At 58.5% G+C, this 93,148-nt stretch carries 83 protein-coding genes and 10 pseudogenes; 48 read left to right on the top strand and 45 right to left on the bottom strand.

Translation table 11 applies throughout. From position 1 onward, the window contains the following. Positions 1 to 264: 264 nt before the first annotated feature. Positions 265 to 506: pseudogene (locus tag PY650_RS37410) on the top strand (IS66 family transposase); the annotation flags it as partial. A gap of 78 nt (positions 507 to 584) precedes the next feature. Here PY650_RS37410 and PY650_RS18695 read toward each other — a convergent pair. Beyond that, positions 585 to 1,211, bottom strand: coding sequence for a hypothetical protein (locus PY650_RS18695; RefSeq protein ID WP_285880978.1), 627 nt, complete (start codon positions 1,209 to 1,211; stop codon positions 585 to 587). A 632-nt stretch (positions 1,212 to 1,843) separates the two neighbouring features. Here PY650_RS18695 and PY650_RS18690 point away from each other — a divergent pair. The 5 genes from PY650_RS18690 to PY650_RS18670 all read left to right on the top strand — a co-directional run bounded on the left by PY650_RS18690 (position 1,844) and on the right by PY650_RS18670 (position 6,255). Next, the gene (locus PY650_RS18690; RefSeq protein ID WP_285880977.1) at positions 1,844 to 3,514 is read left to right on the top strand and encodes an IS66 family transposase; all 1,671 of its coding nucleotides are present in this window, start codon (positions 1,844 to 1,846) and stop codon (positions 3,512 to 3,514) included. A gap of 579 nt (positions 3,515 to 4,093) precedes the next feature. After that, positions 4,094 to 4,318: an antitoxin MazE family protein gene (locus PY650_RS18685; protein WP_285880976.1), complete on the top strand. Its 225-nt coding sequence runs from the start codon at positions 4,094 to 4,096 to the stop codon at positions 4,316 to 4,318. Then, positions 4,315 to 4,638 carry a type II toxin-antitoxin system PemK/MazF family toxin gene (locus tag PY650_RS18680; RefSeq protein ID WP_285880975.1) on the top strand — a complete coding sequence of 108 codons (324 nt, stop codon included), beginning with the start codon at positions 4,315 to 4,317 and terminating at the stop codon, positions 4,636 to 4,638. The genes PY650_RS18685 and PY650_RS18680 overlap by 4 nt, the downstream gene beginning before the upstream one ends. A 49-nt stretch (positions 4,639 to 4,687) precedes the next feature. Continuing rightward, a complete protein-coding gene (locus PY650_RS18675; RefSeq protein ID WP_432761546.1) occupies positions 4,688 to 5,083 on the top strand; it encodes a DUF7673 family protein in 396 nt (131 codons plus the stop codon). Then, positions 5,080 to 6,255 carry a site-specific integrase gene (locus PY650_RS18670; protein ID WP_285880974.1) on the top strand — a complete coding sequence of 392 codons (1,176 nt, stop codon included), beginning with the start codon at positions 5,080 to 5,082 and terminating at the stop codon, positions 6,253 to 6,255. Before PY650_RS18675 ends, PY650_RS18670 begins: the two co-directional genes overlap by 4 nt. Positions 6,256 to 6,385: 130 nt before the next feature. Here the strand turns inward: PY650_RS18670 and PY650_RS18665 are convergent, their stop codons facing one another. Both PY650_RS18665 and PY650_RS18660 read right to left on the bottom strand, forming a co-directional pair. Beyond that, the gene (locus PY650_RS18665) at positions 6,386 to 6,592 is read right to left on the bottom strand and encodes a cold-shock protein (RefSeq protein ID WP_285880973.1); all 207 of its coding nucleotides are present in this window, start codon (positions 6,590 to 6,592) and stop codon (positions 6,386 to 6,388) included. A 104-nt stretch (positions 6,593 to 6,696) separates the two neighbouring features. Next, complete coding sequence (locus PY650_RS18660; RefSeq protein WP_285880971.1) at positions 6,697 to 7,053, bottom strand: hypothetical protein; 357 nt, start codon at positions 7,051 to 7,053, stop codon at positions 6,697 to 6,699. Positions 7,054 to 8,101: 1,048 nt separating this feature from the next. Here PY650_RS18660 and PY650_RS18655 point away from each other — a divergent pair. After that, the gene (locus PY650_RS18655) at positions 8,102 to 8,917 is read left to right on the top strand and encodes a calcium-binding protein (protein ID WP_285880970.1); all 816 of its coding nucleotides are present in this window, start codon (positions 8,102 to 8,104) and stop codon (positions 8,915 to 8,917) included. 69 nt (positions 8,918 to 8,986) lie between these two features. Beyond that, positions 8,987 to 9,170, top strand: a pseudogene (locus tag PY650_RS18650) (integrase); the annotation flags it as partial. 903 nt (positions 9,171 to 10,073) lie between these two features. Here the strand turns inward: PY650_RS18650 and PY650_RS18645 are convergent. From PY650_RS18645 to repA, 4 genes are all read right to left on the bottom strand, one after another. Continuing rightward, complete coding sequence (locus PY650_RS18645; protein ID WP_432761547.1) at positions 10,074 to 11,003, bottom strand: 3'-5' exonuclease; 930 nt, start codon at positions 11,001 to 11,003, stop codon at positions 10,074 to 10,076. A gap of 129 nt (positions 11,004 to 11,132) precedes the next feature. Further along, positions 11,133 to 12,389, bottom strand: a complete 1,257-nt coding sequence (repC, locus tag PY650_RS18640; RefSeq protein WP_285880969.1) for a plasmid replication protein RepC — start codon at positions 12,387 to 12,389, stop codon at positions 11,133 to 11,135. A gap of 159 nt (positions 12,390 to 12,548) precedes the next feature. After that, positions 12,549 to 13,523: a plasmid partitioning protein RepB gene (gene repB / locus PY650_RS18635; protein ID WP_285873314.1), complete on the bottom strand. Its 975-nt coding sequence runs from the start codon at positions 13,521 to 13,523 to the stop codon at positions 12,549 to 12,551. Between the two features lie 59 nt (positions 13,524 to 13,582). Next, positions 13,583 to 14,803, bottom strand: coding sequence for a plasmid partitioning protein RepA (repA, locus tag PY650_RS18630; protein WP_285880966.1), 1,221 nt, complete (start codon positions 14,801 to 14,803; stop codon positions 13,583 to 13,585). Positions 14,804 to 15,178: 375 nt separating this feature from the next. On the opposite strand from repA, the gene traI reads away from it, so the two are divergent. From traI to PY650_RS18570, 12 genes are all read left to right on the top strand, one after another. Then, positions 15,179 to 15,817, top strand: coding sequence for an acyl-homoserine-lactone synthase (gene traI / locus PY650_RS18625; RefSeq protein ID WP_285880965.1), 639 nt, complete (start codon positions 15,179 to 15,181; stop codon positions 15,815 to 15,817). Then, positions 15,814 to 16,791: a P-type conjugative transfer ATPase TrbB gene (gene trbB, locus PY650_RS18620; RefSeq protein ID WP_285880964.1), complete on the top strand. Its 978-nt coding sequence runs from the start codon at positions 15,814 to 15,816 to the stop codon at positions 16,789 to 16,791. Before traI ends, trbB begins: the two co-directional genes overlap by 4 nt. Next, complete coding sequence (locus PY650_RS18615; RefSeq protein ID WP_285880962.1) at positions 16,781 to 17,164, top strand: TrbC/VirB2 family protein; 384 nt, start codon at positions 16,781 to 16,783, stop codon at positions 17,162 to 17,164. The genes trbB and PY650_RS18615 overlap by 11 nt, the downstream gene beginning before the upstream one ends. Next, the gene (locus PY650_RS18610) at positions 17,157 to 17,456 is read left to right on the top strand and encodes a conjugal transfer protein TrbD (protein ID WP_285880961.1); all 300 of its coding nucleotides are present in this window, start codon (positions 17,157 to 17,159) and stop codon (positions 17,454 to 17,456) included. Before PY650_RS18615 ends, PY650_RS18610 begins: the two co-directional genes overlap by 8 nt. Before the next feature lie 9 nt (positions 17,457 to 17,465). Continuing rightward, entirely contained in the window at positions 17,466 to 19,922 is a 2,457-nt protein-coding gene (locus PY650_RS18605) for a conjugal transfer protein TrbE (protein ID WP_285880959.1), read from the top strand. After that, positions 19,894 to 20,697 carry a P-type conjugative transfer protein TrbJ gene (trbJ, locus tag PY650_RS18600; RefSeq protein WP_285880958.1) on the top strand — a complete coding sequence of 268 codons (804 nt, stop codon included), beginning with the start codon at positions 19,894 to 19,896 and terminating at the stop codon, positions 20,695 to 20,697. Before PY650_RS18605 ends, trbJ begins: the two co-directional genes overlap by 29 nt. Before the next feature lie 4 nt (positions 20,698 to 20,701). Beyond that, the gene (trbL, locus tag PY650_RS18595) at positions 20,702 to 21,880 is read left to right on the top strand and encodes a P-type conjugative transfer protein TrbL (protein ID WP_285880957.1); all 1,179 of its coding nucleotides are present in this window, start codon (positions 20,702 to 20,704) and stop codon (positions 21,878 to 21,880) included. 24 nt (positions 21,881 to 21,904) lie between these two features. Next, complete coding sequence (locus PY650_RS18590; RefSeq protein ID WP_285880956.1) at positions 21,905 to 22,567, top strand: conjugal transfer protein TrbF; 663 nt, start codon at positions 21,905 to 21,907, stop codon at positions 22,565 to 22,567. Between the two features lie 17 nt (positions 22,568 to 22,584). Further along, positions 22,585 to 23,403 (top strand): P-type conjugative transfer protein TrbG, encoded by an 819-nt coding sequence (gene trbG / locus PY650_RS18585; RefSeq protein WP_285880955.1) that lies wholly within the window; start codon positions 22,585 to 22,587, stop codon positions 23,401 to 23,403. Between the two features lie 3 nt (positions 23,404 to 23,406). Continuing rightward, the gene (trbH, locus tag PY650_RS18580) at positions 23,407 to 23,844 is read left to right on the top strand and encodes a conjugal transfer protein TrbH (RefSeq protein WP_285880954.1); all 438 of its coding nucleotides are present in this window, start codon (positions 23,407 to 23,409) and stop codon (positions 23,842 to 23,844) included. An 11-nt stretch (positions 23,845 to 23,855) separates the two neighbouring features. Continuing rightward, a complete protein-coding gene (trbI, locus tag PY650_RS18575) occupies positions 23,856 to 25,157 on the top strand; it encodes an IncP-type conjugal transfer protein TrbI (RefSeq protein ID WP_285880953.1) in 1,302 nt (433 codons plus the stop codon). A 158-nt stretch (positions 25,158 to 25,315) separates the two neighbouring features. After that, positions 25,316 to 26,020 (top strand): autoinducer binding domain-containing protein, encoded by a 705-nt coding sequence (locus PY650_RS18570; protein ID WP_285880952.1) that lies wholly within the window; start codon positions 25,316 to 25,318, stop codon positions 26,018 to 26,020. A 3-nt stretch (positions 26,021 to 26,023) separates the two neighbouring features. Here PY650_RS18570 and PY650_RS18565 read toward each other — a convergent pair whose 3' ends face one another. Further along, the gene (locus PY650_RS18565) at positions 26,024 to 26,338 is read right to left on the bottom strand and encodes a transcriptional repressor TraM (RefSeq protein WP_285880951.1); all 315 of its coding nucleotides are present in this window, start codon (positions 26,336 to 26,338) and stop codon (positions 26,024 to 26,026) included. A gap of 253 nt (positions 26,339 to 26,591) precedes the next feature. Between PY650_RS18565 and PY650_RS18560 the strand changes: the two genes are divergently transcribed. Beyond that, positions 26,592 to 26,828, top strand: a complete 237-nt coding sequence (locus tag PY650_RS18560) for a helix-turn-helix domain-containing protein (protein ID WP_285880950.1) — start codon at positions 26,592 to 26,594, stop codon at positions 26,826 to 26,828. 287 nt (positions 26,829 to 27,115) lie between these two features. After that, positions 27,116 to 27,610: a hypothetical protein gene (locus PY650_RS37405; RefSeq protein ID WP_432761545.1), complete on the top strand. Its 495-nt coding sequence runs from the start codon at positions 27,116 to 27,118 to the stop codon at positions 27,608 to 27,610. Here the strand turns inward: PY650_RS37405 and PY650_RS18555 are convergent. The 4 genes from PY650_RS18555 to traA form a co-directional block, all read right to left on the bottom strand. After that, the gene (locus PY650_RS18555; protein ID WP_285880949.1) at positions 27,497 to 28,105 is read right to left on the bottom strand and encodes a TraH family protein; all 609 of its coding nucleotides are present in this window, start codon (positions 28,103 to 28,105) and stop codon (positions 27,497 to 27,499) included. The two genes, PY650_RS37405 and PY650_RS18555, sit on opposite strands and share 114 nt — an antisense overlap. A 16-nt stretch (positions 28,106 to 28,121) precedes the next feature. Further along, complete coding sequence (locus PY650_RS18550) at positions 28,122 to 29,285, bottom strand: conjugal transfer protein TraB (protein ID WP_285880948.1); 1,164 nt, start codon at positions 29,283 to 29,285, stop codon at positions 28,122 to 28,124. Then, positions 29,275 to 29,763, bottom strand: coding sequence for a conjugative transfer signal peptidase TraF (gene traF, locus PY650_RS18545; RefSeq protein ID WP_285880946.1), 489 nt, complete (start codon positions 29,761 to 29,763; stop codon positions 29,275 to 29,277). Before traF ends, PY650_RS18550 begins: the two co-directional genes overlap by 11 nt. Positions 29,764 to 29,837: 74 nt before the next feature. Next, positions 29,838 to 33,149 carry a Ti-type conjugative transfer relaxase TraA gene (traA, locus tag PY650_RS18540; RefSeq protein ID WP_285880944.1) on the bottom strand — a complete coding sequence of 1,104 codons (3,312 nt, stop codon included), beginning with the start codon at positions 33,147 to 33,149 and terminating at the stop codon, positions 29,838 to 29,840. Between the two features lie 254 nt (positions 33,150 to 33,403). Between traA and traC the strand changes: the two genes are divergently transcribed. The 5 genes from traC (at position 33,404) to PY650_RS18515 (ending at position 36,576) form a co-directional block, all read left to right on the top strand. After that, entirely contained in the window at positions 33,404 to 33,700 is a 297-nt protein-coding gene (gene traC, locus PY650_RS18535; RefSeq protein ID WP_285880943.1) for a conjugal transfer protein TraC, read from the top strand. 4 nt (positions 33,701 to 33,704) lie between these two features. Next, positions 33,705 to 33,920: a type IV conjugative transfer system coupling protein TraD gene (gene traD / locus PY650_RS18530; protein WP_285880942.1), complete on the top strand. Its 216-nt coding sequence runs from the start codon at positions 33,705 to 33,707 to the stop codon at positions 33,918 to 33,920. Then, positions 33,913 to 35,832 (top strand): Ti-type conjugative transfer system protein TraG, encoded by a 1,920-nt coding sequence (gene traG / locus PY650_RS18525; RefSeq protein ID WP_285880940.1) that lies wholly within the window; start codon positions 33,913 to 33,915, stop codon positions 35,830 to 35,832. The genes traD and traG overlap by 8 nt, the downstream gene beginning before the upstream one ends. Further along, positions 35,829 to 36,098 carry a hypothetical protein gene (locus PY650_RS18520; RefSeq protein WP_285880939.1) on the top strand — a complete coding sequence of 90 codons (270 nt, stop codon included), beginning with the start codon at positions 35,829 to 35,831 and terminating at the stop codon, positions 36,096 to 36,098. The genes traG and PY650_RS18520 overlap by 4 nt, the downstream gene beginning before the upstream one ends. 220 nt (positions 36,099 to 36,318) lie before the next feature. Further along, a complete protein-coding gene (locus PY650_RS18515; protein WP_285880981.1) occupies positions 36,319 to 36,576 on the top strand; it encodes a WGR domain-containing protein in 258 nt (85 codons plus the stop codon). A 167-nt stretch (positions 36,577 to 36,743) separates the two neighbouring features. Here PY650_RS18515 and PY650_RS37400 read toward each other — a convergent pair. The 13 genes and pseudogenes from PY650_RS37400 to PY650_RS18455 all read right to left on the bottom strand — a co-directional run. Then, a pseudogene (locus PY650_RS37400) lies at positions 36,744 to 36,815 on the bottom strand (DUF6428 family protein); the annotation flags it as partial. 248 nt (positions 36,816 to 37,063) lie between these two features. Next, positions 37,064 to 37,237, bottom strand: a complete 174-nt coding sequence (locus PY650_RS18510; RefSeq protein ID WP_162950443.1) for a hypothetical protein — start codon at positions 37,235 to 37,237, stop codon at positions 37,064 to 37,066. Between the two features lie 303 nt (positions 37,238 to 37,540). Beyond that, positions 37,541 to 37,852: a DUF736 domain-containing protein gene (locus tag PY650_RS18505; protein ID WP_285880938.1), complete on the bottom strand. Its 312-nt coding sequence runs from the start codon at positions 37,850 to 37,852 to the stop codon at positions 37,541 to 37,543. Positions 37,853 to 38,484: 632 nt separating this feature from the next. Next, positions 38,485 to 38,751: pseudogene (locus tag PY650_RS18500) on the bottom strand (zincin-like metallopeptidase domain-containing protein); the annotation flags it as partial. A 5-nt stretch (positions 38,752 to 38,756) separates the two neighbouring features. Further along, on the bottom strand, positions 38,757 to 39,659 hold the full coding sequence (locus tag PY650_RS18495) for an ArdC family protein (protein ID WP_285880936.1): 903 nt from the start codon (positions 39,657 to 39,659) through the stop codon (positions 38,757 to 38,759). 391 nt (positions 39,660 to 40,050) lie between these two features. Continuing rightward, positions 40,051 to 40,779, bottom strand: a complete 729-nt coding sequence (locus PY650_RS18490; protein ID WP_285880935.1) for a sulfite exporter TauE/SafE family protein — start codon at positions 40,777 to 40,779, stop codon at positions 40,051 to 40,053. 493 nt (positions 40,780 to 41,272) lie between these two features. Beyond that, positions 41,273 to 42,037 carry a site-specific integrase gene (locus PY650_RS18485; protein WP_285880934.1) on the bottom strand — a complete coding sequence of 255 codons (765 nt, stop codon included), beginning with the start codon at positions 42,035 to 42,037 and terminating at the stop codon, positions 41,273 to 41,275. A gap of 105 nt (positions 42,038 to 42,142) precedes the next feature. Then, positions 42,143 to 42,360, bottom strand: a pseudogene (locus tag PY650_RS18480) (ArdC-like ssDNA-binding domain-containing protein); the annotation flags it as partial. A gap of 240 nt (positions 42,361 to 42,600) precedes the next feature. Then, positions 42,601 to 43,188 (bottom strand): hypothetical protein, encoded by a 588-nt coding sequence (locus PY650_RS18475; protein WP_285880933.1) that lies wholly within the window; start codon positions 43,186 to 43,188, stop codon positions 42,601 to 42,603. An 814-nt stretch (positions 43,189 to 44,002) separates the two neighbouring features. Then, a pseudogene (locus tag PY650_RS18470) lies at positions 44,003 to 44,343 on the bottom strand (hypothetical protein). Further along, positions 44,297 to 45,180 (bottom strand): annotated as a pseudogene (locus PY650_RS18465) (DUF7007 domain-containing protein). Before PY650_RS18465 ends, PY650_RS18470 begins: the two co-directional pseudogenes overlap by 47 nt. Then, positions 45,177 to 45,653, bottom strand: coding sequence for a UCP036055 family protein (locus tag PY650_RS18460; RefSeq protein ID WP_285880932.1), 477 nt, complete (start codon positions 45,651 to 45,653; stop codon positions 45,177 to 45,179). The pseudogene PY650_RS18465 and the gene PY650_RS18460 overlap by 4 nt, the downstream one beginning before the upstream one ends. Positions 45,654 to 45,743: 90 nt before the next feature. Beyond that, positions 45,744 to 47,450, bottom strand: a complete 1,707-nt coding sequence (locus PY650_RS18455; protein ID WP_285880930.1) for a ParB N-terminal domain-containing protein — start codon at positions 47,448 to 47,450, stop codon at positions 45,744 to 45,746. A 394-nt stretch (positions 47,451 to 47,844) separates the two neighbouring features. Here PY650_RS18455 and PY650_RS18450 point away from each other — a divergent pair, with 394 nt between their 5' ends. Next, complete coding sequence (locus PY650_RS18450) at positions 47,845 to 48,045, top strand: hypothetical protein (RefSeq protein ID WP_285880929.1); 201 nt, start codon at positions 47,845 to 47,847, stop codon at positions 48,043 to 48,045. 95 nt (positions 48,046 to 48,140) lie between these two features. Then, positions 48,141 to 48,599 (top strand): phospholipase D-like domain-containing protein, encoded by a 459-nt coding sequence (locus PY650_RS18445; RefSeq protein ID WP_285880926.1) that lies wholly within the window; start codon positions 48,141 to 48,143, stop codon positions 48,597 to 48,599. Positions 48,600 to 48,846: 247 nt separating this feature from the next. Here the strand turns inward: PY650_RS18445 and PY650_RS18440 are convergent, their stop codons facing one another. The 4 genes from PY650_RS18440 to PY650_RS18425 form a co-directional block, all read right to left on the bottom strand. Beyond that, on the bottom strand, positions 48,847 to 53,937 hold the full coding sequence (locus tag PY650_RS18440; RefSeq protein WP_285880924.1) for a helicase-related protein: 5,091 nt from the start codon (positions 53,935 to 53,937) through the stop codon (positions 48,847 to 48,849). A 292-nt stretch (positions 53,938 to 54,229) separates the two neighbouring features. Beyond that, the gene (locus PY650_RS18435; protein WP_285880923.1) at positions 54,230 to 54,829 is read right to left on the bottom strand and encodes a DUF1419 domain-containing protein; all 600 of its coding nucleotides are present in this window, start codon (positions 54,827 to 54,829) and stop codon (positions 54,230 to 54,232) included. Next, complete coding sequence (locus PY650_RS18430) at positions 54,826 to 55,809, bottom strand: DUF3991 and toprim domain-containing protein (protein WP_285880921.1); 984 nt, start codon at positions 55,807 to 55,809, stop codon at positions 54,826 to 54,828. Before PY650_RS18430 ends, PY650_RS18435 begins: the two co-directional genes overlap by 4 nt. A 191-nt stretch (positions 55,810 to 56,000) precedes the next feature. Continuing rightward, positions 56,001 to 56,168: a hypothetical protein gene (locus PY650_RS18425; RefSeq protein ID WP_285880919.1), complete on the bottom strand. Its 168-nt coding sequence runs from the start codon at positions 56,166 to 56,168 to the stop codon at positions 56,001 to 56,003. Positions 56,169 to 56,611: 443 nt separating this feature from the next. On the opposite strand from PY650_RS18425, the gene PY650_RS18420 reads away from it, so the two are divergent. Then, the gene (locus PY650_RS18420; RefSeq protein WP_285880917.1) at positions 56,612 to 56,941 is read left to right on the top strand and encodes a hypothetical protein; all 330 of its coding nucleotides are present in this window, start codon (positions 56,612 to 56,614) and stop codon (positions 56,939 to 56,941) included. A 406-nt stretch (positions 56,942 to 57,347) separates the two neighbouring features. Then, positions 57,348 to 57,581, top strand: a complete 234-nt coding sequence (locus tag PY650_RS18415) for a hypothetical protein (RefSeq protein WP_285880915.1) — start codon at positions 57,348 to 57,350, stop codon at positions 57,579 to 57,581. A gap of 943 nt (positions 57,582 to 58,524) precedes the next feature. Here PY650_RS18415 and PY650_RS18410 read toward each other — a convergent pair. Beyond that, positions 58,525 to 59,394 carry a class I SAM-dependent methyltransferase gene (locus PY650_RS18410; RefSeq protein WP_285880913.1) on the bottom strand — a complete coding sequence of 290 codons (870 nt, stop codon included), beginning with the start codon at positions 59,392 to 59,394 and terminating at the stop codon, positions 58,525 to 58,527. 654 nt (positions 59,395 to 60,048) lie between these two features. On the opposite strand from PY650_RS18410, the gene PY650_RS18405 reads away from it, so the two are divergent. Then, a complete protein-coding gene (locus tag PY650_RS18405) occupies positions 60,049 to 60,495 on the top strand; it encodes an acyl-CoA dehydrogenase family protein (RefSeq protein WP_285880912.1) in 447 nt (148 codons plus the stop codon). Positions 60,496 to 60,613: 118 nt separating this feature from the next. Here the strand turns inward: PY650_RS18405 and PY650_RS18400 are convergent, their stop codons facing one another. The 3 genes from PY650_RS18400 to PY650_RS18390 all read right to left on the bottom strand — a co-directional run bounded on the left by PY650_RS18400 (position 60,614) and on the right by PY650_RS18390 (position 62,305). Beyond that, positions 60,614 to 60,766, bottom strand: a complete 153-nt coding sequence (locus tag PY650_RS18400; RefSeq protein ID WP_285880910.1) for a hypothetical protein — start codon at positions 60,764 to 60,766, stop codon at positions 60,614 to 60,616. 80 nt (positions 60,767 to 60,846) lie between these two features. After that, entirely contained in the window at positions 60,847 to 61,416 is a 570-nt protein-coding gene (locus PY650_RS18395) for a hypothetical protein (RefSeq protein ID WP_285880909.1), read from the bottom strand. Positions 61,417 to 61,804: 388 nt separating this feature from the next. Next, positions 61,805 to 62,305 (bottom strand): hypothetical protein, encoded by a 501-nt coding sequence (locus PY650_RS18390; protein WP_285880908.1) that lies wholly within the window; start codon positions 62,303 to 62,305, stop codon positions 61,805 to 61,807. 132 nt (positions 62,306 to 62,437) lie between these two features. On the opposite strand from PY650_RS18390, the gene PY650_RS18385 reads away from it, so the two are divergent. From PY650_RS18385 to PY650_RS18365, 5 genes are all read left to right on the top strand, one after another. Then, entirely contained in the window at positions 62,438 to 63,412 is a 975-nt protein-coding gene (locus tag PY650_RS18385; protein WP_285880906.1) for a 3'-5' exonuclease, read from the top strand. A gap of 167 nt (positions 63,413 to 63,579) precedes the next feature. After that, the gene (locus PY650_RS18380) at positions 63,580 to 63,726 is read left to right on the top strand and encodes a DUF1127 domain-containing protein (protein ID WP_285880905.1); all 147 of its coding nucleotides are present in this window, start codon (positions 63,580 to 63,582) and stop codon (positions 63,724 to 63,726) included. A gap of 588 nt (positions 63,727 to 64,314) precedes the next feature. Continuing rightward, positions 64,315 to 64,521: a cold-shock protein gene (locus PY650_RS18375; RefSeq protein ID WP_285880904.1), complete on the top strand. Its 207-nt coding sequence runs from the start codon at positions 64,315 to 64,317 to the stop codon at positions 64,519 to 64,521. 390 nt (positions 64,522 to 64,911) lie between these two features. Continuing rightward, positions 64,912 to 65,925 (top strand): tetratricopeptide repeat protein, encoded by a 1,014-nt coding sequence (locus PY650_RS18370; protein ID WP_285880903.1) that lies wholly within the window; start codon positions 64,912 to 64,914, stop codon positions 65,923 to 65,925. Positions 65,926 to 66,535: 610 nt separating this feature from the next. After that, positions 66,536 to 67,306: an LEM-3-like GIY-YIG domain-containing protein gene (locus tag PY650_RS18365; protein ID WP_285880902.1), complete on the top strand. Its 771-nt coding sequence runs from the start codon at positions 66,536 to 66,538 to the stop codon at positions 67,304 to 67,306. Between the two features lie 34 nt (positions 67,307 to 67,340). Here PY650_RS18365 and PY650_RS18360 read toward each other — a convergent pair whose 3' ends face one another. Beyond that, positions 67,341 to 70,886: an SIR2 family protein gene (locus PY650_RS18360; protein ID WP_285880901.1), complete on the bottom strand. Its 3,546-nt coding sequence runs from the start codon at positions 70,884 to 70,886 to the stop codon at positions 67,341 to 67,343. A 218-nt stretch (positions 70,887 to 71,104) separates the two neighbouring features. Here PY650_RS18360 and PY650_RS18355 point away from each other — a divergent pair, with 218 nt between their 5' ends. The 4 genes and pseudogenes from PY650_RS18355 to repC (PY650_RS18330) all read left to right on the top strand — a co-directional run. After that, on the top strand, positions 71,105 to 71,413 hold the full coding sequence (locus tag PY650_RS18355; protein WP_285880900.1) for a hypothetical protein: 309 nt from the start codon (positions 71,105 to 71,107) through the stop codon (positions 71,411 to 71,413). Between the two features lie 241 nt (positions 71,414 to 71,654). Beyond that, positions 71,655 to 72,227, top strand: a complete 573-nt coding sequence (locus PY650_RS37145) for an XRE family transcriptional regulator (protein ID WP_349644499.1) — start codon at positions 71,655 to 71,657, stop codon at positions 72,225 to 72,227. Between the two features lie 11 nt (positions 72,228 to 72,238). Next, positions 72,239 to 72,655, top strand: coding sequence for a hypothetical protein (locus tag PY650_RS18335; RefSeq protein WP_285880899.1), 417 nt, complete (start codon positions 72,239 to 72,241; stop codon positions 72,653 to 72,655). Positions 72,656 to 72,912: 257 nt separating this feature from the next. Further along, positions 72,913 to 73,200, top strand: a pseudogene (gene repC / locus PY650_RS18330) (replication initiation protein RepC); the annotation flags it as partial. 223 nt (positions 73,201 to 73,423) lie between these two features. Here the strand turns inward: repC (PY650_RS18330) and PY650_RS18325 are convergent. Then, positions 73,424 to 73,627 (bottom strand): cold-shock protein, encoded by a 204-nt coding sequence (locus PY650_RS18325; RefSeq protein WP_285880897.1) that lies wholly within the window; start codon positions 73,625 to 73,627, stop codon positions 73,424 to 73,426. A gap of 373 nt (positions 73,628 to 74,000) precedes the next feature. Between PY650_RS18325 and PY650_RS18320 the strand changes: the two are divergent. Continuing rightward, a pseudogene (locus tag PY650_RS18320) lies at positions 74,001 to 74,595 on the top strand (IS6 family transposase); the annotation flags it as partial. A gap of 256 nt (positions 74,596 to 74,851) precedes the next feature. Here the strand turns inward: PY650_RS18320 and PY650_RS18315 are convergent. Then, complete coding sequence (locus PY650_RS18315; protein WP_285880896.1) at positions 74,852 to 75,892, bottom strand: IS110 family RNA-guided transposase; 1,041 nt, start codon at positions 75,890 to 75,892, stop codon at positions 74,852 to 74,854. 121 nt (positions 75,893 to 76,013) lie between these two features. Between PY650_RS18315 and PY650_RS37395 the strand changes: the two are divergent. After that, a pseudogene (locus PY650_RS37395) lies at positions 76,014 to 76,118 on the top strand (transposase); the annotation flags it as partial. Positions 76,119 to 76,362: 244 nt separating this feature from the next. Here the strand turns inward: PY650_RS37395 and PY650_RS18310 are convergent. Continuing rightward, positions 76,363 to 77,661: an MFS transporter gene (locus PY650_RS18310; protein WP_285880895.1), complete on the bottom strand. Its 1,299-nt coding sequence runs from the start codon at positions 77,659 to 77,661 to the stop codon at positions 76,363 to 76,365. Between the two features lie 265 nt (positions 77,662 to 77,926). On the opposite strand from PY650_RS18310, the gene PY650_RS18305 reads away from it, so the two are divergent. Further along, positions 77,927 to 78,592 carry a response regulator gene (locus PY650_RS18305; RefSeq protein ID WP_285880894.1) on the top strand — a complete coding sequence of 222 codons (666 nt, stop codon included), beginning with the start codon at positions 77,927 to 77,929 and terminating at the stop codon, positions 78,590 to 78,592. Next, entirely contained in the window at positions 78,593 to 80,029 is a 1,437-nt protein-coding gene (locus tag PY650_RS18300; RefSeq protein ID WP_285880892.1) for a sensor histidine kinase, read from the top strand. A gap of 392 nt (positions 80,030 to 80,421) precedes the next feature. Here PY650_RS18300 and PY650_RS18295 read toward each other — a convergent pair whose 3' ends face one another. The 6 genes from PY650_RS18295 to PY650_RS18270 all read right to left on the bottom strand — a co-directional run bounded on the left by PY650_RS18295 (position 80,422) and on the right by PY650_RS18270 (position 85,128). Further along, positions 80,422 to 80,574 carry a hypothetical protein gene (locus tag PY650_RS18295; RefSeq protein WP_285880890.1) on the bottom strand — a complete coding sequence of 51 codons (153 nt, stop codon included), beginning with the start codon at positions 80,572 to 80,574 and terminating at the stop codon, positions 80,422 to 80,424. 49 nt (positions 80,575 to 80,623) lie between these two features. After that, on the bottom strand, positions 80,624 to 81,427 hold the full coding sequence (locus tag PY650_RS18290) for an ABC transporter ATP-binding protein (RefSeq protein ID WP_285880888.1): 804 nt from the start codon (positions 81,425 to 81,427) through the stop codon (positions 80,624 to 80,626). Next, positions 81,424 to 82,212: an ABC transporter permease gene (locus tag PY650_RS18285; protein ID WP_285880887.1), complete on the bottom strand. Its 789-nt coding sequence runs from the start codon at positions 82,210 to 82,212 to the stop codon at positions 81,424 to 81,426. Before PY650_RS18285 ends, PY650_RS18290 begins: the two co-directional genes overlap by 4 nt. Continuing rightward, on the bottom strand, positions 82,202 to 83,026 hold the full coding sequence (locus PY650_RS18280; RefSeq protein ID WP_285880886.1) for an ABC transporter permease: 825 nt from the start codon (positions 83,024 to 83,026) through the stop codon (positions 82,202 to 82,204). The genes PY650_RS18285 and PY650_RS18280 overlap by 11 nt, the downstream gene beginning before the upstream one ends. A 61-nt stretch (positions 83,027 to 83,087) precedes the next feature. Then, the gene (locus PY650_RS18275) at positions 83,088 to 84,173 is read right to left on the bottom strand and encodes an ABC transporter substrate-binding protein (protein WP_285880885.1); all 1,086 of its coding nucleotides are present in this window, start codon (positions 84,171 to 84,173) and stop codon (positions 83,088 to 83,090) included. Positions 84,174 to 84,198: 25 nt separating this feature from the next. Next, positions 84,199 to 85,128 carry a TauD/TfdA dioxygenase family protein gene (locus PY650_RS18270; protein WP_285880884.1) on the bottom strand — a complete coding sequence of 310 codons (930 nt, stop codon included), beginning with the start codon at positions 85,126 to 85,128 and terminating at the stop codon, positions 84,199 to 84,201. A gap of 353 nt (positions 85,129 to 85,481) precedes the next feature. Between PY650_RS18270 and PY650_RS18265 the strand changes: the two genes are divergently transcribed. After that, on the top strand, positions 85,482 to 85,709 hold the full coding sequence (locus PY650_RS18265; protein ID WP_285880883.1) for a hypothetical protein: 228 nt from the start codon (positions 85,482 to 85,484) through the stop codon (positions 85,707 to 85,709). 84 nt (positions 85,710 to 85,793) lie between these two features. Here the strand turns inward: PY650_RS18265 and PY650_RS18260 are convergent, their stop codons facing one another. Continuing rightward, the gene (locus tag PY650_RS18260) at positions 85,794 to 85,934 is read right to left on the bottom strand and encodes a hypothetical protein (protein ID WP_349644498.1); all 141 of its coding nucleotides are present in this window, start codon (positions 85,932 to 85,934) and stop codon (positions 85,794 to 85,796) included. Positions 85,935 to 86,445: 511 nt separating this feature from the next. Then, entirely contained in the window at positions 86,446 to 88,107 is a 1,662-nt protein-coding gene (locus tag PY650_RS18255; protein ID WP_285880881.1) for an ABC transporter ATP-binding protein, read from the bottom strand. Positions 88,108 to 89,328: 1,221 nt separating this feature from the next. Here PY650_RS18255 and PY650_RS18250 point away from each other — a divergent pair. Together PY650_RS18250 and PY650_RS18245 are read left to right on the top strand one after the other, a co-directional pair. Then, positions 89,329 to 89,562, top strand: a complete 234-nt coding sequence (locus PY650_RS18250; protein WP_285880880.1) for a recombinase family protein — start codon at positions 89,329 to 89,331, stop codon at positions 89,560 to 89,562. 709 nt (positions 89,563 to 90,271) lie between these two features. Continuing rightward, positions 90,272 to 93,148 (top strand): AMP-binding protein (locus PY650_RS18245; protein WP_285880879.1); only part of this gene is annotated, 2,877 nt, incomplete at its 3' end.

The following is a 93,148-nucleotide window of genomic DNA, read 5'->3' as shown; positions in this document are numbered from 1 at the left end:
GTCAACCTGAAACGCCTGGCGCATTCTTTGGCCATTTTGCTGCTCCTGAACTGCCGAAAAGCTGCGAATCCGGCCCGATATCGCCCCGGAGAAGGAAAAACCTTTGCATTTTGTCTGTTGGTGGCCTCCGCATAGCAACGGCCGACAACCGATTTTTCAACAGCCCCAGTAAGCGAACATAGAATTGCGCAGAACCCAGTGTTTTGAGAATTGATTGATAGCCTGGGATTCTCCTGCCGGGGCAAATCATGATTCGATCCTGTTATGACGAAACGGCTCCCCTCCACCGAGCATGCCGACACGCTCTCGCTGAATGCGTTGCGCAGATTGGTGACGGGTCTTTTGGAGCGTTCGCAGCAGGCAAAAGCCCGACTTGAGAGCTTGAGGCCGAGGCCATCCAGCTGCGCGAAGAAAACGCGGCCCTTCGGCTGGAGAATACACGGCCGAAAGGCGAGAACCAGCTGTTGCGCGACGAGATTGCGCGATTGAAAAACCTACCACTCCGGAATACCCACGTCCTTACCCGCTTCTCCGCTAGAGAATGCCTGTCAGGATGATTTGACAGGTCGCAGGCGAAACCTTTGTCAATTGCCGCCTGCTGGAACGATGTCGAATTGGCAAAGGTTGGTTCTCTTGCACCATTCATCGATTGAGTAGGTGGTGGACTTGCCGTCAGGCGTTGTCACCGTGACGTTGCCTTTCGGAGGGGGCGCCGGCTTCCCCGCTTCCGCGCTCCGGGTTGAGGGAGCCTTTATTGAACTGACTTTCGTGCCGGAACCGCCGAAGGTTGTTTTAGGCTGCCCCACTCCCGGCTTCAAAGAATATACGCCGTTTGACATATCCGCAGTCGCGATATTCTTGAAATTGATGGTGATCGTATTGCCGCGATTGGCCTGGGCGACGTTCTGATCGGATGCGGTCAGCCCAAGGTTGCCGCCGCCCGCGGAAAGCGGAGCAGCCAATTTCAATTCGGCATCAGAAGTATTTGTGGCGCTCGCGGCAATTTCAAACTTCACCGTGACGTCATCAACCATCATGCCTATCTTGGGCGCGTTCTTGTATTTTGCGTTGAGATCTTGGAGTGTATCAGCGACGTCGTTGACTGCTCTACGAAGCGTTATTTGAGTAGGCTTCGCCACTTCTGTTGGACCGTAGGCGCAACCGGCCAAAAGTCCCGGAATTAACGAGAGAAATAGGGCTTCACTGCGCATCGCATTCCCCTCTCAGTTGTAACGAAGTATTCGAGCCATACGAAATCCGGAGAGTCGAGTGGTTTAGTTGCAACTATAATCATTTTTTCCGTGCGCTACTCGTACTGGCGGGCGCTTTGCGCTCTCCTAACTTGCCAATTCTGCGTCAATCTAGCCGTCGACATGCTCGAAGCCGATGTCTTCCTTGATGTTGCCGGCCGTCACTATGACCATGTACTTACTCAGCGTTGCACAGTTTTGAGATCTACTGATTGAGCGGACGCGATCCTCGTAGTTTCCGTCCCTTGCCGCGTCGAGCGGCGCGGGACCGGGACAATCGAACGGAGCCGCTACAATAGCCCCTTTCGATATTTGCGGGCCAAATTTGCCAACCGGTTCCACCCCTGTCGGCAATCATTTTCGCTCGGGCTTGAACATCCGGGGCCGCTTCGGCCCGGCTGCGCCACCACCGTTGCCCAATGAACCGGCGCCGCCACCAAATCTGCCCCACGTACCCCCACGTAGTACGTGGGGCAAAATCGGTGGCAGCGTTTCGGCGAGCGAGCATAGAAGTGTGCATAACCCAGCGTTTTGAGGCATGATTGATAGCCTGGGGATTCTCGTGGCGGGGCAAATCATGATTCGATTCTGCCATGACGAAACGGCTCCCCTCCCCCGAGCATGCCGACACGCTCTCGCTGAATGCGTTGCGCGGATTGGTGACGGGTCTGCTGGAACGGTCGCAGCAGGCGGAAGCTCGACTTGAGAAACTTGAGGCTGAGACCGTCCATCTGCGCGAGGAAAACGCCGCACTTCGGCTGGAGAATACCCGGCTGAAGGTCGAGAACCAGCTGCTGCGCGACGAGATTGCGCGATTGAAGAACCTGCCGCCGCGGCCACCGTTTCGTTCATCCGGAATGGACAAGGCAACGGACGCTGCACTCGGCAATAAGCCGACGAGTAAGAAGAAACCACGCGGCCCAAAGTTGGATGTGAAACGGGTGAGCCGGCAGGAGATCCTGCGCATCGATGCCCCGGCCGGCTCACGCTTCAAGGGATACAGAAGCTTTTACGTTCGCGACCTGGTGCTCAAGGCGGAGCTCGTGCACTACCGTCGTGAATGTTGGGTGACGCCGGATGGAAAGACGGTGCTGGCAGCCTTGCCCGCAGGGATCATGGGTGGCTATGGCGCCAATCTCAGGCGGCTGTGCCTGATGCTCCATGCACACGGACAAGTGACGAGCGCACGCATGACGACATTGCTGAACGATATCGGTCTCGATATCTCCAAGCGCCAGATGGTGCGGCTTCTAACGAAAGAGCTGGATGGCTTTGTTGCCGAGGACGCGGCTGTGCTACATGCCGGTTTGGTGTCGTCGTCTTATGTCACCGTCGACGACACCGGTGCCCGGCATTCCCATAATCCGTATTACGCCACACACATCGCCGGCCCGAATTTTACTGTCTTTCGCACGACAAAATCGAAGTCCCGCCTGAATTTCCTGTCGCTGCTGCGCGGCAATTATCAGGATTATGTGCTCAACGATGCCGCATTCGACTATCTGAAAGAGCGCCGTGCGGATGCGGCCATTACTGCCGGACTTCGCGCTCTTGAACCGCAGCACTTCTGCAACCAGGTGCCATTCATGACGCATCTGGCCGAAAAGGGTATCGACATCTTCGACCGGCAGGAGATCGGCACGCATGCCGAGGCCGGCCTGTGGGGTTCTATCCGTCACCACGGCCTGATGGGCAACACGGTGATCGTGTCCGACGACGCCGGCCAGTTCCGCGTCGGCAATCACGCGCTGTGTTGGGTTCATGCCGAACGTCTTCTGCAAAAGCTGATGCCAGGAACCGCAAAAGAGGAGCGGTCGCTCACCATGGCCCGCGATCTCGTTTGGCGTTTCTACAAGGCACTGAAAGCTTATAAGCAGAACCCTTCCCCGCGGGCCATTCCGGCCTTCCGACGACGGTTCGACCGAATCTTCAGCCTTCGCACCGGTTATGAGGCACTCGACAAGCTGCTTGAGCGGCTGCATCGAAGGAAGACCGAGCTGCTGAAGGTGCTCGACCATCCAGAGATCCCGCTGCACACCAACGCATCCGAAAATGATCTGCGGAGTTTTGTCACGAAGCGAAAGATCTCCGGCGGCACGATGAGCCGCGATGGCCGTGTTGCGCGTGACGTCATGCTCGGTCTGATGAAGATCTGCCAAAAGCTTGGGCTGTCCTTCTACCACTATCTCGGTGACCGGCTTGGTATCGGCAACGTCGGCCAACCGGTTCCGCCCCTGTCGGCGATCATTCTCGCTCGGGCTTGATCACCCGGGGCCGCTTCGGCTCGGCTGCGCCACCACCGTTGCCCAATGAACCGGCACCGCCACCAAATCTGCCCCACGTACCCCTCGCCGGGCGAAATTTCCCAGTTTCCGTTTCGTTAACCATCTGAATTAACGCTATTCTTTTTCATAGCAGAAGGAAACTGGCGACCAACTTCCGTTACCCATGACGAGTCAGACAGCGATGGCTCACTTCCGATACGTTTCAGGTATCGATAGTGATGGATTTGGCGGCGGAAAATTGTGGAAAAACAGATATCCGGACGGCTCGTAACGCCTTCGAAAACAGGGGTTTTACTGTTGCCGAGGCGGAACCCGGTTGCCACTTTGAATCGACTTTATCGAGCCATTTTCACGACCAGTCGTCGTGGACGACGAATGGTCGGTTCTTCGACAGAGGCCCAGGCAAGCGAGCCGGAAGTCGATCAGCCCGCCCCTCCTAGCCGACGCCCGAATACCTTTCTTCGCCAGAGTGAGTATCTTCACGTCCGGCTGCAGACTCATTGACATGGCGCGGCTCGCTTCTTATGTTACATGTAACAATCGTAATGGAGTTTGATCATGGCAAGCTCGGTCAATGAAAGAGTTCAAAAGCGCCGTGAGACGTTGCGGGCCGCTGGGCTGCGTCCCGTGCAAATATGGGTTCCTGACACCCGTCGCACTGGTTTTGCCGCCGAATGCCATCGTCAGTCCGTTCAGGTAGCCCTTGCCGATGCCGCCGACCGCGGTCTGCAAGATTTCCTTGACGCCGCTCTCGGTGACCTCGACCACGAGGGTGAAGCGTGAGGCGCAGTGACATCGTGACCGTCGCAATCAGCGGCGATTTCGGCAAGCCTCGTCCAGCACTAATCATCCAGGCCGATCAGTTTGATGCAACGGGAACAGTCACTGTCCTGCTGATTTCCAGCACACTCGTCGACGCGCCGCTCATTCGACCAACAATTCAGCCAACAGCACAAAACGGTTTGCGCAAAGCCTCGCAAGTGATGGTGGACAAAGCCATGTCCGTGAAACGGGATAGAATTGGTACGACGATCGGTCGCCTGGAAGATGATTCCCTCCTGGCGGTCACAAGGTCGCTCGCCGTTTTTTTGGGTGTCGCTTAAGGATGAATCCATCCGGGATGCTGCTAACCCGGCATAACCGGAACGCTCGATGACGCGGGTGGACACTGCTCATACCGCGATACGCAAGGATGAAACAGAACAACCGGAAAGTGCCATGGAGGACCGAGTTAGATTTGCCCTTGAAAAGCTGCTGAATGTCGCCCATGAAGACACCGGCCAGGGCCGGCGGGTGGCCAACTTCCTGCTCGCCTGGTGGAACGCCGAGGTGCATGGCGGTTTCGATCTCGCCGATCTGTTCGCCGTTGATCGCGAGGTCTCCGAGGATATGGCGACGATCTTCACCTGTCTCGCGCGGGAAGAGACGCCGTCTACCCCACCGACTATCGCGGCGAGATCGAGGAAATCATCGAGCGCTGGCGGCCTCTCGCCTCCCGTGTCTAGGGGCGGTACCATTCTCGGATCTATTGGAGAATTGGGAGCATGATAAGCGATCCTGGAGCAGCAGATTCCGGCAGCCAAGCCATCCTCCGCCGCGCCGAAGAACTCGATGCGCTCGACGCCATCCTGCCCTTCGATCGCCGCGATCAGCTGGCAGCACTTCTGACCGACGACGACGTCGCGACGCTCAAACACCTAGCGCAGGAGGGCATGGGCGAGAACACGCTCAAGGCGCTGGCATCGGACCTCGGCTATCTCGAAGCCTGGTGCCAGCTTGCCACCGGCGCTCCCCTGCCCTGGCCGGCGCCCGAAAGCCTGCTGTTGAAATTCGTCGCCCATCACCTCTGGGATCCGGCCGAGCGCGCCGAAGATCCACGCCATGGCATGCCTGCCGATGTCGAGGTTGGATTGCGCGCCGAGCGCCTGCTGCGGGTCGATGGTCCGCATGCGCCGGATACGGTGCGCCGGCGCCTGACCTCCTGGTCTATCCTGACGCGCTGGCGGGGCCTCGCCGGCGCATTTGGCGCCCCTTCCTTGAAGACCGCGCTCAGATTGGCGGTGAAAGCCAGCAAGCGGACACGACAGCGCAAGAGCAGACGAGCGGTAACCGGCGATGTCCTGGCGAAACTGCTGGCCGTCTGTGCCGGCGACCGACTGGTCGATCTCCGCGATCGGGCACTGCTGCTCGTTGCCTTCGCCTCCGGCGGCCGCCGGCGATCGGAAGTAGCAGGCTTGCGGGTCGAGGATCTCGTCGACGAGGAGCTAGTACGCGCCGATCCGGGCAATCCGAACTCCCCTGCCCTGCCCTGCCTGACCATCCATCTTGGCCGCACCAAGACGACGACGGCCGACGATGACATGCATGTCGTTCTGATCGGCCGGCCGGTGACCGCCTTGAAGCAGTGGCTGGCGGCGGCCAGGATCGACACTGGACCGGTGTTCCGGCGCATCGATCAATGGGGCAATATCGACCGGCGGGCGCTGACACCGCAGTCCGTCAATCTGATCCTCAAAAGCCGCATCAAACAGGCTGGGCTCGATCCGGTGATGTTCTCGGCGCATGGCTTGCGTTCCGGCTATCTCACCGAGGCTTCCAACCGCGGCATTCCGTTGGCCGAGGCGATGCAGCAGTCGCTGCACAAGTCGGTGACGCAGGCGGCAAGCTATTACAACAATGCGGAACAGAAGATGGGACGGGCGGCGCGGTTGCTCGTCTGATACCGCAAGCCGCTCCAGACGATTGGTATATTACCGCCATGGATCGAGAATGGCAAACCTCGGTCGGTCGTTCTCAAGGCAAAGTCGGTACCAAACCGACTCTGCCAAAGTGCCGAGCCTCGGCGTCAGGTTAGGCCTTGAGATTGTCGGCCGACATCTTGCCGGACCGGCGATCCTTTACCAGCTCGTAGGTGATCTTCTGACCATCATTCAAGCCACGTAGACCAGCGCGCTCGACGGCGGAGATATGAACGAACACATCCGCGTTGCCGTCATCCGGTTGAATGAAGCCAAACCAATTGGTCGCATTGAACCATTTTACAGTACCAGTTGCCATTATCAACTTTCTCCTATTGCATCTTCCTTCAACCCTCGCTGACGGAACCGTGTCGTAATATGGGATGCGCGACAAAAACAGCCATCACCTGGCGGGATGCGTTATCAATTTCCATCTGTGGAGCGAATAAGCGAACGCCGCGCTATCCCAAATAGCTCGAGGGATATATTCCACCCCTTCCCTACCGAAAAGAGGGTAGCCTCGCCATTATCGCCCGTCGGCGGATCAATCGGCCAGTGTGTCGAGACGGATAACGTCCCCCTCGCCCAGCCCTCGGCGAGACTCATTAGAAAGTCCATCTCCTTTTTCAGGGTGACGAATCGGACGACGTCCACTGCATGTTCGCTTTCGCTGCGAACGTGGTAGAATTCGCCGACCGGGGTCCCCATGGCTTTTCGCCTCCCCTCAAGCGCCGACTTCAATCTCGTCAGCTCTTCCCTCAGTGCGAAATAGCGTCGCATGACGGCAATCATCGTTGTCGGCAGCATCCATTGTGGCACTTTCCAGAACTGATGGCCCCCTGAAGAAACAGATTCGCGCCGTATTGTCACGGACTACGCGATGCTCATTCGCCTCCGCTCTGAAACAGAACAAGCGCAGCGCGGTGCGCCCAGGGCTTTCCATACTGACAGACAACTCGGAGGAGGAGCGCTGCCAGCCCCCACGCAATAGCTCGGGAGGATGAAAGCTGCTCCGATACCGGGACATAATGTTGTATTGAATTTCTTGTGCAGTTAGTCCCCTTTCCTCTCGGGAGATCACGTGGGCGAGGCTCAAAATTTCTTCTACAGTGATTGCACCCTGATCTTTGCGCTGGGAGACAGTGTCGAAAAGCGCATGAATTACTTCTTCCAGATCTGGAATCGGGACTTCAGTGTTTCGGCAAATGAGGGTACGTGCACGTTTACCTACCTGTTCATTTCTCGGCTCTCATACGTCACCACGGCTGATGGGGCGGTATATCTGCTCGTAGTTCTCGTACGTCTCGAGCACACCTTACCTTCATGTCAATGACAGCGTCGCCCGCGTGCTTCGCCAGTGCTTGCCGACAAGGCAGGCATGATCACTGGCGCCGCCGGCAGCGGTGAACCCTGTCAATTATCGAAGCAAGTTGCGTGCCTCTGATCGCGGGACCACTTGTCCACACCGGTTACGTGCCTTCGGCAACTATTTTGGTCCGGTTTCCGGCATAGTTGTTCTGCTTTGGACATAAAGAGGCTGGCGGCTTGACACGCGCCGGAGAACGAATGCAAACGCAGCGATCCAGTCCGACCTCAAAGGCTAGCCCAAACATGAACCCGCTAGCCGGATGAAGTGCCCTGCCGTCATACACTTGAGCACGATCTGGATGATGACCTCCAGAGTTCAGATCCATTGAGGCGAACCGCACGTAGACGCATCCGTTATGTCGATGTGTTCTATCAAAACAACCAATTACTCTAATTGTCCGATAAGGCATATGAATGAGTCGAACGGCGTCGCGGGGCTGTTTCATAAGGAGGATTCACAATGGAAAAGACAATTCTGGGCGGCCCGGGTAGCAACAGTCTCTTTGGCAGCAATGGTGATGATGTAATAGTCGATCCAACGGGAAATGACTGGATCGACGGCGGTTATGGCAACGACTCCATCTCGGCCGGCGAGGGCAATGACCGAGTCTTCGGTGGCGTGGGCAATGACCACGTCTTTGGCGACGAGGGCAACGACTACCTCTACGGCGACACTGGCCTCGACAAACCGCGTATCCTCGGTGCGGTCATCCTCGGTGCGGACAACGACAAGCTCTACGGCGGCCCCGGCGACGACGCCCTCTTCGCGGGCGACGGCAGGGATTTTCTGATCGGGGGTGCCGGCCACGACACCTTTGTGTTCCAGTTCCACAACCCGCAACCCGGGGTAGATCAAAACTACGGGCCAGGCTCGGACCACACCAGCATTGTGGATTTTGACCCAGTGCAAGATACTTTCACCTTCGACGCGGTGGGCCTTGGCAGCGATGGTCATGATGCGAATTTCGTCAATCACTCGGCGCCTGGCAATCAGGTGGACACGTTCTACAGCGGCCCCGCCAACGGCGCGCACGGCGAGCACGTCGTCGTGATCACCGATCACGGTTTCGCCGATGGTTCAGCCGCAGCCAGGGATATCTCCGGCGAGGCTGCAGGCGATATCGTTGCCTATTTTAATTACAACACCATGACGGCGGAGCTGGGTTATGTTACCTCCGACAATCAGGTGGATGACTTCGCGCATTTGGCTAATGTGCAGAGTTTGCTCCAATTGGCCGGCCTGGGTCTGACCGCGTCCGATTTCATGTTCTGCTAGTCCGGAAAATCATGGGGAATCGCACCACGCCGGCTCAAGTGCAGTCCGGAAAAACCGCGGCGCGTCGACCTTGATCCGGCGATGTTTTCGGCGCATGGGCTCCGATCGGGCTACCTGACCGAGGCCGCCAACCGCGGCATTCCCCTTCCAGAGGCGATGCAGCAATCGCTGCACAAATCGGTGACGCAGGCAGCGAGCTATTACAATAATGCCGAACGAAAAGAACGGCCGGGCGGCGCGCCTAGCAACTTGACGAGTGGAGCCTTCACGTCGCAGGCTGAACTCGTAAAGGTCCTCGTGCCTGCTCCCGAGAGGTATGCCATCCATAAGCTCATCGTGGACTCGATACGGCTCGCAGACACACTCAGACATGCCAAGGTGGACAAAGTCAATTTCAGGCGGCCTTGCTCTCTTTGAAGCTCTCGTAGAGACGCGCCAAGCCGACCTGTTGGCCAATGCCTACGAAGAGCCATGGGGGAAGGGGACCTTCATGTCGCGAAAGTATATCAACAGCAGCCTCGCAAGGCTGCGCGATAGAGGCAAGAAAGCTCTCGCGAAGGCACTCGGCGTCAAGTTTGAAGATTTCGAGAAAAGGTGAGCGGGCTAACTTTCAACAAGGTCATTTGTAGCCGGCCTCGGAAAATGCACAATGAGTGATGAGAACCGATGGGCCGCCAGTTTCTCCAAGGTTTAGGTGTTCATCATTCATCAGGATGATCGAGCGCCGAAAATTGGTTCAGTCGATGGCATGACGGATGCCGCCCATCTCGATATGCTGCTCTGGCATCCGGTTGCTTGAGGAAGTCGGCAAGGGATTGTGATCGAGACGTTGATTGCCGCAGAACCGGCCGGAACCCAGCGCAATTTTTTGTCGGAAAGCGGGTGGTGCCGAAATCGACCTCCTTTTTTGACCCTCAGGTGATCATCCATGGGCAATCCAATCAGACGCAGTCCGATACCGAGACCTAAGAAGGGCTCCTGTCCTGCGAGCGAGGATCTGGCGCAGGCGCATCGTAGTTTAACCTGGATATCAGGCTTTCCCTTTGGAGAACGGCGTCGAAGCGATGCCGATTGCCTCAATTGGCATCGCCCACCTTGATGGAAGAGATGCAAGCTTAAGCTGATGCATGGCACTCTCCTGGTTCTACGAACGCAGTTATGCCTTGAAACGATCAAAAGCGGTCAAATGCTGGACTGGCGGATCGGCATCTTCCCAGCGGTAGATTTCAGAGCGAAGATAGTGAAGCTCGTCGCGCAACTCATCTACGCCGATTTCTATCCACCATGATTTCGGGCGGCCGTCGCTGCCGTCGGACCAGCGGTATCCCCTGCCCTTGAGATGATCCTTCATCTCATATGGACTCTGCTCGGCAAAAATACGAACCCTTGATTGTCCGCTTGTGCGAAGCAACTCCGCAAACGGCCCTTCGTCCTCTCCAACACATCGATCGAGAACCTCAAGTAGCGCAAAACAATCGTCAACGGCACGATGACCATCGTGGAAATAGCCGGCCTGCCCAATCAGATATCCGAGCTTCGTGCCCTCGAAACCGCGGGCATTCCAGTCGATCTCCCAAACGGAACAAGCCCAAGCCTTATTGGCGAAGATATTCGAGAATGCCTCGCAGAACGGCCGGTCAAAGCCGGCGTTGTGTGCTATCACGAGATCCGCGGGCTCGATAAGCTCGCGAACCCGCTGCATGTCAATTAACTGCCCCTGGACCATATCATAACCTGTGAGCCTCGCAATCTCCGCCGAGATCGGCGTGCTGGGCTGCTGCAATCCGCCATAGACACCGATGACATCGCCAATCTTGCCGAAACCGTCGAATGTAAAGGCAACCAAGCCGATCTCTATGATTTCGTCATCACGGTAATTGAGGCCCGTCGTCTCGGTATCAAGGATCACGCCAACCTGTTCGAATTCAGGACGCTTGCTCACAGTGAGCTGTCTTGGACTAAGCTTGCGAAGAACTCGATACTGACCCCCATCTTCGAGCCTACTCACCATCTCTTCGTCCGTGAGAGCGACGGGGACTGCCTGGCGCTTCGATCGGGCAGGCGCGTCCTGCCGTTCCGATCGCATCTCGACCACTTGATTTGCAAACATATCGAGTTGAGAGGCCATGCCTGCTTTCGAGACGGTTGATGATCCGGCTGCACACTAGAAAACGGGCTGACACCGGGCAACACAGAAACGAGCTTTTGCACGGTTTCAGGCGGCATATTCGGATTCTGCAGCGTCATCACGCTCTCCCCTTACTTGCCTTTTTCCCAGAGGCGCATTGGCGCGCATCAGTGCCATCAGCATCGGCCCCGGCGAGAACTCACCCTTTTCGGCCCGTCGCGTCAGGTCACGCAAATACCCGCCAGCCGAGTTGATATGCCCCCCGCGCTGGAGGATGCAAGCCATCGCCGCCGCCGCCATTTCGGAGCCCATGACATGGCAGGCATCCTGGTAAGCCGACGGGCTGACACCGAGCATCGATCGAACGGTGACAGCCGCGGACATCAAATCGCGCCAATTTTCGATGATCCCGGATGGTGCATACATTGCGACATCCGGGCACGCCCTCAACACCAGTCCTAGCGGGAAAGCCTTTATCCGGTCGTTCCGCTGCGTAATGGTTGGGCTCGATTTTTCACCCGGCTCTTTTGTCGAGCGAGGTTCAGATTCAATATTAGAGTCAGTTTCTGAATTCTGTATGTGGTGACGGTATTCGTCATCATTGGTGTCGGAATTTTTGGAAATTAGCTGATTTTCCAGAGTGTTGAGGAGTCCCTCGAGAAGCATCGACATTTCTTCGAAGATGTTATTCAAGGCTTGCGAGGTCCGTGCTTTCTGGACTTGGGAAATCAAGCCGACAAAATGGGTTTCGATCTTGCCCCAATCGCCAGAGGCACGCTCTTCGATGGCTGCGCCGAGGATTTTACGAATATCACGCCGGCAAAGAGAGATCTTTTCTTTCATGATCTTCAATTGTTTCCGCTCCGCTGCGGCTTGCTGGGCCAAACGAGCCAGTTCTTCTGATCGGGCCAGGAGCGGTGCCAGGTTGAACCCAAAGGCTTCTATCATGCCGCCGCCGCGATCTTTTCGAGCGTATCTCTTGCCGTTCGGGCTATCTTTTCGACGGATCATCCCCGCATTCACCAGCAACGCTAAGTTTTCGCGAAGCGTCGTCCCGGCAATCCCATTTGCCCGGGTCGCGAGCTGTGCGTTCGACGGGAAAACTACGAGATTGTTTCCCTCGGACAGGCATGCCTCTGGGTAGAATGAAAGAAGCGCGTTCAGCACGGAAAGCGCTCGGTCCCGAAGACCGAGCAGCGATCTTGCATCACAGATGTCGCGATAGATCTGCCACTTGTCGACGGATTTACCCGGTTTGATTTCGGCCGATTCCATCTGCTTTTTTATCAAGGCAAGACTCATCGGCCGCCGCCCAAAAGGCGTCGTCACATTCCCAGTCTGCATTTTCTGTCACCTTCATTGAGGCAAAAGAAATCCGCCCGCCAAATCGACGGCTACGACTCTTGACAGCGATTCGTGGAAATGCGACTCTCGATCTTGCTTAGGGAATACGAGAAGGGCTTCCACGACTTGGTCGTTTGGGGGCCTTTTTCTTTTGCGGCTTCAGTCTCCTTTGCTTCCCTCCTCCAGGAATTGCTCATAGAGCGCATCCAAATTGCGGGAAAGATATTCTCCGAAACGGCCAGCATTCTTCGCTTTCATTGAGAGCGAAAAAGCTTTGCCCGTATTCTTGATTTCAGCCTGCACGGCCTTGTCATGGGGTTGCCACCTCGCCTTATGAGTCGAAGTCTCCGCCTTCTTCACAGGCCGAGCTGATCTGTTGAGGGCCTTGTACAGAGAGGAAAAGCGCTCATCGGACGTTAAAGCGTCAAAGCCATCCGTGCTTAAAACTTCGGACACCTTGCCGACGTTGGCGAATTTCCCGACCAAAAGCGAAAGCTCGACCCAACGCTCTCGGCCCACACCAGGAGCTGCACCAATTTTTTCTATGACGTCAGCTGAGATACGCTCCGCTACCGTCATCATCTTCGAGATCGAGGCTGCATTCGCCGACAATGCTAAGGAAGCCACCTCTCGGCCATAACCAAGATCATCGAGGCGCTTGGCGAACAATGCCCGTTCGATAAAAGAGAGATTCGCACGGGCGGAATTTTCTTGTCCTTGGGCAATGACATGCGCACGATCGTCAATTGCCTTGACGACAGCTCGGACCTTTCTGCCGAGTTCTCTTGCTGCTCTTACTCGTCTGTGGCCGAACACGACCTGATAGAGGCCATCGACCTTCGCATGAGGCCGCACGAGAATAGGGGTGTCCTGACCACGCACTCGGATCGCTTCTAGCAGATCTCGATACTCCCCGTCGTCGTCTGAAATTCGGTCCTTTACAAAAGAGCCTTCAATTTGTGCTGGATCGAGTTCGACGATTGCCTCGCCTTCGAGGAATTTATCAGCTTGTTTTGCCAAGTCGTCCAGCGAACGCACGAGCGACTTGCCCGCGCCCCGCATTGGGTATGCGGATGTCATGCCGCCATCTTCAGGCAGGTCAGCAAGTCCCTCGAGCAGATTTTTCCGTGCCATCTCATTTGCTCCGAACAGCCGTTAGCCGTTTGTTTTTTTGCATAAAACCTGCGTTTTTGTCAGCCGACAAATCGGCGCCCCCATGACTCGTGAACGAGGCTGGCAATCTCGGCATTCACTGCGTCCAAGGATTCCATTGCGCGATCATAAGTGCCTCTATTCATCGAGGCGCGATCAACCTCATATAAAGTTTGCTTGGTAATCCCCGCATCCGAAACTGCCGTCGACTTCACCATTTGGTTCTTCAGTATGAACTCGTGGAACATCGTGGACATAAAGCCGACCATCTGGGCTTGCGGAACGTCGGTCGGCTCGTAGCGCGTAATCAAATATCTGTACCAGGAGAGGTTCACTTCCGCACCAGCCGCGCGAATCGGCTTAAGAATTCCACCGAGCATCAAAAGAAACTGGCCCATCGACATCACATCGAGCATCTGCGGATGGATCGTTATCAGAACACTTGTTGCAGCGGTCAGTGCAGTCAACGTAAGATATCCGAGCTGCGGTGGGCAGTCGATGACGACGACATCATACCGGTCGTCGACCTCGGCCAAAGCGCGCGATATGCGAGTGAAAAATGTCTTGCCTTGATTGGAAGACTTATCAGACATCGCGAGCGGCGTGTCATACTCGTACTCCTGCAAATCCAGGTTTGCAGGAACAATGTCCAAGCCAGGGAAGTTAGTGGTCTGGATGATATCCCGGAGTGATTTCTTCTCACCGTCATAGCGAATCGCGTCATAGATCGAGGCAACCTGATCGAGCTCCGGTTGGAATCCGTGCAGAGACGAAAGGGATGCTTGAGGGTCCAGGTCTACGGCGAGGACGCGATGCCCCGTTAAGGCGAGGTGTTGCGCCAAATGAGCAGCGGTCGTGGTTTTCCCCGAGCCCCCCTTGAAGTTGACTACGGCAAGAACTTGCAGCTTTTCACCACCGCGCCGATGGGGAACATACATGCGGTTGTCGGACCGACCGTGCGTATCGAGATATTGGCGAAGTTCCAGCATCTGTTCGGCGGTATAAGAGCGGCGACCCGAGGACGATGTTTGAGGGGAGGGGCCCTTTCCCTCGAGATGCAGCTTTTTTAGCGTGCTTTGCGAGACGCCGACATAGGTCGCAACCTCTGCCAGCGAGAAGCTTCGTAACGTCTTTTTCGCGTTTGGCGGAAATCGTTGTACGCTAAGGAGATGCAGCTTTTTGGAAATCAAATCGCCCTGTTCGAGGATTTGATCTTCAAAGTGCATCGGCATCTTAAGCGAAGCCATCGAATTAGCGTTCATTGTCAGAAATCTTTCAGATAACGGTTTTCGGCCCGATAATGCCGCTGAACCGTTATTATGTCCGATTCTCGCGGGCCGGCAAGGAAAATAGGGCTAATAAACGGTTAATGCGTGGGACACCGTTGGCCTGTGACTTGGGCCGAAATCAGTGTTTCGCACGTGAATCCAAACGCTTACTGTCTCCGGGCAGCAGGTCCGGTGCTTGTTTGTTCCCCCGTTAATCCTACAATCGAATGGGATAACATACGCAATCAAACCGATTGTTCTTTGTGCAAAACCGCGCGACTCATCGAAATACCTTGTAGGATTCTACAACTGCCCAGCGATTCTAATCCGTGCTGATCTCCGTGCAGAGATTCAACGACGGAGATCAGCATGCAGGTTGTTGCGATATCGACAAGGCAGGAGCTTTCCGAACAGCAGCTTCTCGAAGCACATCATCGACTTCGAGCTCAGGTGTTTTCAAATCGATTGGGTTGGGAGGTTGGTGTTCTTGATGGACGGGAAGCCGACGCCTTTGACGCTCTCCAGCCGACTTACATCATCGCCGTCTCGGACAGTGCTCGTGTGGCAGGATGCGCCAGGCTCCTGCCAGCCATGGGTCCGACGATGGTGACGCATGTCTTTTCCTCGTTGCTGGCGCACGGACAACTAAACGCCCATCCATGTATGATCGAAAGCTCCCGCTTTTGCGTGGACACGACCCTGGTCGATCCTCGGGGAGGGGGCTCCCTCCACGAGGCCACTTTGACCATGTTCGCGGGCATCATCGAATGGTGCATGGCAAATGGGTACACGGAGCTCGTCACGGTGACCGATCTTCGATTCGAGCGGATCCTTGCACGCGTTGGATGGCACCTGTTGCGCTTGGGCGAGCCCAAGAAGATTGGCAAGACAATTGCCGTCGCAGGCACGTTACCAGTGAACGCCGAGACATTCCTAAGGCTTCGCCCATCCAATTACCGTTCTGAATTCATTTCCTCAGACAGGCAGCGGGAAAGGAGAGATCCGTGACCCAGCTTCGCTCTTACCCCCGGCTTGTCCGCAAACTTCAAGACGCGCTCGGCCATGAGCTCTGCTCTGCTCTGGAAGACGTAGATGTGATCGAAATAATGCTCAATCCTGACGGAAAGCTCTTTATCGAACGCCTCACTCACGGCGTTGCGGCGGCCGGCGAAATGTCGCCCCCCGCGGCGGAAACGGTGATCGGAACAGTGGCGCATTTGCTTCAGTCCCAGGTGGACACAAAGCAACCCATCATCTCCGGTGAGCTCCCGATAGGTGGCCACCGTTTCGAAGGCCTTTTACCTCCCGCAGTCGCCAAGCCAGCCTTTACGATTCGCCGTCGTGCGCCGCGCCTAATTCCGCTCGAAGAATATGTGCGCTCAGGCGCGCTGACGAGATTTCAAGCCTCGATGATCCGTAGCGCGATTTCCAAAAGGCTAAACATCATCGTTTCCGGGGGCGCCGGTTCTGGTAAGACGACGCTTGCGAACGCATTGATCGATGAGATTGTCAAATTCGCCCCGGAGGATCGCCTCGTTATCCTCGAGGACACAACGGAACTTCACTGTTCCGCCGAGAACGCCGTTCTTCTGCATACTAGCGATACCGTTGATATGGCTCGGCTCTTGAAGAGCACGATGCGACTGCGCCCCGACAGGATTGTGGTCGGCGAAGTCCGCGACGGCGCCGCACTGACTCTGCTCAAGGCATGGAACACCGGTCATCCTGGAGGCGTGGCGACAATTCACTCGAACACCGCCATGTCGGCGCTCCGCCGCCTTGAACAACTGACCGCGGAAGCAAGCCAGCAGCCGATGCACGAGGTTATCGGTGAAGCGGTCGACCTCATCGTTTCCATTGAACGGACACCGCGCGGACGGCGGGTTCGAGACGTCATCCAAATCGAGCGATACACGGGGGGCCAATACGAGATTGGTTCAGACCAACTTGATGAAGAAGAGGAGGTCCGTCATGTCGCGTAAGGCGTCGGTCGTCAGGGTCGCACTCGCTGCCACAACCATCGTTCTCGCTTCGCTTGATCCGGCAGTCGCCAGTTCCGGCGGTGGCGGACTGCCCTGGGAAGGACCACTGCAGCAGATTGAGCAGTCGATCACCGGACCCGTCGCAGGATACATCGCACTTGCGGCTGTCGCCATAGCCGGCGGCATGCTCATATTTGGTGGGGAGTTGAACGACTTCGCGCGGCGACTTGTGTACGTCGTTCTCGTCGCCGGCGTTCTGCTCGGTGCCACAACCATTGTAGGTCTGTTCGGTGCGACTGGAGCTTCAATTGGGCTGACGAGCACGCAGATCGCCTCGAACGGCATGAAAGAAGCAGGAGGGACCAATGGCTGAGTCCGCCTCCGGTCTGCAGCGCAACCGCATCCACCGCGCGCTATCGCGCCCCAACCTTCTGATGGGCGCGGACCGGGAACTGGTTCTGCTCACGGGGCTTGCCGCGGTCATCCTCATTTTCGTGGTGCTGACAGTCTATTCGGTCCTCTTCGGCGTTGCCGTCTGGGTCGTCGTCGTCGGGCTTTTGCGAATGATGGCAAAGGCGGACCCGCTGATGCGGCAGGTCTATGCTCGCCATATCTCCTATAAGCATCGCTACAAGGCGACCTCCTCGCCGTGGCGCCGGTATTGAGGGGAAGGCATGGTCGCTCTCAAACACTTCAGGAACACCGGCCCGTCCTTTGCGGATCTCGTCCCCTATGCCGGCCTCATCGACAATGGTGTTCTTCTGTTGAAAGACGGAAGCCTGATGGCCGGCTGGTATTTTGCCGGGCCGGACCGCGAAAGCGCGACGGACCTCGAGCGCAACGAACTGTCGCGGCAGATCAATACAGTCCTGTCGCGGCTCGGGTCCGGCTGGATAATCCAGGTCGAAGCCGTTCGCATTCCGACATTCGACTATCCGTCGGATGAAGATTGCCACTTCCCTGATGCCGTCACGCGCGCAATCGATGCTGAGCGGCGGGCGCATTTCGCGCGCGAACACGGACATTTCGAGAGCAAGCACGCGCTCGTTCTCACCTACCGCCCGCTCGAATCCAAAAAGACGGCGCTCAGCAAATACATCTATTCGGACGAGGAGAGCCGCAAGAAGACCTATGCGGATACGGTGCTCTTCATCTTCAAGAACGCTGTCCGCGAGATCGAGCAGTATTTTGCCAACACGCTTTCGATCCGTCGAATGGGAACGCGGGAGACTGTCGAGAGGGGAGGAGAGCGGGTCGCTCGTTATGACGAACTGCTGCAGTTTGTTCGCTTCTGCATCACCGGCGAGAACCACCCGATCCGGCTGCCCGAGGCTCCGATGTATCTTGACTGGATAGCCACGGCTGAACTGGAGCACGGGTTGACGCCGAAGGTTGAAAGCCGCTTCCTCGGCGTCATAGCGATCGATGGGCTGCCGGCAGAGAGCTGGCCGGGGATCCTCAACAGCCTCGATCTGATGCCGCTAACCTATCGCTGGTCATCCCGGTTCATTTTTCTCGACGCGGAAGAGGCACGGCAGAAACTCGAACGCACCCGCAAGAAGTGGCAGCAAAAAGTGCGGCCGTTCTTCGACCAGTTGTTCCAAACGCAGAGCCGTTCGGTTGATCAGGACGCCATGACCATGGTGGCCGAGACTGAAGATGCCATCGCGCAAGCCTCCTCGCAGCTCGTTGCCTACGGCTACTACACCCCCGTTATCGTCCTGTTTGATCACGATCGGGAGGCACTGCAGGAAAAGGCAGAGGCAATCCGCCGGCTGATCCAGGCGGAAGGATTCGGAGCTCGGATCGAAACCCTCAACGCCACCGACGCCTATCTCGGCAGCCTACCGGGCAACTGGTATTGCAACATTCGGGAACCATTGATCAATACCAGTAATCTTGCGGACTTGGTCCCTCTCAATTCCGTATGGTCGGGCAACCCGGTGGCGCCGTGCCCATTCTACCCGCCGAACTCTCCGCCGCTGATGCAGGTGGCGAGCGGGTCGACGTCGTTCCGGCTCAACCTCCATGTCGACGACGTCGGTCACACGCTGATCTTCGGACCGACCGGTTCGGGGAAGTCGACACTTCTGGCACTGATCGCCGCGCAGTTCCGCCGCTATGACCAAGCCCAGATCTTTGCCTTCGACAAGGGAAACTCTCTTCTGCCTCTGACGCTCGCCACCGGCGGCGATCACTACGAGATCGGGGGCGATGTGCAGGAGGAGGGGAAGGCACTGGCCTTCTGCCCATTGTTAGATCTCTCCGGCGATGTTGATCGTGCATGGGCCGCGGAATGGATCGAAATGCTGGTCGCCCTGCAGGGCGTCACCATCACCCCGGATCATCGCAACGCCATCTCGCGCCAGATCAGCTTGATGGCGAGCGCGCCCGGCCGGTCGCTCTCGGACTTCGTCAGCGGCGTGCAGATGCGCGAGATCAAGGACGCGCTCTATCACTACACGGTCGACGGTCCCATGGGCCAGCTTCTGGATGCCGAGGAGGATGGTCTCTCGCTCGGCGCCTTCCAGACTTTCGAGATCGAGCAGCTCATGAATATGGGCGAGCGCAATCTCGTGCCGGTGCTCACCTATCTGTTCCGGCGGATCGAGAAACGTCTCGACGGCTCGCCGAGCCTGATCGTGTTAGATGAGGCCTGGTTGATGTTGGGTCATCCGGTGTTCCGCAGCAAGATCCGAGAATGGCTCAAAGTGCTTCGCAAGGCCAACTGCGCCGTCGTGCTCGCCACGCAATCCATTTCGGACGCCGAGCGGTCCGGAATCATTGATGTGCTCAAGGAATCCTGTCCGACGAAGATTTGTCTACCAAATGGCGCCGCTCGGGAGCCTGGGACGCGGGAATTCTATGAACGGATCGGCTTCAATCAGCGGCAGATCGAGATCGTCTCGAACTCAATCCCCAAGCGCGAATATTACGTCGTCACGCCCGAAGGCCGGCGGCTGTTCGACATGGCGCTCGGGCCCGTAGCACTCAGTTTCATCGGTGCCTCTGGCAAGCACGACCTCAAGCGCATCCGCACGCTCCGTTCCGAACATGGCCGGGACTGGCCGCTACACTGGCTTCAAATGAGAGGAGTTCACGATGCCGCGTCGTTACTCAACTTCGAATAGATTGCTCGCTGGTTTGGCGGCAGTCGCGTTGACGGTCGGCGCCGTCATTCCCGCAGAAGCCGGAACCGCCACGGGTGCTGCGACCGAGTGGACGCAAGTCCTCAATAATGGCGAGTTGGTTGCGTTGGTTGGAAAGTCCGGCGAGCAAATTCAGAACCAGCTCACCCAGATCAGCCAGCTCGCCCAACAGATCGAGACGCAGCTGAATATCTATCAAAATCTGCTTCAGAACACCGCCACTCTCCCGTCACATATGTGGGGGCGGGTCGAAAGCGACCTCAATCAATTGCGCAGCATCGTGGATCAGGGGCAGAGCATCTCGTTTTCGATGGGCAATGCCGATGATGTGCTGCAGCAGCGTTTCCAGAGCTACTCAAGCCTCAAGACCACCCTGCCAAACAATGCTTCTTTTTCGACTACTTATCAGTCCTGGTCAGATACCAACCGGGACACGATCGCCAGCACGCTGAAGGCGGCGAGCCTAACTGCCGAGCAGTTCGACAGTGAGGAAGGCACGATGTCCTCGCTGCGATCGATGTCTGAGGCCGCCGACGGGCAGATGAAGGCGTTGCAAGTGGGACACCAGATCGCTGCGCAACAGGTCGCGCAAATGCAGAAGCTCCGCGGTCTTGTCTCACAGCAAATGACCATGATGGGAACCTGGCTTCAAAACGAGCAGACCGACAGGGACCTTGCGCAGGCGAGGCGTGAGAAATTCTTCAGCGGGACTGCCCCTCCCACCTCCGGCGGCGAAAAGATGAAGGTCGAGTGGTGAACACATGACAGCGATATCGCTCTGGCGGCTCTGGACCGCGATGCTCCTTGCCATCTTCTGCCTGCTGGCAGCACAGCCAGCCCTCGCCCAAGAAGGTTCAGTGCTGACCTCATTACAGAGCCAGATCACCACAGCCGCAAAGGGATGGGAAACTACTGTCATGGACGCCGCGAAATCCCTATTCTGGATCCTCGCGACGATCGAGATTGGCATCGCGGCCGTCTGGCTCGCGCTGCAAGCCGCATCGCTCGACAGTTGGTTTGCCGAGCTTGTCAGGCGAATAATATTCGTCGGTTTTTTCGCCTTCGTTTTGGCACAGGGGCCGACCTTCGCGAAGGCGGTGGTCGACAGCCTGTTTCAGATTGGCGCCGGAGGCGGCACGGCTTCCCCAGCGGACGTCTTCAATGCCGGCCTCGCTGTCGCTGCGAAGATGTCGGAAAAGATACAGTTCGGTCTTTTCGAGGACAATGCTCTGGCGATCTCGGCTGCTTTTGCCATGGTCGTTGTCGTTATCTCGTTCTCACTCGTTGCGGCGATTTTCGTTTCCGTCATGGTCGAGATGTATATCGGCCTGCTTGCCGGCATGGTCATGCTCGGTCTGGGTGGTTCGTCCTATACTAAGGACTTCGCAATCCGATATCTGATCTACGCCTTTTCGGTCGGAATGAAGCTCATGGCGCTTGTCATGATCTCGCGTATCGGGTCGGAGGTGCTGATCGGATTGGCAAACGAACCTGATATTGGCGACCAGTTCCAGACCGCGCTCGCGATCGCCGGCATTGCCGTCGTCGTCTTCATCATCGCGATCTACGTTCCGAACATCATGCAGGGCGTCGTGCAGGGTTCGTCCGTCTCGGGCGGGATGGAAGCGATCAGACACGGTGGTCAGGCCGCATCCTTTGCCACAGGTGCGGGTTTTCTCGCGGCTGGTGCTGCTGGCGCGGGATTCGCGGCCGCTCAAAGCTCACGTACTGCAGGGACATCCGTCTCAGGTGCAATGCTTCGAGGTCTTGGCGCAGGCATCTGGTCCGCTGGGAAGGCCGCAGGCGCTGCGGCCAAGGAAAAGGCGATCGGTTCTCCCGGAGCCTATGCCGGATCGATCCTCGGCCTAGCCAACGCCAAGCTGGACCAGGGTCGCAACGGTCACAGCGGGCCAAAACCACCTCCCGAACGCAAAGACTAACAGCAATCAGAAAGTGATCGATCGATGGCAGCGAACCGCGCCCCCGAAAACCCGTATCTTGCCGCACGCCAGGAATGGAGCGAGCGATACGGCTCCTATGTGCAGGCCGCCGCCGCATGGCGCATCGTCGGCATCCTCGGTTTAACCATGGCCGTGATCGGCTTCGGGTACTCGATCTATTTGAGCACTGAGGTGAAACTGGTGCCCTATATCGTCCAGGTCGACAAGCTCGGCACGTCGGTCACATCAGGGTTTCCCGAGCAGATCGAATATGCGGATGTGCGGGTGGTACGGGCCACCCTCGGTAACTTCGTGACCAGCTTCCGCAGCATTACGCCTGATGCATTGGTGCAGAAGCAATACATCGATCGAACTTATGCGCTTCTGCGAACATCCGATCCCTCGACCCAGAAGATCAACGACTGGTTTCGAACCAATTCGCCGTTCGAGAAGGCCAAGTCGTCGACGGTCGCCATTGAGGTCAACAACATCGTGGCGCTCTCAAACCAGACCTATCAGATCGACTGGACCGAATACGAGCGGGACCGAAAGGGGAAGGAGACTGGCACGCGCCGGTTTCGCGGAATCGCAACGGTGACGCTCACCGCGCCGCAGGACGAGGCGACTATTCGCCTCAATCCTATCGGTCTTTATGTCCGGGATTTCGACTGGACGGCACAGCTTTAAGAGCGGGAGATTTCTCGATGCACAGAATAGGATCAATCGCAGCCGCCGGCTGCCTGGCGGGACTCATCTTTGCAAGCGGCGCGCAGGCGCAAACGCAGAACATGACGACGAATGAGGTGAAGGGCACGAACATTTCTGGGAGATGGCGCGGCGCGGCCGGACTGGTGACGGCCGGCGCCGATGGCAAGGTCACCTTTCTCTTCGGCGAAACCCAGCCATCCGTCGTCTGCTCGCCCCTGCAGGTCTGCGATATCGAACTCCAGGGCGGCGAGATCGTCCGCGATGTTCTCGTTGGCGACACTGTTCGCTGGAAGGTGGAGCCCGCGACCTCGGGCGCCATCAGCGGTCAAGCGATCCATCTGATCGTCAAGCCGTCGGAAGCAGGTCTCGTCACCTCGATGGTGGTCACGACGTCGCGGCGCACCTATCACATCCAGCTCAAGTCTCATCCGAGTCAATACATGGCACGCGTCGGTTTCGAATACCCTGAGGATGTCTCGACCAAGCTCGCCGATGTCAATTCACAGGTTGAGACCGGCGGCATCCCTGGCTCGGCGCCCGACAAGCTGAACTTCTCCTACTCGGTGAGCGGGAGCGCACCCTGGAAGCCGAAGCGGGTCTACTCGGATGGCGTGAAAACCTACATTCAGTTCTCGAAGTCGATTTCCAGCCAGGATGCACCGGTGCTGTTCGTTATCAGCGGCGGCCAGAACCGCATAGTCAATTACCGGATGAAGAACGACATGATGATCGTCGACTATGCGGTCGATAAGGCGATCCTCGTCTCCGGCGTCGGCTGGAGCCAGCAGAAGATCACCATTCGGCGGGGAGGCTGAACGATGTGGAAGCGTCTCGTCGTTTTCATAGCCGCGGCCTTTCTCACCGGATGCCAAACGGTCGAGGATAGGTTGGCCCCCAACTCAAACGCCGCGTCGGTCTCCGGGCCTGCCGCAAGTGCCATCGCCAGCGATATGGCAAGCCGGCTCGCCGAGCAGATCGGCCCCGCAAAATCGACGACAATCAAGATGGAAAAAGATACGTCGAATTTTGCGACGTCACTCCAGGCAGCACTAAAGGACGTTGGCTACACCGTCCTCACCGACGGCAAAGTTGGAAAGGACGCGAACCCGGTCGAGCTCGCTTACTCGATCGATGGCGTTGGCGGTCAGGTGCTCGCGCGGCTGTCAACACCGTTCATCGCCCTTGGCCGCGCATACACGGCAACGGCAGCCGGCGTGACGCCGGCAAGTCCGCTTTCCATCATGCAGCGTAATTGAGGGAGGGGGGTATGGTCCAATCGCTCCAGCTGGGCGTGTCAAAGCAAGCCGACGATCAGAAAGGCATGCGCCGCCTCAATCGGCTGCCAATTATCACCGCCATCGTCCTCATCGCGCTTTTCCTTGGCGTGGTCGTAGGCGGCATATCGTGGCGAGGACTACCCTTCAACTGGAGCAACGATATCGACAGCACCTTGAGTACACCGGCGACGAACTTCGGCGATCAGCTTAAGCGCGGCATCACCGACGGCATCATCGGCGAACCGGCTGAGCGCGAGGCATTCCAGCCAACACCAACCGTCGAGCAAAAGATCGAGAAGCAGTCCCCGGTTGTCGACCACCTATCCACGGCGAAGGAGGAGCGGCGTTCCAATCTCGAATCGGAAGAGGAATGGAAAGCCCGCCTGAAGCGAGAGCAGGATGAACAATATATTCGCGAAGCCCAGCGCCAGCGGATGGCCCGCCTGCAGGCGCGGGCAACGGCGCTGGACTCCCCGCTGAAGGTGAACATTTCCGATGTCGAAAAGAGCGCGAACAATTCCACAGACGCAGAGCGGCAGAACATAACGACGACGGCTAATAATGCCTCGGATCTCTACTCAGCCGCAGTGAAATCCGGGCTCCTTGGTCAGAACGTCGACCCTAATGCACAGAGTTCGAAGCAGGACTTCTTTAATCAGGATTTCAAGAATCTCGGCTATTTGCCGAACAAGGTCGTGCCCCAAAAGTCGCTGTATGAGCTGAAGCGCGGCTCGGTCATTCCAGCCACGTTGATCACAGGCCTCAACTCAGACCTTCCGGGCCGGATCACCGCGCAGGTCAGCCAGAATGTCTATGACAGCGCCACTGGCTACCGGCTCCTGATCCCGCAGGGGGCCAAGTTGTTCGGCCGCTATGATTCCAAGGTTTCTTTCGGCCAGGAAAGGGTTCTCGTCGTCTGGACCGACCTGATTTTTCCGAATGGCTCGACGCTGCAGATCGGCGGCATGGCTGGAATAGATGCCGAAGGCTTTGGGGGTTTCAAGGATAAGGTCGATCGGCATCTCTGGCGCACGTGGAATTCGGCAGCACTCGTCGCGCTAATCGGAACCGGCATCGACATATCGATGCCTGAAAGCACGACGCTTGCCACCCAGGACACCGCGTCCGATACCGCTAGGCGAAATTTCGCGGAAAGCTTCGGTCGCGTCGCGGAACAAACGATCTCGAAGAACCTGAATGTTCAGCCGACAATCTGGATCAGGCCGGGATACGACTTCAATGTCTTGGTCGATCAGGATATCGTCTTCCCCTCCGCGTACCGCAGTCGCTGAGACCGCATCAGAAAAATCTTTCATTTAACATGATCTCTTAGTCAGAAGGTTTTGAATGCACGAGAGAGGTGAATAGATGTTTGCGCTGACGGCCGCAGATCTGTATCACCCTCGAAGGAGCGGGGGCGCCTTCGCTTCAAAAGAAAGGAGACAGGTCTGTGGATCCAGCCTTAAGCGCTCTCATCGACATGGTTGAAGCCTCATACGATGAACGGATGATAAAACGCGGACTCAAAGGTTTCGTTCATTCGTGTGGATTTGAATTCTTTGCATACATGCAAACGGAAGGCCTCGGAGCCCGCGTACTCAGTTCTTATCCCGAGAAATGGCAGAAAATTTACCTACGCAACCAATATTCTCGGGTTGATCCGGTAGTTACGGAAGCCAAACGCCGGATGGAGATGTTTTCCTGGACGATCGATGACTGGCCGTCTCGCGGAACTTCTGAGTTCAAGCGTTTTCGTGATGAAGCGGGCGAACATGGTATTCGCAGTGGTGTGACAGTTCCCGTTCAAGGCAGTTTCGGCTCAACCATTATGCTGACATTTGCTTCCTCCGGGAACAAAGCTGATATTTCAAAATGTCAAAAGCAAGTAAGCCCGCTGCAGGCGGTCTTGGCAATTCACTATCGCCTGAAGATCATAGCTGCTTCGACGATCGTCGCACCTAGCCGGCTCCTTTCGCCAAGGGAAGCAATGTGTCTTACGTGGGCGGCAAAGGGCAAGAAAGCGTGGGAGATTGCTGTTTTAATGGGAATTACCCCAAGAACAGTGCAGCACTATTTCGATAGCGCACGCAAGAAGCTGAATGCCGCGACGATCCCGCAACTCGTGGCAATCGCGAAGGACCGCGGTATGGTCTAACCATCATTCGTCGTCCTCTGAGGGCACATCAGGAATATAACCAAGCACATCGATGATTTCCGAGAGTTCTTCCTGCTGCGCTTCTGACTTCTTTTGACGTTCGACATACTCATCCTGCAGGCGTTTGAGCACATCGCTGGAAATTGAGGCGTTGGCGGCTGCAAGCGTCCACTCTTCGTAGACAGCTTCATCCGCGGCTAGAAGTCGGCGGTGTTCGCGGATCGCAGAAATTGCTAGCGCTTTCAAATCGGATTCTCGCATCGCTCTATAACGAGACGCTCTTTCGCCACTAGTCCCGAATGAGACCTCGTTGTCCATCCACCTCTCCTCTGACCTCATTCACGACCCGCCGAGGACCGAGACCTTTCGGCATCGTATATACGCATTACAAAATAGATCCCATAGCTCAGCAAGATGGTACCAAAAATCGTCGACACTTCGTTGCTCGCACGAAGAAAGTATCAGCAAACGCCGCATCACACTGATTCTATATGTAGATTCCATATCCAGATTAACAATTGTGGAGAATACTCCGTGGTGAAATACTCTGCAAGCCGCTGCTCTCTTCATCATGGAGATTCGAGAGGTGTTTGCACGGAATCTGAAAGCTGCGCGTCAAGCCAAGGGCCTGTCGCAAGAAGAGCTTGCGTTTCGGGCAGGTCTCGATCGTACTTATATCAGTTCTCTTGAGCGCAGAGTTTATAATGCAAGCATCGATGTTGTCGATCGCCTGGCGATAGCTTTAGATGTTGAGGCGTCAGAACTGCTGAAACGGCCCCCTGGGACGAAAATTAAACTGCTTCGCTAGCTGACGAATACCGAGCTCTAGGAACCGGAAGACTAAGGCAAACAAGGACGCATGTTCAGCGCATCGTCAACCACGAATGCCCAAGCAGCCCCCAAGGAATTGGCTCTTGTCCGCGGTACCACATTGGATCGTTCGCGAACCGAAGGTGTTTCAGTCGCCGGCAGCCCGAATTTCAAATTGAATCAAACCCAAGCGCCGCAGTTCCCAGGACCGGCACCACCCCCATTCTGGTCTTCTCGCGTCCCTTCGGGACGTCTCTTACGACGGAAAGGCGGCAATTCGGGCCGTTGCTGGAGACTTTCGTCTTTGCCGAGGTTCTCAAACTCACGAGTGGCGGGACGAGCTTCGAATTCTCGCGTTTTCGTGACAAGCAGCGGAATGAAGTCGATATCGTCATCGAAGTAAAAAGCGGCAGCGTCCGTCTCGAACTCCGATTTCTCTGGATTGCGAATCTGGCAGAAGCATCTGGAGAGAAATTTGTTTCAGGCCTTGTATTGTGCGACCATCAGAAGGTGATCCCATTCGGGGGACGCTTGTACGCCGTACCTTTTCCGCGCTGTAGCGTTAGCGCTTTGGAATTGCCCTTCAACATTCTGAGCCTGGAGGATGACCATGCAACCCGACGATGTTCCACGCGTCATACCGATCGACGTGAGAAACTCGAGCGCTTATTTGCCTCCGATCCTCGAAAGATCGATGCGGATTCCCATTTGGCCAATATCCTCATTCGTCTGCGTCTGCTTCTCGGTCGTGCTCACTGCAGCCGGCTCTTCATCGCCTGAATGCGCTTCGCGTTGCTGAGGCAATTCGATGGGTGCTCCTGGATCCTGCGCTTGAAACACACTCACTCCTTCGAATTCCCCGGTCTTCCAGGCATAGAGCGCATCCTCGAAAATCTGGCGGAAGACGTCGTCGCTCTTCGGATTGCCGTACCATTTTGCGACGATGTGCAGCACCTTGGCGAACATCGTCGTACCGTTGCGGAGGTTCTCGCAGGCATCGACCAAGTCCGGCTTCAGATCGGCCGCCTCCTTCACGCCGACACCGGCCGGAAATTGCGTCAGACCGACACGAACCACAGCTTGGCCAACATACTGCCGAACGATCGCTAGGGCTTCGTCGGCCGACGTAGGCTTCGGAATGAGAATCAACCGGCCATCTGATATGACGGTAACGGCAAGGGGATCGGACGACCCTGCGGCGGTCACGAACTGCTCGACGATCGCCGGCCTCAATGAGGGGTCGGCGCATTGTTTGATCAGGGCAGCGTCAAGCATGACCTCTCCTTGTAAGTCAGGTGTTGAAGGAAAAGACGAGGGGTTTGTCGAATAGGCGCGCCCAGGCTTCCGTGCTGGCGCGCTGGATGGGGACAATAGGGGTCCCTTTGGTCCACCACCCATTGCCAGCGGCGACGATGACATCCGGATCGTACAGCATGGATTGGAGCACGGGCCATATGATCAGTTGCTCATAGCAGATCAGTGGCGCTACCCGATGGTCCGCAATGGTCACGATCGGATTTGCGAAGAAATGCGCGCGCGCGCCGCCGCTCTGAGCGAGCATGGGGCGCCAGGGTTGCCACATCGAACCTGGCACCGGCATGCGCTCTCGATAGAAGAGTTGTGCACCACCGCCGGAGATGGCGATCATAACATTGTCGTATCCGCCTGAATCGACAACTGCGGCGCCGGCGATAACGGATATGTCCGTTCCCTGTAGAGCATTTATCCACAGCCGCTCCGCCGTCGGCGTCCAAGAGCCGAGCGCGCTTTCGGGCAGCACGATCCAGCGGCTGCCACCAGATACTCGATCCTTCACCGTGGCAATCAGATCACGGTGGCGCTGCAGACTGACGTCGCGGCCGAGCGAAGCGCCCAATTCGAGATCGACGCCCTGCCACGCTTCCGGTAGCGTAGGCTTGGTCCAGATTGCGGCGGACCAAAGCCAAAAGCCTGCAAGGGCGATTATGACAGCCGGCCAGGCAGGGGTTACGAGGCCCGTGAGGCCGGCTGTCGCGGCGACCAATCCCCACCATCCCCATCCTGGAAACAGCACACCCGTGGCTGTGATCGGATGGGCCCAACCGGTGATGCCGAATGGTGGAATGGTCATAAGTACGGCTGCCGCGAGATAGCGAAACGGTCGCGTACAGCTGCGTCTCGTCCAGAGTATCGTGTGGACGCCGACAAAGCTCAGGGATGCGCATAGCCAGAGCAACAGGCCCGGCCAGAGATCGGAGAAGTAGAAGGTCGCGACACCTTGCGGTAATCCCCAAGAAGCAGCCAGGAAATAGCCAGCCGCGACAAACGCGGCAATCAATCGCGTACGCGCAAGCATCCAAAGGATCGGAAACGCAAGAGCGACTGGAAGAAGCAGAACGTGGCCACTCCACCCAACCATTCCGACGATGATTGAAGCGGCAATCGACAGGGCGGACTGAAGGTGCTCAAGGCGCATAGGTGAGTACCTCTTGCGCCAGGCCGATGATGCCGGAAGCTGCTAGGGGGCCGAAATAGCGGGAGTCATAAGAGCTCCTGAACGCTGAATAAAGAAAGACGCTTCCCGCCGGCACGACGCCGCCCGGAAATGCTGTTATCGGTCGACCCTCGCCGTCGCGCTCAGCTAGATCGGAAAATGGGATCGGGCGCCCGTCGATCGTCACGTGCGCACCGATTTCGACACGCTGCCCGGCTGTGGCGATGATCGTCTTGATGAGCGGCGCGACGTCGCCCGGGCAGGATCCCACGCGGAGATACCCACGCGCGCGCGCCTCCCGCATTGACGCAGTTTGCGGAGGGCAAATGAAGACGAGATCCCCAACGGATGCTGGACGGTCGAGAGATACAATACGCCAAAGCCCGACGGGCTCGCTCGGTGTGAGGTTGATGCGATAACCGTAATAAAAGACAGCCATCACGAGCACGGTCGCAACCATCGAGATAATCGCTATGCTCAGGACCGGCAGCCGTTTATGAACGGGAGACGGCAGGCTCACTTCACTTCGGTTTATCATTTGAGGGAGAGCCCCTGGCTCTTTGATTGGCGGAGGGTTTCGGTCTGCGTCAGCGACTCAGCCGCGCGCTCGTGCGCAGAAAGTCGCTGCACTGTCCGCATCCAACTCCACGCCGATTCCACTTCCGCCTTCTGTCCGGCCGTCATCCCGGTGGTGACGGCATTGAATGTCTGTCCATTGGGGGACTTCGCAGTAAGGGGCAGGAAGGTTCGTTCGCCAAAACGTTCCGATACGGCTCTTGCAAACCCTTCGAGTTCGGCTTTCACCATCTTGTCCGCGAGCGCGTATTCGAGGCCTGCGGGAAGATCGTTGCGATCGATGGCGTCACGGACGCGTTCGAGTGTCTGCTTTGCTACCGGCGTCAGCGCTGGGATGTCGAGGGAGACCTTCAGGCGGAGGGCGCGCTCCTCGACTTCATATTTGCATTCGGCTTCCGTCCGCTGGCGCAGATAGCGTTCCAGGTTGCGCGCCAGCGCAGGCGCATTGGTGACGGCCCTTTCTCGGTTCTGCTTGTCGGCGCGGCTTGCCAGGATCCCGGTTTTGCCTTTCAGCGCACCGAAGCCTTCCGGCTCGGAGCCGATCCTGGCTATGGTCGATTTCGCCGCGGCTTCGTCTTTCAGCATCGTATCGACTTTGGCGGCCTTGAACGCCGCTTCCGGCTGAGCGTAGACGATGTGGAACCGGTTCGACACTTCCTCCCATTGCTTCTTCAAGCCGGAGTCGGCGGCAAGCCGGTCTTCGACAGCCTGTTCCAGCGATCTTCGGAACGTGGTAATGCCTGATACCATGGGTTTCGACTCCTTGATGGTGTGCGATTGAGAGGTCCTGACGGCAATGGCGGAGAGACCTAGCTTGCCGGCGAGCGCCGCCAGACGTGCGCCAAGCTCTGCGAGCTTCGACTTCTGGCGGACGGTCCATTCGAGATGGTCACGAACGACCGTGCGCGCGACGTTGACGAGGTTAAGGCCACGGGCCTCGGCGAAGCGAAGGGCTTGGCCATAGAAGCGGCCGCTCGCATAATCGAGCGTCGTTTCCTTGGCTTGTCTCCGCGACAGGATCGGGATCAAGCCGCCTGCCTTCGCGAAGGATCGACGGCCGTAATAGAGGCCAAGGTCCTCGCGATGACGGGTCATGGCAACGTAGGTGAGATGACGGTCGAGCGACAAGGACGCCAGCACCTTCACCCGGTCGACGGTGGCGCCCTGGCTCTTGTGGATCGTCGTGGCATAGCCATGGTCTACATTGGCGTAGAAGCGTTGCTCGACCGTGACCTGGCGGCGGTGTTCGCCTTCGCCGACTTCCGCAACGATACGCCCGGGGGCGGCGTCCACGACCTTTGCCAACATGCCGTTCTTGACGCCGAGCGAACCCTCGTTCCTGAGGAACACTACCTGGTCGCCAGCCGCGAATTTCCGGTATCCATCTTCGGTCCGAAACACAAAACCCTCGGCGACGAGGCCACGTTCGACGAGCTTTGACCGTGCCATCTCATTGAGCATGCGGACGTCGCGACGCAGATGGGCGAGGATCAGCGATGTCTTGGCTGGATCGTAATCGCGATTCCAATCGGCAATCAGCGCCTGCACCGCATCGGCCTTGAAGTCGGCTCCATTGACGTGGCCCTGCGCGCGATAGGCTTCGACGACTTTGCCTATATTGCCGCGGGCGAGATCGAGCGAGGCGTCGCGCATCCACTGTTCGCGCTGGCGATAGATGGTCTCGAGTTCGGTATAGCCGACGCGATCGGCAATGGCCCGAAACGCTGCACCGGCTTCGATCGGCTGGAGCTGTTCCGGGTCTCCTACAAGCACTAGTTTGGCGCCGGCCTTGGTCGCAGCTTCGACAAACAGCGCCATCTGCCGCGATGACACCATGCCCGCTTCGTCGAGGACGAACACCGTCTTGTCGTCGAGCTGATTGCGGCCTTGGTTCCACCGCAGCTCCCAGGATGACAGCGTGCGGGAGAGAATGCCGGCTTCCTTTTCCAGGCCCTCGGCGGCCTTGCCGGCAAGCGCTCCGCCAACGACGCGGTACCCTGCGGTCTCCCAAGCCTCACGCGCGGCCTTCATTGTCGTCGTCTTGCCGGCGCCGGCGCGGCCGATCACCGCAGCAATGCGCGCGCCGCCGGTAGCGTATGCGATAGCCGTCTTTTGCTCGTCGGAGAGGTGCAAGTGACGGGCAAACGTCGCTTGGCGTACCGGGCCCGCTACGCCGTGGGAGGATTGTTGAGACAGCCAGATTGCCCGGTTGGCCATCTCCGCTTCGAGTCGGATGAGGTCCCGCGTCGTGAACTTGGCGGGCACTCGGGCGCCGCTTGAAAATTCGATCCGCTCGCGCTCGAGACGGAGTGTATCCGGGCTCTGGAGGATCCTTGCCATCAAGCCTTGGAAAAGGCCGGCATCATCAATATAGCGATGCAGGATTTTGGCGACGTCGCGTTCGTCGAAGACGCTCTTCTCCCTCGCAATCAGGTCGAGCACCAGCTCCGGACGGCGCTGGATGCGGCGGGCGTTTTCGGCTCTGCGCTCGTCCTGCAGTTCCAGCCGTTCCAGTGAAATGTCCCAGTCTGTCTCCACCGACTTCCGTTCAATCGCCTTGGCGCCGACGCCAAGGTGAATGGTCGGGGTGAGCCCAATCCCCTGTTTCTCGAAGGACCGGCCGTCGACACGGATATCGAAGCCGGCGAGCGCCAGATGCCTGTTCTGGCAGGCGAACCAGCCGTCGCGAAAGGCGTTGAAGTCGTCGAGGCTGCCCGCCCAAAGTTCGTACACAATCTTGCCTGAGTCATTACGGATCGGCTTGCCGTCCGGCCCTGTCAGCGCGACCTTCTTGGCGCCGAAACCATCTTCGGCAAGTGGCCGAAGCGTGGTCATCAGATGCACATGCGGGTTGCCCGGCGCGTCGTGATAGACCCAGTCCGCCACCATACCTGCCGAGGTGATGTGCCGCTCGACGAAATCCCGCACCAGTTCGATGTTCTGCTCGGTCGAGAGTTCCATCGGCAACGCAATGGTCATATCCTTGGCAAGCTGGGCATCGACACGCTTCTCGAAAACTTCGACGCTGTTCCAGAAGGCTTCGGATGCGCCAGAGACCGAGCGATCGGCCACCATTTCCCGTAGCCACTGCGGCGCATCGCCGGGGATAACGAACTCTTCGTGCAGCAAGCCCTCCTTACGGGTGTAGTCGATTGTCCTCGCCTCTCGCTCGTACTCCATCTTCGCGCAATGCCGATAGGCCGCCGACAGGACGGCGCTGCGGCCGGAGCCGCGGGCGACGATGCTGACGGAGAAATGAGGGACGGCCACGGCGGAGTTCTTTCTCTATTGAGAGCAAATCAATGTGTTCGGCAGCAAGATCGACCCCCGGGCGCTCGTCAGAAGAACGTCGCGACAGCGACGTATAATTGCGCCCTTCGGATGCCGCTCTTGTCGAGCGGCCGGGATCATCCACGAAAGCATCGCCCTTGGCGATTGTAGGATTCACAGTAGTGCGTTCCGCACCGACATCCGGAAGATGGAGTCCGAAAGACAAGCTTTCGCACCCAAGGAGACGTCAGGACATGAAGAAACCATCCTCGAAAATTCGTGGCGAAATCGCCAAGCTCCAGGAGCAGCTCAAGCTCGCTGAGACCCGCGAGGCCGAGCGCATCGGCCGGATCGCGCTCAAGGCCGGACTCGGCGAGATCGTAATCGAGGAGGGGGAACTGCAGGCCGCGTTCGAGGATCTGGCGAAACGCTTTCGCGGAGGAAAGACGGGTTCGACCGGAGGGAAAAGAGCACCTGGCGCCGGCGAGAGCAGCACGCCCCTCGCGCAAAAGCCGTCTGGGGCGGCTCAAAGCGGCACTGGCGAGGCTTGAGCGGATGCGAAGAATCACCACTTCCGACGCCCGCAAGAAGGACACGCGCGAAAAGATCGAGCTCGGCGGCCTGATCGTGAAGGCGGGGCTGCGCTACGAGAAGCGGGCTCTGCTGCTCGGGCTCCTCATCGATGCCGCCGGGCGGCTGAAGGGAGACGAGCAAGAGCGCTCACGGCTCACCATAATTGGTGCTGAGGCGTTCGGAGAGATTGATGACTAGAATCCTGTTGTTCGTTGTACCCTGCGCATTGATGATCTCCACGGCGATCGGCATGACCGGGATCGAACAATGGCTTTCCGCTTTCGGCAAGACGGATACCGCACGGCAGATACTAGGCCGCGTTGGCATCGCTTTGCCCTATATCGTCGCGTCCTTCGAAGGCATCGTCCTCCTGTTTGCGAGCGCCGGGTCCGTGCGGATCAGGACAGCAGGATGGGGCGTCGTCGCCGGAGCGATAGCGACGGTCCTCGTTGCGGTCCTACGCGAGGCAATGAGGCTCTCTGCGTTTCGGGAACAGGTTCCGGCCGGCAAGTTCCTCTTCAATTACCTCGATCCCGCGACGGCGATCGGGGCGGCAGTCGTGCTGATGTCGGCGTTGTTCGGCATGCGGGTGGTGATCGCCGGCAACGCCGCCTTCGCCAAGGCCGAGCCGAAACGCATCTATGGCAAGCGGGCTCTGCACGGCGAGGCCGATTGGATGAAACTGTCGCAAGCCGAACAGCTGTTTCCCGCGGATGGCGGCATCGTCATCGGCGAACGCTACCGCGTCGACACGGACAGCGTCGCCGCACAATCGTTTCGAGCCGACCGCGCCGAGACGTGGGGCGCAGGCGGCACCTCGCCGCTCCTTTGCTTCGACGGCTCATTCGGCTCGTCGCACGGCATAGTCTTTGCCGGCTCCGGCGGCTTTAAGACGACGTCGGTCACGATCCCGACAGCGCTTAAATGGGGTGGCGCACTCATCATCCTCGATCCGTCGAACGAGGTGGCGCCGATGGCGTCGAAACACCGAGGCGGCAACCGCGACGTCTTCGTCCTCGATCCGAAACACCCGGAGATCGGCTTCAACGCTCTCGACTGGATCGGCCGTTTCGGCGGAACGAAAGAGGAGGACATCGCGTCCGTTGCATCGTGGGTTGTGAGCGACAGCGGCGCGCGTGGTCTCCGCGACGACTTCTTCCGTGCCTCGGCCTTGCAATTGCTGACGGCGCTCATCGCCGACGTTTGCCTCTCCGGCCACACGATTGAAAACGACCAGACCCTCCGTCAGGTGCGCAAGAATCTCTCAGAGCCGGAGCCCAAGTTGCGTGAACGTTTGCAATCGATCTACGACAATTCGGAGTCGGATTTCGTCAAGGAAAATGTGGCGGCCTTCGTCAATATGACGCCGGAAACTTTCTCCGGCGTTTACGCCAATGCTGTGAAGGAAACGCACTGGCTGTCCTACCCGAACTACGCCGCCCTAGTCTCGGGAACGACCTTCACGACGGGCGATCTCGCCGGAGGAAAGACGGACGTCTTCATCAACATCGACCTCAAGACGCTTGAGATGCATTCAGGTCTGGCGCGTGTCATCATCGGGTCGTTTCTGAACGCGATGTGCAACCTGAACGGCGAGATACAGGGCAGGACGCTCTTCCTTCTCGATGAGGTGGCGCGCCTCGGCTATATGCGTATCCTCGAGACGGCGCGTGACGCCGGCCGCAAGTATGGGATCACTCTGACCATGATCTACCAGTCGATCGGACAGATGCGCGAGACTTATGGTGGACGGGACGCGACAAGCAAATGGTTCGAAAGCGCAAGCTGGATATCCTTTGCCGCGATCAATGATCCTGAAACCGCCGATTACATCTCCCGCCGCTCCGGCATGACGACGGTCGAGATAGATCAGGTCAGTCGCAGTTTCCAATCCAGGGGATCGTCGCGAACGCAATCGAAACAACTCGCCGCACGCCCGCTGATCCAGCCGCATGAAGTGTTGCGCATGCGCGCGGACGAGCAAATCGTCTTCACAGCAGGAAACCCCGCACTTCGGTGTGGACGTGCGATTTGGTTTCGCCGCCGCGACATGAAGGACTGCATCAATGGGAAGTCGTTTCAGCCGGGGCGGAAGTCGATGACCTTGTGATCGCAGCATCGGCTGCCACCCGCCTTGATCCGATGGGAAATTACTTCGAAGGACAATGGATAGAGATACACGAGGTAACCGAGATGGAATTTGTTTTGCTCTTTGGCGCTCTGGCGATCGCATGCATTGCAGTCCTCCTATTCCAGTGCATTGACGTGATTAATGCCTACGAGGATTTGATAAGGGAGCGCGTTCGCCAGCTGCGCCTGCGAAATGACAAGCTCGAAGCCGAGTTTAAGCCGGGGGGCGCCACGAATAGGGAATGAACACACCGCCTATTTGAGCAAAGGATTCCGCCGCGAGGATCATTTTAGCCGGGATGGGCGGAGGTCGTGTGGGCTTCGTGAGCGCAGCGGGCAAGCATGTGCCGAAGGCATCCCCTCCATGCCCGATGTCTCGCATATCATCACCGATGTGAATCGATCCCTGCCGACCGATTCATAAGTGTCGTTGGACGTGGGTACCGGGATCAGCGATCCTGATCTCATGATATCGCAACCCTATAACCTGTATGTCGAACGCTTGGACGCCACGAGAAACATGGCGCGTTATTATGCGATGTCCATCGAACCGAACTTGTTCGGAGACATCTGCCTGTTGCGCAGGTGGGGTCGGATCGGCTCGAAGGGACAGATGATGGTGCATCATTTCGGCCGGGAGAACGAAGCGGTCCAGCTGTTTCTCGACCTGCTCCGTCAGAAGCGAAAACGCGGTTATCGACCGCGTCCTTCGACGCCGACTTAACAAAGGACTCGACCAAGAGGGCATCTTGATCGCGAGCTTCTCCAATTTTTCGGAGCAGAGCAGGAGTGGGCGAGGGTGAAATCCCTGACAGCCGGAGGCCAGTCGAGCGGGCGAACCGGCGCGTGGAACAACCCAAAAGAGCCGCCTCAAATGAAGATCTCAGATCAGGCTTCAGGATTGGCGCCGCAATCGAAGGCGGAGAATTGACCGGACTTGACCTCGGTGACGCGGTAGCCGGGCTATGCCGCGCGCCCTTCGTCATGGTTCTGATGATGCGAGCGCAGATCGATCTTCGACAGGAGCCCGGCTTCCTCCCCCCGTGAGCTTGATGTGGTGCCTCTCCATCGGAGCCCTGGCTGATTCTCGAATCCCGACATCAAGAGGATCACTCGAAACCGCAGGCGAAGACAGACGTCCTGCCGGGTAACCGTGGATATCCACCGAAGCTTCATAGAGGGAGGTAATGTCCCTCCCTCAGATACTGACCTCACTCGAGGTCGGCTAGAAATGTTTTGATGTCACGTTCAAACTGCTCTTCTTCGGCCCGAGCCTGTGCAACAAGGACAGCCAGTTCGGCTTCTGCCGCGGCGCGTTCTTCCGGGGCGAAGAGGCAGCTGCGAAGCTCAGCACGCAGCTCGTTGATCTGATCGATAGTGGTCATGTTGATCGTCTCCTTTTGATGACGTCGATGGGACCACGTGCACCCGAAGTCAGGGTCAGGGATCGCGGGACGCGACCGGCGGAGCCGATTTTTGCCGGACGTAGTGCAACGAAGGGTGACCAAAATTGGGGGTAACCGCGCATCGTTGAGGCCGGATATCCTATCGGCCCTATAGCGGCATTTGCGCAAACAATATTCCGGTTCCGTATTCCACCGAAAAAGCCGACGGCAGGCTCGATGCCTGTCGCCGGCGTGTCTCTGTCGACGGTTGGCCCCGCCTCGGCGGCGGGGCCTTTCCGGATCTCAGTCGCGGTTGGGGCGGGACCAGATCAGCTGGTAGCCGTCCTCGCCGTCGACCTCGGTGAGCGTTGCGTAGATCGGGGCGGGGAAGCTCGGGTCGTCGAGCTTGACCGAGAGGTAGTCGCGATCCGTCTGCTCGGAGCGCTTCTGCCAGGCGGCGCCGAGCTCGACATTGCCCGCGTAGATGCGGAAGTGCGGGCCCTTGTCGGAGGGGTTCTCGATCCGGGCGATGCGGGCCTTGACGTTGAGGGCGAGGGTGCGGATCGAGCCGTTGAAGCCGGATTCGGAAGTGGTAAAGGTGCCGATGGTTGCCATTGTCGTATTCCTTTCGCTGTTTCGGGCCGCGCCCATCGCGGCCTCGATGGCTGTCACAAGGATCGGGGACGATCTGTCCGCACCCGGAGGGCCGGAACGAGGTGGAGGGCGGCCAGGAGAAACTTTGTTGTTCCGCGAGGAATGAGCGCATAGCGCTCAGGGGAAGAAAGTTTTGGAAGGCCGTTGCGGGAAGACGATCGAGGCGCAGCCGTTCTTCGATCAGACATGCCACATCGAGCCCGCGAAGGACGTGGCCTGCCGCAGAGGTCCGAGGAATATGGCAATGGCAGCTCATCCCCGATTGCCCGCCCGAACCCCGCGACATTTGGTCCGTTTGCCATGCCCGCATGTCGAACCAAAGAACGCCGTAGAACAGCTAACCACGGGGCGTTGCGTTGCCCATTCTTCGCGCTGTCCTCGCGCCTTGCGGTTCGTCGCCTGGAGGATCTATGCCTCAGCAGACAAAGCCCTTTTTCGTCGAGATCAAGCCGCCCCGGAAGCTCAAGCCGATCGACCGGAAAACCTCGATCTAGGGCAAACTGGACCTCGCGGCTGAGCCTGACGCGCTCACTGCGATGAAGCAGGAAAAGTTGCCGGGCGCTCGCGAGACCAGCGACCGACCCTGAAGAGCCTCACGCAGCTAGCGGCTCGCCAGCGTTTTCGGGCTGCAGGGAATGCAGGAAAGTTACAGCCCGCTGCGCATGTGCCGCTGCCCGGAATATCGCCCTTCTGTCGTTGGCCAGGACCTTAAGTCAGAAGCTAAGGTAAGAGGCGTGATTAGGGCAGGGTTTGAGCTCGAGAGCAATGCCGAGATCGGCGCAAAGGAAGCAACTGCCCAGTTCGGCAATATATCCTGACAGTCCAGCCCCAACCTGAAATTTTTCCGCAGTGAAGACGGTGCTGATCATGCCGCCATCTCCTCTGTCTGGGGCTGCTGGGCGTGCATCCAGTCGGCCGCCTGCTGCGCCTTGCTCGCTGCGGTGAAGATGGCCCTGGGATCGTCCTTCAGGACTTTGAGCCACGAGGCGACATAGGCAGCATGATCGGGCCGTGGATGGTGAGCGATGCCGAGATCAGCCAGGACGAGCCCGCTGAGAATTTCCACGCAGCATTCTTCGGCGGCATAGGCCGCTGATCCGAAGCGCCCGGAAAGATCGCGGTCGAGCCTGTGCTTTGCACCACTGGCATGGCCGGTCTCGTGCAGCCAGACACCGTAGAATGACGCGGCGTCGCGGAATGAAGTGAACGGCGGCATGAACACGGTGTCGGCCGACGGGCGGTAATAGGCTTCCGACCCGCCGAACTCAGACTTGACGTCCAAGTTCGCGATGAACGCTTCCGCATGGGCGAGACGCTCAGCCTCGGACAGCACGGTCGTATCCGGCCGCTCGTAGCCGTCAGCCTGCGCGATGTTGAAGACGGAAAATGCGCGGGCGAACATCCGCCGATACTCGTCATCATCGTCTTCATTGTCGGCCTGCCGGGAAACCTGAATCTCCCTCCACAAAACGACTGTGGTGGATTGTTCCCCTTCACGGACCTGCGCGCCGACATCCTGCCATTGCTTGTAGGTGCCCCAGAGGCCATCGCCATATCCGGCTGCGAAGCCTGCGGTCCAGAGGGCCAGCGTATTGATGCCGCGGTATCGCTTGCCGGATGAAACGTTGGTCGGACGCGCGACGCCCGTGCCGTTGTGGAACCAAGGTGCACGCCATTCGCCGGCACCTTGCTCGATCGCGGCAATGATCTCGGCCGTGACGCGCGAATAGACATCGGCACGCTTGGCCGAAGTGGAAGACCTGGACATTGGGGAATCTCCGCGGCCGGCGGCGCGAGCCTCTCTCGCCCCTTCAACCGACCGCCCGACTCCGGCCCTCCTCTTCCTCTCCAGGCGCCCGCTCGGGCGGCTGTTTCTGATTTTTTGTCTTGTCATAGTCATTGCTCCTTCTCCGCCGGGGCCTGTCCCGGCGTCGGAGCAGCGGATTGCGATACCTCAGGTGCAGTCGCGCACTCGCAGAGCCGAAGCGTAAGCGGAGGACGGCGATCAGCCGTTGCGCGCGTGCGCCGGGCATCGCGCGCTCCGACCACGCCGGGCCGGCTGCGGGCGGCAAGGCAAAGCCCTGCGCCTCAGCCCCATCAGCCGGCTTAGAGGCTTGGATATATCGAGGAGGGTTGAGAGCCGGACCAATCCGTCAGGATCATCGCAGCAGCAATCGGATGCCGACGAATAGCAAGATAGATGCCAGCACCCATTTGGTTGCGCGTTCCGACATGAACCTTAGGCCGATCCACGTCCCTGCGACCGCGCCAATGAGTGCTAGAACTGCAAAAAGACCGGCCAATGGCGTCAGTCTTTGGCGGGCCAAAAGCACCGCAACCAAGCCGATGATCGAGTTCACGAGGATGAACGGGGGAGAAAGGCTTGCCGCACCTTTGGGAGACGTCCATGCAAGTGCAATGAGAATGGGGGCTAGGAAAACGCCGCCTCCGACCCCTGTCAGGCCAGATAAGAAGCCGGTTGCCACTCCGACAGCCGCGGCCGGAACTGGCCTTACTTGAATTTGGGTTCCAGTGATTGCGGCCTTCCTGGAAACCATCGACACAGCCGCCATGATCAACACGACCCCAGCCACGGTGAAATACAAGCTGTCTTCCAGAACCAGCAATCCTCCTGCGAACGCTCCTGGAAGGGATGCAATGGCGATCCACCGAAACAGCCGCCAGTCGACCGTGCCGTGATTGTAGGCGCGCCAGGTCGCGTAGCCGGCTGCAATGACATTCAGCGCGAGAGCTGTGGGCCTGAGCTCGGCGGGCTGGACTCCCATGAACGCCATGATGGCGAGAAAGGCAGTTCCGCCAGCTTGACCGGCCGTGGCATAGATCGTCGAAACCAACGCGATCAAAATTGCTGTGACTATGGTGCCCAATATGTCTCTCGATCCAATGCTTGCACTATCAGGTCCACGGGCAAAGCCGTCGAGACGAGATTTGCGTCAAATATTCCCTATGGCCAAACGATAATCCAATCATCATTGCCTCAAGATGATATTTTGCTGAGCACCCCTTCGATCCGCACCAGATCCTCGCGCAACGCCACGCGCTGTAGCTCCGATAGTCGCTTCTCCTTCAGCATGAGCTCCGCCTCCTCGGCAGATCGAGCCCAAGCAAGCCGATCCCTGGCGGTGATGCAGGCATTGGGGCAGAGCGTCGGCTGGCAAAGCTATGTCAGCGGCATCTTGTTTTCGCCACTGGTCGCCTGCAGACGGCCGTGCCGGGATCGAAGAAGCAATCGGCGAGCACGCCGACATGCAATGTCAGCGCGAGGCTCGCGAGCATGGCGGCCAATGCCGGCCAAAGGGTCGTGAGATCACGAGCCGATGCCGAGGGAAATGACGGGCTTCCAGGAACGTGCTCATGCCGTCACGAAGTTCCAGCAGCGGCGATCGCATCCGGCAAATCCAGCCAGACCTGACAGCCCGGACGCTGATCGGCGAAAACGAGATCGGGGGTGAAGAGAGATGACGCTTCTTCTAGCCGAAGACCCGTCGTCACCAGGAGATTGGAGAACAGCGCATTGCGAATGCTGTTGCGATCTCGGGCGCCGGGGCGCGCGCGGCCGTCAGGAAGCAGTCCTCCAAGGCCGATATCCCGAAACCGCCGATAGTCGTTGAGCGTTACGAAACTGACGTCCGCTCGACGCGCAGCAGGTTCATAGGCATCGTTCCGTGCCGCAATCTGCGCCCGCCGCCCAGCGTACCGTTGCCTCCAGACCGAGCGATGCGTGAAGGGTACTTCCGCAATCAGTCCTTCCTGCACACCCCAGCGATATAGCCGATCGACGCAGGCGACGGCGCGATTCCCGGTAGCAGCGGAGATACGTTGTCCGGCGTCGGCGCGGCGCCGGATGCGGTGATAGGCAAGGACATCATGCCGGTCGGCTTGCCATATCGTCTTTGCGCAGGCTTCCGAAAGAAAACGAGTCCAAACAAGAACGTCGTAGCCATAGCCACGAAGAGAATGGAGGGAGCGAACGCCGTTGACAGGGAGGTCGCGGAAAAAGCGGTCCAGTTCAGGATCATCGTATAACGTCCCGTCCCGTAGGATTATTGGGACATGGGCATCAAGGCCCTCCGCTGATCTGCGCTCCTGAATGGTGATGCTTGAAGATGCGATTACATTGTCCACAAGTTGTTCAACCTTCCCCCGGACCCCCTTCCGGGGAGCCAGCTTCAACGAAGGAGTTCAACGCCTCCGTCAGTCCTGTTGCATCGACATCAGCAGGACACTGTGAGTCGTATATCCCCGCGCTACATCCTCCGACCAGAGAAGCAGCACGTTGACGCCGGAATAGGGCTGCCCGCTGTAACGTCGTGGCCGGGTAATGCGGCCCGCCGCATTACCCGCGTTCCATGGCTTCATCCAGGGCCGCGCGCCTTTCGCCAAATCCTCGACGATTTTGTCGGTATGCGGCTATAGAGATCGACTCGCTGTTTTTCTGTGTTGCTCATATCCAAGCCTCCGTTTCGAGGCCGCGCCCGTCGCGACCCGTTGCGGAGGGACGAAAGCAGGAGCAACTCAGCCGGCGGCTCCTGCAGAACCGACGAACGGGAGCCGCAGGGCGCGCCATCATGCTATTTCCTTTCTTTTTGCTTGGCCGCGTCACCGACATGAAAACAGGCCGGCTCCGTGATGGAACCGGCCGATCTCGCGTTGACGTAAAAGCGGGGCTAGAGCCCCGCCGGAGGCGTCTAGTCGAAGGCGGAAATCTGCGCTTGCGCCGCCTTGCGGCTCAGCGAAGCGCCCGGCTGTTCGACCGGTCGATCGAACGGCTTCCAGGTCTCGCCAATTACCTGCGCATAGGCGGCGACGGCACCTTCGGCTGCCATTCTGAGAGAATGGGCCTGTATGCCCATGTCGGCCGCGAATTCCCGCTTGCGCTGGGCGGCGCTGTCATAGCCGACGGGTCCGTCGATGTCCTCGTCGCGGGCATCGTTGGCGGCCTTGGCCGTGGCATCGCGCGCCCCTGTGACAGCGCGGCTATAGAACTGGCCGGCGCCGTGGGCCGAGCCGACGAAGGCACCGACGATGCGCTGCAGGTGGATCTGCATGGCCTTGTCGCCCAGCCCGTCGCCGAGCGCATCTGCGGCCTCTATGACAAGGCGTTCGTGCAGGTCGCGAATGCCGTCGCTGTCGATGATGGCGGTGCCGAAACTCTCGGCGATCTTGAGCGCCTGGCTCGCGTCCGGGCAGGTCAGCCGGACCATCTCGATGGTGGCGCCCTTGCGCGGTTGCGCGACGCGCGCGGGTTGGCGAGAGGAGGGTGCGGGCTTGGCCATGGTCGTTTCCTTTCGAGGTCCTCCGAAGCGGCTCCGGCCCATGCCGGCTTGCCCTTCGGTGCGGTCACCCCGAACCGGCGGAAGACGTGCGCTTCAGGGTCCGGCCCTGCCTGGACAAACGGAGCCGGTTTGCGTGCGAAGAGGGCAATCTGCCCTCGAAAGAGCACGCGAGCCTGCTCCGTGATGGGCGGCGGGGTCCGGCCGCCCCGCGGCGCGACAGCGGCCTTGAAGGCACGGCGGCCGGTTCAGACCGCAGCAAACCGAAGGGCGATCCGGCATGGGGAAATCGAGAAGTTCCTCGAACGAAACGACAGGCGCTCCGGCTCATCTCCGACCTTGCGGCTCGTTGACATCAACGCTCGGCCAATCGCTTGGCCGGCCTCGGCAACCGGTAAGATTGCAACCAGGTCGGACCCTGCGAATTGCGAAGCCCGCGCGACAGACCGGCGTCATCTTGCGGCGGCCCGCCCATCCAGGCGTTGTTGAGGATCGCTTTCCAGCGCCGGCCATGCCTGCGGGTAGGCCTGGAGTGCCGCTTGCTGTTCGGCTGTCAGAGAGGCAACGGGTGGCGCGGACGACGGGCCGCATGCGTCTTTGGCCGGGTATCCGGCCGACCCTCTTTTTGAGCGATCAGACGCCTGTGTTCCGCAACCCCGGCATTGAGGCAGGCTTCGCCTTCGAGGCGATGGAACTGCTGCCACAACGCGGTTTGCTCGGACGGCGACGCGCCGATACCGGCCCTCCGCTCCAGGTCTCCGATGGTGCATGGCAACGCGCTCCGGGCTGTAGCGACGACTTTGCCATCGGATCCCGCTCACACTCCAAATGCCGCGATTGCCGCCTCCTGCCGGGCAAGTTTCCTGGTAAGTGCAGCGACCTCCGGCTGTCACTCGACCCTCAGAGCTGCCAGGTTCGCGGCGTAGCGTTCTAGAAAGCGCCTGATTCCGATGGCTTGCCGCGGCGATAGAAAGGCTGGCGCCGGCGAAGCTGCGGAATGAGCGCTATCATGCGTCGCCTGATTTGCCGATCGATGAGATCGAGCTGACGCTGCGTATTCCGCCGCGCCGCTTCCTGGCAGCTGGCCGGCCTGTTGCTCAAAATTGAACCATTACGACGCCCTCCCACGCCAACCGGCGAAGCTGGAGGGACCGTCATAGGTGGCATGCTTCGCCTCATCGATGACGAAGCCGAACCGGCCGATCGCATACTCGCCGCTCGGCACCAGGAAGTGACGCGCTTCCACTCGCTCGCCGCGCTTGCCGGCGACCGTGGCGATCACCTCAGTCATCCCGGGGTGATGGTCCGAGCGCAGCGCCGATATGACAATCCAGTCGCTAGCATGCTCGCGAGCGAAGGCTTGGGCGTCCTTTTCGTACGACTCGCCGGGTGCGAGCGGGCGACCGAAGATCCGTTCCCAGGCATCCGGCCAGCTGTCGCGGATCGTCTTGTCGGCGCACTTGCGCTCATAGGTCGTGAACAGGTCCGGAAAGGTCAGCGCGACGATCGCCCATGCGGCATCTTCCTCGTACCAGCCGCCGTCTGCCCTGAGCATCGGATGGACCTTGGAATTGCGGGGGTCAGAAAGCTTGAAGCCGCCATGTCCTGCCGTCGTATGGGAAACAATTCCGTCGGCGTAGACGGTGGCACCTTGCGATGTCCCCCAGGGCGTGCTGCAAGTCATCCGGGCGGTCGAACGGGAAAGTAGACCCAGCTCGCGGCATGTTCAGCCTGTTCGATCATTCGCTCCCGAAATGCCGTTTCGTCCTCGACAGCGCCATGATGCGAATAGAAGTCCTTGCGCTTCAGGGCGGCAAGCGGCCGCGACAGGCGCCAGGCGCTGGCGAGAAAGTACCGGCCGTCACCGCCCGGAACCATGGCGAAGACGAGATCGCCGACCTGCGCGACGTGCACGCCGTCGGCGCTTCTGCCAAACTCCACCCCCGAGGCGTCAGGGGTTGAGACCTCGGAGGATTGCGAAGGGAGCATAGTCATGCTGCAGTTCTCCCTTCGATCTCATCCGCGGCGACCTCGTCGGCAGTCACCTCCGAAAGAACGGCATGCGGATATCCATGCCGGCTGAGCCATTCCGCGGTCGCCTGCCGATTGTCCGCCAGATGAACCAGCTCTGCATTGGCGCCGGGGCGATCGAAGACGCGAACAGATCCAAGCGCGGGACGCCCGACGACTTTAAACGTCAGACCGCTATCAAGCGAAAAGGTCCGGTGGATACGGATGGCGATGACGTCGTTTGCCCCGAGATCACCCTCGTGAAGCGTGAAATACGGCAAAATGCTGGTAGTGCCGACGTTGCGCTCACCTTCCTTGCGGATCAAGCGGCCATGGCTGTTGCGGGTCTTCCATGCAGCAAGTTTCTTCCTGAACCGCTCGGGCGGTCGCGGGGTACCATCCGACCAGGCGACGATGGAGCCGATCGGGGCGAGGTCATAAATCAGAGACGCGGACATCGCATCCTCCTTGCATTGTTTCGGGTGGTGGAAATGAAACCGCCGCCGGGAGGTCCGGCGGTGGAACATCGGGCCAGTGAGAGGGGGCGGCTATTCCGCCGCAATCCCATAGGCGGCTTCGTCCTCGTCGGAGGCGTTATCTGCTGAGCCGGAGCCGCAATTTGCGCCATCCAGATCCGGAAGATCAGAACCGCCAGCGCCGCCGCTATTGTCTGGCTGGATATCGTCACCGATATCGCCGGCTGCTTCTTCGCCCGGGCCATTCTCTTCCTCGACGTCATCGGCATGTTTCATGAGATCGGCTATTTCTTTCGGATCGGGCTGGAACAGCGCCGCCGGAAGGACGAAGCTCGCGCCGGCCGATGCGAAATGGTCGACAAGCGCTGCGCGGGTTTCGCGGACGCGAGCCCGCGGCAGGATATTGACCGACTTGGCGGCCGCCTCCAGCGCCTGACGCGACAGGCACAGGAGGAAATCCTCCGTTCCCATGTTCGGCAGGAAACCGTCCGCGCCGATTGCCTCGCCGGCAATGCGAGAGACGGCGCCGCTGTTCGACATGCCGCGCCGGCACGAGAGCACGTCAATGAGCACGGAGCGGGCGGCGATACGCAGGTTGTCCATCTCGAGCGAGAGCCTTCCGTCTGCGGAAAAGAGGCGGGCGACATGACGCTGGAAACGCTTCGGGCCGAACACGGTGTCGTTGGCCGCGGAATCGACCCGACCATTGGTGCCGGCGAAGGCCATGACCAGGAGCGCCATCAACATGTCGTCCTCGATCGGCGTCCTAGCCAGCGCCTCGGTACGGAAATCACCGACCATGTCCTGGCCCTTCTGCGTGACGTCGGGCCCGGTCGTGCCAACGGCGGCGGCCTCATCGTCAACTTCAGTCGCTCCGTCTCCTGCCGGACCGGATCGGCCATCGGGTTTCCTGACTTCCGGCATCCGGTAGTGGACGCTCTGCACCTTCCCGTCGCGATCGAGATACATCGCGGTGCAATCGCCCTTGGCCGGCTTGCCGTAGATGCGTTCGGCCTTCTTGGGCAGGTCGGGCTGGCCCCAATTATTGAGCTCGACGATCGCGCCCTTCTTCGGAAGGTTGCTCGTCATCCATTCCTGCTGAGCGCCGAGGAATGCCTCGACATTGGTGGTGTAGCGATTGTCCTCATCGGCCGGGCCGAACAGGTCCTCGGCCCACTCGATACCGTAAGCCAGGCGGAGATCGTCGCCGAAGCTTGCATCGCGGGCATACATGCGGGTTTTCGAGAGCCCGTTGGCGATCTGCCACCAGGCTGAGGCAGCCGCGATCGTTCGCAGCTGCTGCTCGTTGGGCATGTCGCCCTTCGCCATCTGGTCGAGCATGGAGGGAAGCACATTTGCGAGCAGGCGGAGCTTGCGGATCTGGCGGACGGGAAGCGCGAGCGCCACGGTGATCGCCTCCTCGGTCCAGGCGAGCGCGACCAAGCGCTCGATGCCTCTCCATTGATCGACTGGATTGAGCGGCTCGCGCGCGATGTTTTCGACCATCGAGCGCATGGCGCCGTTATCGTTGGCTGCCTCCACGACAATCACGTCGATTTCCTCGAGACCGGCGGCGACCGCCATGCGGGTACGCCGGTGACCCGCTTCGATGATGTAGCCATTGCCCCCGGCTTCCGGGAAAATGACCGGCGGCTGGATCACGCCGACGGCCCTGATCGTCGCCAAAAGCAGGGCGTCGGCCTGCGGCGTCGACTTCGACTGGCGCGTATTGTCGGGGTTGTCCTTCAGCGCACGCGGATCGACTTTCATCAGTTGCATGGGATGCTTTTCGGGGGAATCTGGACACGGCCCTTTGCCTGCCCTTCTCGCGTCTTCATTCTTTCCGAAGACACCACCCGCAGCGCCGAGCGGGCTGGTGGGTGCAACTGCGGCCGGGCATCGCTGCCGCGAAGGGCGAGCGGGGCTCCAAGCCCTGCGAAGAACAAGTGGCCGCGATCGCGAGGGGGCGGTTGAGCTTCAGCGGCGCCCGGCTGAACGCTCTGCGACAGGGGTTTTCCTCTTCTTCTCCGCTTCTTCTTTCCCCGATGAATATTCTTTCTTCAAATCCGCCTCGAAGTAATGCACTGTCACACGGCTACAACTATCCCTTGCTTATACATTGACGTGACGATGGTGCTGGCGATCCGCTAGAGGGTCGAACAGGAGGGCTGGAATGTCTGAAATCGCGTTGAAGGTATTTTCCAATGCGGACGATGTTCACTTGGTGTGGTTGCATCAGGAAGACATCGTCGGATGCCTGGCCTTCGCAATCCAGTGCAAGCGCGATGAAGGTGAGCCGAAATTTCTGTCTAATCGAGCTCGTGAAGGGCGCGCGGCAGGGCGTTTTCCTCGTCATGTCCCAGCCGGGCAATGAACCGGTGCGCACGCTCCTTCGCATGCAGAGCGAGAAGAATCTCTGTGTGCGTGTGGTGGCGACCCAGCTGACGAGCTGGTCTCGAAGACTTCAAATTGCTGAAGCAGGTTCCCGAGCAGTTCTTTCTCGATACCGCCCAGGCAACCGGGGTGGACATGTCCGTCGGCCGGTGGGCGGTCGAAGGAACCGCGAATGAATTCAGAAACAGCATCGGCCACGCCATCACGCATTCCAAGGTGCTGGTGATCGACCCGTTCAGCGACGATCCCATCGTGGTCACCGGATCGCACAATTTTTCGAAGTCCGCGAGCCGCGACAACGACGAGAACTTCCTGGTGATCCGCGGTCACAAGGAAATCGCGAGGCACTATGCGATCAATGCGGTGCAGACCTACAACCATTATCGCTGGTGGGCTTATCTGGAAGAAGCCGAGCGGGAAGACAGGGACCCGTTTCAATCTGTCTCGCGATCCGAAGTGGCAGCGGCGGCGGACGACGGGCGAGACAAAGCGGATGCTGGCCTTCTGGCGTCCCGACGCCTGAGCCTGCGTTGAAACAGGGTGAGCGACCGGAACAAAAAAATGGGCCAGCGGAAACCGCGGCCCATGAAGTGTGAAGGTCAATAAACCTCCAGAGGGGAACAGCTGTTGCGGCGGCACTGGGAGGAGAGGCCACCATGTGCATCAGCTGTGTGCAGTATGGACGTTTTTTGATCAGGCGGAAGACATTTATTGTGCAATGCAGCTATGCGCATGCTGCGCTGCTTCCAAAACCCTGCTGCGAACTGAGCTTGGCTTAGCATCATGCGGCCACGGCGGGTCCCGTCATGGCCGCGGTCGCCAATGCCTCGTCGACATCACGAAGCTGCCGGCGCTTGTCGGCAAGCTCATCTCCAAATGCGAACATGCCGCCCTCGCGCGTGCGATAGGAGGCAAGGCGCCGTTCGGCGTCGTGCAGCCGCCGGCGATAACGTGCCTGTTCCTCGTCGAACCCGTCGAGTGCATGTTCGAGCCGCGAGACCGCGCCGAGCGGCGTGACGGTCACCGCCAGATCAATCTCCTGGGCCGCATTGGTACGCTGCAAGAGGGTCGTATAGCGATATCCGTCGTTCCTGCCGAACCGCTCGCCCGAATAGATCAGATCGAAGCCCCCGATGGCCGCGATCTGAACCTCGCCCTCCTGTTGCAACTGAACGAGCGTGAGGATTTCCTTCATCAGCGCGCGACCGGCAAGCTTGCGCTCGTCGTAGGGCTTGCCCACAACCGTCATGGCGAAGGCCTCGCCAGCGGTCGGCACGAGGCGCTTAAGGTCCGTGCCGATCTCTAAGACGCGGCGGGTCGACGTCTCGATCTCGCGTGCGGCGTCGCGGATCTGGCGGCGCACAGCATATTGATCGTCCTCGTGAGCGGCCCGCAGCCGTTCGAGAAGGGCGATGTCTTCCTCAAGCCCTGCCTTTTGCATCAGCCGTTCGTCGCCGCTCGCAATCGCCTTGGCCATTGCGAACTGGTTTGCAGCCCCTTCGCCCAGATCTTCAAGCCGGCGGATCGACGTATCGCCGGAAAGTGCTGCGGCAATGAAGCGGGCCTTGCGCTCGTTGTTCTGCCACATCGAGGCGTCGAGCGACCCTTGCGTGGCGTATGCGAAAATATCGACTTCGTCATGCTGGTTGCCCTGGCGCACGATCCGGCCCTCACGCTGCTCGATTTGCGAGGGCAGCCACGGGACGTCGAGATGATGCAGCGCCTTGAGGCGAAGCTGAGCATTGATGCCGGTGCCCATCGTGTCCGACGAGCCGATCAGGAAGCGGACCTTGCCGGCGCGGACGTCGGCAAACAGCCGCTGCTTGGCCTCGGTCTTCTTGTAATCCTGCATGAAGGCGATTTCGGATGCCGGAACGCCCATGCGCACAAGCTCGTCCCTGATCCAGCGGTAGGCCGAAAAGCCGCGGCTCTTCTCAACGTTGATGGTGCCGAGATCGGAGAAGATCATCTGCGCGGCGCCCGGCAGTTCGAAGGACTTGCCGTCGGGTCGCACAAACGTGCTTTGCGACGTCTCTTGCCAAATGCGGAAAGCGTTCTGGACCAGCAGGTTGAGCTTGTTGTCCGGCTCGTTGTCATTGTCCGCATCGACAAGACGGAGATCGATGGCGGCGTGGCGACCGTCGGTGATGACAGAAAGCAGGATGTCGTCGCCGGGCTGCGCCGGCCCCTCACGCATCTCGATCGCCTTGATCCGGGCATCGAGGATCGTCTGATAGTTCTTGAAGGCCTGCGTCGGCTTGGCTGTTAGAATCTGCCGGCGGCCGGTCGAGATATCAGGCACCTTGACGTATTCGCGGAGATCCTCGGGCATCACCACGTCGGCGAACGACCGGAACATCGCAATCAACTCCGGCACGTTCACGAAGCTCGCAAAACGGCTGACGGGCTTGTATTTGCCCGACGGCTGGATCTCCAGTTCCGTGGTCGTGTCACCGAAGGTAGAGGCCCAGGCGTCGAATTCATGCAGCCCGCGTTCGGTCAGCGCCGCGTGACCGAGCAGACGTTGGACCGAGAACATTTCGCCAAGCGTATTGGTGATTGGCGTCCCCGAAGCCAGAACCAGAGACCGGCCGGGGTTCTTCGTCTCGATGAAGCGGGACTTGACGTAGAGGTCCCAGGCACGCTGCGAACCGTTCGGGTCGATACCTTTCAGCGTAGACATGTTGGTGGCGAAGGAAAGCTTGCGGAATTCCTGTGCCTCATCGACGATGATCTGGTCGATGCCGATCTCCGAGATTGTCAGCAGATCGTCCTTGCGGGTCGACAACGCCTCCAACCGTTCCTTGAGGCCCTCCTTCAGCCGTTCGAGCCGCTTGCGCGAGACTCGATCCTCGCTGTCGACCTTGGTCAGCAGTTCCTCGTAGAGCTCGAGCTCATCCTGGATCATCTGTTGCTCGAAACTCGATGGCACGGCGATGAACCGGAAGGCCGAGTGCGTGATGATGATCGCATCCCAGGTTGCGGTAGCGGCGCGGGAAAGGAAGCGAGCCCGCTTGTCCTTCGAAAAATTCGTCTCGTCGGCGACGAGAATGCGGGCGTCCGGATAGAGCGCCAGGAACTCGCGCGCAGCCTGGGCCAGGCAATGGCCGGGCACCACCAGCATCGCCTTGGAGATCAGTCCGAGCCGGCGCTGTTCCATGATGGCGGCCGCCATCGTCATCGTCTTGCCGGCGCCGACGGCATGCGCGAGATAGGTTGAGCCGGACGAGATGATGCGCCAGATACCGCGTTTCGGGTGCCCATAAAGAACAAGGGCGCCAGAGGCGCCGGGCATGACTAGGTGTGAGCCGTCGAAACGCCTGGGCGCAATGTTGTTGAAGCGATCGTTGTAGACCAGCGCGAGCCGGTCGGTGCGATCAGGATCGGTCCAGACCCAGTTTTGGAAGGCCGTCTTGATCTTTTGCAGCTTGTCGCGCGCGGCTTCGGTATCGACAACGTTCAGCACGCGCCGCTCGCCGTCTCCATCCTTGAACACATCGAAGATCTGCGGGACGCGGCTGTTCAGCGCATCGGCGAGCAGTTCGCCGGCATGCCGGCGATCTGTTCCCCATTCCGATGTCCCGGCCGCCGTCCATCCGAGCTGCCGCGCCTCGACGGTCCAGGAGCCGAGTTCCGGCATGTGGTGGATCCTGATCTCCGCACCCATGGTCTCGTAAACGAAAGCGACAATGTCGGCCGCCGGAATCCAGGGTGCGCCAAGTCGAGCGGTGATGTCGGACGGGCGGAGATCGGCGGGCTGCACGTCTTGGAGCGCTCGGACATTCCGGCGATAGGCGGGATCGAGCTCGGCTGCAGCTGCCGCGGCAGCAAGTTTCGTGCGCACGGCCCCGGAGAGATAGGCATCGGAGGTTTGCCATGAGACGTCGGCGGGATCGCGAAAGATGGCGTCACCGAGCGTATCGGGAACTGCATCTGTGTCGCAATGGAGAAGCTCGGCGATATGCTCAAGGTCGACATGACCGCGATCGTTCAGCACGACAGCGAGCGCATCGGCAGCGGAGGTGATGACAGGCGGGGCAGGCGGAGCAATCATGCGCTCGGAAAAGATCGGCCCTGGTCTGGCAGTATCGGTTTCGAGATCATAGTCCTCGATGGAGGCGACCAGCCAGCAATCCGGGTCGTCCAGGAAGGGCGCAAGGTTCGGGCGGCGGTGCGTTTCGCGGACGTCACCGGTCTCTTCGTCCTCGCTGGTCGAAACCACAGTATGGTTGATCGGCCCGAAATCACGAACGAAGCTTGACCAGGCGATGCGCAGCCGCACTTGGCAGTCGCACCACGGCCGGTCGAATTCCTGCGCTTTCAGGACCTCGCGCACCGCGTCCCGGACGGGGATCAGCTTCTTGATGATCCGGACATGTTTTTCCGGGATGCCGTCGGCGCCGCGGCCCCTGCGGACCTGCACCACGATCGGTGCACCCTCGATGATCTGCATCAGGCCGTGCCTGCTGTCGATGAAGTAACTGCCTTCACGGACCCGGTTGCTGTCGGGTTTGAACTCGAGGATTTCCGCCAGCTCGTCTTCGAGATCGACATCGATTTCGGTCGGCTCGCCATCGTAGATGTCCTCCGGAAGACGCCGAACGGCCGCATCGAGTGCCGCCTCCACGTTCTCGCCGGCGCGTGGCAGGCAGGTATAGGTCTCGCCGAAGGGGCCGGAGGTCAGCGCGTGCGTGCCGAGCACCGAATCTGGATGTCGCGCGAACCAGCGGTTCACGCGGATCGGTCCTTCTTCCGCCGTGGCTGCGCGGACTTCGGCGAATTCGAGCCAGGCAAGATCGAGTGGCGGTTCGCCCGCCTTGCGCTTGCGAAAGAAGAGGACGTCGACGACGACATCGGTGCCGGCCTCCCGCCGCAAACTGCCTTCGGGCAGGCCGATGGCGCCGATCAGATCGGCGGCAGTTGCGATGTGATCCCGGCAGGTGCTGTCGGCCTTGTCCATGGTGCCGGTACTGGTGACGAAGGCGGCGAGCCCGGCGGGTTTCAGGAGATCGATCGACCGCGCGATGAAATAATCGTGCAGCCTAAGACCGAGCGAGCGGTATCGCCGGTCTGAGCGAACCGTCTGATCGGAGAAGGGCGGGTTGCCGATGGCAAGATCGTAGATCACATTGAGGTCGGTGCGCGCGAAATCACCGATGATGATGCGCGCCTTCGGCTGCAGCAGTCGCGCGATGCGGGCGGTGACCGGATCGAGCTCGAGGCCGGTGACATAGCTGATGTCACGATACCCGACAGGCATCAGCGCCGGAAACAGGCCTGTCCCGATCCCGGGTTCCAGCACCCGGCCGCCGCGCCAGCCGAGCCGCTGCAGGCCGGTCCAGATCGCCCGGACGATAAATTCGGGAGTGAAGTGAGCATATTGGGTGCAGCGCGCAAGCGAGACATAGTCGCTTTCCGTGACCGAATCCTCCAGGGAACGGGCGAGATTCTCCCAACCGTGGCGGAAGGCCGCTTCGCCCGGCCGGCGGAACATGCCGTTGGCGAGCTCAGAGCTGCCGAAACCGGTAAAGCGTATCAGCCTAACCTGCGCGTCGCGCGTTGCCGGCCGATCCTGTCTCTCGATCTCAGCGGCTGTGAGAATGACCGCGATGCTTAAACGCCCCCGTTCCTTCCAGGTGGCGGCCAAACCGCGATCGCCGTCGTCGAGGTAGAAGTTGGCGTGCGCTTCCTGCTTTCGTTGCGCCTTCTGCATGGCAGGCGGGAGGGCACGCGCGGGGGAAGGGGCAGGCGTCGTCGGATCCGGATCGTCGTCATTGGCGGCAAAACCGCCAAGGGCGGTGATGCCGATGCCAATGCCAGACGACAGCGCGCGGCCGGCGAAGATGTCGAGGGTTAAGGGATCGTTGCTCATTGAAAGCTCCTTGTGATAGCGCGAGCGTCGTCCTCCTGTCGCGGAAGACAGCAGGCTGTTCGCAGTGAATGGAAGGGGACGGCGTCCATGGCCGCCGGTATAAGGTCGGCAAAGCGCTCATCGCGCTCCACCTGACCATCTGCACGGCGACTGAGGCGAAGACGATGCGACGACGCGTGGCGGCTGGGCTTGCCACCATCATCGCCTTAGATTGTTCGGCATCGAGGAAGTCGATCCGCCGGCGATTGCTTCGCGCACGGATGCGATCGGGTAGTGAGCATGGCAACACCTTCTATGCCGCGATCGGTGAGGGGAGATGGCGCAACTGCACCGGCAGCTTGGCGGCGATCTCATCGTTGGTGAGATCTTCGAGCAGCTTCAGGAAGCTGCCCTCTTTGCGGCCATAGAGCAGCACCGTCCGTTTTCCACGCGCCGCTGCCGGCCAACGCGCACCGGCATAGCCGCGATAGTCGTCGGCCGTCGTGCTCCAGATGTGCTCGAGGCGCTCATCGCGTGTCATGGCGCGGATGTGGCAGCTTTCCCGGTCGATGATTGCGACACGCATGATCTCGACGGACGTCTTGTCTGAAAGGTCGCAATAGGCATGAAAATACCGGATCGCGTCATCGATGCGGGGCACGAAGAACACGGATGTCACGGAGCTGGTCAGGAATTCACGCATCGCGAACATCGAGCCGCGGATCCAGAGCGGCGGCAGGATCTCGAACATGTAGTCGTGCTCGGCTTCGGCGATTTCGAACCATTCGCCGGCGTAAAGCGGCGTTGCGTCACCGTCCCAGCGGTTCGGCCGCTGGACATGGCGGTCGAACAAGCGAAACATCTGTGGGCGAGTTGCGACGCCTTGAAACACTTTGCGGATTGAAGAGGTCATCTGCGCCTCCTTGCGCGGGCGGTGCGCATGCGGCACGCCTCGCCCTCTTTCCCTCCATCCTCCCTTTTCCTTTTCTCAGTGCCTCGCTTCGCGCGCAGCTTCAGAGCTTCATTCCAGTCCTCTTCGGGCGGGCGAAGTCGCACCCAGTCGCATCCGACCTCGTCGGCAAGCCCGCGCAACCGTTCGGCAAACGTATCGCCTTGAGGGTTGGCGTCGGTGGCAGCGACAAGCTGGACGTTCGGACCTGACGCAAGCGCGCCAAGTGCCGCGGCCGTGGTCGGCGACCAGCCGCCGCCGGTGCTGAGATAGAGCGTGCCGTCCCGCAGGCCCTCGATTGCCGCTAGGCTCATGGCGTCGATTGCGGCTTCGGTGACGGCGAGGCGCACCGCCGCATCCGAACCGAGGCGGAACAGGACCTTCTTTCCTCCGGAGGCAAACCCGCGGTATTGCGGACTGCGCGCCTCCCAGCCCGTCACAGCGCCTGCCTGGTTCCAATGGGCGGCCCACATGCTGCCTTGCGGACCTTCGCGAAGAAGGTTGCGTTTGATCGCGGCGCGGATAATCGCCGTCGGGAGGCAACGCTCGTCATGCAAGTAGCGCCAGGTCGACGAGCCCGGCCAGGGGAAGCGCCGAGCCTGCCAACGGTCCGAAATGGAAAGTTCGGACTGGCCGTCCGCAATGCGAGGCTGCCACTCGGGCGCGGAAATTTCGAACCCCACGAGGTTCGCGACCTTCTCGACACATGCCGGAAAGCTGACACGGTCGAGGTGCTCGACCAGGGCGAAGACATCGCCTTTCGCGTCGCTGAGCGGATCGAACCATCCACGCCCTTCATGCGTCACTATGATGATCTCTCCGCGGCGGCGAAACTTCACCGCTCGCCGGGTGCTCTCCTTGACGTCTATGGCAAACCCGGTCTGCTCCAGCACCGCGGCGCAGCTTACCTTTTCGCGCAGCGCCGCTATTTCTCCTCTATCCATTTTCCTTCCGATCGCGAGAGCGATCGCCTCCAATTCGTCAGCTTTATTCGTCCGCCGCTTCAGCGGCCGCGAAGAGCAAAGGCGGCAAGGGCGCGGCTGGCAATTTGGTGAATCATGCAAGGTCGGCCGCGGCGAAGCCTCCCTTGCGGCCTGCCGCTCGCAAGCGGCACGCCGAAGGCCATGGCGCCGGCTCAATGCCAAGGCGTGTACTCGTGAACGATCTCAAGATCGTCGTCGTCGATTTCGTCGGACGGCAGGACGCCGTATTCGCCGTCGACGGTGAAGAGCGTGACCGGGACCATCAGGTCGCGGGAGAGCTGGAAAGCGTAGGACTGGGCGAGTGAGAGGTCGTGTGACATGGGTGAGGCTCCTTGCAAGCGGACCAATTCCCGCTCGATGGCTCCTCAAAAGGCCCGGTGGCGGGCGCGATCACCGCGATGCGAAGCGGAAGCGGCCGCAGCTTGACTAGCGGACCCCTTGTGGGTTGATCGTGGAAGATCCGGAACCTGGCCAGGACGCCATCGACAAAGAGCGGGATTGGGCTGCTTCGACGGAAGTTTCACACAACGACGCTCGGTTGCATCGACAGGGTTGCGATCTGCCGGCTGCGACACCCGAACCGCGGTGAGGCGTGCGCTCGAGCATTGGCCGCCATCGGCACCCGGTGGAGAAAGCGGGCTGAGTTACATCCCTCCTTTTTAGAGGAACGTCTCTCTTTTCAGACATAATTATCATGCAGCCTATGGAGGTTTTGTAAGCTTCGTGCTGCATATTTTGGCGATCTGTAGCATGAAGGTCTCAAATGCCCACTCCCGATAACTCTCCCGCTGCGGTGCGACGAGCGCTGCGTAAACTCGGAGCGGACATTCACGATGCCCGCCGACGGCTACCGATGGCAGTCGTGGCTGAGCGCGCGTTCACGTTGCGTTCGACGCTGCAAAGGGTCGAAGCTGGTGACACCAATGTCAGCATTGGCATCTACGCAAGCGCTTTGCAGGCGCTTGGCCTACTCGACGGACTGAGCCACGTCGCCGACATCAGCAATGACAGCATTTGTCAGGCGCTCGCCAGCGCGCAATTGCCCAAGCATGCCCACCCCAAGCGGCCAACTGGATCATCTGGCAATGGCTGACTTCGAAGTACACATCGACCTCAACGGTCGCTCGCGGCCGATTGGCCTAGCACGAACTAATCGTGTCAGGGGCGCGGAGACAATCCGCTTCGAGTAAGACGGTGCGTGGCGTCAGGACCCTGATCGGTTCTCCCTGGAACCAGCCCTTGCCTTAACCCGTGGTGCTTTCGCCCCTCCGGCCGGATTGGCTACGTTCGGTTCCATCGGCGACTCCGCGCCCGATACCTGGGGCCGCCGCCTTGCAGAGAGCGATTATCTTCTCGGGGTTGCGGACGAAGCGCGGCCTGGCGTGCTTCGATTTCGGTGGACCAGGACGTTTTCCAGGCACCTATCCGCGCCGGGATTGCCGGCCCTTATTGAACGTGGACGGCTGCTTCAAATCACCGAGCGCATTCTAAGAGATGAAGTGACAGATGAGGACATTCAGCTCGTTTTCGCGCCCGGCTCGTCTCTAGACCTCGCCTGCTCGGTCGACCTACTAGTGGCCGCTTCGGAGTTCCTTGCGCTCACGCTGGCGCAGACCCGCACCGTTATCAAAGATGTGGCGACGGTGACGGCGAACTGGCGCGATATGGCCAAGGCGGCCGGATCAACCGCATGGCCAGCCCTTTCGAGCATGACGAGCTCAAACGGGCTCTAGCGCTATGACAAGGATTTTCCGCACGATTACGATCCGCCACAGCCAGCTTCGTGACCAGCGCGTCTGTCTCCAGTCGTTTAGCCCCATTGAGACATTGCTCGGCTCTGCGCGAGGAAACAGCTCGCGCCGTCTCTCAATGAACGGCATCAATATTTATGCCATTTGGGTGATAACGTTTGGGTGAAACATCTTGGTTTACTTTCAAAAGCTTAGCAAAGAACGGCAAAGAAACTGCCAAACAAAGCTCTGTCGTCACATCGCTAAAATTGACACAATGTCGGGAAGACGCCGAGAACTGGACACTCAGGCGAGCCGTTGTGCCCCAATGCACTGCCCTTGCTTGATGACGAATGGACCGCCCCGCTGCCGCCTTCGTTCTGGCAAATGATGCGCCAGCTACAAATCCCGACCTCCTGAGAATAGCCATATCGACAGATAGTCTCATGGTTCGGCCTTGCAGATGTAGCTGGGTAAGCTTCAGGTATTGCGAAATCTGATAGTGACTTTCCGACGATTGGTGTGATTGATCGCAGGTACCGGTCGGGACTCACGCGTCAACTGCCGCAAAGTTGATGGCAGCGCGAATTCAAAAGTAATCAAAGTTTGGGCCGCCTAGAGGGGTGATCAGGCGGCCCACTGGCCGCAGGTGCGGCCGCTTAGGCGACAATAGGGACAAATCGCCTGTGGAAACGATATAGTTCGATTTTTTTAAAAGCAATGCAGATTTTGAATTAATTGAAGTCCGTTTTAAGGCGACGGTGGGATCTCTGGGAGGCAATGTCCACAGATGCGCAAACTTGGCGTGCCGCTCACCGAACATTAGCAACGAACGTGCCAAAGGCATGTGCGATCTACTGAATATGGAGGAGAGCGGAAAAAATCCGGAAGCCAAAATCATCAAGGTGGACGCAAAATTTGATACGTCGGCCGATGGCCGACCGCATCATCGGGCCAGTCGCGAGTCCTCACCGCAGGACTTACGTGCCCAAGCACAGACCTGGGCAGGGGCAGCGACCTGGCTGCTCATGGCCACGACCGCCTGCTGTAGCCGCACCTCCAGCGAGTCGATGCCCACCTCCTCACAAGTGGCCGCACCGGATTGAGGCAGCAGCGGCAGCACGCTACGCACGCGTTCCGCCAGCCAAGCATAAAGCGGCGAGGCTGTGCCGCCGCCGACTGGACATTCGCAGAACAGCCCCGACATCGGCAGCCCGGCCGTCTCGAAAGCCTCAACCAGCCGACCGGCGATGTCCGGATGCGCTATCGTCGGCCGGAAGCTTTCTAGCAGCCACTGTCCCGCCTGCTGCCACAGCGGCACCAAAGGACGGGAGCGGAACTCATCGAGGAAATCCACCTCATGGAACGCCAGAATGCCGCCCGGCGCCAATCGCGCGACCGCCCGGCGAAGCGTGTCGATCGGATCCGGCAGATAGCATAGGACGAAGCGGCCGATGACGGCGTCGAACCGTTTGTCGGCCATAACGGTGTCGACGGCCTCGTCGGCCGCCGCATGCAGGAAGCGGATCTGCGCCAGACCCATTTCCTTTGCCCGTGCCCGCGCCGTGACGAGCGCTTCCTCGCTGCGATCCACGCCTAGTACCGCTCCGGACCGGCCGACCAGCTCTGCCGCCAGAAGGGACACATCGCCGGGGCCGCAGCCGAGATCGAGCACCCGCATGCCCGGAGCTAGCCCGGCTGCGCGAAGCAATCGCTCAGTCATCGGCCGCAGTGCCGCGGCCTGCAGGATCAGCCTGCGCATCTCCGATTCTGAATGTCCCAGAGCGTATTCAGCAAAACGACTTGAGGAACTCAATGGCAATCTCCTAGCGATCTCGGACGCCGAGCGAATAGTTTGGCAATCATCTGCAATAATAGATTCGCCTCAGATTTGAACATCGTTTCCAAATCAGCATGGGACGAGCCTCTGGGCCGTTGTGTGCCGAAGGATGAGATGATGGCCCACCGTGACCGCTCGGGTGCCGATCGAACGTTGTCAGCTGTGAGACAATGTCGGGGATCAAACAATGCGTTGCGGAGTGATCATGTTGTTTGCCAATGACTTTTCGATTGGCACTTGCGTCGGATCGCCGGCCACGCTGGCACGCAAGACGAGGAAAATTACATGATCAGCTCACCGGCCTTTCGCACGGAACTCTCCTTCAATGCTCTAGCAGCTATGGCGGACTTGATTTGCATTTCGGCAAGCCAGCATCGGAGGTCCGCAGACACACATCGGACGTGATCACAGGTCACGGCAAAAGGGATTAGGACAAAAGTGAACATTCACACTGCTTTGCAAAAGCCCAGCCGCATATCGACCGCCGCCGATCTGAAGGCTGCCAAGGAAGGAACGGCACGCGAAGCGCGGGATGGAGCCATGTAACGCGCCAAAGCCGCAAACCCACCACCGTCGCACTGCATGTATTACAGGCAAGCGGCACCACAATTCCTAAAAATAGCGATGGCAATGCAGAAATTGACGGATCAGATTGATGCTATCCGCCGGACAAATGGTACGGCTCACATGGCGGGCGCAAGCGGCCAATGCGGCTCTCGCGACACAGAATCGGGAACATTGGCTGTGGGGCGGATGCTCGATGCAATTCACGATCTGGCTCCCGCGGTGCTGGCCAGTGCAGCCGAGATCGAAGCCGAACGCCGCATGCCGTCAGATCTTATCGAGAAGTTACGGTCGATCGGAGTATACCGCATGTTCGCGCCACGCAGCCGTGGCGGGTTTGAGCTGGATTTACCCTCGGGAATGGAAGTGATCAGCGCTTTGGCTCGACTCGACGGCTCAGTCGGGTGGACCGCGATGATCGGCAGCGTCTCGGCCATTGTGAGTCCTCGATTGCCGAGACAGACCTACGATCTGATGTATCGTGACAAGTCGGACGTCATTATATCTGGATGACAGCCTGACGCTGCTGCAGCGCGACGCGGAGGACGAACCTCTGAGTCGAGGCTAACGACATGACGAGTGGCGCGGATTGCGACACGACCGATATCGTCGGCCCAGCCGCGTGCCGCTTTCAGCTCACATGCGTACTGATACGACGGCGCTCGTGTTCCTCTTCGACGGCCTGCATGCCTGCTTCATGTGCGTCAGCTAGGCCATTGGCTGCGAACATCGTCATGAGACGAACGGGGCTGCCGATGCGGCTGGTGCAGATGCTGAGAGACATGCGCGGCACTCCTCTTGAACTCGAGGAACCACAGATACAAGGACCGGGACTCGTTGAGAGCCCCGGATGCGATCGGAGAGTTAAGTTTCCACGATCGACGAAGGTTCGGCGCTGCCGAGTTTGGTATCGAAATCGATGATGTAGTGTTTCCCGAACCCGCATATCGCCCGCAGCGGCATACTGAGGAGAAACTTCAATGCATCAATCGTGTTCGATAGCTTCCCGAAGATCGACCAGATGACGCTCGGTATCAAAATCAGAAAGCACGCTAGGAGGAACGCAACTGGGATCACCATAGCGAAAAGTATGTTGTTACGAACGATCACCCGTTTCCGCTTAACGAACATGCCGCAAGCGAGCGGTCCTGTGATTGCAATCCGCTCATAGCCATTCGCTTTCAGGATTTTCCGCAACTGGATAGTGTCGCGCGAAAACCTAGAGGCGATAAGTTCAGGATCGTTTCGAAGCTCTATTCTCAATTTGAAAATGGCAGGTGAGCTTACGTGGACCGATGCGGTCTTCTTTGCTGACCCGGTAATCTCAGCCGAGATGGGTGTGACGTCTGCAAACGAAAAAACCGTTCCTGGAATGCCTTTGGGATCAGTGCTGCCCCAGAGGGCGGCGGTCTCACAAAATGACAGTGTTTGCATGGAAGCTCCTTATGGAGCCTCAACCTACACGCGGCTGGTGTACCTGACATTAAATCGGTTGTTAGACTTGTGCCGATTCGAGATTATCGCCTCGTCCGCCCAGCCTTGAGACGATTGCCACTATGATTCTGGCACTCGGTGTATTGCAACTTCGTCTGAAAGGTGGACAGCAGTATCTGGTTTCCGAACTTCCGACCGACTTCCTATCGATCAATCCGGCCTTTGCGTGCGCGCGATGAACAGATACCCTAGCGCTCTCTGTGGTACGACGGATGTAAGCGCCGGTCGCAGAAATTCCCTTTTCGTTCGATGGGTCGACGGTTCGAGTCCTTTCAAGGCGGTCGATCTTGTCTGCGAAACAGGACGTATAGGCGAAATACAGCATCCTTTATGATCCTCGCTCCGTTGGCCAAATCTTCGATCCGATCCGCTTGAAATCTGACACCGCAAGCGCGCCACGCTCATTCCTCGATTTCGATCCCGGCTCGGCCAGCCGAGCGAAAACCGACGAAAAAGAAACCTCCCAGATCTCAACGGGGTCGAGAGTTCCGTTGTGGAGCAGCACCAGCATGACGACGTCGCATGGATCTTCCGGTTTGATCGTGCCTATCCGCTGGGTGCGGCTGACCGCGGGGTCATAGGCTCTTCCCTTGATTTCCTTGATTAGAACTCGCTCCAGGCCGGCAGCCGTGTGGCGCAAGGCATCGTATCCGGCGGTACGGGGAGGGACCAATTCAAGCCCGAGGAGTTCGCCTGCAATATATTCGGCAATTTCGCCTGTCACGCCAAGTGGCTTGCCGCTGATGCGGTAATATTCGGCTGCGAGCGGCTTCACGGCCGCAAGTATATCCTTCACGAGAACTGCCGCTGCTTTTGGAACTGCGTCCATCGTCTCCTCCTGTGCGGCAATTGCTCCCAGGTCGGTTTGTCAATAGTTATCGAATATCGCAGGTCGGATCTTGCGTTGCATAGGATGCCGGGTGCCATTATTTTTTGTGCGATCAGGCGACGAGAGCTGGAAATGGATTCGCAACTCGACATGTTTTCGAAGGCGCCGCCTCCTGCGGTGGAAGAGGTGAGCCCACGCGTGGCGCTGCGACGACGACCGCAGCCCGCAACATTGTCCGACGAAGACATGGCGCGAAAGCTTCAAGAGAGCGGAAACTATCGCGTCCTCAGGAAGCTCGTCGCTCGGGCTATTGCCCCGGTCAGGCGGCCGGAGTTCTCCCGTATCGGGGTCACGCTCGACACCGAGACTACGGGTCTCAATCACCGGACCGACGAGATCATCGAGATCGGTGCAGTCGCCTTTACCTTCAACGATGATGGAATGATCGGTGACGTTATCGGTGTCTATGGCGGCTTGCAGCAGCCGTCCGCGCCGATCACGCCCGAGATCACTCGACTTACGGGAATCACGGACGCGATGGTGGAGGGAGAGGTGATTGATATCCGCTCCCTGCGTAAACTGATTGAACCGGCAGACCTGATCATTGCACACAATGCCGGGTTTGACCGGCCGTTCTGCGATGTTTTCTCACCTGTCTTTTCCGGCAAGGCGTGGGCCTGCTCGGTTTCGGAGATCGATTGGAGCGCTCGCGGCTTCGAAGGCACGAAGCTCGGCTACCTCGTAGGCCAGGCCGGCTATTTCTACGAGGGCCACCGCGCCGTGGACGACTGCTTTGCGCTTCTGGAGATCCTCGATCGGCAGCAGACAAACGAAGAAAGCCCCTTCCAAGAATTATACCGCGCCAGCCAGCAATCGCGTGTTCGCATCTTTGCCGAGCACAGTCCGTTCGACATGAAGGACCATCTGAAGGCGAGGGGTTATCGCTGGTCGGACGGTAGCGACGGTCGCCCGAAGTCCTGGTGGATCGAAGTCGACGAAGACGATCTCAACGACGAGCTTCGCTATCTGCGCTCAGACATCTATCAGTGGGATGAGGCGGACCCGCCGATTTTACACCTGACGGCCTTCGATCGGTTCAGAGCCTGATCGAAAGATGATACAGCCGGATCTGTTACCTATGCGATCATCGCATAGGTGTGGTGATGCCTTGGCGCTGCAAAAAGCGAGGGCTTCATATTATATGTCTCTCATCGAAGCGAACGGAGCGCCGTGGATGGCAGCTGGGCGTCGAATGCCCAAGGAAAGGGGTCATCATGAACGTCGCACGCTCTTTGAACAATTGGCGCAAGTACCGTCAGACGGTCGCTGAACTGGGCCGTATGTCGACCCGTGAACTGCACGATCTCGGTATCGATCGCGGTGATATACGTAACGTTGCCCGCGCCCCGGTCGCCCACTGACAGCTCGAACGCTATTCATTTCGTCCTTTTGTCGGCGCCTGCTTGTCCTCAAGCGGGCGCTTTTGTTTGATAACTCTGGCGCTTCCTCGTGAAAGCCGCACGTTCTTGAGCTTCCCGCTTTTCGCATGGCGCATGACTGCCCTGCAAAGAAATGCCTATCACACGGGCAAAATATGTCTATGCTCCAACCCATCGAAGCGATGCACCTCCTCCCGCATCCCTTCGATTTGCAGGCGCTCTTATCCTCCTCCCAAGATCGTCTGCGGGAACAGCGGCACTCCTCCTCCCAGCTGTTGTTCGGTTCTTTTCGAAAGCCTGCCGCACCTCCTCCCGCGGCAGGCTTTTTCGTTTTGGGAGCGACGTGGTTATCTCTGTGCCCGATGGACGGGTGTGGTTCCCATAGACGATATCCGATGAGCTGTTGCGGGATATCCTAGCGACCCTTGCCCTGCGCTGTGTGCTTTCTTTCACTTACAGGATGCCTGTCACAGTCTTCCTCTCCTATGGCTGTTTCTACCGCACCTTCTATATTACGACACCGTTCCGCCAGCATGGGCTGTCGGAGACCGGAATTGGAGAAGGCCGACAATGGCAACAGGTACTGTAAAGTGGTTCAATGCGACGAAGGGTTTCGGTTTCATCCAGCCAGATGACGGCAGCGCGGACGTGTTCGTTCATATCTCGGCTGTGGAACGCGCAGGCATGCGCAGCCTGAATGATGGCCAGAAGATCACCTACGAGCTCGTGAAGGATCGTAAGTCCGGCAAGATGTCGGCAGACAACCTCGAAGGCTGATGTCCATTGGCAAAGCCGGCTTTGGTTGGCTTTGCCAAATGCATGACCGGCGGCCCCAGTGGGTACCAGATTGCGGCTTGATGACTCGTAGGGAGAATTCGAACGCAATCTCATAGTAATGTGAGCCGCGCGAACCGTAGGATCAAGCTTGAGCTATTCGACTCACTTTAGCCTTTTGTATCTATGCATCTTGCTCTCCAGGCTCAGCGCGTTTGACGAACTCCTCCCGTTGCTTTGCCGTACCATCTTTGAAATTTGGGTAACGAAAAATAGTCTGCCAAGAAAGCCTCCACCAGGATAATCTTGGCTCGACAGTGGGGTTTCGATTCGTCCGGGCTAAGGGCGACGTTTCCCTTATCGTGCCTACTAAACATAGAGGGTCCCGGCAGGATGGACGGCAAGGTCGAATTGGAAATCTTCGAGGACGGTGGCGTCTTTCGCCATGGCGACGACTATGACGGAATTGTCGAAGAACTGGACAACGCGCTCGATCAGCGCGATGCGGGAACCATCACACCCGCGAAGTATCTCAAGACGCTCAAGGCGCTGGTCGAGCGCCACCCGCATTTCATCGACGGCCATGCCCATCTCGGCAACGCCCTTATCGAGGAAGGAAAACCGAAACTTGCGCTTCAGGCCTGCCTTCACGGTCTTGTAGCAGGCGAGCGTGCCATCCCTGCCGAGTTTTCGGGGCGGATCGAATGGAGCTTTCTAGAGAATCGTCCTTTTCTGCGTGCGGCCCATGGTGCGGTCCTGTCCCAGCTTCGCCTCGGCCGGCGCCAAGAGGCGTTGCGGTTGATGGAGAGGATGCTCGCCTGGAACCCGAACGACAATCAGGGCATCCGCTATCTGATCGGTTCGGAATATTTGCGAGCCGGTGAGACAAAGGAAGCCGAGCGCATCTTCGTGGACGAAGCCGGGCACTATCCACCTTATCATTACGAGCACGCGCTACTGCGCCTGAAGGCCGGCGATCCGATCTCCGCTGCGACCAGTCTGCGGCGTGGTTTCGTGGCGAATGGCTATATTGCCGAGATCCTCTCGGGCAACCCCGAACCGATGCCTCTCGCGATCTGGCACGGCTCCAATCTCGCCGAACCGGAGACGGCTCGCGACTATCTGGACCATTGTGGCGACCTGTGGCAGCGGACACCGGGGGCTATCGCTTTCGTGCGTTGGCTGCACACGCATCCAAAAATTCTGATCGAGCGTGCCGCGATTCTCGATTGCCAGGAGGCGCTGCTGTGGGAGTTCGACCCCGCTCACCGCCGGCACATCCTCGATCGTGAGGATGCCGCACTCGGGCGGATCGACGACGCCCTCTCTAACGAGATCATTCAAAGTCGCGCCGATCGCCATGGCCGGCAGGTCGAGCCGTGGTGTTATCGACCAACTCGATTTTGAAATCTTCAATGGGCGTGGTGCGCGGATCTTTGACCAAACTGGTGTAAGGCAAGCGGCACGCCAGCCGAAGTTACACGGGCAGCTGTCCTCGCAGTGCTGGTGGCGGCGTACGCTTCAGTGACGCGAGCGAAGCAGTACCATTGCCGGGCCTGCCAAAGCTGCAACCGCGATCAACAGGGAGATTCCCACCTTCAATGCTTTTATTCGGCGCGTCCTGACGCCGCTCCAATCATACGCCAACTTCTTCCCCCAAGTGCTGCTCTAGCGTAACCTGACCTAGCGGCTTCCTGCCACATGGCAAGGGGATTGCACTAGGAATCCCCTTGAGTCGGCTGCAACCACCGAGCGAGGAGGGCCCTACATCGTGGCAGTGAGGCAGGGCCAAGGCACCGTTTAGCTTCTTTTGCGCTGACGCCGACGAAGCATAAAGGTGCCCGCCGGTGAATCTCGGTTCGCAATCCGTTGTGAAGGCGGTCCGCGCAGCAGCCACAAAGGCGTCCGCGCATATTCAGCGGGGTCTTCCACTAGTCACCGCGAACGCCATTCACATGCTTTACGCTGCGTCGCGACTCCATTAATCAATTTCAAGACGTTCTACTTTTGGGTTGCAATGGCCAACTATTCCTTCACATACGAGGTCGCTGAACAGCTACGGGCATACGTTTACAGGCTGATCGATCCTCGCAACGGAGAGACCTTCTACGTCGGCAAGGGACGTGGAAACCGTGTTTTCCAGCATGCTCTTGAGGCCAACATCCCTGATGATCAAAAAAGCGATATCATGGGGCCAAAGCTGGACCTGATCCGTGAAATTCAATGCGTAGGGCACGAGGTCAAATATGTCATTCATCGCCATGGCATGAACGACGAGACAGCCTTCCAAGTCGAAGCGGCACTTATTGATGCCTATCCGATGCTGCGCAATGCGGTCCGGGGACATGATGCATCTGCCTGCGGAATGGCAACTGTCGAGGAACTTTTGCAACGCTACAATCTGCCGCCGCTTGTCCTTGGAAAAGAGCACAAACTCCTGGCGATCACGATCAATAAGCTCCTCGGTCGACGCGATCAAAAGGTTATCCTTGACCTAATACGCTATTGCTGGCCACTAAGCCGGAAGCGCGCCCAGACAGTTGACTATGTGCTTGCAGTCGATCGCGGTGTCGTCGTCGGCGCCTTTAAACCTCTGAGTTGGGGTCCGGCACGCGCCGCAGATTTTCCTGACATTTCTGGGGTGGTCGATGAAACACATAGACTGGCCTTCCAGTGCGAACGTGCGCCTCAGGACGTTTGGGATCTTTACGTAGGCGCACTTGGCAAACGCATCAGTCCACGCGATCTTCCACCGGCTCGTCAGGCCTGTCGCTACATCAATTGCTAATTCGTCAACGATCCAGACTGTCGGCGAAATGCGATCAGCGGTAGCGGGTGGCCTTCTGCTCTAAAAACTGGAACCGGCGGTCGATTTCAATATTAGGATCGACGTCGATCAGTTCGTCGAGGATTTCAGCCAGTTCATAGGACGTCGCATCCGATGGTCCAAGTACCGTCCAGAGCAGGTCCAGTACCGCATACGGAAATTTGCGCAGTGCGCTGCTGTTCTTCAAAGAGTGCAAGCTAGCGCTACGCGAGAATGGGCGTAGGTGGGGCCGCAGCAAGTTGAGTGCTGATGGGAAATGATCGCCCGCGCCGACGATAAGCCGGATGAGATGGATATTATGCGCATGGTCGACGAACCGCCTTTCGACGGGCCAGATTCGATTGAAAAACGGGGCGACCATCGCAGTCCAAGCCTTCTCGGGCCCCTCTTGGTCGGCAGCGAGCCACTGGGCAAGCACGTTAAGTGCGCCGGCGCGGATCTTGCCCGGTGCCTGACGCAACACGCGGCCGACGTCCGCTTCAGAAATGCCCCATCGCTCGGGCTGGTCGTTTCGAAGCGAGGCGACCGCCGGCCGGAGTATTTGGGCCGCGATAGGAACTCCGTCCTTTGTGTCCGACGAAGACTCGACGACGGCCCGTAACACGGCTTCTGGAACCAGCTTGCTTATCTCGGGCGTCACTCCGGCGTGGGTCACTAGTATCCGACGCAGTGCGCGGGGCTCGTCGCCATCCCCAGACAACCGCGCCACCAGTTCGCTCTTGGAGAACCGGCTGTCGGCGGCTAACAAAAAAGGCAGCGCCTGAATGAAGATTGGCCTCGAAAACGCGCCTGCTGCGCCTGGGTGGGAAGCCATAACTTCGAGCCGGTTCAATTGACGTGCCAGATCAGAGTTATCGGTCTCGCGGCTATGGTCAATTTCCTGAAGTTGTATTTGCGCCAGGCGGCCGGGCATACGATTGATTGCGGTGTCGTAAAGATTGTCGTCGTATACTACGTCCTGTTCCTCATCGCATACGGTCCGCCACAGCCGATCGCACCAGTCTTCGACATTGGCGATGTCGCGGCGCGGGCCTAACAACAAAGTGTCGATCAGGGTTCTCGCGAGCCGCGTGTCGATGCCCACCTCGATGGCTTCTAATTTTGCCAGGGACTTGACGATTAGCGTTTCGCGCAACTGCTTTGTTGACTCCTCTCCGAACGACAGCGTCGTGAGCAGGTCGGCCCAGAGGATAAGGTTCGTTTCCGAAAGTTCGGCACCGACAAGAGTTTCGAAGGCGCCTTGCGGATCGGTCCGGCAATAGCTAAGCCAGCCGAGTTGGCGATCGAGGTTGGGACTCTGCGAAAGCTCGATCGCAACTTGGAGACGCTCGTCCGGGTCCGCTTCCATGATCGGTGCGCTGTCGCCTGCCACGGAGCGAACACCGGAGCTATAGATGCCGAAGAAGTCGCGATCCTCGGTCGGCCGATCGAGATATTCCTGACGGGCAACTATGGCAGCGAGATTGTCCGCGCCCGCCACTGAAAGGACGCCGGCCTCTTTCAGCATCATCAGCCGGAGCCAAATTTCAGCATCGCGTGCGTGCGTGCGCCAGTCGACCTGACCTTCTTGGATTTCGTAGCGATCGTAATATCTGGCAGCCGTCTGACGGATTCGAGATTCTATAGCCTCGAGCCTGGTAGGCTCGGCTTCTGCTGATCTGTCACGAAGGACTAGCGGCAACTCCCGCCGGATGGTCCAGAAATCCGAATCCCTCAAATTTAGCAGCACATCTATGGCTTCATTAGACGTGAATGCTTCAGTGTTTCGAAGCGCGTAAAGCGTGATACGGATTCCGATCCTGCCTGGCATCTCAAGGCAGCGAAAAGCGACGTGACGAGCAAGATCCCGATTGATAGCTACTGTCTTATTGAAAGCGTTTACGATTGCTCTGACGAGAAAGATAACGCCTTGGTGATGCTCGTTCTGCTCATGCTCCTCCACCGAAGGCACGTCATAGTCAGTTGCATCATCGTCGCCGTTAATTAGTCCAAGTTCCACCGCGCTTTGTAGCAGCGACCTCAACGCCTCGGTCGCAAGTTCGAGAATGCGCGGGGACTGTCCGGTCAAGGCATCCAAGCCGCCGATCAACTCGCTCACATGAAAGTTGTCTGCCACTTCCAAGCCGATGCCGGCAATATCGGAGAGCTGGCCAGGTTCGCGACCGTCGTTTTCGCTGTCTGGGATCCACGATCGGCTTTGCAAGACGACGTTCGGTTTTAGTCGTTCGACGGACCGCTGCAGATCGACGTCCAGTACGACGCCAGATCTCAGTTTTTGATTGAGGGCAGCCGCCTCCTCATCGAAAGCGTCGGGCAGTACCGGCCGGCTTGTGGTTAGCAACCGCCAGCATTTTTGCCAGAAGGGTGATAAGTTCGAGCGCAATAGTCTGCGGTCGAGATTTCGGAGGAATGGTTCCCCTAGCTTCAGCGCCCACTTCGCGGCAACGCCAAAAACTTCTGAATTTTCCGGATTGCGGGCGGTCCACGCAGGGATGACCCAGGCGGCTTCGTCCGCGGTCCAAAACCCGTTGTCTTGTAGCACATCGAACCATCGCGGATTGTCCGTAGCCTCTACAATGGTGGGCCAAAGGTCGCCACGCTTGGCAAAGAGCCAGGAGAGTTGTCCGAGCTCGCCGTCGTTGGGGCTTGGGTCGCGTTGACCAAGAATATCTCTTGCGAGCCTTTCCCGCGATAGTTTCGGCCTGTCCAGGACATCCGCAAGACGAGCCAGATCCTGCCAGAGCGGCGAGTGATTTGGCACTCCGCTTTCAGGGTCGAATTTGCAATAGGGCAGGGGGGTCACCGCAACCGTACTCCATGCCGCTTCGGTTTCTGCTGGGTTGTGCTCATAGGCATCGAGCGCGTAGACCGGCTTCAGGTCTGGGAATCGGATGCGATCAGCTTCGAGGACATTGAGAAAATATCGGACCGGGGCGTCACCGGCGCTATACCCGATTAGAACTATAGTCTTGCAGCGCGCAAGATCGAAAAGAAACCGGGAGGCCCAGCCTGACCGCATGTAAGCGTCGCCGTAGTCAGCGCTAGTGAGAACTAGCGGTGTCGATTCCAACTCCAAAGAATTGTCTTCGAGACGCCCATGGATGTGAACGACACCGCAAAAGTCAGGAGAGCCTGGCGCAGGAAGAGCTTGGCCGGCAAAACTCGCGTCGCGGATAGCCTGTGATGAGAAGATCTTAGGTAGAGCATGTTCTAAAAGCGTGTCGAAGTTGGTCGTGACCACAAGCACCCTATTGCTAAGGTCGCGTGACAAACGCAATACTGTCTGATGTTGCTCCAGCTTGGGATCCGCAGGCACTTTAAGGAGATCGGACACTGTGTGGACCATAGCCGCGGGATCGGCCAGGTTGCGGCTTAGCGATCCAAGCGTCTCCTCATAGCGGCCCGCCGTATAAGCGCTGTACTCTGACGGGGACATTTCCACGCCGAGCCGTTCGTAGGTCCGGTCGACCAACGTTTTAAAATCCGGCAATTGAGGCGCGCTGATACCGGAGCCGCAAAGGAAGACCACTTCGCCGGCCATCATGGAATCGACAAGGGCAGTCGGAAATTCGGGACCATTCTCGGAGAAGCGGAGAGACATCTGAACCTTAGAGCGGGTTGATCAGCTCATCGGTAACATTTTGGCTGATACCAGACGAGAGTATTGTGAACTCGTTGTGTTGCCCCAGAACTTCTTCTCGTACCAAGGTGCCGGCATACTAGAAACGTACATCTACAATGCACGTGCGCAAGGGGGAAATGCTTCAGACCAAGCTCCAGTCGATCAAACATATCCTCAGCCTCAACGAGGACATTCGCAGCGACATCAAGGCCTATCTGGCTTGCGCGCAGACAGACTGCTACAAGGCTGCTGGACAAGAAATGCTGACCTACCTTGATATCTATTTGGATCGAGCCGGCTCGATCGAACGCCTTGCGAAGACAAATGAGACGGTTCCGGTTTTCGGGACGTTCCCAAAAGCTTTCGAGCGTGCGCTCTCCGAAGAAATTGAGGCTCGCAAGAATCTCAAATTAGAGAGTTCACCACAAAGCTGTCTGCCAGGTTAGGTCCTTCACCTACGCAAACGCTGACGGCGAACTGGTGGCCACACCAGCCCGATCTGAAGTACCGCCGATACGCACCCAGTTTTGGTGATTATGTCCGGAATGGTTGACAAGTGTTGATAAATATATCAACATCGACCATATGCCAAATACAACTCGACCAGTATCGTGGATCAAAGCGGCAAAAAAAGACTTTGAGGATTTTCCGCGGGATGCGCAGATCGATATGGCGCGGGCGCTTGCAGTGGTCGCCGCCGGCGGCCATCCCGATATCGCGAAGCCGCTGACTGGTCTTGGTTCGGGCGTGCTTGAGCTGGCATTGAAGCACCGGGGCGACCCCTTTCGCGTCGTCTACGTGCTGCAGATAGACACGGACGGACATATGGTTTGTCCACGCGTTTCAGAAAAAATCGAAGTCGGGCATTGCGACGCCCAAGGCCGAAATCGATCTGATCCGCGAGCGGCTAAAACGACTGAAGGAGGCTTTAGGATGAGCGACGATATGGAACTGGTGCAGGGTAGCGGAAATATATTTCGCGATCTCGAAATGCCGAATCCGGAACTGGAGCACCTGCGGTCGACTCTGGCGGCGCAGATCATCAACACACTCGACAAGCGCAAGCTTTCACTGCGAGAGGCCGGCGCGGAAACAGGGATCAACTACACTGAATTTTCCCGCATCCGCCGTGCCAAGCTGGACGGCTTCACGGTCGATCGCCTGTGGAAGATGCTTGATCTTCTCGGCCAGACGGTGGACGTAAAGGTAAAAGTGCATCCTGCAGCGAAGCGGGCGCGTCCTGCGCCAGCTCATTTTTGAGCGAGTTTTCGATGCTACAATTTGATCCCTCCTGGCGTTTCACAAGCCCAGGGCCTGCGCCGCGGGGCGTGGTGCATGCGTTTTACGCTTTTATCGAGAAAATAGCCCCGCAAGGGGAGACGCAGCGAATTGTCGAGCGATTCAAACACCATTTTGGCGGAAACGGCTGGAGTAGCAGTTTAAGCTCGGCGTGGTCGGACCTGCATGACGCGATGAACCGTTTTGCCGAAAACGCGCCGCTATTTATCGAAGCCTTTCATACGGGATGCGCTGAATACGAAGAGGCGGGTCTCGCCGTGCCGGACGCCGGCCTTATCAATCGCACTCTTGCGGAGCACAGTGCGGGCTACGAAATCCGGCCCCCACATCTAGTCGCGGTTGTCGTTTGCCACTTAACCGTGAGAATGCGCCCGTTCCGGCAGGTCTAGGCACTTAACTTGAGATTTTTCGGTGCGATATTCGGCGTCTGACGCCTTCAGATTCGGCAATATCATCTTGTGTTATTAGCCTTTTTCTGATCAAGCCTGGCCGAAGCCGGCCCTTTTGTCTACAGCGGGGAATCTCACGTTAAGTACCGAAATCGAAGCCAAAATCTCGAATTAAGTGCCCAATCTCAATTTAAGTGCCGCGCTACCTTATTGAATTTCTTGCATGCGAGTCTTGCGTTTAAATGCAAAACGACACCTGCCCGCAGATCGCCGACTACGGTCCAGGCGGCGCCATCGGCAGCTGGCGAGAGCTGATGTCCGCCGCGGTCGTGGTCCGATCGACCTTGGGTGTGAGCCCGAGCGCCTACCAGGATGCCTGGGATGCGCTTGGCCCCGAAAACGCAGCGGCCGTCATGGCGTGCATTCTCGAAAGGGCAGGGCACATCAACTCGGCCGGCGGATATCTGCGCGATCTTAGCCGCAAGGCGGAGCGGAGCGAGTTTTCGCTTGGACCGATGTTGATGGCGTTGATGCGAACGAATGGTCGCCATGCCGGAGGGCATCGTGATCAACAAAAAGCACATACTCTTCAGACGCTAAAGCGGGCGATATGCTCGCTTGTGGTGTCCCGAGTTTCGCCGATGATGCGCAGCATACACCTGTTTGAACTGATCGATGGCTCCGGCAAAAAAACCGAGATCTCGCAATAAACTGCCAGATGGCGAAGGCGCGTTTGACCGCCTTGCCGACGTTTCAGACCCAACGCGATTAGAGCGGTCTGACGTTTTCCGCCTTTGATTTGCCGGTCTTTCGATCCTGGCCGAGATCGTAGGAAACGGACTGCCCCTCTCTAAGCACATCGCCATATTGCAGGGCGGAGACATGCACGAAAACGTCCGTTCCTCCAGATTCTGGCGTAATGAAACCAAAGCCTTTTTCGGCGTTGAAAAACTTAACCTTTCCAGTCGGCATAACATCCTCGTGTTTTGTAGTTTGCTCGCGTCGGCAAACTAGCGGTCCGCTATTGCTAGATCAAGCGGCGGCTGCGGGCGCGGAGGCGTCGTCTTCGGCGTCGAGGCATGAACGTCATGATTGGTGGGTGCCGTTGCGGAAGCCGACGGCCTTCTGGTTCTCATCACTCATATGCGGGTTTCCGAGATCGATTGCCAATCTCGGCCCGCTCGCTTCGCACTCCGGGGGCTTGCGCGAGAGCGCTCTTGCTGCTTTCGAGCAGCCTCCTAAGGCTGCTGGATATCTTTTCCCGCCGTGAAGGCTCTCCCCCATACCTCTTCATAGGGCATCGTAACGTTAATGGGGCATTGGTCAAAATGTGGGATCTGGCGGCATGACCAGACTTGCCCGTGATCCTATCTACCGTCGCCATCGATTTCCGGCTGAAGTGATTGTCCATGCGGTGTGGCTCTATTTCCGGTTTCCGCTCAGCCTGCGCATGGTCGAGGATCTGCTGGCAGCGCGTGGCGTCATTGTCTCTGACCAGACCGTGCGGCTCTGGGCTGAGAAATTCGGCAGACACTTTGCCAAAGATATCCGGAAACGCTCAGTCGGCAGGCTCGGTGACAAATGGTACCTCGACGAGGTCGTCGTCACCATCGCCGGCAAGAAACACTGGCTCTGGCGCGCCGCAGACCAAGACGGCTTCGTCCTCGACGTTCTGGTCCAAAGCCGCCGCAATGCCAAGGCTGCAAAGCGTTTGATGCGAAAGCTTCTGAAAGGCCAAGGCCGTTCGCCCCGCGTGATGATCACCGACAAGCTTCGATCCTACGGTGCGGCGGAGCGGGAGGTCATGCCTGGTGTCGAGCATCGTTCATATAAGGGCCTGAACAATCGGGCAGAAAACTCCCATCAACCGATCCGACGACGGGAAAGGATACAGCTTCAGCGTTTCGTTCCACGACCCGATTGCCAACCTCTTCTCTATTCGGCGTGTTGAGGTCAAGTACTTCGAGTTATGTTCCGGCATTTAATGTCTTCCGCAGTCCACGCTTCTCTCCGGGATCGGCTCGTTGGCCCTCCCACCATAGGATCAGAAGAACAAGGTGGCCCAATCTTTCACGCGCTCTGACTGCTATACACCGCAGTCGAAGCAAGGGTTGGCCCGAACTCACCTCGTCCACCGTCCGCGAAGGACATCTTTCCACCGGCTGGCAGAACTTTATTGTCTCCTGTTGTTTCCGATCAGGCGGCTTTCGCCACGTCGTTGTCGCGGGTCCACCGGAACTCCGTGCCATCGCTCCACATCCGGTGCATGATCACCGCAAGTCGCCGTGCAAGAGCGACAATGGCCTTTCGCAGACCCCGGCGCTTGGCGACATTCATCGCCCAAGCCTTCAGCCATGACCATTTCTTCACGCGGGTCAGCAATACCTGCGCCGCCTCGTAAAGCAAATCGCGCATGGTCGCATCGCCGGTCGCGGACACGCGGCCGACCCTTTTGCTTTCTCCCGATTGATTAACAACCGGCGTCAGCCCCAAGGCCGGTCCCACCGCTCGTGATTTCGCAAACCGGGCGGGAGTATCGATGGTGCAGATGTAAGCGAGTGAGATCACTGGACCTATTCCGGGTATCGTCATCAGCCGGTTGCAGGTGACATCATCCCGTACGATGTCGAGTACCTTGTGATGCAGTCGTGAGAACTCTTCCCGCAGCTTTCTCCGCGCTTCCAGCAAAGGAGCGATGACCTCCTGCAGATCCGGGACGGCCTCAATGAGATTGTGGATCCGTTCCTCGAATTTTCCTACCCCGACAATCCCGACCTTCAGGCCGAAGTTGCGCAGCAATCCGCGAATATCGTTCTCGAAAGCCAGCGCTTTTTCCTGTAGCAGCTTGCGCGCCGTCAACAGGGCACGGCGTTTCTGGTTGGCCAGAGTCTTGACATGCACGGGACGAAACAGATTGACCCGCATCATCTGCGCGATGCCACGCGCATCGTTGCGGTCCGTCTTGTTCACCTGCGCCTTCAGGAATGCTTTCGCATGCCTGGTTTCGATGCAGATCGCCGGAAGGCCTGCTTCTGCCAGGCCGCTATAGAGCCATTGCGACATCGGGCCCGCTTCCAGACCGATCCGCACAAGTTCCCAGTCAGGGTTCTTCAGCACCCGGATCAGGTCGTCCGGGTGGCTGACGACTTTCATTTCCCGGCAGATCCGGCCGGTCTCATCGACGACACATATCGATGTCTCTTGCACCGAAACGTCAAGGCCTGCAAAATACGTCATGCTGCGCTTCCTTTCATTGATGCTTGTGGCTGTTCTCACATGACCACGTTTATCATCAACTCGAAGCGCAGCACCTCTTCAGACCCGCGATGTTGAGGCAGGGACTCAAGCCGAATACCCCATCTTTCAAATTCCTCGCCACGACATTCCATCCGACCACCATCGCGAACTGCGAGGTGCCGCGATGGTGATGTGGAGCGAGATCGCCCATCTTCAGGTGGCTTGATCACCAAATCACGGCGCACCTTGACCCGAGCATGATAAGTTTACAGTGCCCGGCAGCGAAACCTCCGGAAGAAACGACCTTGATCGTATCGGCAAATGCACTGGGGGCGATAAGCAGAAAGAAGGCGGCAAAGGCCGTTGCAATGCGTTTCGTACCCAAAAACTCCTCCTTATTGGGACTGAATTCGATGAAAGCGACTGAGTGGAAGGGTGAGAGACCGGAAGGTGGCCCCCGCCTCGTCCTATCATGCCCTGACAATGGTGCCACTTGACCGTGCGCCGTCCGTCGCCTTGCGGTAAATGAGGAGCGTCGCGACCAGTCCGCAACCGCCTGCAAAGGCAAGCCAATAACCTGGTGCCGCCTTGTCGCCTGTCTCCTGGATGAGCCAGGTGGCAATGGCCGGCGTAAAGCCGCCGAAGATCGCCGTTGCCAGTGAATAGGCGAGCGAGAAGCCCGCCGTCCGTACGATCGGCGGTACGATCTCTGTCAGCGCCACCACCATGGCGCCATTGTAGCTGGCATAGAGGAAGCTGAGCCAGAGTTCGGCGATCAGCATGCGTTCGAAGCTCGCTGCGGCAACGAGCCATGCGATGGCCGGGTAAGCTGTCACGAGCGAGAGCGCCGAAAAGACGACGAGTACGGGCTTGCGGCCGATGCGGTCGGAGACAGCGCCCATGACCGGCAGCCAGAAGAAGTTCGACAAAGCGACACAGAACGTTACGAGAAGGCTGTCGGTCTCCGAAAGCTTCAGGACGCTCTTACCGAAGGTCGGCGTGTAAACGGTGATGGCATAGAACGAGACCGTCGTCATGACGACCATCAGCATGCCGAGCAGGATGATGCCCCAGTTCGTGGCTAGCGTCTGGTAGAGCTGCGTCATTGTGGGGCGATTTTGACGAGCAGCGAACTCCTTCGTTTCTTCGAGCGAGCGCCGGACATAGAACAGGAACGGCACGATGCCGCAGCCGATGAAGAAGGGTATGCGCCAGCCCCAATCCGACATCATGTTCGGTGGCATAAGGGAGTTCAGCGCGTAGCCGAGGACGGCTGCGACCATGATGGCAGCCTGCTGACTGCCCGACTGCCATGATACGTAGAAGCCTTTGTTGTTGGGCGTCGACATCTCCGCCAGATAGACCGAGACGCCGCCGAGTTCCACGCCGGCAGAAAAGCCCTGCAACAGGCGGCCGATGAGAACGAGTAGCGGCGCGAAGAGACCGATCGTCTGGACGCCTGGTACGAAGGCGATGAGCACGGTGCCGAGCGCCATGATACTGAGCGTGACGATGAGGCCCTGGCGGCGGCCGATTTTGTCGACATAGGCGCCCAGAAAGATCGCACCGAGCGGTCGCATCAGAAAGCCTGCGCCGAAGGTCATGAAGGTCAGCATCAGCGATGCAACTTCATTGTTCGACGGGAAGAAGGTCTTGGAAATGTTGCTGGCATAGATGCCGACGAGGAAAAAGTCGAACATTTCCAGGAAATTGCCGCTTGTCACGCGCAATACGGTGCCAACGCGGGATGAGCGTGTGCTTGCTGTCATGGTTGTTCCTCCCTATGCATGAGACTTACCCCGCCTGGGATCCTCCGGTCTCCATTCGAACGGTCGCGCGTCGGTCGTGTTAGCCCACGTCGCTTATCGACGGCAGGCCGCAACATCCGGCTTTACCAAACTCATTTCCAATCGCTTACATCGGATTTCCTGTCACCAACCTGTCACGCCGCCTGAGCGGCACGAATTGTCTTGTCGCGGACCCATCCTCCGTGCTTGATCTAGGCCAAAGCAAATCGTGACCAGGGAGGAAGGCATGCGGGTCCTCGTTGTCGAGGATGACCCGTCGTTGGCGCGCGGGATCATGGCGGCGCTTGTGGGTGCCGGCTATGCGGTCGATCGTGTCCACAATGGCCGCGACGGGCTATCCGTAGCCCTTGAAGAAGATTATGCGCTCATCGTGCTCGACCTCGGCTTGCCGGAAATGGATGGACTTACTGTCCTGAAAGCGCTGCGGCGGGCCGGTTCGACAACGCCTGTGATGATCCTGACTGCACGCGATGCCATTCCCGACCGGGTCGCCGGGCTCGATGTGGGAGCCGACGATTATCTGACCAAGCCCTTCGCGCTCGAAGAGTTCGAGGCCCGCGTCCGCTCACTCGTCCGGCGCGGCCAGAACCAACCCAGCCCGATGCTGACCTTCGGCGCTCTATCTATTGATCGTAACTCCTGCACGGTAACGCTTGCCGGGCGCACGCTCTTCCTGCGTCCGAGGGAGTATTCTGTGCTCGTTCTTCTTCTCAGCCGCGCAGGCCAGGTCGTGCAGAAGGAGCGGCTTGCTTCTGCGATTTCGAATTTCGACAATGCACTGACGCCCAATGCTGTGGAACTGCATCTCGGCCGCCTGCGCAAGAAGCTTGAACCAAATGGTCCCAATATTCGTACAATCCGCGGGGTTGGGTATATTCTCGAGGTCGAGTGAATGAGCGTGAACGCCGCTCCGTCTATCCGTCGGCGCCTTCTGCAAAATATGGTGTTGCCGGTCGCCGTGCTGGCGATCGTCTTCGGCATCGGCGGCGCATTCCTCATTCATAGCGTCGTGAGCCTGACGCAGGATCGCCTGCTCGATGCGGCGCTCGTCTCTATCATCGATCGCGCGACCGCGCGCGGTCCAGCGCATCTCGACAACACGGTCGCGCAGGGCGCCATCGAGATCCTGGGCGATGAGGCGAATGACACATTTGCATTTTGTATATCCGATGGCGCGGGCTTTCAGCGAGGCGATCCAGCGCTCTGTGCGCTGGACACGGGTCCTGCGCCCCTCGACCGCATTACGCATGAGCCGGCCGATCTTAGTGGCAACCCGGTGCGGATCGCGATGACGAGCCACACCATCGAAGGTTCCGCCCGTCCCCTCACCTTCAGGATGGCGGAGACCCTTAACAGTCGGCTTGATATGGAAGCAAGGATGGTCCTCGTGCTTGTATTCTTTGAAGCCGTTCTCCTGAGTACTGCTGCTATTCTCTCCTATCTGGCCATTTTGCGCGGCCTTCTGCCGCTAACAGAGATCAGTCAGGAGCTTTTGGGACGGGCGACACCGGGCGCCATTCCCTTTACCCACATCGATACCGCACGGGTGCCAGAGGAGGCCGTCGATCTCGTCTCGGCGATCAACACGTTGATGGAGCTGCTGGATGAGACGAACGCCGGCGTGCGCGATTTTACCGCCGATGCCTCCCATCAGTTGCGCTCGCCACTGAGCGGTATCAGGCTGCATCTTGAGCTTCTCGAGCGGCAGGCTGTAGGCCAGGACAATCTTCTGGCAACGCTCGCCGAAGCCCAATCCGGCGTGAAGCGCCTTCAACGTGTGCTTCAGCAACTGATCGTGCTGGCACGGGTTGATCCGCAAAGCCGCGCGATCGATCTCGATCAGAGCGTCGATCTTGGGCGCCTTGCAGCCGACGTCCTGGGCGAGCACGCGCCTAAGGCTCTGAAACGCGATGTCGATATCGCGCTCGATGCCCCGAACGAGCCCATTAACGTCGTGGGTGACCCTCTGCTTCTCAAGGAAATCATCGCGAACCTCGTCGATAACGCGATTGCACACAGTCCCGAACGCGGTTGCGTAACGGTGCGCGTGATGCAGGACACGACGACGGGGATAATCGCGGTTGACGATGAAGGGCCGGGTATCCCCAAGGAGGAACGTAGCCGTGTCTTCCAACGCTTTTACCAGATCGCCCGTAGCGACGCGAAGCCGGGTTCGGGGCTGGGTCTTGCGATCGCGCGCCGTATCGCCGATCTCCATGACGGCTTGATCACTCTCGGCGAGACCGCTTCGGGCCACGGCTTGAGCGCCCGTCTCAGCCTGCGCCTCTTTCAATCGAAGTCGCTGGGACCGGTGAACGAGCATAATTAAGGAACAGACCATGGCAATCAGCTGCTATATCCAGGTCATTCAAAACACTACTTCGAGACGCGATTTAATATCGCCCTTAAGCTTTCGCATGCCGCTGGTATGTCGTTGGTAGACTGGTACGGACGCCCAGCAACAAATCAACGATTATCTCGGTGTCGAACTTGCAAATTTATACGGCATGACGCGTTGGACGATGGACGGTTGTTATCTTCATGCTCCAATATCCCCCACGACTGGGAAAGCTCAGACCTCTGCCCTCGCCCATTAAGGCGTAAGCGGTGGCCTGTTCCCACCAGGACGACCGCAGCTTTGACGAAGACCAGCTTTTGGGTATCGAAGATAGCTGAGACGGCCGCCCGAAGGTCACATCGAGTCGGGCGACCGTTTATGACTCAGATGTTTGCCTGCAAATGATCGTAGCCTTTGACGCGGTACACTACCGTCGAGACGATCCCGCTAGCGATGAAGATTCCGACGACGGCAAAACCAAAGTTGCCGAAGTTGTCGTTGAAGGTTCCGACGACATCCCAGAGGCCGCCCTGCAATCCGAGCTTGTCGCCTCACCTCTCCTTGGCTTCGACATTTACCGTGGTTTCATGACCGATGCGCCGCTCCAACACCCAGAAGCCCCAGAACCTCATCCCTCAGACGGATGAACTCCGGACTCGAGCGATCCTGCCGTGCCTGCTCCGGAATAGGCAGGATGGTGGCGATCCGACCCGGATGGGGCTGCATGATGACGATCCTGTGGCCGAGATGAACCGCCTCGTCGACATCATGGGTGACCAGCAGCGCCGTCGTACCTTCATGTTGAACGATGCGTTTCAGTTCACCCTGCAACCGCAGGCGCGTCAAGGCGTCCAGCGCACCAAGCGGTTCATCAAGCAGCAGGAAGCGCGGCCGGTTGACGAGCGCTCTGGCGATGGCCACACGTTGGGCCATTCCGCCGGAGAGTTGCGCCGGATAGGCCCTGGCAAACTGTGTCAGGCCGACAAGCTCGATATGATCGCGCACCGTTTCCTTTTTTTCGGTCCAGCAGAGGGGACTGCGCCGAAGCGCAGCCGCGACATTTGCTTCGACGGTCAACCAAGGCAACAGCCGATGGTCCTGAAAAACGATGGACCGATCGAGGCCCGGCCGCACAACACGTGCGCCATCGACGAGGATATCCCCGCTATAGTCGAGATCAAGTCCGAGGATCAGACGCAGCAATGTCGATTTTCCGCAGCCGGAGGCTCCAACGATAGTGACGAATTCACTGGGCCGAATGGAAAGGTCGATGCCCGCCAGCACCTCGACCCTTCGTCCCGCGACGATGAAGCTCTTGTCGAGCTTGTTGATTTCGAGCGCAGGGGCAACGCCGATCTGAAAAGCGGCGGATGGGGATATCTGGTTCACCTCGTTCGTCTCCTGAGAAGCCATGTCTCTAGCCAGAGGGCCGAGCTGTTGTAGAAGAGGCCGATCGCGGCCAGAATGATGATGCCGAGGAAGAGCAGATCCATCTCGAAGAGCTGGCTGCCCTCGTTCAGCCGCCCGCCGATGCCGGGGGTGACGTTGAGAAACAGTTCCGATCCGAGCGTGGCGAGCCAGGCGTAGATCAGGCCGGCGTGCAGGCCGGTGAATATGGCGGGAAGGGCGCCCGGCAAGGCGATCAGGCGTGCAAAATCAATGCGGCTGAAGATCAGCACGTCCGACAGCTCCCGATAGGCCGGTGGTAGTCCTCTTATGCCCTGCCATGTATTGATGACGACGGGCTGGAATCCGGCAACGGCGATGAAGGCGATCTTCCCGGCATCCGCACCGCCGAACCATACGGACAGCAGCGGCACCCAGGCGAACAATGCGATCTGGCGGAAGGCAAGCAGAGTCGGGCCGACAATCCGCTCCGCAGCGCGCGAGAAACCGAGAACCAGACCGAGCAGAAGTCCGGCCGATGCGCCAATTGCAAAACCGATAAGATTTCGCCGCAGGCTTGCGCCGATATCGAAAGCCAGCGTGCCTGTTGTGAATTCCGTTCTGGCGCGGGCGGCGACCGCTGTCGGCGAAGGAAGGAAGCGGGGATCCACCCATCCGAACTCCGACGCCGTCAGCCAAAGAAGAAAGATAGCCCCGAAGGCCACGAATGGACGCCAATGCCTGGCGGCTCCTCGAAGCGGCTGAAAGGACAGGGTGTCAGCGGTCATTTCGCGCCTCCGTCTTCCAGGGTTGGACGAAGCGTTCCAGATATTCGAGCGCGCCGTTTAGCAGCAAGCCGATTGCGGCGATCACCAGCATGGCGGCGATGACAAGCTCCAGCTGAAACAGTTGGCGACCCCAGGTGATCAGATAGCCAAGGCCCTCGAAGGAGGCGAACAACTCCACAATCACGAGGTTTTGCCAGGCCGCCGCCAGCCCTTCGCGAAGGCCGGTAAAGAGGGTGGGGAGGGCAGCTGGCAGGATGATCGTCGACACGCGCTGCAAGGGCGTGAAGTTTAGGACGCGCCCGAGTTCGATAAGTTGCGACGGCACGCCGGCGATGCTACGTGTCGTTGCCAATATGACCGGTATCGCCGCCGACCAGGCGATGCTGACATATTTGAGCTCTTCATCGATGCCGACGAACAGCACGAGGAGCGGCAACCAGGCAAGCATGTTCACCTGTGCCACAGCCGTGAAAACCGGCCAGATGAATGCTCTTGATCGCGGCAGCAGGCCGAGGATCGTGCCGGTAAGGAGGCCGAGCAATGCACCGATGACAAAGCCGATGGCGACGCGCTGCAGGCTTCGCAATGTATGTTCGGCAAGCGTCCCTTCGCTCCAAAGGTCCACGATCGTCACCCACACCACCTTGGGAGCCGGCAGGATCTGTTCCGGAAGCCAGCCGTATTGCGAGGAGAGTTGCCATGCGAGCAGCAGGACAAGCGGCAGGGAGAGCGCATAGGCGGCGTTGGTGAGAACGGGCAACAGGCCGATCACGCGTCGTTCTACCGGCTGGTCAGCCGAAACGGTCAAAGTCATATCTTGTCCTCGGTGGCAAGGGACCGCCCGCGCCAATCGGCGCAGGCGGGCATATCGACGTTCAGTTGGTCTGCTTTTTGTCGAGGGTGCCGGGCGTGGCGATCTCGCCATTGGCGGCGTAGCTGGACCAGTAGTTTTCCAGCTTCAGATCCTTGAGCGCCTGCCGCAGATATTTCGGCTCCAGCCAGGCGTCGACATCGACGTCGTTCTTGATCAAGCCATAGGCCTTGGCCCGGGCCACCTGATCCTTGTAGCGCGCGATAACGAAATCATCGATCAAGGGGTTGAGCCGGTTTGCGAGCGTATCGCCTTCGATATCAGCGTCGAACGAATCCTTCGGGAAACCTGAAAGCGCCCATGCATCAAAGACCTCTTGCCTGTTGGCCGGATCGGAAGCGAATGCCGCCGCTTTCACGAAGGTGGTGACGACACGCTGTGTGATATCGGGATGGGCCTGTTCGAAGGCAGCCGTGACCAGATAGGAGGAGTTTCGTCCGAGCGTCGGATCGTCACCCTTGGTGGAGTAGACGATCTTCACGATTCCCTTCTTTGTCAATGCCAGAAATTCCGGACCGCCGAAGACGGCGTCGACATTGCCGGAGGTGAGCGCGGGCACGGCGGCGTTGGTATCCAGGTTAATGAAGCGGACGTCTCTTTCCGTCAGGTCGTGGGTGGCCAACACGCGATCTGTAGCAAGCTGCAGATTTGTTCCCTTGAAGAGCGCGACTTTCTTGCCCCTGACATCGCCGATAGACTTGATGTCGCTATTGGCTGGAACCGCGAGATAGATCGGCTGATGTCGGCCGGTGGCAAAGATGAACTTGTAACCCAGCCCGCGTGACCTGCCGACGATCGCGGGCAGGTCTCCGAGCAGGAAGAAGTCGAGTTGCTTTGCCGCAACGGCCTCGTTCAATGCGGGGCCGGCGCCTCGGAAGAAGGTCCACTCGATCTTGATGTCCTTGTCGGAAGCGAATTCCTTTTCTATGAGTTCCCGAGCCCGCGCATAGGATGTCGCGTCCCCTTGCGAATATTGCCTGTTATCAAGGCCGATGCCGGGATAGCCAAAACGGATGGTCAATTCCTCGGCTGAGACTGAGCCAAGCGAGGTGATGAGTGCGGCAAGCGCCACGACGATACGAAGTTTCATGATCTTTCCCCCTGTCCGGTCGCGCTCACGCAGCCTTGGCCTTCGGCTTGGCGGCCTTGACGTGGGTTATGCTGCGGCGGCCGTCGACACTGACGGGAACGTCGCCATCAACGGTGGCGCGGCGCACGACCCGGTGCTGGTCGCCGTAGTCGTTGACGGCGTAATGCTGGGTGGCACGGTTATCCCAGATCGCGACGTCACCGGCCTTCCAGCGCCAGCGCACGGTATTTTCCGGGGCGGTGACATAGGACTGGAACACTTCGTAGAGTTTTGTGGAGTCGCTCCTCGACAAGCCGACCAGACGCTGGACGAAATTGCCGAGCAGCAGCGACCTCTCTCCGGTTTCGGGATGGACACGCACGACGGGATGCTCGGTCTCGTAGATCGTCGACGTGAAAACTTCCTCGAAATGCTTCCTCTCTTCTGCGGTGGCGCGAGGGCGCACGGCCGCGTAATCATAGGCATTGCTGTGAATGGCCCATAGATTGTCCGCCAGAAGTTTCAGTGGCGCGGGCAGGCTTTCGTACGCGGCATGGGTGTTGGACCAGATCGTATCGCCTCCAGCGGCTGGAATGACGACACCGCGAAGGACCGAGAATTTAGGATAGGCGTCGACGAAGGTGACATCGGTATGCCACTGGTCCGCCCTGCCGCCGCCGCGGCTGGAATCGAGATTGAGGATAGACGCGGTGCCTGCCGCCGGGCCCTGGGTTGGATGCGGAACCAGGTCGCCCAGGCGACGTGCGAACAATTCCTGTTCTGAATCGTCGAGATGCTCCTGATCGCGGAAGAAGATCACCTTGTGTTTCAGGAGAAGCTGATTTATGGCTGTGACCGTTGCGTCGGAAAGGTCGCCGCCAAGGCGAACGCCTTTGATTTTTGCTCCGACACGGCCGGTTAGCGGCACGACATCGGATTCAGGAATGGTCTGATTGACGAGAACTGGATTGCTCATGGGAATCTCCGGGTTGATCGTTGAAGAAGACAGCAAGTCACGTCCACCCAACGAGATGTCCTCGCTGGACGTTGAGAAATCTCATCGCTAAAATCGACAGGTCTATGGAATAGAATAATCTATAAAATCCATAGACAAAATTTTCTAATTTTGTCGGTTTCCCTAAAACAGCCGCCTCGGATGCTTCCATCTCGCCGATGAATCCTCATTTGGACATTTCAGCGATGCATCTCGTCCATCGTGCGCGATTGCGGGCGCTCGTCCACTCGTCACTTCATCGTGGTCGCTGCCGACGGTAACGTCGATCAGAGCTTTGCGGGAATGCCATTTGCTAGTGCTATGCGATCGAGTTCATGGGCGACTTTGCCGTCGGTCACGAGAATTGCGCGATCGCACATATGCGCGACGACGCCCGGATCATGGGTGACAGGGACGAGCGTCGTGCCCGTCGTGTTTTTCGGATCGTTGAGCAGATTGAAAATTCCCGTCTATACCGAGATGTCGAGCGCCGAGGTCGGCTCGTCCAGCAGCGATACGCGCGCCGGGATCGCGACGAGCTGGCGCTGGCGCCCGAGATCTGATGCGGATATCCGCTCAGTCGCAGAAGAAGCCATCGGACAAGGCACGGCCCGGATTCTTTTCCTGATCCTCAACGGCATCATGCTCTATCCTTTGGCTTGCAGCCGCCGTTCGAGCCAGAGGCTATATCGCGAGGCGCCGTAGCTGATTGCGAAATAGGCGCAGGCGACGAAGATGAAACTCTCTGTATAGAAGCCGAGCCAGTTTGGGGTGGTCTTGTCGGACAACGGCACTTCGCCGGAGCTAGTTTGTCAAATCACAGCGAGGTCGTTGGGGGAGCTCTATCAGCAGACCCGGACAACCGCATGAATTAGATCACGGTTGAAGACACCTTCACGCGACCAAGCGGAATATGTGCAACAGAGCCCCTCTCCCGGAATGGGTGTCTCGACACGCGTCGCATCAGGAGAAAGCGCACGGCATCGGCCGGCGACGTCCACGGTCCGCAGCCGCTGCTTCCTTGCCAGAGAAGTTCACGCTGTGCGGGCTTGACGTGGACAGGGACCGCTCGCGCGGGAGCCGACATACCGGCGGCGCATAAACAAGTGCAAGAAGCCGACGGGCTTGGCTGACATCCTTTACCCCCTGCCAGAAGACGCAGCCCGTCTCCATCAAAGTCCTGCCGCAACGAAATCGCCGAACCCATCGCAAACCTCCCGTTTGCGCCATCGATTCAGATTCGTTAGCTTTTGGGAATCTGGAGGGTTGGCACGAAACTCCTTCATTCGATCAACTTCCTCAAAAGTGGCGAGATAAGCGAACGATCTGATCGCCGGGACGAATCGAAGACATTCGATGTGTCACAGCGACGATGGTGAGTTCGCCCGCCAGATCTCGAAGCCCGTCCATTATCTGCTGCTCGGTGTCGTCGTCGAGCGCCGACCCAGCTTCGTCAAAAACGAGGATGGCGGGCTCACCATAGAGGGCTCTCGCGATAGCGATGCGCTGGCGCTCTCCGCCGGATAATTTCATTCCGCGCTCACCCACAATGGTCTCGAATCCCTGTGGCATAGCATCAATACGGGACAGGATTGATGCCTCTTTCGCCACCTTGCGCAACCGATCAGGATCAAACGGACGCCCCAGCACAATATTGACCAATAATGTATCGTTTAAGAGCGTCACATCCTGCGGCACGACACCGATATGGGCGAACCAGTCATCGCTTGTAATGCGCGCGATGTCGGCTTCATCTGCCAAAATTCTGCCCTCCGTTGGTTCAAGTCCCTTTAACAGCAATCGGAGAACGGTAGACTTGCCCGAGCCGGTTTCGCCTACGAGAAAGGTTGGCGTTCCCCGCCGAACGGTGAAGGAGAGGTTGGATATGCCACGTCCGTTCGGGTACCGGAAACTAACGTTCTCGAAAGCGAGCGAGCCTTGCGAAGGATGGTAAGAAACAGCATTGGCGGGCTCTGCGGCTTCCGAAGCGATCCACATCTTCGCCAGCGGGCGAAACCGTGCCGCGGCCTCAACCGTCTCCTTAATCGCCATTCCTACGAGGTGAAATGGTTCGTTGAGCTGGATCAGAAGCGTATTGAACAGCACGATATCGCCAATAGAGAGGAATTTTGCTTGATAACGTGGCACGAGGATTAGGAAAGTCACCGCAAGCTGAAGCGATGCGACCATCCCGAGGATTATAGAAAAGCCGCTACTAACCAATGCGTATCGTCGCCAGTTGATGTAGGCGTCCGCGGCACCCTTCGCGAATCTCGCCGTCATCCACGATTCCCCCCGCGTCTGGCGCAGGGTGTCGATAATGGTGACAGCATTGCCGACGAGACTTGCGTTCTCTTGGCTACGCTCTGTCGCCGCATCTAGAAAGAGATTTACGCGTCCTACCCTCACATAGTCTAAGACGATCACGATGACACCGTAGGCGAGGACGATAAGGGCGATCTCCCAGCTTACCAAATGGGCGAGAAGCGCGGCACTCAAGGTGATCTGCACGAACCCAGGCAGAAGACCGCCGACAATGAGCTCCGTTATAATGTTGAGTGTCTGCTCGCCCTGTTGCCGAGCCGCGCCGATCTCGGTGGCACTGTGATTTAGAAAGAATGTGTGGGTCTTGCGAAGTAGGCGGACGAAGAACGCTAAGTTGGCAACGAAGCACAACCGCTCAGCGCACATAAATATAAGAAAGCGAGAAGCTTGGCTGAACGCAGCCGCCACACCGAAGACGACAGCATAAAGCAGAAGGGTTTCCAGAGCGACACCTGCGTCCGTTGCCCTTGAGAGTTCGTCCACCGCATATGAAAAGAGATATGGCGTAGCGATCGAAGCACTGGCACCGATCAAAGTTACGAGGATCACAATTATCGTGGTTCCGCGAGCATCTCGCCAATAGTCGATCAGAAGCGAACGCACGATAGGTATGATCGGTGGCCGGACCTCTTTCATAGACCCCTCCGCTTGGCTGAGAATGGATCGTTCGTTGCGACACTCGAGCTATAGTCAACGTTTCAGCCGATAGGTACTGCGCAGCCGCGTTGCATAATAGAAGCGAGACCACCGTGATCGGCCGCGCAAATTGAATTAGGAGGCGCACCTGATGACCGAAGCTTGGACACCGTCGGCTGAGAATAGTCGAGCAAAACTGAATTCATTGACCGGACTGACAAAAATTCCCGCGGAGACCTTCTTGCGGAAATGAAGCGGCGGCGCATAGTTTCGGTCAGGCCGGTCGCTCATTGTAACTTCCTAAATAGCGTGTCGCTTTGGCCTTGTTTTTCGCTCTTGCATCCCCGTGATGGTCGTCTTCCCTAGTTCTGCATTGGGTCGAATGAGAATAACGACGCTAACGCAATCGCCACTGGTACTCTCGTCCCTTCACTTTCGAACATCGGAACCTCACGATAGGTCTTATCTGGTATCTCAATGATGCCGGAAAACGTCAGTCCGCAACCGGTAGGTTGGCCGGTGGATTTCGATTAGCCGCGGCCAATGGAACCCGCCTCACAATCACCGCTTGGCACATTTCCTAAAACCTGAGTTAGATTTTTTTTGGACATGCTCTCACAATTCTGAGAAGTGACATAAGGGAATGCTGCTTGAAGAATCCCCGGAGTCAGGCTGAAGTCGCTGGAAAATTATCTATAGTCAGAAACCGGTGAACGTACCATCGCTGAGATCCGAACCTGCGGCAATGGGCGCTGCATTTGATCTCTCCGAAATGAGTCGGAGAGATGTCCAGGCCATGTCAGTCCAAACCAGTTCGATCTATTCTCGGGCCTACACAGGGGGAAGATAGCGGCGGCGCCGCAATGGCAGGAGCTGCCGGAACAGACACGTCAGGGGCTGACTGATGGCGCTCATCATGCGGCTATTCGTCGACCACGCAAACGGTGTTGAGGGAGGCCGGTCATGATGCATGAGCAAGATTGGAACGCACCATCTGGCGCGGAAGGCGATTCTCTATGTTCGCCAGTCTTCAGCTCACCTGGTCCTGCATAATCGCGAAAGCAGCGCCCTTCAATACGCCATACGCGATCGGTTGGCTGCGCTTGGATGGTCACACATTGAGACAGTGGATGACAATCTTGGTCGCTCAGCCGCCGGTGGTGCGATCCGGGCTGGATTTGAGCGGGTGGTGGCTGAAGTCCGCCTTGGCAGATTGACGCCGTGGCCGCGCGTGAGGTGTTGCGTTTTGCCCGGAACAGCCAAGATTGGCAGCAACTAATTGCGATGTGCCGCGTCGTCGATACCGTTCTGATCGAGCAGGGCGCGGTCTATGCGCCGCACCTGGGCAATGATCGGCTGCTTTTGGGGCTGAAGGGCAGCCTCAACGAGTATGGGCGCGATCTCTTGCGGCAACGCTCCCTTGCCGCCCGCTATGAGAGAGCTCGCCGCGGCTGACCGTGCGAGTAATGCTCACCTTCATCGTGACCTGTCGCCTCGACAAAATCGACCCGAAAGCTTAGGTCGCCGGCGTCCTTGCCCGCGTTGCCGACCTTCCAGTTCCCCCTGTACAAACTGCAGCCACAGGTTCGGACGGCGGGTAAGGCCGAAAAGACCCCGAATCACCACGTCGCCTGAGCGACAGCCTCACTATATATCTGCCAATCCGCCTGAGTGCGATCAAATTCCGCGGCCTTCTGCGTAGATACTGAGGCAAAGCGCGCGAAATGCATTCAAGGGACAGATCCACCAGATTTAAACAATAAATTGGTTCATCGGTCTGGCGAAGTGTACGGTCTTGAGGCACTGGGCTCTACTTACAGGCGTTCAGCCAGCAACCCGGCAGCCTACAAAGCTGCCGGAAACGTGGATCCCGGCGAGCTGTTAACTCGCAGGCGCACCCAGAGTGGAAGTCGTGGTTAGTCTGAAATTATGACTCAACTGTACGGCTAATTTGAAGAGTTAGGATAACTTCTTTCCGTGGCTCGACCGCAAGGTCACGCGGGCCTCGGCACGCGCAGAAAATTGCGTCGGCCACTTTGTCGACATGAGGGGAATCCGCCCCGACACCGGCAGATCTTATCGGCTTACATACCTCGAATACGCTATCGCCCTCGACGGCTTAACACGCCAAGAAACTATCAGATGGTTAAAATGAGGAATCATAATGGCCAATCGGTTTCTTCAGGACAGCATCCACGATCGCAGTCTAGACTCTTTCCATGCGCAACTTTCTGGAGTGCCTTCGGAACGCTCATGCATCTTCATCGGCAGTGGTACACTGGCGATTCGATGTGTCCAGATCGCAATCGAAATGGGTTATGCAATCCGCGCAACGCTGTGTGCTGACAGGATATTTCGCAATTGTGCTGCCGGTAGCAATATACCATGCTTGGAAAGTATGGAGGAGTTATCGGCACTTGTAGAGGCAGAACGTGTAGATTCAATATTTTCCGTTGCCAACCCATTCATTTTGCCAAAAAAAGTGTTTGCTCAAGTCCGACAGGGCGCTTTCAATTATCATGACGGCCCCCTGCCAAAATATGCGGGAGCTAACGCGACATCGTGGGCCCTTCTTGCCCAAGAGTCTGAACACGCCATTGTTTGGCATCGCATTGATAATGGAATTGATACGGGTGAGGTTCTTATTCAGCGGCCGGTGTTCATTGCATCAACCGACACAGCATTAACGCTGAATCTTAAGTGTTATGAAGCCGCTATAGCAGGGTTTTCCGAACTCCTTGAGGGCTTGATCAATGGAGGGCTCAAAGCCGAGCCACAAAAACTTCAAAATAGAAGTTATTTTCCAAAGTGCCGACGCCCCGAAGCTGCGGGGTGCATAAGATGGGACCAATCCGCACAAGCTTTGGCAGCTTTGGTGCGTGGCTTAGACTTTGGGCCGTATTATTTCAACCCGTTGTGCTCGCCGAAGGTGCTTTTAGCTAACGACGCTGTCAAAGTTCGGCGGCTGGAGGTGTCGACACCGCGCTCTGGACTTCCATCGGGTTCCTTGCTTGAGATCCATCACGACCACTGGCGTGTGGCGACAGCAACCGACAACGTTGATATTTGGTTTGGCAACTCTGATGATCAGCTCATCGATACAGTAGCCCTCGCCAGGCAGTCAAATCTGGATATGGGCGCTCGCCTCCCAATTATCGGCGACGATCAGTCAAAGAGCATAACTAGAACATTTGAAACGCTAGCACCACAAGAGGAATTCTGGCGACAACGGCTACAACGATTTAAGTTGTTACAGCTTCCATTTCCCACTTCTTCGCCATCTGCAGCTCCGTCTAATTGGCACTCGAGTAGAGCACGTGTTCCAAGCGCCTTGACCGAGTTGTCGCCGACTCATCGCACAGAATACCTAATCAGCGCCTGGCTGATCTATCTTGCCCGAGTCATAGGCGAATCACAACTCCAACTAGGATGGGCTACAACCTCGAATGCCTCGCGGGCAGCGTTGATTGCAGAAGAGGCGCTTGTCGCCTCCGTCGTCCCAATGGAAGTGTCCATTGACCTTAGCTGCAATTTCGAAGAAGTGCGCAACGCCGTTGTTGGCGAATGCCTTCAGTTGAAGGAGAACGGCAGCTTTGTGCGAGACCTTATCTGGCGCGACCCCAAGTTACGGAGTACGGAAAGACTTCAATCATCCCAACCGTGGTCGATTGGTATCACGGTAATCACAAATAATAGCGCCGGCGCCCGTGATTTGCACGCCGAGACCATCTTGGCCGGCAATGCTCTTACAATGGTTGTTTGCTCGACGGACGGAAGCTTTCGATGGCACTTTGATGCGACTTACTTAGATCGCGCGCAAGTGGAGCGCATTACGCAGCACCTCGAAAATTTGCTGCATGCAGCGCTGGCCGACGCGGCCCAGCCGGTCGGCCGCATCGACATCCTGCCGCCCGACGAGCGGACCTACCTGCTGGAGGATCTGAACCGGACGCAGGCGCCTTACCCGGCCGATCTATGCATCCACGAACTGTTCGAGCAGCAGGTGCGCCGCGCCCCCGATGCCATCGCCCTCGTCCATGAAGACGAAGAGCTGAGCTATGGCGAACTCAACGCCCGGGCCAACCGCCTGGCCCATCATCTGATCGCCCTTGGGGTCAGGCCGGACCAGCCGGTGGCGATCTGCCTTCAGCGCAGCCCGGCCATGGTGGTCGGGCTCCTGGCGATCCTCAAGGCCGGCGGCGCCTATCTGCCGCTCGACCCGGCCTATCCGAGCGCCCGGCTGATCCAGGTGCTCGACGATGCCGCACCACGGCTTATGCTTTGCGACGCAGCCGGCCGCCAAGCCCTCGGCCCCGAGGCAATCGCCGATCTGGCGCTGGTCGACCTGCAGGACGACGCGCCGGCCTGGGCCGAGCTGCCGGCCACAAACCCCGAGCCGCATGCCCTCGGCCTCACCGCCAGCCATCTCGCCTATGTGATCTATACCTCCGGTTCCACCGGGACACCAAAGGGCGTCATGGTCGAGCATGCGAGCGTGGTGAATTATCTGCTATGGTCACTTCTTACATATTATAAGCAAGATTCGAATGGCTCACCTTTACTACATTCGCTGAGCTTTGACGGAATTATTACCACTTTGTTCGGACCTCTTTTGGCAGGTGCCCGATTACATTTGTTCAAACCTTCTGGTCAGCTAGATTCCGTTACTCGCTTAAGGGAAGCTAAGACCTATGATTTGATCAAGCTAACACCGACGCACTTGAGTGTGTTGAACAAGCTTCTTGAAGATTACGACGGACCCGCACCGACAAAGGCACTGATGGTCGGCGGCGAAGCCTTGGTTCCTGCAGATATACACTTTTGGCAACAACGCTTTCCCAATATACGTCTGATCAATCATTTTGGTCCCACCGAAGCCACAGTTGGATGTAGCACGTTCGAGATAGTTACTGAGGTCGGTGGACTACGCTCAATTCCCATTGGCCGTCCGATTGCCAACACGCGGCTCTATCTTCTCGACGGTCATGGTCAGCCCGTGCCGTTCGGGGCGGTCGGCGAGCTTTATATCGGCGGGGCCGGC

Source organism: Martinezella calliandrae, from assembly GCF_030272695.1.
Classification (GTDB): domain Bacteria; phylum Pseudomonadota; class Alphaproteobacteria; order Rhizobiales; family Rhizobiaceae; genus Rhizobium; species Rhizobium calliandrae.
This window is presented reverse-complemented; position numbering and strand designations above follow the sequence as displayed.

Coding starts and splice junctions, on each gene's coding strand:
- PY650_RS18695 (WP_285880978.1), bottom strand. CDS start 1,211: ATGCGCAGTGAAGCCCTATTTCTCTCGTTAATTCCGGGACTTTTGGCC.
- PY650_RS18690 (WP_285880977.1), top strand. CDS start 1,844: ATGACGAAACGGCTCCCCTCCCCCGAGCATGCCGACACGCTCTCGCTG.
- PY650_RS18685 (WP_285880976.1), top strand. CDS start 4,094: ATGGCAAGCTCGGTCAATGAAAGAGTTCAAAAGCGCCGTGAGACGTTG.
- PY650_RS18675 (WP_432761546.1), top strand. CDS start 4,688: ATGACGCGGGTGGACACTGCTCATACCGCGATACGCAAGGATGAAACA.
- PY650_RS18670 (WP_285880974.1), top strand. CDS start 5,080: ATGATAAGCGATCCTGGAGCAGCAGATTCCGGCAGCCAAGCCATCCTC.
- PY650_RS18665 (WP_285880973.1), bottom strand. CDS start 6,592: ATGGCAACTGGTACTGTAAAATGGTTCAATGCGACCAATTGGTTTGGC.
- PY650_RS18660 (WP_285880971.1), bottom strand. CDS start 7,053: ATGCGACGCTATTTCGCACTGAGGGAAGAGCTGACGAGATTGAAGTCG.
- PY650_RS18655 (WP_285880970.1), top strand. CDS start 8,102: ATGGAAAAGACAATTCTGGGCGGCCCGGGTAGCAACAGTCTCTTTGGC.
- PY650_RS18645 (WP_432761547.1), bottom strand. CDS start 11,003: ATGCGATCGGAACGGCAGGACGCGCCTGCCCGATCGAAGCGCCAGGCA.
- repC (WP_285880969.1), bottom strand. CDS start 12,389: ATGCAGACTGGGAATGTGACGACGCCTTTTGGGCGGCGGCCGATGAGT.
- repB (WP_285873314.1), bottom strand. CDS start 13,523: ATGGCACGGAAAAATCTGCTCGAGGGACTTGCTGACCTGCCTGAAGAT.
- repA (WP_285880966.1), bottom strand. CDS start 14,803: ATGAACGCTAATTCGATGGCTTCGCTTAAGATGCCGATGCACTTTGAA.
- traI (WP_285880965.1), top strand. CDS start 15,179: ATGCAGGTTGTTGCGATATCGACAAGGCAGGAGCTTTCCGAACAGCAG.
- PY650_RS18615 (WP_285880962.1), top strand. CDS start 16,781: ATGTCGCGTAAGGCGTCGGTCGTCAGGGTCGCACTCGCTGCCACAACC.
- PY650_RS18610 (WP_285880961.1), top strand. CDS start 17,157: ATGGCTGAGTCCGCCTCCGGTCTGCAGCGCAACCGCATCCACCGCGCG.
- PY650_RS18605 (WP_285880959.1), top strand. CDS start 17,466: ATGGTCGCTCTCAAACACTTCAGGAACACCGGCCCGTCCTTTGCGGAT.
- trbJ (WP_285880958.1), top strand. CDS start 19,894: ATGCCGCGTCGTTACTCAACTTCGAATAGATTGCTCGCTGGTTTGGCG.
- trbL (WP_285880957.1), top strand. CDS start 20,702: ATGACAGCGATATCGCTCTGGCGGCTCTGGACCGCGATGCTCCTTGCC.
- PY650_RS18590 (WP_285880956.1), top strand. CDS start 21,905: ATGGCAGCGAACCGCGCCCCCGAAAACCCGTATCTTGCCGCACGCCAG.
- trbG (WP_285880955.1), top strand. CDS start 22,585: ATGCACAGAATAGGATCAATCGCAGCCGCCGGCTGCCTGGCGGGACTC.
- trbH (WP_285880954.1), top strand. CDS start 23,407: ATGTGGAAGCGTCTCGTCGTTTTCATAGCCGCGGCCTTTCTCACCGGA.
- trbI (WP_285880953.1), top strand. CDS start 23,856: ATGGTCCAATCGCTCCAGCTGGGCGTGTCAAAGCAAGCCGACGATCAG.
- PY650_RS18565 (WP_285880951.1), bottom strand. CDS start 26,338: ATGGACAACGAGGTCTCATTCGGGACTAGTGGCGAAAGAGCGTCTCGT.
- PY650_RS18560 (WP_285880950.1), top strand. CDS start 26,592: ATGGAGATTCGAGAGGTGTTTGCACGGAATCTGAAAGCTGCGCGTCAA.
- PY650_RS18555 (WP_285880949.1), bottom strand. CDS start 28,105: ATGCTTGACGCTGCCCTGATCAAACAATGCGCCGACCCCTCATTGAGG.
- PY650_RS18550 (WP_285880948.1), bottom strand. CDS start 29,285: ATGCGCCTTGAGCACCTTCAGTCCGCCCTGTCGATTGCCGCTTCAATC.
- traF (WP_285880946.1), bottom strand. CDS start 29,763: ATGGTTGCGACCGTGCTCGTGATGGCTGTCTTTTATTACGGTTATCGC.
- traC (WP_285880943.1), top strand. CDS start 33,404: ATGAAGAAACCATCCTCGAAAATTCGTGGCGAAATCGCCAAGCTCCAG.
- traD (WP_285880942.1), top strand. CDS start 33,705: ATGCGAAGAATCACCACTTCCGACGCCCGCAAGAAGGACACGCGCGAA.
- traG (WP_285880940.1), top strand. CDS start 33,913: ATGACTAGAATCCTGTTGTTCGTTGTACCCTGCGCATTGATGATCTCC.
- PY650_RS18515 (WP_285880981.1), top strand. CDS start 36,319: ATGATATCGCAACCCTATAACCTGTATGTCGAACGCTTGGACGCCACG.
- PY650_RS18510 (WP_162950443.1), bottom strand. CDS start 37,237: ATGACCACTATCGATCAGATCAACGAGCTGCGTGCTGAGCTTCGCAGC.
- PY650_RS18505 (WP_285880938.1), bottom strand. CDS start 37,852: ATGGCAACCATCGGCACCTTTACCACTTCCGAATCCGGCTTCAACGGC.
- PY650_RS18495 (WP_285880936.1), bottom strand. CDS start 39,659: ATGTCCAGGTCTTCCACTTCGGCCAAGCGTGCCGATGTCTATTCGCGC.
- PY650_RS18475 (WP_285880933.1), bottom strand. CDS start 43,188: ATGGCCAAGCCCGCACCCTCCTCTCGCCAACCCGCGCGCGTCGCGCAA.
- PY650_RS18460 (WP_285880932.1), bottom strand. CDS start 45,653: ATGTCCGCGTCTCTGATTTATGACCTCGCCCCGATCGGCTCCATCGTC.
- PY650_RS18455 (WP_285880930.1), bottom strand. CDS start 47,450: ATGCAACTGATGAAAGTCGATCCGCGTGCGCTGAAGGACAACCCCGAC.
- PY650_RS18450 (WP_285880929.1), top strand. CDS start 47,845: ATGTCTGAAATCGCGTTGAAGGTATTTTCCAATGCGGACGATGTTCAC.
- PY650_RS18440 (WP_285880924.1), bottom strand. CDS start 53,937: ATGAGCAACGATCCCTTAACCCTCGACATCTTCGCCGGCCGCGCGCTG.
- PY650_RS18435 (WP_285880923.1), bottom strand. CDS start 54,829: ATGACCTCTTCAATCCGCAAAGTGTTTCAAGGCGTCGCAACTCGCCCA.
- PY650_RS18430 (WP_285880921.1), bottom strand. CDS start 55,809: ATGGATAGAGGAGAAATAGCGGCGCTGCGCGAAAAGGTAAGCTGCGCC.
- PY650_RS18425 (WP_285880919.1), bottom strand. CDS start 56,168: ATGTCACACGACCTCTCACTCGCCCAGTCCTACGCTTTCCAGCTCTCC.
- PY650_RS18420 (WP_285880917.1), top strand. CDS start 56,612: ATGCCCACTCCCGATAACTCTCCCGCTGCGGTGCGACGAGCGCTGCGT.
- PY650_RS18405 (WP_285880912.1), top strand. CDS start 60,049: ATGCAGAAATTGACGGATCAGATTGATGCTATCCGCCGGACAAATGGT.
- PY650_RS18400 (WP_285880910.1), bottom strand. CDS start 60,766: ATGTCTCTCAGCATCTGCACCAGCCGCATCGGCAGCCCCGTTCGTCTC.
- PY650_RS18395 (WP_285880909.1), bottom strand. CDS start 61,416: ATGCAAACACTGTCATTTTGTGAGACCGCCGCCCTCTGGGGCAGCACT.
- PY650_RS18390 (WP_285880908.1), bottom strand. CDS start 62,305: ATGGACGCAGTTCCAAAAGCAGCGGCAGTTCTCGTGAAGGATATACTT.
- PY650_RS18385 (WP_285880906.1), top strand. CDS start 62,438: ATGGATTCGCAACTCGACATGTTTTCGAAGGCGCCGCCTCCTGCGGTG.
- PY650_RS18380 (WP_285880905.1), top strand. CDS start 63,580: ATGAACGTCGCACGCTCTTTGAACAATTGGCGCAAGTACCGTCAGACG.
- PY650_RS18375 (WP_285880904.1), top strand. CDS start 64,315: ATGGCAACAGGTACTGTAAAGTGGTTCAATGCGACGAAGGGTTTCGGT.
- PY650_RS18370 (WP_285880903.1), top strand. CDS start 64,912: ATGGACGGCAAGGTCGAATTGGAAATCTTCGAGGACGGTGGCGTCTTT.
- PY650_RS18365 (WP_285880902.1), top strand. CDS start 66,536: ATGGCCAACTATTCCTTCACATACGAGGTCGCTGAACAGCTACGGGCA.
- PY650_RS18360 (WP_285880901.1), bottom strand. CDS start 70,886: ATGGCCGGCGAAGTGGTCTTCCTTTGCGGCTCCGGTATCAGCGCGCCT.
- PY650_RS18355 (WP_285880900.1), top strand. CDS start 71,105: ATGCTTCAGACCAAGCTCCAGTCGATCAAACATATCCTCAGCCTCAAC.
- PY650_RS18335 (WP_285880899.1), top strand. CDS start 72,239: ATGCTACAATTTGATCCCTCCTGGCGTTTCACAAGCCCAGGGCCTGCG.
- PY650_RS18325 (WP_285880897.1), bottom strand. CDS start 73,627: ATGCCGACTGGAAAGGTTAAGTTTTTCAACGCCGAAAAAGGCTTTGGT.
- PY650_RS18315 (WP_285880896.1), bottom strand. CDS start 75,892: ATGACGTATTTTGCAGGCCTTGACGTTTCGGTGCAAGAGACATCGATA.
- PY650_RS18310 (WP_285880895.1), bottom strand. CDS start 77,661: ATGACAGCAAGCACACGCTCATCCCGCGTTGGCACCGTATTGCGCGTG.
- PY650_RS18305 (WP_285880894.1), top strand. CDS start 77,927: ATGCGGGTCCTCGTTGTCGAGGATGACCCGTCGTTGGCGCGCGGGATC.
- PY650_RS18300 (WP_285880892.1), top strand. CDS start 78,593: ATGAGCGTGAACGCCGCTCCGTCTATCCGTCGGCGCCTTCTGCAAAAT.
- PY650_RS18285 (WP_285880887.1), bottom strand. CDS start 82,212: ATGACCGCTGACACCCTGTCCTTTCAGCCGCTTCGAGGAGCCGCCAGG.
- PY650_RS18280 (WP_285880886.1), bottom strand. CDS start 83,026: ATGACTTTGACCGTTTCGGCTGACCAGCCGGTAGAACGACGCGTGATC.
- PY650_RS18275 (WP_285880885.1), bottom strand. CDS start 84,173: ATGAAACTTCGTATCGTCGTGGCGCTTGCCGCACTCATCACCTCGCTT.
- PY650_RS18270 (WP_285880884.1), bottom strand. CDS start 85,128: ATGAGCAATCCAGTTCTCGTCAATCAGACCATTCCTGAATCCGATGTC.
- PY650_RS18265 (WP_285880883.1), top strand. CDS start 85,482: ATGGGCGACTTTGCCGTCGGTCACGAGAATTGCGCGATCGCACATATG.
- PY650_RS18255 (WP_285880881.1), bottom strand. CDS start 88,107: ATGAAAGAGGTCCGGCCACCGATCATACCTATCGTGCGTTCGCTTCTG.